Genomic DNA, 115343 nt, shown 5'->3' on the forward strand with positions numbered 1-115343 from the left:
CGATGGCGACGTACTGCGCGGCGGAGCGGATCGACGTCGTCAACGTGACGCCCTCGGTGTGCTCGGCGCTCCTCGCGGAGGGCCTGCTCGACGAGGGCCGGTACCGCCCGGGCCTCGTGCTGCTGGGCGGCGAGGCCGTGGGTGCGGAGGTGTGGGACGCGATCGTCGCCACCCCGGGGACGCGCGGCTACAACCTGTACGGCCCGACCGAGTACACGATCAACACGCTCGGCGGCGGCACGGACGAGAGCCGGCGCCCGACCGTCGGGCGTCCCATCGCCAACACGTCGGTGTACGTCCTGGACTCCGGGCTCGCGCCCGTGCCCGACGGCACGCCGGGCGAGCTGTACGTGAGCGGGATCGGGCTCGCACGCGGGTACCACGGGGCGCCCGGGCTGAGCGCCGAGCGGTTCGTCGCCGACCCGTTCGGGGTGCCGGGTGCGCGCATGTACCGCACGGGTGACGTCGTGCGCCGCAGGCCCGACGGGCAGCTCGACTTCCTGGGGCGCAGCGACGGTCAGGTCAAGATCCGGGGCTACCGGGTCGAGCCGGGGGAGTCGCAGGCGGTGCTGGCGCGCGACCCGCGGGTCGCGCAGTGCGCCGTGGTCGCGCGCCGGGGCGCCGGGGGCGGTCACGTCCTCGTGGGCTACGTGGTGCTCGCCGAGGGCGCCGAGACCTCCGACGGCGACCCGGCCCTGCTGGCCGACGTCCTGCGGACCATGCGCCGAACGGTTCCCGACCACCTGGTCCCGTCGGCCCTCGTCCCGCTCGACGAGCTGCCGCTGACGCCGCACGCCAAGCTCGACGTCCGGCGCCTGCCCGCTCCCGACCTCACGCGCGAGGGCGGGCGCGAGCCCCGGACCGACCTCGAGCGCGAGCTCTGTGCGATCTTCGCCGAGGTCCTGGGCGTGACGACCTTCGGCGCCGACGACGACTTCTACGCCGCGGGGGGCCACTCGCTCCTGGCGATGCGTGCGGTCTCGATGGTCCGCACGCGGCTGGGGCGCCCGCTCAGCGTCGGCGTCCTCGTGACCGCTCCGACGGTCGAGGCGATCGTCGCGCACTGGGACGCCCCGGAGACCGACCCGTTCGCGGGCACGCTCACCCTGCGCGCTCCGGCGCCCGGGACCGTAGCAGGGACCGGGACCGCGCCGCTCTTCTGCTTCGCCCCGGCGGGCGGCCTCGGGTGGTCCTTCGCGTCGCTCGTCCCGCACGTCCCGGCCGGGACGGCGGTGCACGCGCTCCAGTCGCCGCGTCTCGCGGGGCCCGACGGCGCCCCCTCCTCGCTCGTCGACCTCGCCGAGCAGTCGGTCCGGGCGGTGCGCGAGGTGCAGCCGCGGGGGCCGTACCACCTGCTCGGCTACTCGTTCGGGGCCCACCTGGCCCACCTGGTGGCGACCCGCCTGCAGGAGGCGGGGGACGTCGTCGCGAGCCTGACGATGCTCGACGCCGAGGCCGTCGTGCCCGGGGTGGGCGGCGCCGTCGGGCAGGACGGTCACCCTCGGCAGGGGAACGCGTCACCGTCGGCGGGGGGCGGCGAGGTCGACGCCGACGATCTCGCCAGCGTCGAGGTCGACGCCCTGCGGTCGCTGCTCGCCGCCGGCGGCGCCGACCCCGACCTGGTCGCCGCGCCCACGCGCGACGACGTCCTCGACGTCCTGGCCGACGCGCCCGGTGCCTGGGGCGACCTCGACGAGGACGGGCTCGCCGCGGTCGTCGACACCTACCTGTACTCGTGCGACCTCATGGGACAGGCCCGCTACACCCCGTTCCGGGGCGACCTGCTGCTGTTCACGGCGAACGAGGGCGCCGACCGCCCTGACCTCACGGCCCAGCGCGACGCCTGGGCCCCGCACGTGACCGGGACCGTGACCCAGCACACGGTCCTCGCAGGCCACCACGACATGGTGTCGCCCGCGGCGATCGGCCAGCTCGGCCCGGTCCTCGCGCGACACCTGTCCCAGGCTCCTGCGGCCACCCGACCCAGCACCGACGAGAGGCACTGACCCATGAACCCCTTCGACGACTCCGATGGCACCTTCCTGGTGCTCGTCAACGACGAGCAGCAGCACTCCCTGTGGCCCGAGTTCGCGGCAGTCCCGCCCGGGTGGGACGTCGTGCTGGGCGCCTCGACGCGCGCGGTCGCGCTCGCGTACGTCGACGCGCACTGGACCGACCTGCGCCCCGCGAGCCTGCGCCGCGAGCTCGACGGCGCCGCTCCCTCGGGGCCCCGGACCACGACGACGGCGACGTGAGCGCCTCGGGCATCTTCTCCGCGCTCGCCCTGGACCTGTCGCCGCTGCGCGCGAGCCGAAGCTTCCGCCTGCTGTTCGCCGGGCGCGTCGTGTCCCTGCTGGGGCTCGGCATGCTGGTGGTGGCGCTGCCCGTGCAGGTCTACGCGCTCACGGGCACGTCGCTGCACGTCGCGGGCGTCAACACGACCCTGGGGGTCGCGGCGTTCGCGGGGACGCTCGTCGCGGGCGTCGTCGCCGACCGGACGGACCGGCGCCGCGTCATCCTGTGGTCGCGCTCGGCCGCGATCATGGGCTTCGCCGCGCTGCTCGTGAACTCGCTCGCCGAGTCGCCCTCGGTCGCCGCGATCTACGCCGTCGCGGCGTGGGACGGACTGGCGGGCGGGTTCAGCGTGGTCGCGCTCGCGGCCGCGGTGCCGTCGCTCGTACCGCGCGGCCAGCTTCCCGCGGTCGCGGCGCTCCAGGCGATCTCGCTCGACCTGGGCGCGGTCGTGTCCCCGCTCGTCGCGGGGATCGCGATCGCGCACGGCGGGTCGAGCCTCGCGTTCGGGGTCGTGGTCGTCGCCAGCGTCGTGAGCCTGGGCTTCCTGGTACGCCTCCCGGCCCTGCCCCCGGGCGGCGGGGAGGGGGAGCCCGTCGTGCCCGACGGCGCCGGCTCGCCCGAGCGTGACGGCGCACCGCCAGCCGGGGCCGGGACGGCCACGACCACCCGACCCCCGCGTCCGTGGGACGACCTGGCCGAGGGGCTGCGCTTCGTCGCGACCGACCGCGTGATCGGCGGCATCATCCTGCTGGGCTTCGTCCAGATCCTGTTCGCGTCCCCGCACGTGCTCGTCCCCGAGCTGGTCGACAAGCAGCTCGGCGCGGGACCCGAGGTCGTGGGGCTGCTCTTCAGCGCCCCCGCCGTCGGCGCGCTCGTCGCGACGCTCACGAGCGGGTGGACCGGGCGCGTCCGGCGCACGGGCCGCGTCCTGCTGATCGTGTTCGCGGCCTCGGGCGCCGGGGTCGCGATGCTCGGCCTGTCGCAGTCGGTCGTGCTCGCGGTCGTCGCGATGACCCTGGTCGGCGCGGGCGACGTCCTGGGCGAGATCCTGCGGTTCACGCTGCTCTACGAGCGCACGCCCGACCACCTGCGAGGCCGGGTGAGCGCGCTGTGGACCGCGCAGGGCACCGCGGGCGACGCGCTCGGCGGCCCGCTGCTGACCCTGATCGCCCGGGCCCTCGGCGCGGGTGGCGCGATCGCCGTGGGCGGGGCGCTCGCGGCCGTCGCCACGGGCCTCGTCGCGCTCGCGGTCCCCGGGCTGCGTCGCGCGGTCACCGAGCCGGACCCGGTCCTCGACGACCCCCACGAACCTTCCCCCCAGCCCGTCGACGCGACCGTCGGCACCACCCGAGGAGAGAACACATGACCAGCACCACGAGCAGGCTCGACACGACCGAGCAGGACACGGCGCCGCAGGCCCCGGCGGGCCCCGTCGAGCAGGTGACCCTCCTGACGCACCCGCTGCGCCCGCGGCTGCTGACGGTCTCGGCCGTCGAGCAGATCGCGGCGCGCATGGTCCGGGTCCGCCTCACCGGCGAGGACCTGGACGACTTCGTGACCGTGGCCCCCGAGGACCACGTCAAGCTCTTCCTGCCGACCGAGCCGGGCGGGACGCCGGAGATGCCGCAGGTGGTCGACGACCGCTGGGTCGGCGGACGCCACCTCACGAGCCGCGACTACACGGTGCGGCACTTCGACCGGGAGGCACGCACGCTCGACATCGACCTCGTGGTGCACGAGCACGGGATCGCGGGGCGGTGGGCGGGGCGGGCCCAGGTCGGCGACCTGGTCGGGGTCCTGGGCCCGCGCGGCTCGTTCCTGGTGAACGACGTGTTCGACTGGTACGTCTTCGCGATCGACGAGACGGCCCTGCCGGCGGCGGCGCGCTGGCTCTCGACGCTGCGCCCCGGGGTCCCCGTCACGGTCTTCGTCGAGGTCCAGGACGCGGGCGACGTGCTGCCGCTCGCGTCGGCCGCGGACGTCGACGTCACGTGGCTCTTCCGCGAGGACCGCGCGCCGGGCACGACGTCGTTGCTCGCCGACGCGGTGCGCGGCACCGAGCTGCCTCCTGGCAGCGGGTTCGTGTGGGTCGCGGGGGAGTCGCTCTCGATCAAGCCGCTGCGCCGCTACCTCAAGAACGAGGTGGGGCTGGGCCGCGACAACTTCGACGTCGACGGGTACTGGCGCAAGGGCGTCGCGGACCACGACCACCACGGCGACGACACCGACGAGGCCGTGCCCGACGCCTCGTCCGAGGCCGATGGCACCCCTCGTGACTGACGGGCGGGCCGACGCGCCCCGCGGCGACCACCTGCGCGTCCTGGCCTCCCCCCCGGGGGCGACGTGGCGGGTCGTGGTGTGCCCGCACGCGGGTGGCGCCGCGAGCTACTACCGGCGGCTCGTCCTCGCCCGCGACCGAGCGATCGACGGGACCCCGGGGAGCCCCAGGGGGTCGTCGGCGCCGTTCGCGTCGGCCCCCGAGGTCGTGGCCGTGCAGTACCCGGGCCGCGAGACGCGCTTCGGCGAGCCGCCCGTGCAGACCATGACCGACCTCCTCGCGGACGTCGCGGGCCCCGTGCGTGCGCTCCTTGCCGACGACGTCCCCACGGTCCTGCTCGGGCACAGCCTCGGAGCGTCGGTCGCGGTCCGCGTCGCGGCCGGCCTCGGGCCGGGGGAGGCCCCGGACCTGCTCGTGGTCTCGGGTCGCGCGGCGCGTGCCGACCGGCCGCGGTCCGGCGGCCGGGACGGGGACGGGAGCGACGTCGTCGGGCCGGGGAGGCTCACCGCGCGCGACGACTCCGCGCTGCGGGCGTGGATCACCGCGCTGGGCGGCACGCCGTCCGAGCTGCTCGCCGACGCCGAGTTCTTCGCGCTGCACGCGCGCGTCCTGCGCGCGGACCTCGCGGTCCACGACTCGCTCGGGACCGCCGCGGCGGGGGAGGCCACGGAGATCACGGTGCCCCTCCTGCTGCTCGCCGGGTCCGACGACGTCGCGTCCCCGCCCGAGGCCGTCGCGACCTGGGCGGAACGCGCCCGGGCGGGAGTCCGACGGCGGATCGTCGAGGGCGGGCACTTCTTCGTGGGCGACCGTGCACCGGAGGTGGTCGAGGCGTTGCGGGTCGCGCTGACGGCCGTCGCGGCGGGCACCTACGCGGACCACGTCGCCCGCCCGGCTGCCGAGGACCGGTGGGTGTGGTCGCGTGAGATCGTCGCCGCGGACCTGCGGCGGCTCGCGGGCGCGGGGGCGGCGTCGTGAGCGGCACGCTCGCCCAGGTCGCCGCGCCGCGCACGGGACGCCGCCCGGGCGGCAGGCTGCCCCTCGTGGGTGGAGCGCTCGTGCTCGCGCTCCTGGGCGCGGTCGCTGCGAGCGTCGCGTTCGGGTCGCAGCCCGTGCCGTTGCCCGACGTGCTCGCGGTCCTGCGTGCGCCGGGCACGAGCGAGGCCTCCGCGATCGTGTGGGACATGCGTGTGCCGCGCACGATCCTGGGGCTGCTCGTCGGGATCGCGCTCGGGGTGGCCGGTGCGCTCACCCAGGCGCACACCCGCAACCCGCTCGCCGACCCCGGCCTGCTGGGCGTGACGTCGGGGGCCGCGTGCGCCGTGGTGCTCGCGATCCACGTCCTCGGGATCACGAGCCCGTCAGGGGCCGTGGGCTTCGCGCTCGTCGGCGCGCTGTGCGCCGGGGGGGTCGTCGTGGTCCTCTCCCAGCGCATCCGCGTCCTCGCGCCGGGCGTCACGCTGGTCCTCACGGGGTCGATCGTCACGGCGCTCCTCGCGTCGATCACGTCGGGGGTGCTGCTGCTCGACCGCACGACCATGGACGTGTTCCGGTTCTGGAGCATCGGGTCGCTCGTGGGGCGCGGCCCCGAGGTCATCTGGACCGTCGCGCCGTTCCTCCTGCTCGGGCTGGTGCTCGCGGTCGTCAACGCGCCGACCCTCGGGGCCCTCGAGATGGGCGACCAGCTCGGTGTCACGCTCGGACGGCACGTCGTGCGCGACCGGGCCGTGGGCCTGCTGGCCGTGACCCTGCTCGCGGGCGCCGCGACGGCCGCGTGCGGGTCGATCGCCTTCGTCGGCCTCGCGGCGACGCACGCCGCGACACGGCTCGGGCTCGGGGGACCCGCCTGGCGCGTCCCGGTCGCCGGACTGTGCGGCGCCGTCCTGGTCCTGGGGGCCGACGTCGTCGGGCGCGTGGCCCCTGCGACCTCCGAGATCCAGGTCGGCATCGTCATCGCGCTCGTCGGTGCGCCGTTGTTCGTCGTTCTCGCCCGTGGCTACCTGGGAGACCGATCGTGACCACCACCCTGCCGGGGAACACCCCGGGGAGCAGGCCGACCGACGAGCTGTCACGGCCGGACCGGGGTGTCCGCGGGCCTGGCTCCGACGACCCGTCGGGCCCCACGGGATGGCGCCCCCTGCTCCGGCGTGCCCTCCGGCCGCTGCACCGCCACCCGGGCAGCCGCAGGCAGGCGCTGGTCGGGGTCGGCCTCGTGGTCCTGCTCCTGGTCCTGCTCGTCGCGTCGATCATGGTGGGCGAGTACGTGCTGCCCGCGGGGGACGTGGTCCGGACCCTGCTCGGCGCCGGGGACCCGGCCGACCGGTTCGTGGTGCTGGGCCTGCGCGCGCCGCGGGCCGCGACCGCGATCGTCGTGGGCTTCGCGCTGGGCGCGGCCGGGGCGATCACGCAGTCGGTGGCCCGCAACCCGCTCGCGAGCCCCGACATCCTGGGCGTCACGGCCGGTGCGACGGCCGCCGCCGTCGCGGCGATCGTGCTCGCGGGCACCGGCGCCATGAGCGGCTTCCTGGTCACCGCCGGCCTGCCGGTCGTCGCCGTCCTGGGCGGGCTCGTCGCGACCGCCCTCGTGTGCCTGCTCGCATGGCGCGGTGGGATCGAGGGGTACCGGCTGGTGCTCGTGGGGCTCGGGGTCAACGCCGGGGCGTCGGCGATCACGTCGTGGATGCTGGTGCGCGCCGAGCTGCCCGACCTCAACGCGGCCCTCATCTGGATGACCGGGAGCCTCAACCGGGCGAGCTTCGAGATCGCGGGGCCCGTCGCGGTGGTGGTCGTGGTCACGGTCGTGGTCAGCGCGCTCTCGACCCGGTGGCTCGCGATCCTGCGCTTCGACTCGCGCGTGATCGTGGGGCTGGGCGTGCGACGGTCGGCGGCCCAGCTGCTGCAGATCGCCCTGGCCGTGGTCCTGGCGGCCGCCGCGACCGCGGCGGCCGGGCCCGTCCCGTTCGTCGCGTTCGTCGCACCGCAGATCGCGTGGCGGGCGCTCGCAGCGCAGGGGCCGCCGCCGCTCGGCGCGGGACTCGTGGGGGCGTGCGTGGTGCTCGCCGCGGACCTCGGGGCGCGCTCGCTGCCCGTGGACCTGCCGGTGGGAGTGGTGACCTCGGCGGTCGGGGCGCCGTTCCTGCTGTGGCTGCTGCTGCGCGAGAGCAGGGAGGTCCGCTGAGCGCCCTGCTCAGGCCTGGTCGAGCGTGGTCCGCGCGGTGATGCCGTGCCGGGCGAGGAGCGCGGTCCCGTCGGTCACCCGGACGCTCCCGAGCGCGACGGGGCCGCGGGCCGAGCGGAGCGCGACGGCCGCGAGGTAGGTCGCGCCCTCGCCCCCGCCCGCCGACGGTGACGTCCCGGACCGCCGAGGGTGACCCTCCCGACCGCCGAGGGTGACGGCCTTGCCTGTCGAGGGTGACGGCCACGCCGCCGGGAGCTCGAGGTCCCGGACGGCGAGCCGGTCGGGAGCCGGGAGGAGCCCTCCGCTGTGCACGACGCCGGCCGGCCGGTCCGCACGGGACAGGAGGAGGTCGTCGCGCGGGGCGAGGAGCCCCGTGCCGACCGCCTTGAGCACGGCCTCGCGGCGGACCCACGACCGGGTGAACGACTCGGCGTCCCACCCGTCGGCCGGCCGCTCGCCTGCGGGCACGGCGTCGAGCAGGTCGGCGAGGTGGGCGCGCGCAGGGGCCGTGGACTCGACGTCCACGCCGACGTCCACCCCCGCCCCGGGAACCGCCGCGGAAGCGGCACCGGGCAGCGGCGGACCCGCCGGATCGACGACGGCGACGAGCACCCAGGATCCGGCGTGCGCGATCGAGAACGACGGCCCCGGGTCGACGTACGGTCGGCCGGGGGCCGCGCCCTCCCGCGCCCCGAGCCGGATGTCGACGTCCTCGGGAGCCTGGTGCAGCCGCTCCCCGAGGACGGCCCGGGTCAGGAGCCGTCCAGTGACGAACCGGTCGTGATCGACAGGCCGACGGAATCTCGAGGCCTTGACCGCCTCGTCGGCCGACAGCCAGGCCACCTGGCCCGGCAGGCAGGGGGTCGGCGGCGTGCACCAGATCGTGACGCTCGCGGTCAGGAGGGACGTCGGCACACCTGTCACCCTAGGTCGTCGGGGCGGGGTCACCCCACCCTGCTCACCGAGTCCTGGGTGAGCCGGAGCAGCGCACCGTGGTAGCCGATCAGTCCCTCGTTCGTGGTGCTCTCGCCGGTCCACAGCACGTCACCCGTCGCCAGGTCGTGTCCCGTGCTCCGGGGCGCCCCGTCGGAGCCGTAGGCGAGGACGACCACCTGGGAGCCGTCGGTCACCGCACCGGACGGGTAGACCGAGTCCACTCCGGGCACGGTCCACAGCCTGCGGCCCGTGCTCGGGTCGAGCGCGGTCACGCCGTTCGCACCGTCGTCGACGACCATGGCGGCGCCCGTGTGCACGAACAACGTGCTCGCGTACGTCGAGACCTCCCAGAGCTCCTCGCCCTCGGGCGTGAACGCGGCCAGGCCGCTCAGGGTGTCGACGAAGACCGTGCTCTCGCCCGTCCCGTCGGTGGCGGACGGGCGGAGGATCTGCCCGGTGACCTCCCACGACGGTGAGCCCGTGCGGTCGAGCACGGTCGTGTGCGTGGTCGTCTGGTCGAACCTGGCCGCGGTCGTCGCCGTCAAGGGCTCGACCTGGTCGTCCGGGGAGGCCGGGTCGTCCAGGCGGTCACCGCCCGCGTCGAACGACGCGCTGACGCCGCAACCGTCGACCTGGACGACGTGGCCCGTCGTCCAGGCGGTCACCTGGTCGAGCATCAGCACGGGCTCGGTCCCGTCGCCGCGCCCTTGACACTCCCAGGCCTCGTCCGGCGCGACGAACGGCACCTGGTTCTCCCAGAGCACGTCTCCCGAGAGCGCGTCGTGCAGGGCCACGACGACGCCGCGTCCGCCGGGCACGTCGACGAAGGTCGGGGACCCGTTCTCGCTCCAGACCTCGCGCCGGCCGACCGGCGGACCGACGGGTCCGTCGCGGCGGACGGTCACGACCGTGCTGCCGGGCCCGACGGCGTAGCCCGACGCCTCGTCGACCGCGCCGAGGTCCCTGCGCCCCGTGGTCCGCCCGTCCGGGTCCAGGGCCGTGACCGTCATGGCCTCCGGGGTGCCTGACAGGCACAGCAGGGGGCCGTCGTCCACGGCGAACGGCTGCCAGAAGGTGCTCCGACCGCAGATCGCCTGGGGGCCGACCGTCGCCTCCCACACGTCCTGCCCGGTCAGGACGTCGACGGCGGTCACGGTCTCGTCCGTACCGTCGGCGTCTCGGTGGAGGAGCATCCCGCCCCAGGGCGTCCAGACCTGATCGACCAGGTCCCTCGACCAGATCTCCTGCGGCGGTCCCGTGAAGGGCAGCACTCCGCCCTCGTTCGCGACGAGGCGCTCCTGGGTGCGCCGCTCCTCGATCTGGCCGCCGACCGCGAGCCCGCCGGGCACGAGGGCCAGGACACCGGCAGCAGCGGCCCACGGCCACCAGCGCTTCCTGCCCGACGGCGCGTCCCCGACCCCGGGGGCTGCGGCGCCCGGGGTGTCACGGGAGCGGCCGGCACCGGACGCACCGCCCGCGGTGACGACCGACTCGTCGGACCCGGCAGCCTCCGCGCCCTCGGTCCGGCCTGCGGGCACCGAGAGATCGTCGTCCAGGTCCTCGACGACCTCGAAGGACACCGTGCGAGAGGCGGCGGACTGTCGACGGCGCGGCATGGAGCGGATCCTAGCGGCCCCGGCGGCGCGCCACGAGCGCCGCCGGGAGCCCGTCAGCGGAGCAACAGCCCGTCAGCGCAGGAACAACCTCGAGGCCTGCGCCTCGGCGTCCGCGTACGTCTGGGCGGCGGAGCCCAGCGCGGTCGTGATCGAGTCGAGCGCGGTCTCGACGTGCACCTGCGCGCCCTGCCACTCGGCCATGACGCCCGCGAACGCCGTGGCAGCGCCGCCCTGCCAGCTCGCCTGGAGGTCCTGGAGGTTGCGCATCATGGCCCCGACCTCGGCACGGATGGCCGTGACCGACCCTCCGACCGCGGCGCTCGCCTGCGCGACCCGTGCACTGTCGACCTCGTACCTGCTCATGCCGTCCTGCCTCTCACCGAGCCTGCGGGGCACCGGCCGGCGCCCTGCCCCGGGGCGCGGTGCGCGACCGGGTGAGCAGGACGCTAGGGCGGAGCGGCGCCGTCGGGCAGGGGCAACCCCCGCGCTGTGGGCGCGGCGTCAGGACGCGTGCCTGTGCACGGCTCGTCGCCGTGAGGCAGCACGGCCGACGACTCAGTGCGACTCAGAACGACTCAGGACGGCGAGGGTGCGACGAGCGCCGGCGGGGCCGACGCGTCGAGCTTCTTCTGCTCCTTGCGCAGACGCTGCAGCTCGGCGTCCAGGTTCTGCCGTGCGGGCTCCTCCCACGCGGCACCCAGCGGGCTCGAGAACAGGCTGCGCCGGTCGAGCAGCTTGGTGATGATCGCGGTGCGCGCCCGCAGGTAGTCGGCGAGCGGGATGTGCGCGTACTCGTCGCGCACGTCCTTGAGGTACTCCTTGTACCGCTGCGGCTCGGCCGCGAGCATCGCGAGGTCCGCGTCGCACAGCACGGCGCAGTCGAAGTCCGCAGGGTCCGGCGCGTGGCGCACGAGGGCGTTGACGAGGAACGCGACGCGGCGGCACGCCTTCTCCGGGACGCCCAGCCCGGACAGCTGCTCGAACGCGAGCGCGGCGCTCGCGCTCTCGTCCTCGCCGCCCTTGTTGGCGTACGCGGCCTTGCGGGCCGCGTCGAAGATCGCGCCGTGGTACCAGGCCGCGAGGCGGACCACGTCGGCGTCGTGCGTCTCCTCCGCGAGCTCGTCGACCCGTCCCAGGACGTCGGCGAGGTGGCGCAGGTTGTGGAAGTGGCGGTCCGGCTGGTTCCAGCGCTCGAGGAGTCCTTCGCCGACGGCGAGGATCTCCTCGGTGGGGGCTGTGGCCCCGGCGCCCTTGCAGCTACGGGTCCAGGAGGTGAGCAACCACTGCGGTGCGTCAGAGGTGGTGACGCCCATGAGATCAGCCTTCTTCGATGCGGGAACAGGATGCGTCGTCGAGCGCAGATGCTTCTCCGAGCCTACGTCCGATCCGTCGACGACCCGCCATCGTAGCCCTGTGTCGGGAGTTCCACACGAACCGTGAGGCCACCGCCCTGCGTGGGGGCCACGGAGATGTGCCCGTGGTGCGCCCCGACGATGGCCGCGACGATCGCCATGCCCAGCCCGGAGCCCCCCGAGGCGCGGTTGCGGGAGGAGTCCGCGCGGTAGAACCGCTCGAACACGTGGGCCGCCTGCTCGGGCGTGATGCCCGGTCCGTGGTCGCGGACCTCGAGGACCCCGACGGGCGCGCCCCCGCCGTCCTGGACCTGCGTCCCGAGCGCGATCTCCACGGGGGTCCCGGCCGGGGTGTGCTGCGACACGTTGCCGATGAGGTTGGCGAGCACCTGCCGCAGACGGTCCTCGTCGCCGATCACGGTGAGGTCCCGGGGCGCGTCCCCGGAGGCGTCCCTCAGGTCCACGAGGCGCACCTCGCGCGTCGGGTCCAGGGCGTGCAGGTCGCCCGCGGAGTCGCGGGCCAGGGCCGCGAGGTTCACGGGCTCGTGACGGATGGGACGGCCCTCGTCGAGACGGGCGAGCGCGAGGAGGTCGTTGACGAGCGTGCCCATGCGGGACGCGGAGTCCTCGATGCGGCGCATCGTGTCGTCCATCTGCTCGGGCGTCGTCAGGGCGCCCATGCGGTAGAGCTCGCCGTAGCCGCGCACGGTCGCGAGCGGGGTCCGCAGCTCGTGGCTCGCGTCCGAGACGAAGCGCCGCATCCGGGCCTCCGAGGCCTCCGAGGCCGCGAACGCCCGCTCGATGTGGTTGAGCATGATGTTGAGCGACGCGGCGAGCGAACCGACCTCGGTCGTGGGTGGGGCCGGCCGGATACGCCGCGTCAGGTCGCCACCGGCGATGTCGGCGGCGGCCTCCTCGATCTCGCGCAGCGGCTTCAGGGCGCGCTGGACGGCGACGAGCGCGATCGCACCGCCGACGAGCGAGATCGCGAGGGCACTGATCGCGAGGGTCCACCCGAGGAACCTCACGGTGTCGTGGATCCCGGCCAGCGGCAGGGCGACGAACGCGGTCGAGCCGTCGGCGTCGACGAGCGGCATGACGCGCCACTGCGTGGGGTCGGTCGGGACGAGGAGCCCGCTCCGCTGGGGCGGCACCGTGAACGGGCCGTCGATGCGTTTCACCTCGTCGAGCGACAGCGCGGGGATGTCGGGCAGCCCGTACTTCAGCGCTGTCCTCGCGAAGTAGCGCGGCCAGGTCACCCCGTTCGAGAACCTGTAGAGGATGTAGTAGTCGCTGGGAAGCCCGGTCGGGTTCTGGCTGAACTGGCTGTCCGGGTCGGCCGCGACGTCCACGGAGGTCGCCTTGAGCTGGTCGTCGACCTGCCGGACGAGGTAGTTCGACACGAACACGCTGGTCGCGACCGCCGCGACCCCGAGCCCGGCCGCGAGCAGCAGCATGATGATCGCGACGAGCCGCGTGCGCAGCGGGATGCGAGCGAACCAGCCCCAGTCCTTCGTGGCCACGGGTCTGCCGTACGGGCGGGGCTCGTCGGGCGGCGGCACGGGCGGCAGGTGCTGCTCGGTCGCTGCGCCGTCGGCCTCGGTGCCCGACGACGCAGCCTGCGCCCCAGGACGCACCGCACCCGGGGCGGGGCGCGCCGAGGAGGCGCGCGGGGTCGTCGGGCCGGGCGGTGGCGGGACGGGAGGCAGCGCGCCCGGGGCGCCCGGCGCTCCGCCCGGACCGCCGGGCGACGAGGACGAGGGCGTGCTCATGACCGGCGGGTGCTCCCGGACTCCGGGGGAGTGCGCAGCAGGTACCCGACGCCGCGCTTGGTGTGGATGAGCGGCTGGACGGGCTCCTCGGTACCGTCCGGCCCGGTCACCGTGAGGTTGTCGATCTTGCGACGCAGGTACGAGATGTAGGACTCGACGATGTTGGCGTCCCCGCCCCAGTCGTACTGCCAGACGTGGTCGAGGATCTGTGCCTTCGACAGCACGCGGCCCGCGTTGAGCATGAGGTAGCGCAGCAGCTTGAACTCGGTGGGGGACAGGTCCACGACCTGCCCCGCGCGGCGGACCTCGTGCGAGTCCTCGTCGAGCTCGAGGTCCGCGAAGCGCAGCACCGCGGTGTCCTCGGGCTCGGCGTGCGTGCGACGCAGCACCGCACGGATGCGGGCCACGACCTCCTCGAGGCTGAACGGCTTGGTCACGTAGTCGTCCCCGCCGACGGTGAGGCCCGTGACCTTGTCCTGCGTGTCGTCGCGCGCCGTGAGGAACAGGACGGGCGTGTGCTGGCCCGTGGCGCGCATGCGACGCGTCACGGTGAACCCGTCCATGTCCGGGAGCATGACGTCGAGCACCACGAGGTCCGGCTCGACCTCACGCACGAGCTTGAGCGCGCTCGTGCCGTCCGCGGCCGCGTAGACCTCGAATCCGGCGAAACGCAGGGACGTGGACAGCAGCTCGCGGATGTTGGGCTCGTCGTCGACCACGACCAGCCGTGCCTCGGGTTCGCTCATGGTTCCAGTGTGCGACCGAACCCTGGGAGTCGCCTGGGCGGCAGCGGTGCGGTGCACGGCGGGCCGCGCCGAGACGCGTGGTGCCAGCCCGTGTCGGCGGACGATGGTTGCATGGGCCTGCACGCACCGGGCCCGGGCCGTGCGCGGACGACCAGGACGAGGACCAGGATGCGCATCACCGACCACGACCGCAGGGCGCGACTCGTCGCGCACCAGCTCGACCTCGGGGCGACCGGGCCACGCCCCGTGACCACGGTCGAGGGCGTCGTCGACCGGCTCGTCGCCCTCCATGCGACCGACGCCCCCAGCGTCTACCTCTCGGTCCTCGCGCGCGTCCCCGGCCTGCGCGTCGAGGACGTGCAGGCCGCCCTGTACGAGCGGCGCTCCCTCGTGCGCGTCCTCGCGATGCGCCGCACCCTGTTCGTCGTGGCGCGCGACCTGGTGCCCGTCGTCCACGCGGGGGCGAGCGCCGGCGTCGGGCGGCGGCTGCGTGCCAGGCTCCTCAAGGAGCTCGCGACGATCCCCACCGACCCGCCCGTCGAGGACGCCGGACGCTTCCTCGCAGGGGCCGAGGAGCAGGTCCACGACGCCCTCGCGGAGCACGGGCCCCTCACGGGAGCACAGCTCTCGGCCCGGGCCCCCGTGCTGCGGACCGCGTTCCTGCCGACCACGACCAGGTCGTGGGACGTGCGGCGCTCGCTGACGTCCCCGCTGCTGTCGCTGCTGTCCGCGGAGGGGCGGATCGTCCGGGGCGAACCGACCGGCGGGTGGTCCTCCAACCGCTTCCTGTGGCGCCCCGTCGAGGACTGGCTGCCGGGCGGTATCCCCGAGCTCGACGAGGCCGAGGCCCGGGTGCGGCTCGCGTCCGCATGGCTCGAGTCCTTCGGCCCCGCGACCGTCGCGGACCTCCAGTGGTGGACCGGCTGGAACCTGGGGCAGGCCCGGGCCGCGCTCGCCGCGCTCGACGTGCGCGAGGTCGAGCTCGACGGCGTCGGGGCCGGCGTCGCGCTGCGGTCGAGCGACCTGGCACCCGCCCCGGGCGCCGCCGCCGGTCACGTGGCGCTGCTGCCCTCGCTCGACCCGACGGCCATGGGCTGGAAGCACCGCGACTGGTACCTCGGCCCGCACCGCGAGCAGCTCTTCGACACCGCGGGGAACATCGGTGCGACCGTCTGGTGGGAGGGCCGCATCGTCGGAGCCTGGGCGGTGCGGACCGACGGCTCGCCCGCGGTGCGCCTGCTCGAGGACGTCGGGACGGACGCCGCCGCGGCCGTCGACGCCGAGGCCGAGCGGATCACCGGGCTGCTCGACGGCGGCGGCGTGACGGCGTCGTTCCCCACGCCGCTGTACCGCGAGCTGCGGGGCTGAGCGCTCCCCGCCGCCCGGGGACACGACGAGGGCGGGACCGCGCGCCGTGCGCAGCCCCGCCCTCCTCGGGTCTCCGAGGAGGCTCAGAGGTAGCGCAGCGGGTCGAACTCGTCGAGCGGGATGATCCGGACGCGCGGCAGGACCGTGGTGAACGCGCCCACGTTGTCCTCGAGGTCGTGGAAGCTCAGGCCGCGCGACGCGAGCTCCGAGAAGCGCGAGTTCACGAACTCGCGGAAGCACAGCAGCCCCACGCGGCGGTCGCCGTCCTCGAGGAGGTCCTCGACCTGCGGGATGAAGTCGCCGTCGTGGCTCGCGAGGAGCACGTCACCGGGGCGGTCCTGGAGCGCCTCGAGGGTGCGCTGGATACCGATGTCGACGACCTTCTCGGAGCTCGACCCGGCCAGCGGGATGGGGCGGTAGCCCATCGCGAGCAGCGCCTGGACGAACGCCATGGGCATCTGGCCGGACGACGCGTTGAGGAAGAACAGGGGCGTGACGTCCTGGCCCCACAGGTTCGCCGCGAAGTCGACGATGCGGTCCCAGCGGGGGCGCTCCTCGGGGTTGGGTCGGTGGCCCAGGACGCTCATCCCGAGCGTCGCGTCGATGTTCTCCCCGTCGACGATCAGGTAGGTGCGGCGCCTGGCCTCACCCTGCGTGCTGACGAGGCCGTTCGACGTGCTGGAGTCCGACATGGGGTCCAGCCTATCCGTCGCGGTGGCCCGGGCAGGCCGTCCGGGCGGGGGCCGCGGCCGCCGGTCGGCGCGCCCCTGACACGGATCTTGCCGAGGCGTGGGCGCGGTTTGCATGTGAACCCCAGGTTGCGAGTACCTTTCAGCGGTGAACCTCCAGCTTCTCGACCCGGTCCGGATCACGGTCGTCCAGAACTCCCCGGACGTCACCCTGGACATCTTCGCGGACCGGCTCGGCCCCGACGTCCGCCTCGTGCGGCCCTTCGTGGGCGACGCTCTGCCGGACCTCGCGGACCTGGGTGACGGCCTCGTGGTCCTGGGCGGGCAGATGTCCGCCTACGACGACGAGGTGGCCCCCTGGCTTCCCGCGCTGCGCGACCTCCTGAGCGCCGCGGTGCTCGCCGCGGTGCCGACGCTCGGCGTGTGCCTCGGTGCCCAGCTCCTCGCGGTCGCGGGCGGCGGTCACGTGCAGGTCGCGGCCCCTCCCGGGCGCGAGGTCGGTCTGACGCGGGTGTTCTGGAGGACGGGGGCGGAGGTGGACCCGGTCCTCGGTCCGTTGGCCCGCGCCGCGGCGGGGACGGGCAAGCGGGCCCGCTCGCTCACGCTCAGCATGCACGCCGACGCGATCATCGACCTGCCCGAGGGCGCCACCTGGCTCGGCATGTCCGACATGTACCCGTACCAGGCCTTCCGGCTCGGCTCGGCGCTGGGCGTGCAGTTCCACCCCGAGGCGACGCTCGACACGATCCGCCGGTGGGCCGCGGACCACGGCGACGTGGACACCGAGAACGTCCTCGCCGAGGCGGCACCGTTCGAAGGCGAGGTCCTGGAGACTGGCCGCGTCCTCGCGGAGTCGTTCCTCGCCGTCGTGCACGACGACGTCGCTCGGCGGGGCGTGCGGGCGTAGGTCCTGCGTCGGGCTGCGTGTCCGCCGATCGCTACCGGGCGGTCGGTGGGAGGGTGTCGGCATGATCCGACACACCGTCGCCTTCCGCCTGCGCCACCCCGAGGGGTCCGCCGCCGAGGCCGCCTTCCTGACCGACGCCCGCGTCCTGGCGCAGATCCCCGGCGTCGAGAGGTTCGAGCAGCTGCGCCAGACGAGCGCGAAGAACGCGTTCACGTTCGGCTTCTCGATGGAGTTCGCCGACGCCGACGCCTACGCGGCCTACGACGCGCACCCGGACCACCGGGCGTTCGTCGCCGGCCGCTGGGTGCCCGAGGTCGAGGACTTCCTGGAGATCGACTACGAGCCGCTGCCGGCGGGCTGAGCGGCGCGCTCGACACGGTCTGCTGACACGGCGGCGGCCGGCGACCACCGGGTCGCCGGCCGCCGCCGTCGGTCGGGGCCGGGGCCTACCAGCCCCCGGACGGGGCGTCCTGCGTGCCGGCCTCGATCGACGTCACGGTCGTGGGCGTGATCTGCGGGGCCGGGGAGGCGCCGCCGCTCTTGAGCGCCGCGAGCCGCGCCTCGACCTCGATGTTCGCCCCTGACGCCTCGAGCTCCTCGAACTGGGCGTCGAGCGAGGACGCGGCGACCTCGGCCTGGCCGAGCGCCTTGGCCTCCTCGCGACGCACCTTCTCCTCGAAGCGCGACACCTCGCTCGTGGGGTCGAGGACGTTGATCGAGCTGATCGCGCCCTGGACGGTCTGCTGCGCCTCGGCGGACTTCTGGCGGGCGACGAGGGAGTCACGCTTGGACTTGAGCTCGCCCAGCTTGCCCTTCATCTGCGCGAGGCCGGTCTTGAGCTTCTCGACGGTCTCGCGCTGCGACGCGATGAGCGGCTCGGCCTGGCGGACCTCGCCCTCGGCGGAGATCTGCCGCTGGAGCGCGACCTTGGCGAGGTTGTCGAACTTGTCGGCGCCCGCGGTGTCGCCCGACGAGCGGAAACGGTCGGCCTGCGCGGACGCGGCGGCGGCCTTGTCGCCCCACTCGCGCACTGCCGCGACGTCCTCGTTGTAGTCCTGCTCGGCGAGCCGGAGGTTGCCGATGGTCTGCGCGACGGCCTGCTCGGCGTCGGCGATGCTGTTGGTGTAGTCGCGGACGAGCTGGTCCAGCATCTTCTGCGGGTCCTCGGCGCCGTCGAGGAGCGAGTTGATGTTCGCCTTGGCCAGCTGGGTGATGCGTCCGAAGATGCTCTGCTTCTCTGCCATCGGTCGTGCCTTCCTGCTCGTGGATGGGGTGCGCGATGCTCGTGCCTGCCGTGCCGTCCGACCTAGAACCGTCCTCCTCTGCTCGAGCGGCCGCCCGAGGACCTCCCGCCCGACGAGCCCCGCGACGAGCGGCCCGACGACCCGCCGAAGCCACCGCCCCCGAACCCGCCTCCGCCGTAGCCGCCGCCGAACCCGCCTCCCGACCGGCGTCCGCCGCCCCCGCCGCGCAGGATCTGGTCGAGGAGGATGCCGCCCAGGACCATGCCGCCGACGTTGTTGCCGCCGCCTCCAGAGCCGCCGCCGAACATCCCCGCGTCGTTCTGCTGCGACTCCCACGCGGACGCGTCGCGCTGCGCGAGCTGTGCCGCGGCCTGGGCCAGCGCGTCGGCCTGCTGGGCCGTGGCGAGCGCGCGCACGGGGTCGGAGGGCTGGAGGGCACGGGCCTCGCCGAGGTGGCGGATCGCCTCGGAGAGCCGCGTGCGGGCTTCGGGCCCGACGGCGCCGCGCCGGGTCTCGATGAAGTCGTTCGTCGCGCGGATCTGGGAGTCGACGCGCCCGATGGTGTCGCGCAGGAGCGCCGCGGCGCGTGCGGCCTGCTCGGCGCTCGCGCGGAACGGAGCCAGTGCGGCGTCGATCGCGGCCTCGGCGTCGGTGAGCCGGCGCAGGGCCGCGATGGGGTCGCCACCGCTGCGTGCGGTCTGTGCCTCGGCCACTGCGGACTGCGCCTCGGTGGCGCGCGCCGACACGGTCGGGTCGGCCGGTGCGAGGCGGGCGGCGTCGGCGATGTCCGCGGTGATCGACGCGACCGCGACGTCGAGGCGCTGGCCCGCCTGCGCGAGGACCTCGCCCGCGGAGTCGATCGCGTCGAGGAGGGTCACGGCCTGCCCGACGGCGTTCTCGGCGGCGCGGGCGTGCGCGACGGCGGACGCCCGGTCCTTGCCCTCGAGTGCCGACCGCCCGGCGGCGATCGCCTCGCGGGCGCCTGCGACGAGCTGGAGGGCCTGCTGGGGGTTCGCCGAGACGGAGGCGAGCGCTGCCTCGGGGTAGGTCGCGGAGAGCGCGGCGAGCGTGCTGCGGGCCGGAGCGACGCGGGCCTCGACCTCGCCCGCGCGACGTTCGACCGTGTCGAGGACCTCGGGGGCTCGGGACTGCAGGTCGCGCAGCTCGTCGAACTGGGCGGACTCGGTGTCGAGCGAACGGCTCACCTCGGTGCACAGCGCGATGATCTGCACCATCATCGTGCGGGCCTGGGGCTCGGCCTCCGGTGTGTCGTCGTCGAGCTGCTGGCGCAGCGCGAAGGCCTGGGACACCTTCTGCTTGCCCTTCTCGAGCGCGACCTGGAACTCCTGCGTCGCCTCGAGGCCGAACTGGGCCTGCGCGAAGCCGAGCTCCTGCTCGGACGTCTTGACGGCGTCGTCGATCGCGACGAGGGCCGAGCTGGCCCGCCGGTCCAGCTCGTCGGTCGGGAGCTGGGCGAGCTCGTCGGCCTCGTCCGGTCCGCCGGGCCTCGCGGCCGTCCCGCGGCGCTTGCTCAGGATCGCGCGGACCACGAAGAAGCCTGCGATCGCGAGCAGGCCGACCACGAGGGCCACGAGCCAGCCCGAGACGCCCGAGGACGACGAGCCCGTCGCCTCGGCGTGCAGGGAGTCCGCTGCGGCGACCGCGGCCCCCGCCCAGTCGTCCTGCCTGAGCTGGTCCTCGATCGCCTCCTGGACCGTGTCGAGCGAGGCTTCGGACAGTCCGATGTTGTGGTCGGCCGACAGGTCGTACCGGCGGTCCGTGGTCGCGACGGCCAGCAGGACGTCGTCCCGGCCCAGGCCGGACAGGTTGGCCGTCGAGGTGGCCCAGGTCTGCGCATCCTGCCCGTCGAACGTGTCGACGTACACGACGAAGAGCTGGTACGGGGTGTCGTCCTCCAGCCGGTCCATCGCCTTCTCGATCTCGTCGGTCCGGTCCCCGAGCACCCCGGCGGGGTCGGTGATCCTGCCCGGGAGGTTGAGCGGCTGCTCGGCGGTCGCGGTGGAGCCGAGGCCGGTCAGGGTGAGCGCGCCGGCGATCCCGAGCGACAGGGCGCCGCGGAGGACGGACAGACGCGCACGGTGCGCCGGGCGGGGGAGTGCGGGGGGAACGGACGACGAGGCCACCTCGTGATCCTTTCCCACGGGTGCGGGTGTCGCAATCGTGAAACGGGACAGCAGGGGCATTTCACCCGACGTGATGGTTCGAGGCGCGGGGGTGGCGCCACGGACCGTCCGCTGGGAATGTTCGTACGGCGTACCATGTTAGAGGGACGACGTCGACGAGAGGAACCCATGACGACCACGACGACCACGACGCCCGCACGAGCTGCGGCCCCGCTGGCAGCGCCGGCGACGGCACCGCGCCCGGGGGCTGCCCTACCGCCGCTCGTCGACCAGGCCGAGCGGCTGATCGCGCTCGGCGTCCATGCTCTCGCCGGGCTGTCGGCGGACGAGGTGCGCGACGCCGTCGGGCACCTTGCGCACGATGCGCCCGACGGCGGGCTGCTCGCCGTGCATCCCCGCCTCGCCCCGCCGTCCGTCCTCGCGCCGCTCACGAGGCTCGGGGACAAGGAGGGCTTCGTCGTCGTCGACATGGAGGACGTCGACCGCTTCGAGCCGATCGAGGGGCTCGTGCTCCCGGAGGGCCCGCTGTACGTCGTGACCGACGTCGACCGCGGCGACGACCTGGCGAACTGGTCCCCCGACGAGGCGCTGCCCGAGTTCGAGCGACGCGACCGCACGCCGCTCGTTCTCGGCGAAGGGATCCACTGGGCGCTCCAGGCACCCGACGTCGTCGAGCGCAACCACTGCTACATGACGATCGGCTCGCGGCTGCGCAAGGACAAGGGACGTCTCGACGCGCGGACGCCCGCAGTGTGGATCTCGAACGGCACCGGTCGCGACGGCAAGGAGCGACGCGGCGCACCCAAGGTCGGTTGGTGCTGGGCGGGCAACCGGCACACGTGGCTCGGCTTCGCGTCGGGAGCGCGTCGCGTCGGAACCCCGACGGGGTAGGGGGGGGGACGAACGGAGGGGGTGTGTTCTCTGCGGAGCGACGACACCTGGTGCCGCTCCGCAGAGAACACACCCACCTCCCTCTACTGCACGACGCCCAGGTCCTCGGCGTCGACGATGCGGTACGCGTAGCCCTGCTCCGCCAGGAAGCGCTGGCGGTGCGCCGCGAAGTCCTGGTCGACGGTGTCGCGCGAGACCACGGCGTAGAAGTGCGCGGTGCGACCGTCCTGCTTGGGCCGCATGATGCGACCCAGGCGCTGCGCCTCCTCCTGGCGGGACCCGAACGACCCCGACACCTGGATCGCGACCGACGCCTCGGGCAGGTCGATCGAGAAGTTCGCGACCTTGCTCACGACGAGCCGCGAGATCTCCCCGGAACGGAACGCCTCGAACAGCCGCTGGCGCTCGCGCACCGTCGTGGCCCCCGTGATGACCGGCGCGTCGAGGTGGTCGCCGAGCTCCTCGAGCTGGTCGAGGTACTGGCCGATCACGAGGACCTGGTCGTCGGGGTGCGCGGCCGCGATCTGCTCGACGACGCGGTTCTTGCCCGCCGCGGTGGCAGCGAGCCGGTACTTGTCCTCGGGCTCGGCGGTCGCGTACGCCATGCGGTCACGGTCGGACAGCGTGAGGCGCACCTCGACGCAGTCCGCGGGCGCGATGTACCCCTGGGCCTCGATGTCCTTCCAGGGCGCGTCGTACCGCTTGGGCCCGATGAGGCTGAAGACCTCGTCCTCGCGCCCGTCCTCGCGCACGAGCGTCGCGGTCAGTCCGAGGCGGCGGCGCGCCTGGAGGTCCGCGGTCATGCGGAAGATCGGTGCGGGCAGCAGGTGGACCTCGTCGTAGACCACGAGGCCCCAGTCGCGCGCGTCGAGCAGCTCGAGGTGCGTGTAGACACCCTTCCGCTTGGTCGTGAGCACCTGATAGGTCGCGATGGTGACGGGCTTGATCTCCTTGCGGGCGCCCGAGTACTCGCCGATCTCGTCCTCGGTGAGCGTCGTGCGCCGCACGAGCTCGTCGCGCCACTGGCGCGCGCTCACCGTGTTCGTCACGAGGATCAGGGTCGTCGTCCCGGACTTCGCCATGGCCCCGGCGCCGACGATCGTCTTGCCCGCGCCACAAGGGAGCACGACGACGCCGCTGCCCCCGTGCCAGAACCCCTCGACGGCCTGCTGCTGGTAGGGCCGCATGGCCCAGGGCTTGTCCTCGTGCGCCGGGTCGGTCGGCGACAGGTCGATCGGGTGCTTCTCGCCGTCGACGTACCCCGCGAGGTCCTCGGCGGGCCAGCCGAGCTTGAGCAGCACCTGCTTGAGGTGCCCGCGCTCGGACGGGTGCACGACCACCGAGTCGTCCCCGAGCCGGTCGCCCACCAGACCCGCGGTCCGCTTGGACTTGAGGACCTCTGCTAGCACGGCCTTGTCCGTCGCCTGGAGCACGAGCCCGTGCGTCGGGTGCGCGACCAGCTGGAGCCGCCCATAGCGCGCCATGGTCTCCGCGACGTCGACGAGCAGCGCGTGCGGCACGGGGTAGCGGCTGTACTCGAGCAGCACGTTGACGACCTGCTCGGCGTCGTGCCCCGCGGCGCGCGCGTTCCACAGCCCGAGCGGCGTGAGCCGGTAGGTGTGGACGTGCTCGGGGGCGCGCTCGAGCTCGGCGAAGGGGGCGATCGCCCGTCGGGCGTCGCCCGAGCGGGGGTGGTCGACCTCGAGCAGCAAGGTCTTGTCGCTCTGCACGATCAGGGGGCCGTCGGCCATGGGCGTCCTTCCGGGTGGTGCGCCGTGTCGTGACGCGGGTGGTGCGGGCTAGTCGTTCGGCGCCCCCGCCGACGCGTTCGTGGTCGCGTCGGTCGACGCGTCCTGGGTGGGGGCGGGGGCGTCGGTGAAGACGCCCGCGATGCGATGGACGGCGACGGTCAGCTCGGCGTCGCGCGCGGGGTCGAGGGCGCGCAGGCGGCCGCCCTCCAGGACGAGGGGCTTGACGCGGCGCCGGGTCGGCTGACCGGTGGGGTCGATCGTCTCGAGGACCACGTGGTCGCCCGCGTCGATCGCGTCGCGCAGGAGTCCCAACGCCGCGGGGGGTTCGGTTGTTCCGCGAGGTTCGGGCGCGACGTCCTCACGGGTCGTCGTCGTGGGAGGAGCGGCGAGCGCCGCGTCGTCGGCCGCGCGCAGACGGGGGACGAGCTCGGCGTACCGCTCGCGCCGGGCCGCGGCGTCCTCCTGGTGCACCGCCGGCCCGACGGCGGAGCGCCCCCGGGTGGCCGTGTCCAGCGGGCGGCGCCCGCCCACGCGGGAACGGACCGTGGTGCGGAGCCGCTCGGTGCGCACGACCCGCCCGTCGGGTCCCTCGACGGTCGAGGCGAGGCCGCGGTCGCGCAGCGCGGCCTGGAGCGTCGCCGCGGGGACGAGCGAGACCAGCACGGTGGGTGCGATGCGGAACAACGACAGGTGACGCAGCGACGGGTCCTCCACGAGGCCCGTCAGGAGCGCGGCGTCCTCCGCGCGCACGTAGCTCGACGCGCTCCCGACCCGCAGCCGCCCGTGCCGGCGAGCGGTGTCGCGGACCAGGTAGTCGAGGGGTTGGGGGAGCGACGCCCGCGAGTGGCCCGCGAGGTCGGCCAGCAGGTCGTCCGCGGTGCGGCCAGCGTCGAACGCACGGGTCAGTGACTCGGGGGTGAAGCGGACCGTGATCGCAGCCCCGCGCGACTCGACCTCGGCGGCGTCCTCCAGGAGCCGTTCGAGCGCGGTGCTCGGTCGGCCCGGGACGATGCCCGTGAGGTCGCCCTGGAGCAGGAGCTCGTCGACCTCGGGCGGCAGGACCGACTCGAGTGCGGCCGCGAGCGCCGCCTCCGAGGACGTGAGCGCGGGCGCGCCCGACCTGCTCGACTCCGCGGGGGCGTTCGTGCGCGCGACGGGTGCGGCGCCGTCGGGCCGCAGGAGCGCGCGGCCCGTGGGGGCGAGCGCCCCGACCCCCGTGACCCCCAGGAGGTGGGCCTCGTGGAGCAGGCCCTCGATCGCCTGGAGCGGAGGGACCGACCGGGGCGACCCCCAGCGCAGGACCTCCAGGAGGTCGCCCGAGGTCAGGGCCGTCCCGGGGCGGTCGGCGAGCGCGGACAGCAGGTCGGAGCGCAGGCGCGGCACCCACGGCCTGGTGAGGTCGGGTTCGAGCGCGGCGCGCAGCGTGCCCCGCTCGTCGCGGCTGCCGACGGTCCACGGCGTCCGGCCCGAGCCCGCCCAGGCCGCGGCGAGCAGCGCCCAGCGGGCTGCCAGGGGAAGGTCGAGCCAGTCCTCGCCCGCGACCGTGACGGTGAACGAGGGAGGGTCTTCGCCGTCGTCGACCACGAGACCTGCGGCGAGCGCGAGCTCGGCGACGAACGCGGCCGACGGCTCCTCGACCTCGAGGGTCGTCGCGAGGCGCCGGAGGTCCCGCACGCCCAGGCCGCCCGCGCGCAGGACGCTCGGCGGAGAGGCCTGCCACAGCGCGAGGAGGTGGGCGACGAGCCGGACCGCGTCCTGCGCCGCGCGAGCGGCCTCTGCGGCGATGGTGTCCTCGGCGAAGTGCGGGGCGTCGGGCTCGGGCGGGTGGGCGAGCGGCCGGGCGTGCGTGCGGCCCTCGCGCAGGGCGAGGGCGACCTCGCGGGGCAGGACGACGTGCCGCTCGTCGGACGCGAGCAGGAGACGCTGTCGCAGGAGCCACGTCGTCGCCTCGCGACCCACGGGGTCGGCGCGCGGCGCGACGCCCACGGGCGGCCCCCAGGTGAGGGCGTCGAGGATGCTGCGTGCACCGGGTGGCGCGTCCGCGAGGAGGTCGTCGAGGGCGGTCGTCCCGATGCCGGCCGGGCTACCGGTCGGGGTGAGGGAGTCGGCCGGACGAGCAGCGAGCGGTGACGACGGGTCGGTGGGGCCGAGCCCCGCCGGGTAGGGGCCGAGGACCTCGGACAGGCCCGGCGCGACCGCGAGGTCGGTGCGCGGCGACGGGTCGCGGTCCCACAGCAGCGCAGCCTCTTCGAGGTGCGCGAGCGCGGCCCGGACGACCGGGGCGTCCGCGTCGCTCGCGCCGAGCGCGTCGAGGACGCGGTCGACCGTCACGGCCCCGTCGTCGCCAGGGGCGCCGCGCGTGGGTCGGGTGGGTGCTGGGCGGGACGTCGGCGTCCGCGGAGGGGGCTGGTCCCCGAGGACGAGGACGGACTCGAGGACCTGGAGCTCGAGGGCGTCGAGCCGGGCGGTCGCCCGGTCCAGGCTGGTACGGCTGGTGGCGCGTGCTGCGAGCGAGCGCAGCGTCGACGGCGAAGGAGTGGCCAGGTCAGGGCGCTGCAGCAGCAGCGCGACGAGGTGCTCGTCGCTGCGGGAGCGAAGAGCCTCGGGGAAGGTCCGGCGCTGAGCCGGAGGCGTTGAGGCCATCCGTCCGATGTTACGCGGGTCGGGAGTTCTCCCGCCCCGCGCGACCTCCGCACGGACGAGATGCTCAGTCGAAGCTGACGCGCAGGCTCGTGAGGCTGTGGCCGTCCACGACCCGGCTGGAGACGCCGACGGCTCGCAGCGGCTCGACGTACGCGATCCACGAGTCGTCGCCGCCCGTCGCGTCGATGTTCGCGCGGGCGACCGACTCGAGCGCGTCGACGTCGAGGTAGGCCGCGTTGGCTGCGCCCTTCGCGTCGGGCACGACGGTCCGGAAGGCGCCCACGGTGCCGAGCGTCCCGTCCTGGGCGAGCCGTGCGGCGTACGCCTCGTTCGAGGCGACGACGAGCCCGTCCTTCGTGGTCGCGCTCGTGAGCTTCTCCGCGCCGGCGTCCACGAGGATCGCGTCGATGCGGCCGAGGAGGTCCTCGAGCGCGGCCTTGTCGCCGATCGTGCGCGCGCCGAGGTCGACGTCGGCCAGACCGGTCACGGACGAGACGTCGTCGAGCCCGGCGGAGTCGAGCGCGATCACGACCTGCTCGCCGAGCAGGGTCTTGAGGTCCTCGGGCAGCCGCAGGTCGTAGGTCTTCTCGAGCTCGTCGACCGTCTCCTGGAAGCCGAGGCCGCTCGGCAGGAGGTCGTCGGTCGCGCCGCCGGTCGACGGGTCGTCACCGAAGAGGTCGGCCTCCTCGGTGCCCTGGTAGGCGTCGAGGCCCTCGTCGAGCGCCGAGTAGTCCCCGGTGCAGCCCGCCATGAACGACTCGTCGTAGCTCCGGGTGACCTCGGCCAGCTCCTCGGGCGTGAGGCCCCAGTCCGACGCGTCCAACGCGTTCTCGGGCAGCGCGAGCAGTGCCGCGCACTCGGCCTCGGTGGCGGTGGCGAGCGTGCCTGCCGTGCGGACCTCGTGCGAGGACAGGGTCCAGTCGTCGCCGAGCAGGTCGTCCCCGGAGCCCAGGCTCCCCAGTCCGCTCGACCCGTACGCGTCGGCGAGCGTGCTCAGCTGCTCCCAGAGCTGGTCGACCGAGGCGGGGTCGATCGTCGCGGACGAGGCGAACAGGGTGCTGTCCGGCAGCCCCGTGAGGAGCGAGGTCCCCGCCCCCTCCATCGGCGCGAGGACCTTGTCGTCGGCGCCGACGGCGATCGCGATCTCCAGGTGGTCGGCGCCCGCCCGCGCCGCACCGGCGACCGAGCGGAGGCCCTGGGTGACGGCCGCGTCGAGCTCGTCGGCGCCCTCCTGCCCCTCGAGCGCGGCGATCGCGCCCTCGACGTCCGCCCAGTAGGAGATCAGCCCGGGGTCGCCGAGCGCCTTCATGTCGGCGGCGAAGAGCGGGGCGTCGGCCAACGACGCCTTCTTCGCGGCTGCCGCCACGTCGGCGGCCACGACCTTCTCGGAGGTGATCAGGGCGTACCCGTCGGCGAACGCGACCTGTGCGGGCTTCGCGCCGTCGCCGCAGCCCAGGCCGGACTCGATGGCCGCCCGTGCGGCGCCCTCGTCGTTCACCTGGAGGGCGACCACGGGCTCGGGTTCGGGCGCGGATCCTGCGTCCCCGGTCGCGCCCTCGACGGGCGGCAGCACGGCGATCGCGGCACGCTGGCCGATCCACGGTTCGACGTCGGTCGCGTAGTCGATCTCGCACGTCCCGCTCTTCGCGATCGTGTCGACGACGAGCTTGCGGAGGTCGGCGTCGTCGCCCAGGTCGACGTCGAGGTCCGCCGCGAGGTCCGGGAACCTGTTCGCGAGGCGCAGCAGGTTGACCTTCTGCGTGGCCGACGGGTCGAGGTCGACGCGGACGTAGGCGAACGCGGTGTCCGGGAGGGCCGCCTCGGGCTGGGCCCCACCGCCGTCGAGCGCGTTGTAGGCGAACACGCCTCCGCCGACCAGGACGAGAGCCGCGGTCGCCGCACCGCCGAGCACGAGGCCGGTGCGCAGGCGGGAGGGCCCGACGGTCGCGACCGGGGCCTGCCCGGGGGCCGCGCCACCGGCATGCTGCTGCCACGCCCCCGAGGGGTCGGCAGGGGGGAAGGTGGGCGGCGTGGTCATGGGGAACCCTCTGGGTCGGCGGCGGCTCGACCGGCGCGGTGCGTCGGCAGTCGCCCGAAGGCTAGTGGAGGCCGCAGGCAGGCCGCAGCCCCCTTCCATGGGGAGAACTCCCCGCCGCCGGAACTCACCCGGGCGCGCTCGTCGGGGCGCGGCCCGGTGGATGCGACTGTGAGGGCTCTGTCCCGGTAACCTGGGAGTTCTGATTCCCACGAGCACAAACGAGGTTCACGTGCCCACCGGCAAGGTCAAGTGGTTCGACACCGAACGAGGGTTCGGCTTCATCGCGAGCGATGAGGGCGACGAGGTCTTCCTGCACGCTTCCGCCCTGCCCGACGGCGCGGCCCCCAAGCCCGGTGCCCGGGTCGAGTTCGGCGTGGCCGACGGGCGGCGCGGCCCGCAGGCGCTCGCGATCAAGCTGCTCGACCCTGCGCCGTCCGTGGCGAAGGCCCAGCGCCGCCCGGCCGAGGACCTGGGGGTCGTGATCGAGGACCTCATCAAGGTCATGGACAAGGTCGGCGGCTCGCTGCGCCGTGGCCGGTACCCGGATGCCGCGCAGGGAGCCCAGCTCGCCAAGGTGCTGCGCGCCGTCGCCGACGACCTGGAGGCATGACATGGCTGCCGTAGCCGCCGCTGAAGGTTCGACCCGTCGTGTGAGCGCGCGCGCCGCCAAGGACGCCGTGCTCACGGGCGCGGTGGATCTCGCGCGTGCTGCGGCGGAGCAGGTCGCCGAGCACGTCGGGGACGTGGGCGAGCACCTGGGGACGGTCGTCGAGGAGGACCGTCTCATCTCCCACCAGTTCGCGTGCACCATGCTCGGGTACCGGGGGTGGCGCTGGACGGTGACGCTGGCCCGGGTCCCGCGCGGTCGCACCGCGACGGTGTGCGAGGTCGAGCTCCTGCCGGGCGACGGGTCCATCCTGGCTCCCGAGTGGTTGCCGTGGTCGGAGCGTCTGCGGCCGGGGGACATCGGCGTCGGCGACGTGCTGCCGTTCCAGGCGGACGACCCGCGCCTCGAGCCCGGCTACGTGCCGACGGGCGACGAGGAGCAGGACGCCGTCGCGATCGAGGAGCTCGCGCTCGCCCGGGCGCGGGTCCTGTCCCCCGAGGGGCGCGACGAGGCGGCTGAGCGCTGGTACCGCGGCACCCGTGGCCCCACGGCGCCGGGGGCCGTCTCCTCGGCGGCCGAGTGCGGGTCGTGCGGGTTCCTGGTCCCGCTGCAGGGCGCCCTGGGTCAGGTCTTCGGCGTGTGCGCGAACGCGTGGTCGCCCGACGACGGCAAGGTCGTGAGCCTCGACCACGGGTGCGGGGCGCACTCGGAGACGGATGTCGAGCCGCACCCGACCGACTGGCCGGCCGCGGACCCGCTGATCGACGAGATGGACGTCGAGATCGTCCAGCTCCTGGACGCGGCCCGTGACGCGGCGAGCGCCGTACCCGGATCGGGAGAGACTCTCGCAGGCCCGACGACCGAGCGTTCCGCGGAGGCTGCGGCGAGCATCGAGCTCGCCCTGTCGCGGATCACGCTTCCTGAGCCGGGGTCGTCGTCGGGGGCAGAGAGCACACCGGAGACCGCGCCGGAGCAGGACGCGGACCCGGACGAGCCGGCCCGGTGACGACGGACGCCTTCGGGACGTCGGCTCTTCGCCGAGCCGTCACGGAGGCGTGGCTCGCGTCCCCGACGCGCTTCCGGGAGGACGCGAACACCGAGGAGGACCATGCCCGCGGCTACTACCGCGACCGGGTGGTCGTCGAGCTCGCGCAGAACGCGGCCGACGCCGCGGCGCACGCGGGCTCTCCGGGCCGCCTCGTGCTGCGTCTCACGCAGGACACCGACGGTGCGTGGTGGCTGACGGCCGAGAACTCGGGCGCACCGCTGGACGCGGAGGGTGTCGAGTCGTTGTCGTCGATGCGCGCGTCGGCCAAGCGTCCTGCCGGCCCGACGACGGAGCCCCCGTCCGCGGACGGCGCCCCCGGGCGGGTGGGCCGTTTCGGGGTGGGCTTCGCGGCCGTGCGCTCGGTCGCGGACGAGGTCTCGGTGCGCTCGACGCTCGGGGGAGTGACCTTCTCGCTGGGGCGGACGCGAGCGGCACTGTCGGACCTGGTCGCGGGGGCGCAGGCGGAAGCGGGCACCGGGGCCGCAGCGGCTGACCGGCTCGATGCCGCTGTCCGCGAGCGGGGCGACGCCCTGCCCGTGCTGCGGCTCCCGTTCGCGGCGGACGCCCTGCCCGTCGGTCCGGGCGGCCCCGACGGGGCGACCGCTCCTGCCCCGCCGGACACGGTCGTCGCCCTCCGCCTGCGGGACCGGGGCGCGCTCGACGCGGTCCGTGCCCAGCTCGACGAGGTGGACGACGCGCTGCTCCTGGCGCTGCCCGCGCTGGACGAGGTCCTGGTCGAGGTCGAGGACGACGACGGGACCCTGCGGGCGCGCCGTCTGCACGACGTCGCCGCGCGCTGGACGGTCGTGCGCGAGCGCGGGGCCTTCGACGCGGGCCTCCTGGGCACGCTCCCGGTCGAGCAGCGGCACGCCGGATGGAGCCTGCTGTGGGCGCTGCCCCGGTCGGCTCCCGCGCCGAGCGAGGTGGTCGCGGGGGTGCTGCACGCTCCGACGCCGACCGACGAGCCGTTGACCTTCGCGGCGCTCCTCGTCGCCTCGTTCCCCCTGGACCCGAGCCGCCGGCACGTCCTGCCCGGTCCGGTCGCCTCCGCGCTCGCCGGGCTCGCGGGCGGTGCGTACGCGCGGCTGCTCGGGCTCGTCGCCGCCGAGCGCGGCGCGTCGGTCCTGGGCCTCGTACCGACGGGGTTGCCTGCCGGGGCGCTCGACGCCCAGGTCCGGGACGCGGTGCTCGGCGCGCTGCTCGCCACGCCCCTGCTGTCGCCGCCGCTTCCGGGGGCCGACGTCGACGGGCCGCCCGTGCTGCGCGCCGTCGGCCGGATGGTCGCGCCGCGCGATGCCCAGGTCCTCGCGGGCGAGGTCGGACGCGACGCGGCGGTGGTGGCAGTCCTCGGTCGGGCGGTGCCGGACCTCGTCGACGTGCCGCCGTCGCTGCACGCGGTCGCGCGGTCGCTCGGTGTGCGGTCCCGTGAGCTCGCGGACCTGCTCGACGAGCTGCCCGCGGGCATGGACCCGACCGCGTGGCGCGAGGTCTACGCGGCCCTCGCCCCGCACGTGGGTCAGCCGGGGGTGCTCGACGCGCTCGGTGCGGTCACGGTCCCGCTCGCCGACGGCCGGACCGCGCGGGGAGCCCGCGGGGTCCTGCTCCTGGGGGCCGCCGCCTCGGGCAGGGACGATGCGGCGGGGTCGGCCGGTGTCCCCGACCTCGCACGCTCGCTCGGCCTGCGGCTCGTCCATCCCGACGCCGCTCACCCGCTCCTGGAGCGGCTGGGGGCGACGCCGTCGTCGGCTCGTGGGCTGCTGACCGAGCCTGCGGTCAGGGATCATGTGCTGCACCTCGCGGACCAGGTCGCCGACGGCGACCTGCTCGACGACCTCGACGCGGGCGGCGAGGTCCAGGACCCGGTGCCCGCCGCCGTCGGGCAGGTGCTGGCCCTCGTGCGTGCTGCGCTCGCCGAGGGAGCGCTGCCCGAGGACGTGCCCTTCTGGTGGGGCGAGCTCCCGCTGCCGACGGCCGACGGCGAGCTGTCCGCGGCGCGGGAGTGCGTCGTGCCCGGGTCGTGGTCCGCCGAGCACCTGGACGGCCTGGTCCCGCTCGCGGAGGGCGTCCTGGCGCGCTGGGGCGAGGACGTCCTGCGTGCGGTCGGGGTCCCGGCGGACGTGACGGTCCACCGGGTGCGCGACGTCCTGACGCCGTGGGACGTGGACCCGGACCTGCCCGACGACCCCGACGACCCGCAGTCGTGGCTCGACGGCTGGGCCGACTACCTCGCCTTCCTCGGCGGGCTCGTCGGGGGAGGGGCGTACGTGGGGGACCTCGACGCCGTCGCGGACCTGGACGCCGTCGCCGACGACGCGTGGCCCGCGTTCCTCGCGCGCGTGGCCCGCGAGCCCGAGGCCCGCGCCGCCCTCCTCGCCCCCGTCCGGGCGCAGGGCGGAGCGCGGGTCGGGGACGCGCCGTCGTACACCGCGTGGTGGTTGCGCCGGCACCTGGGCGCGCCCTTCGCGGCCGAGCGAGGCGGGGTACCGTTCCTTCCCGACCCGCCCGCCGAGGCCAGCGGCCTGGACGCCGAGGTCGTGCGCGCCCTGGGCGGGGTCGCGGACCTGGGAGATCTGGCACCGGCGGACTGGCCGGACTACCTGGCCGCGCTGCCCGACGTCGGCACGCGCCTCGACCTGCCCGCCGCGCTCGCGGTGTGGCAGGGGTTGGGCGCGCTCGCCCGCTCGGCGCACGGCGGGGAGCTCGACGAGCTGCCCGACCGCCTGCCCGGTCTGCGCGGGTCCGTCGCGACCTGCGCCCGGGCCGAGGACCTGGCCGTGGCGCCGAGCGCGATGTGGGCGCAGGTGCGGACCGTGCTGCCGGTCGCCCTTGCGGGGCGGACCTCGCCGGCCGCGGACACGGGAGCGGTCCTGGCGGACCTCCTGGACCTGCCGCTGCTCCCGGCCCCGGGCGCGCCGGACGTCCCCCTGCCCGACGGCGCCGGCTCACCGCAGGCGCTCGACCCTCGGGTCGCGGCGCTCGTCCCGGGAGTGCCCGGCGACTGGTTCGAGCACGACGCCCTGGCGGTGGACGGCGTCGAGGTCGACTGGTGGGTGTGCGCGGGCAGCGCGGGACCCGAGGTCCACGCCTCCACGACCGCGGGCCTGGCGCGCGGCCTGGCCGCGGTCGCCGGGCGGCCCGGGGCGCGGCACCTCCTGGAGTCCGCGCTTCTCGACCCCGCCGCGGCCGAGGACCTGCGGGCCGAGACCGCGTGGGACGGGGAGTGAGCGGTCCGACGGCGGGAACCGCCACCGGACCGTCCGGCATCTTCGACCGCCGCCTCGTGGGCGGTGTGTACGTCCCGACCTTCGTGTTCGAGGCGGGGGTGAGCGCGATCGTCCCCGTCGTGGCGCTGAGCGCCATCTCGATGGGGGCCGGGATCGCGCTGGCCGGGTTCGTCGTCGCGCTGCTGGGGCTCGGGCAGATCGCCGGTGACGTGCCGGCCGGTGCGTTCGCGGCCCGGTTCGGCGACCGGCGGGCCATGATGACGGCCGCGGCCGCCTCGATCGTCGGCCTCGTGGCGTGCGCGCTCGCCCCCAACCTGTGGGTCCTGGGCGCGGGGGTCTTCTGCGTCGGCATGACCAACGCGGTCTTCATGCTCGCCCGGCAGGCGTACCTGACCGAGGTCACGCCCGTGCTCAAGCGGGCCAGGGCGCTGTCGACACTCGCGGGCACGCACCGGATCGGCGCGTTCGTGGGGCCGTTCGCGGCGGCCGCGGTCCTGTGGGTCTGGGACCTGCCCGCGGTGTACTGGCTGGCGGTCGGCACGAGCGTCGTCGCCGGGCTGGTGACGGCCCTCGTGCCCGACGTCGCGGCCGGCTCGACGGCTCACCGGCGGTCCATGGCCCCCGTCAGCTTCCGCACGGTGCTGGCCGCGAACTGGCGGGTGTTCGCGACGCTCGGGATCGCGGTCGTCATGGTCGGGGCCACGCGGGCGGCCCGGCAGGTCGTGCTGCCCCTGTGGTCCGAGCACCTGGGCTTCAGCCCCGCCACCACGAGCGTGATCTTCGGGCTCTCGGGAGCCGTCGACATGCTGCTGTTCTACCCCGCGGGGAAGGTCATGGACCGCTGGGGGAGGCTGTGGGTGGCGATCCCCTGCATGGTCGTCCTCGGCGGGGCGATCGTCGTGCTGCCGCTCACGAGCACCGTCGCGGGGGTGGCCGTCGTCGCGATGGTCATGGGCTTCGGCAACGGGATCGGCTCGGGCATCCTCATGACGCTCGGGGCCGACGTCGCACCACCGGACGTCCGTGCGCAGTTCCTCGGGATCTGGCGGCTCTTCCAGGACTCCGGCTCCGCGCTCGGCCCGCTCGTGGTCTCGGCCGGTGCCGCGCTGGGGAGCCTCGCGGGCGGGATCGTCGCCTCGGGGACGGTCGGCCTGCTCGGGGCCGTCGCGCTCGCGCGGTGGGTCCCGCGGTGGTCGGTGCACGCGAACCGGACCACGCGCCGTCGGGCGGGGATAGAGAGCTAGCCGCGTCCCTCGTGGCTGAGGGCGGGTGCGGTGCGCGTGCTGCGGCGAGAGGGCGGTGTCGCGCGCCCCTAGCCCTGCGAGCGGTACTCGCTCCGGTTGCGGCGTTCCCAACCGAGACCGATCATGCCGAGCACGATCCCGGCCGCGCAGGTCGCGGGGAGCTCGAACGTCGCCCGGTCGAGGACCAGGAGGACGACCGAGACCACGAGGGCGACGGCCCACAGGCTCATTCCCACCAGGATCACGGGCTTGAGATCGACGCGCAGCGCCGGCGGGTTGGGGCGGCGCCGCTCCGGGTGGACCAGCAAGGAGATCATCGAGGGCACGCTCGCAGTCTACGTCTCGCGAACGTCCCGTCGGGTGAAAAAGAAGTCGGTGTCGCTCGGCGCGTCGTTCCGCCCGGTGTGAAGGAGGTCGTGCTAAAAGGCGCTCCTCCGGTCTGGGGTGCCGTGGCGCGAACCGGGCAAAACCCCCTGAACCGGGCGCTGGACCAGCGGCAGCGACCGACGGTGTGTGCGACCCGCAAGGAAGACGTGCCCGTTTTCACCCGTGAGCGGCGTCACAAGACCGTCGAGGAGAGGTCTCTCCCGGGTGAGACGGGACGCGGACGGGGTTCCAGTGCGGCAACCCCAGCCGCTACGATCCCCACTTCGCCGCTCCTACTTCGTTGGACGGCTGTACAGGAAATTACGGGCTCGCTCGTAGCGCTGAACCGAGGGGATTCCGGTCCTCCTCGACTTGGACATCTGTCCATCACCATTCTCCGACCTGCCGAGTCTCCCGGACCGGCGCCAGGATCGGCGGGATCCCAGGCTTGGGACTCGCCGGGCGGGCGTTCTTCTCACCCGGGTGAAAAGGCTGGTGGGTCATTCATTTCTTTGTGCGCCGACTCTTACGATGAGGCGTTCCGGCGGTCCAGAAGCGGCCGTCGGATTGATCGAGAGGTAGCCGGGCCATGGCCGGAAGCGTCATTCACGATTCGCGTCGTGGACTCCGCCACATCCTGACGACGGCGCAACCCGGGCCCCTTCGGGCGGTGCGCGCCGCGTTCGAGTCGGTCACGTGGGAGCGGTCGTACCGGATCCGCCTCGTCGTCACCGACTTCCTCGCGATCACGATCGGGGTCACCGCGGCGTACTTCCTGCGGTGGGACCAGTTCATCAGCCAGCCCGTCCGCGAGAACCTGTTCCTGCCCTACCTCGTGCTGAGCGTCCTGATCGGCGTCGCCTGGGCCGGCTCGCTCGCGTTCGCCAAGACGCGCGACGTGCGGGTCGTCGGCAGCGGGCCGACCGAGTACCAGCGGGTCTTCGACGCGTCCTGGCGACTCTTCGGCATCCTCGCGATCCTCGCCTTCCTGCTGCGCTTCCAGGAGGCCCGCGGCTACCTGATCTTCGCGTTCCCGCTCGGCCTCGCCGGGCTGCTCCTGGGCCGCTACTTCTGGCGGCAGTGGCTGCACCGCAAGCGGGCCGTGGGTTCTCACCGGACCGCGGTCCTCGCGATCGGGCACCGGGACCAGGCCGAGCGCCTGATCCGCGACCTGAACGAGCGGGACAGCTCCGGGTACCGGGTGGTCGCCGTGTGCACACCCAGCGGTCGCGCCGTTGAGGGTGACGCCATCCTGGGCGTGCCCGTCCTCGGAGACCTCCGCTCGGCAGGCGAGATCGCGGCGCGGGTCGGCGCCGGGTGCGTCGCGGTGAGCGGCTCGGACGCCGTGACCGCGGACGTCGTGCGCCACCTCAGTTGGGAGCTCGAGCCCTTCGGTGTCGACCTCATGCTGACGACCGAGCTGGTCGACGTCGCCGGACCCCGCATCACCATCACCCCGGCCGAGTCCGTGTCCCTCCTGCACGTCGACGCTCCTCGGTTCAGCGGCCCCAAGTTCGTGGTCAAGTCGATCTCGGACTGGTTCGGTGCGGCGATCCTGACGTTCCTCCTGTTGCCTGTCCTGATCGCGGTCGGGCTCGCGGTGCGGCTCACGAGCCGTGGACCGGTCTTCTACTCCCAGCAGCGCGTCGGGCGCAACGGCGAGACGTTCTCGATGCTCAAGTTCCGTTCCATGCGCGTCGGGTCCGACCTGGACCTCACCGCGCTCGCCGCGAACAACGAGGGGTCCGGGCCGCTCTTCAAGATCCGCAACGACCCTCGCGTCACGACCGTCGGCCGCTTCATCCGTCGCTACTCGCTCGACGAGCTGCCGCAGATCTTCAACGTCCTGCGGGGCGACATGAGCCTCGTGGGGCCCCGCCCGCCGCTGCCGCGCGAGGTCAGCACCTACGAGAAGAAGGTGCGCAGGCGCCTGCTCGTCAAGCCCGGCCTGACGGGACTGTGGCAGGTCGGTGGACGCTCGGACCTGTCCTGGGAGGAGAGCGTGCGCCTCGACGTCTACTACGTCGAGAACTGGACGTTGTTCGGCGACATCCTCATCCTGGCGCGCACGGCGAGAGCCGTCGTCTCCGGGCACGGGGCGTACTGAGCACTGCCGTCGCCGGGCTGCGCGCTCGGCGACGGGCGCTCGGCGACCGCCGACCCGTGGGTGTCTGTCGGCGTGAGCCTGCCGCGTGTCGCGAGGCGGGACGTGACCGCGGACACGTCACTAGCACGTCACGTGGACGATTCGGAAGCGCAACACGGGATCTGGCACCATTCTCCCCATGACCACCACGACTGACGAGCGCGAAGCCCCCCCGCGTTCCAGCGGCATCGACCGCTTCTTCAAGATCACCGAGCGCGGCTCGACCATCGGCGCCGAGATCCGTGGCGGTCTCGTCACGTTCTTCGCGATGTCCTACATCATCATCCTCAACCCGATCATCCTCGGGACGGCCCCCGACGGTACGGGCCAGTTCCTGGGTGGCGGCGCGGACGGCGCGAACTTCCCGATGATCGCCGCGACCACGGCACTCGTCGCGGGCATCATGACGATCGCGATGGGCGTGTTCGCGAACTACCCCATGGCTCTCGCGGCCGGCCTCGGGCTGAACGCGGTCGTGGCCTTCACGATCGCGTCGATCCCCGAGGTCACGTGGGCCGACGCGATGGGCATCGTCGTCATCGAGGGCCTCATCATCCTGGTGCTCGTCCTCACGGGCTTCCGCGAGGCCGTCTTCCGTGCGGTCCCGGTCGAGCTGAAGACCGCGATCAGCGTGGGCATCGGCCTGTTCATCGCGCTCGTCGGCCTGGTCAACGCCGGGTTCGTCGCCGCGGGCGGCGGCACGCCGCTCCAGCTCGGCGCGACCGGTTCGCTCGCGGGCTGGCCGATCCTGGTCTTCGTCGTCGGCCTGGTCCTCATGATCGTCCTGTGGGTCCGCAAGGTCCGGGGCGCGATCCTCATCTCGATCCTCGCCGCGACGGTCCTCGCAGTGGTCATCCAGGCGGTCGCGGGCGTCGGCACCAAGGGTGCGGGCGCGTCGAACGGGTGGAGCCTCAACGCTCCCGAGCTCGACGGCAGCCCGGTCGCGGTCCCCGACTTCGGTCTGCTGGGTCAGTTCTCGCTGCTCGGGTCGATCGAGAAGGTCGGCATCGTCACGGTCGTCCTGCTCGTCTTCTCGCTGCTGCTCGCCGACTTCTTCGACACCATGGGCACCATGGTCGCGGTCGGTGCGGAGGGCAAGCTGCTCGACGAGACGGGCAACCCGCCGAAGTCGCGTGCGATCCTCATCGTCGACTCGGTCGCCGCGGCGGCCGGTGGTGCCGCGAGCGTCTCGTCCAACACGAGCTACGTCGAGTCCACGACCGGTGTCGGCGAGGGTGCGCGCACGGGCCTCGCGGCCGTCGTGACGGGTATCGCCTTCCTGCTGGCGACGTTCCTGTCGCCGCTCGTCGCCCTCGTCCCGAGCGAGGCCGCCGCGCCTGCGCTGGTCCTCGTCGGCTTCCTCATGATGACGCAGATCACGGGCATCAAGTGGACGAACGTCGAGGTCGCGATCCCCGCGTTCCTCACGATCGCCCTCATGCCCTTCACCTACTCGATCACCGCGGGCATCGGCGCGGGCTTCCTGGCCTTCGTGGTCATCAAGCTGGCGCTCGGCAAGGTCAAGGCGATCCACCCGCTCATGTGGGTCTCCGCCGTCGCGTTCATCATCTACTTCACCCTCGACCCGATCAGCGACGCCCTGGGCGTCTGACGTACGCTCTCAGGCGATGAGCCTCCCGATCCTGCGCCTGACGCCCACCCTCCAGTCCTACGACTGGGGTTCGAGGAGCGCGCTGCACGCGCTCCTGGGGTTGGAGCAGGACGGTGAACCTCTCGCCGAGCTGTGGATGGGGGCGCATCCGAAGGGCCCGTCGTCGGCTTCGGCCGACGGCGGGCCTTCGGTGTCCCTCGCGGACCTGATCCGCAACGACCCGGTCCAGATGCTCGGGCAGCGCGTTCTCGACGACTACGGTCCGCGACTGCCGTACCTGCTGAAGGTGCTCGCCGCCGACCGCGCGCTGTCGCTGCAGGTGCACCCGCAGCCGCACCGAGCACGTGCCGGTTTCAACCGGGAGAACCGCGAGGGCGTCCCGCGCGACTCGCCGGAGCGCAGCTTCCACGACGACCAGCACAAGCCGGAGATGGTCGTGGCGGTCTCCCGGTTCGAAGGGCTCTCGGGGTTTCGTCGTCCGGTGCGGATCCTGGAGCTGCTGGACGGGCTGCGCGGCGACCTGGTCGCCGGGATGAGGGCTGCGCTCGAGGCGCAGCGTTCGGCAGCGGGCCTGCGGGAGGCCTTCACGCTCGCCCTGCACGCCAGGACGGCGCCCGACGTCGCAGGCGACCTGGCGTCGACCGTCGCCGACGTCCGGGCCCGCCTGGCAGCAGGTACGACGTCGCCGCGCGCCGACGCGACCGTGGTCGCCCTCGCGGAACAGCACCCGGGGGACCCGGGTGCCGTGGTGTCGCTGATGCTGAACCGGGTCACGCTCGAGCCGGGGGAGTCGATGTTCGTCCCCGCCGGGCACGTGCACGCCTACCTGTCGGGATGCGCGGTAGAGATCATGGCGAGCTCGGACAACGTGCTGCGTGCGGGGCTGACCAGCAAGCGCGTGGACGTCGAGTCGCTCCTGGCCTGCGTGACGTACGCCCCCGGGCCTGCGGCACGGCCCCGGATCCGGCCGCTGGGGGCGGCCGCTGCGCCGGGGCGACGGGGCGCGCCCGCGGTGGACAGAGGACTGCAGGAGTACCGGGCCTCGATCGCGGAGTTTGCGCTGGTCATGGGCGAGGTGGGAAGCGAGGTCGCCCCCCTCCCGGCCGAGGGACCGAGGATCGTGCTCGCGCTGGACGGAGGTCTCGAGGTGGGGTGCTCCGGCGATGCAGGAGGGGTACCGGGTGAATCCCTCCGTACCCGCCTACGGGTGGGGGAGTCGGTCTTCGTCCCGCATGCAGCGGGACGGTTGTCGCTGCACGGATCCGGCCGCGCGGTGGTCGCCTACGTGCCCTGAGGGCGGTGGGCTGGGCGGGGCCTGAGAGCGGTACTATAGTCCCGCACTCCGTGGCTCGCTCGTTCAAGCCGGCCCCGCGCAGGCGCTGGGTCAGGGTGTTCCACAGCAACGAGCCAGGATGGCAGATGTGACGACTCGCAGGGGCGGGGGACTGGGCGCGGCGCGCCGGGCCCTCTGGCATCTTCGGCACGGTGGCGTGCCGCAGATGCGATCCTTCTTGCGTCGACAGCGCGTGCCCTCCCCGGGGAGCGGACGCGGGGGGTACTTCACCAAGGACGGACTGACGTTCGACCCCTGGGACTTCTCGGACCGTCGGCCGTCGCGGCCAGACCTGCGCGTCGGGGTGATCCTCGACGACTTCTCCCGGCTCGCGTTCGCTCTCGAGTGGGAGCAGGTCCTCCTCGAGCCCACGACGTGGCGTCAGGCCCTCGCCGACGAGCCCATCGACCTCCTCTTCGTCGAGTCGGCGTGGAACGGAAACGGCGGAGCCTGGCAGTACCACCTGACCGGGACCTCCGCTCCCAGAACGGCGTTCGTCGAGCTGGTCGCGCACTGCCGCGACCTGGGCATCCCGACGGTCTTCTGGAACAAGGAGGACCCCGTCCACTTCGAGGACTTCCTCGATGCCGCAGCACTCTTCGACCATGTCAGCACGACCGACGTCGACCGCGTGCCGGACTACGTCGAGCGTCTCGGTCACGACCGCGTGAGCGTTCTCCCCTTCGCTGCCCAGCCCGCGATCCACAACCCCGTGCGGCCGCACGGCCGTGGCCCGGAGCGGGACGTCGCGTTCGGCGGCATGTACTTCGCCCACAAGTACCCCGAGCGACGCGAGCAGATGGATCTGCTTCTCGGCGGGGCGTTCGACGTCTCGTCGCGGATGGAGCACGGCCTCGAGATCTTCTCCCGCTTCCAGGGCGGGGACCCGAACTACCAGTTCCCGGAGCCGCTGGCGGGCCGTGTCGTCGGGTCCTTGGACTACGAGCGGATGCTGACCGCGTACCGCGAGTACAAGGTGTTCCTCAACGTGAACTCGATCGTGGGCTCCCCGAGCATGTGCGCTCGCCGGGTCTTCGAGATCACGGCCTGCGGCACGCCGGTGGTGACGACGTCGAGTCGAGCGATCGGCGAGCTCTTCCCGGCGGACGAGGTCTTCGTGGTCGCGGACCGGGCGGAGGCAGCGGACACGGTCCGTGCCCTCGTGCGATCGGCGGAGCTGCGTGATCGCGCAACACACCTGGGCCAGCGCAGGATCTGGCGAGAGCACACCTATGGCGCGCGCGTGCAGAGCGTCCTGCACAGCGTCGGCCTGGCCGAATCCCCGGTGGTGCCGCGTGCGACGGTCACGGCCCTGGTCTCGACCAACCGGCCCCACCAGCTCGACCACGTCCTGCGGACGGTCGGCAGCCAGGAGGACGTGGGGCTCCAGCTGGCCCTGCTGACCCACGGGTTCGAGGTCGACGAGACAGACCTGCGGGTGCGCGCCGAGGAAGCCGGTGTCGAGGAGCTGGTCCTCCTGACGGCAGGCTCCGAGGTCCCGCTCGGCGGTTGCCTCAACCGGCTCGTCGCGGCCGCCGACGGCGACGTCGTCGCCAAGATGGACGACGACGACCTGTACGGGGCGCAGTACCTCTCCGACCAGCTGTACGCCATGGCGTACAGCGATGCCGAGGTCGTGGGCAAGCAGGCGCACTACATGTACGTCGAGGGCATGGACGCTACGCTGCTGCGGTTCGCGGATCGTGAGCGCCGGTTCACCGACCGGGTGATGGGGCCGACGATCGTCGCCCGGCGAGACCTCGTGGCGACGACTCCGTTCCAGGACGTGAGCCGCGGCGAGGACTCTGCCTTCCTTCGGGACGCCGTCGACGCGGGAGCCCGCGTCTACTCGGCGGACCGCTTCAACTTCGTCCAGGTGCGCTCCGGGTCCGGTGCGCACACCTGGACGGTGTCCGACGCCGAGCTGCTTGCGAGCGGCGAGGTGCAGTTCTACGGGCGTGCGGACTCGCACGTCCTTTTCTGAGCAGGGAGAACGGGAACACCATGGGCATCAGCTCTGTCGCGGTGATCGGTCTGGGATACATCGGCCTCCCCACGGCCGCGATCCTGGCTTCACAGGACGTCACGGTCCTGGGTGTGGACATCAGCCAGCGGACCGTCGACGCGGTCAACCGTGGTGACGTCCCCTTCGTCGAGCCCGATCTGGCGACCTACGTCGCGGGGGCCGTGACGCAGGGCAAGCTCAGCGCGGCGCTCACGCCGGCGCCGGCGGATGCGTTCATCGTGGCGGTGCCCACGCCCTTCACGGACGGCATGAAGCCGGACCTGTCGTACATCCAGGCCGCGGCTCGAGCGATCGCGCCCCAGTTGCAGGGCGGCGAGCTGCTGATCCTCGAGTCGACGTCCCCTCCTGGCGCGACGCAGCGGATGGCGGACTGGATCCTCGAGGTTCGACCCGACCTGAGCCTGGACGGCTCCGGAGATCGCCCCGTCATCCACGTCGCGCACTGTCCGGAGCGCGTCCTGCCCGGTCGCGTGATGATCGAGCTCGTGACCAACGACCGGATCGTCGGCGGGCTGACGGTCGAGGCCGCCGAGCGCGCTCGCGACCTCTACCAGGTGTTCTGCCAGGGGGAGATCCTCCTGACGGACGCGGTGACGGCCGAGATGGCCAAGCTCGTCGAGAACTCGTTCCGCGACGTGAACATCGCCTTCGCCAACGAGCTCTCGGTGATCAGCGACAACCTGGGCATCGACGTCTGGGAGCTCATCCGCCTCGCGAACCACCACCCGCGCGTGAACATCCTGCAGCCGGGCCCCGGCGTCGGCGGACACTGCATCGCGGTGGACCCCTGGTTCATCGTCGACGCGGCTCCCGAGGAGGCGCGTCTCATCCGCACCGCCCGCGAGGTCAACGACGCGAAGCCGCAGTGGGTCATCGAGAAGGTCCGTGCCGCCGCGGGGACGATCGCGAACCCCACCATCTCGACCCTCGGCCTGGCCTTCAAGGCGAACATCGACGACCTCCGCGAGTCACCGGCACGCAAGATCGTCGCTCAGCTCGCCGACGAGATGGCAGGCGCGACGATCCTCGTCGTGGAGCCGCACATCGAGGACCTTCCCCAGGAGCTGGCGAACCGACGCAACGTCGAGCTCGTCTCGATCGAGGAAGCGACGAAGCGCGCCGACGTCTCGGTGCTGCTGGTGGACCACGACCAGTTCGTCGACAACGAGTTCATCGCCGAGGCGAGCGCGGTCCTGATCGACACGCGCGGCACCTCCGTCTAGGAGTTAACCGCTCGACCCCTGCTTGACCACGATAGATCTCGGAGATTCTACGAAGATGAGCACGAAGCGGTACCCGGACGAGGTCCGAAATCCGAATGAAATGCGCGAAGCCATGCTGTCGGAGTTCGTTGGGGATCCCGAAAGTCTCCGTAGAAAATTCGATGACCTTGTGGCCAAGAGCGACGGAGGGCGAGCGCGGATCGCAGAACTGGAAGAGCAGCTCGCGCGAGCCAAGAAGAGGACCGAGAGGCAGAAGCGTGAGATCGCAAATCTGGAATCAAAACTGGGTAGATCGCTGAGTTCGCTTGAAGCGTATCGGGTCGAATCGGCACGGCTGAAGCGAGAGATCCAACGGGTCCGAGCCTCGACGAGCATGCGGGTGGGCCGCACGGTTCTCAAGCCTCTCCAAGAGATAGTTAAACTCAGAAGTGCTGTCCGACATGCGCCCGAAAAGGGGACCATGCTGGGAAAGCCGGACAATGGACCATCTCCTGTCGCGGGGGCTCCGAGAGGCACGGAAAACCCTCCGAGGCGGCTAAAGGGCGACGAGGAAGCCTCGCCTACCAGCGTTCCTGGTACGCGACGGTCGCTCGAAGAGTTGCTCAAGGATCTCGAAGAAGACCCGAATGCCAGCCGACTGTACGCTGCGCTAGCGCGTTTGTGGTTTACTGCGGGCGAGATCGCACGTCCGGCAGAAATGGTGGAGGCGCACCAGGATATAATCGCGGGCGGTGAACCGCGACTCAAAGCACTAGCAGCGACCATCCAGTCGGCGGCACATGTCGCGAGACACGGGATCGTTGTCCCCGGGCGTGGAACAGGGACTGCCTATCGGGCTGAACGAGGGCGTCTCATGTACTGCGTGCACTCTACACCGATCTACAGTTCCAACGGCTACTCAATTCGCACCAAAGGCGTGGCCGACGGGTTATCTCGAAACGGTGTCGATATCACGGTCGTAGCCCGTACGGGGTACCCGTGGGACTCGAAATACACCGGTGTGAGCGAGAGAACCCAATCCACCCTGGACGGCGTGGACTATGTACACAACCCTGGCCTCAGCCTCAATGACGCGACGCTCCTCCAAGCAATCGACGAGGCCGCCGACGCGTTTGTGCGGGAAGCGCGCAGGTTGCGAGTCTCGACGATCCATGCCGCGTCCAATTACTATACGGGCCTTGCTGCGCTCATCGCTGCGCGGCGGGTCGGCGTTCCATTCGTCTACGAAGTGAGGGGGCTCTGGGAGGTAACTCAGGCGTCGACCTCCACAGGATGGGACATGAGCGAGCGCTACGCTCTCCAAGTTTCGCTGGAGAGTTTGGTCGCTGCGGAGTCGGACGCAATCCTCGCTATTACTCCTCAGGTTGCAGAGGAACTTGTCCGTCGCGGTGCTGACCGAGACAAGATCACTGTCATGCCGAACGCGGTCGACTCCGATGCAATAGTGCCCTTGCCGAAGGACACGAGCTTTGCGAAGAAGCTCAAGATTTCAGCGGATGAACCTTGGATCGGGTTCGCCGGAAGCATGGTTCCCTATGAGGGCCTCTTGGACCTCATTGAAGCGGCAAAGGTCCTTCGCGAACGCGGCCTGGCATTCCAGGTGGTATTAGCCGGCTCGGGAAGTCAGGAAAAGGAGCTCAAAGAACGGGTACTCGACCTGGGCCTGGACGACACAGTCCACTTTCTGGGTCGAGTTGCCTACAAAGAAATGCCCCGACTTCTTTCACTCTTCGACATTATGCCGTGCCCACGAGTCTCCCTTCCCGTCACGGAAATGGTGTCCCCTCTGAAGCCACTGGAGGCATTCGCCGCCGGGAAGGCGGTATTGCTCTCGGACGTCGCACCGCATCGCGACCTCGCAGGCCACGACCAAGAACGCGCCGCAGTATTCAAGGCGGGCGACGTCCAGGACCTTGCCGACAAGCTTGCGATTTTGATTGCCGACGCAGAGAAGCGGCGGCAACTCGGCCGAACTGCTCGGCTGTGGACGATAAAAGAGCGTCAATGGACGGCAACTTGCACAGGCGCGATCTCTGCCTATCGACAGGCCAGGGAAGGCTATGCAAAGAACTCGAGGTCAGAGAACCTCCACGTAAGGGATCTTGAGATTGGCCTCATCGCTGACGAATTCACGACGAAGAGTCTGCAGGGATCGATCGGCGTGCGTCTCCTGTCTCGCGCAAACTGGGCACACGAACTCGAGGGACTGAGTTTCGTTCTCATCGAGTCTGCGTGGAAGGGAAACGACGCTCAGTGGTATCGGGGTGTCGGCCGCTATTCAGACGACGAGCACCGCGACATCCAAGGCCTGATCGAGACGTGTAGAAGACTGGCCATCCCGACCGTCTTTTGGAACAAGGAGGACCCGGTTCATACCAGCCGTTTCCTTGAAACGGCCCGGCTGTGCGACCATATCTTTACTGTTGATGCGAATCTGATTCCGCTATACAGGAGTGCTGCGGGAGAATCCACCAAGACCGTATCGAGCATGCCGTTCTTCGCCCAGCCCAGGATCCACAGCCCGCTCGATCGAGGAGAGTCGTCGGAGCCCACAGTCGCGTATGCCGGCACATACTACGGGGACCGTTATGCTGAGCGAACGAGCGACCTTCACCGGCTCCTTTCAGCGAGCAAGCAGACGGGGCTGGCGATCTACGACCGGCAGTCGATTGATCCGGACTCGCCCTATAAGTTTCCAGCCGAATTCCGGGAAGCGGTACGTGGCGGGCTCTCATATGACAGCGTCCTTGAGAAGTACAGGACCCACGTCGCCCACCTAAACGTCAACAGTGTCCGCGATTCGCCGACAATGTACTCAAGAAGAGTCGTCGAAATCGCGGCAAGCGGTGGTGTAGTGTTGTCCGGTCCGGGACGCGGGGTCCAAGAGACCCTGGGAGGGGCAATCGCTTGCAGCGGCTCGCTCGAAGACTCCCAAGCTTTACTGAGCTATTGGTCCACGGACCTGAATGTCCGTCGGCGTGAGGCGTGGCACCAAATGAGGTCCATCCTGCGTGTACATGTTGCCGACTTTGCCTTGGCAATCATTGCGAGAACCGCAGGTTTTCCAGTCCATGTTGAGAAATTCGATTCTTACGCACTTGTGGCAGACGAACTGACTGATGAGCTTGTGGCGACATTGATTGATCAGTCTGTTCCTCCCGCAGCGATCGTGGTACGTGGACGCCAGCAGGTTTCTCAACTAAAGAGGGACAAGCTGACTAGTGCTGGAATCGGGATCGAAACTGAGATCGACGAGTCGGTCCTTGCCGGTGTGAAGTGGCTTGGACTGGCAGAAGAGGCCTTGCCTCGAACCTGGTACGAAGATATGCTCATAGTCGCCCAGTCAGGCAACTGGGAACGGCTGCTGCCAGTGCATGTGATTGGACGCGATCAGTCGTTCGCGCTCGCAAGAAAAGGACCGAACGATGTTGTGACGGCGTCCGGGCTTGTTCTTAGCGAGAGAACGGGTCATTTCGAGAATCTGGAGTCCGCCTTGCGCGGCACTTTCGCGAAGACCTTGTCACTTCTGCTCCCTCACGTAGCCGAGGTTGATTCTCAAATGCGAGAGGATGGGGAAGCACTAGAGGTCTCAATTCCGGGATCCTGCCCTGAGACGGTCTTGGTTGCAGGACATGACTTGAAATTCCTGCGTTCGGCGATCGATGGTTTCCGGAGCCACGGGTTCGAGGTACTCGTTGATGAGTGGACTAACCACACAGATCATGACGAGGCACGATCGCGAACACTGCTAGAGTCGGCGGATATCGTGTTCTGCGAGTGGGGACTTGGCAATGCTGTCTGGTATTCGCATCAGGTTACCAGCCACCAACGTCTGGTGGTTCGGGTACACCTTCAGGAGATCTACGGTCCGCACCTGCGCAATATCCACTGCGACAACGTTGATCAGTTTATATTTGTCAATGAAGTTGTTCGCCTTGCGGCTGTGGCGTCGCACGGCATTCCGGCCGAGAAGACGACGGTCGTCCCGAACTACGTCCTGACCGAGTCCCTTTCACGCGCAAAGACGCCAGAGGCAGCTAAGCGTATTGGCCTCGTCGGCATAATTCCTCAGCGCAAGCGCCTCGATCTGGCACTTGACTTGCTTGAGGAACTTCACCGTGTGGATCCCAGCTACACCCTGTCGATCAAGGGAAGCCTGCCGAAGGACTATTCTTGGATGGCAGCTCGCAAGGACGAGATGGACTACTTCGACCAGCAGTTCGAACGCATCGAGGCTTTGAACGAAGCGTGCCCGGGCGCGGTTGAGCTTGCCGGATATGGTGAGGATATGGGCGAGTGGTACAGCACCATTGGTACGGTGATCTCGGTCAGTGACTTCGAATCGTTCCACCTGACCATTGCTGATGGTGCTGCATCCGGTGCATTGCCGGTCATACTCTACTGGCCGGGAGCAGAAGCGGTGTACCCGCTCACCTGGAGCCACGCAACAGTGGCTTCAATGGCGGTGCGGATTCTTGAGGGCGGGGCAGGTGACGAAGTGCCGGAGTACATTGGTAGTCATTATTCCTTGGAGAAGGTCCTTCCTCAGCTTGTAGGCACCCTCGTTTCTTCAGGACGGCAACTTTCGTGACCATTGATGAGGAGGCCCGACGCCTCGCCACGCTAATGCTCCCGATTGGTGCCCCAAGTCATGGCGCACTCGCAAGGACGCGCGCATTTCTTGCGAGGCAGGAGATCGTTTCACCGGGGCTTCCGATCGCATATGCCGGCTCAATGGGAGATCTTTGGACCTGCACAGAGGATCGACGACACCTACGAAGGCTCCATGGGTTCTTGTTTGTATCGGACTGGCTCGCTGTCTACGACGACCTTGAGTATGACGAGCAAGCCCTAGTACGCGGTTCTATCAAAGAACTGACGACAGAATGGCGAGCCCAATTCGCGGGGCCGACCCGGATTGCCCCAATGGCGTACCACGACGAAACAACCGCTCAGAGACTGTTGGTCTTCCTTGCGGTTCAAAGCAGGCTCCCCGAGTTGAGAGGCGAAGACGCCATTGTGCAGCAGGTTGCCGCGGACTCGGCTCTGCTCAAGGCTCCGGACTTCTACGCTGGCCTCAACAATCACGGGATGTTCCAGGATCGCGCCGTCTTGTGCCATGCGGTGCTTTGCCCTGATCTTTCCGCCTCGGCTCGTAAACTCGCAATTGAACTTGCTGTGTCTAGACTGAGCACCTACTTTGATATGTGTTTCACGCGCGAGGGTGTACACATCGAGCACACACCAACCTACCATCTGATGGTCGCTCGGAACTTTGTTGAGGTGGCGAACCTGCTCGAGGCGCTCGGCAATGAGCTGGCGCACGCTTTCCAGGCAGGGCTCTTGTTGGCTGAGTCATACGCGACTCACATGGTCACCCCGCGCGGCGTCTATCCGCCCATTAGTGACACGTCGGTACGTGCGCTAGATGTTTCGTCGAACTATGATGTGTTCGGCTCCTCGAACTTTCGCTATGCAGCTACGAGTGGCCGCGAGGGCGACGTCCCTGAGGATAGAGTCAGGGTCTTCGCCGAGAGCGGATATGGGATCTTCCGATCATCGTGGAGCGATCCGGGAGCAACCTACGTTCTGATGACTGCTGCGTACAATGGTGGATATCACAAGCACTCGGACGAGTTGAGCATCTACGTTGAGTCACAGGGCGTCCAGATAATTTGCGAAGCAGGCCCGAATGGATACAACTACTCGGACCCGTTCACCAAGTACGCATTTTCTTCCTTCGCCCATAACACTCTAGTCGTGGACGGTATGGGAATGCCGCGGCACGATGGGAAGATGGCTGAGACATCGCTGGCAGATGTCGGATCATCGGCCGAGAGGCTCTCCGTTGTTGGACGGACTTTACGCTACTCGGGCGTGGAATTCGAGAGGCATCTGGAGGTGGCCGGGGAGTCCGCCGAAGGTTCAGTGATCCGTGTGAGCGATCGTGTGCGGTCGGAGCAGTCGCACAGATATTCATTCTACTGGCATCTCGGCGTCGGTGTGGTGCCCACCCTGCGTGGATCGTTTGTCGAACTTGTGCACGATGGCGTCAAGATTGCAGAGATCGAGTTTCGTTCGGATAGCCGCTTCTCGTTGAGACATGTCGCTGGCCGCACGGCGCCAACGCCGCTAGGCTGGTCCTTCCCAGAGATGGGGCGACACGAGCCTTCCTCGACTCTCGTTGTGGAACTCAGCGGGGCGAACATCGACGTTTCGTGCACAGTCCGTCTGGATCGCTTCGTGCTGCGCGATCGTGGCGTTCTGACACCAGACTCCAAGTGGCAGGTCTTCGACGGGGATGTGCCGCTTCGATACCTTCTTGATCTTCCCGAGGAGAGGCCGACTGGCCTAGCAGTGATATTTTCGGCGATTGGTGAAGTTGGTGATTTCACCTATAACTATCGCAGACCGCTGGAGGGTAGTTCAATTGCACGACTCCACGTCCTCGATGATTTTGGCGAACAGGGCGCTTACTATTATAGCCAGAATCGGGATACCTCGATCTACAATTCTGTCCAGGCTCTCATTGCGAGAAGTGGTGATTTGTATTCGATTGGGCGGGAGAGAGTCCTCACTGCTGGCTCTTCGAAGGGCGGCACCGCGGCCCTGATCCACGGCCTCGGGTATTCGGCAGGGAGGATTATCGTGGGAGCTCCCCAGACCAGGATCGGCACCTTCACGGAAAATGTGCATCCGAACATTCTTCAGTACATCTCGGGTGGTACCGGTCCGGGTGATCGGCTCTGGGCAGATGAGGTCCTCGTCAAGCAACTGCGTAATGGATTGCGTTCTACCGCGATTAGTATTGTCGTGGGGACCGCCGATCATCATCTTGCAAATCACGTCGCGCCGTTCATTGCCGATGCGAGCGGGCTTGGATATCGTGTGAACTCCCTGGAGATCGATGGAGCGAAGCATGAGGATGTCGGCCATCCTTTTGGCCAGTTCTTGCGGTCGTCAGTAGACGCGCACTATGATGGCAATGGCCTTCCAAACTTCTTGTACGTCGACAGGGCTTCCAGCTCGTTGATCTTGTCCATCGAACGGAACGTCGACCTTGTCTTCTCGGTGAAGCTGTATCGCGGGTCCGAGCTCGTTGCGAACCTTCCTTATTCAAACAGGTCGGACTATCGCTGGCCCAGGTTGCCCGGGGGGAGGTACCGTGCTCGAATCTATTGGCGAAGGCGCTCAGACGGTGTCAGGGGTGTACCATTCACAACTGCGTCAGTAATGGTTGGTTCGAACATTTAGCGAACACCGGTGTGCGACGGGGGAAAGCTCAGGAATGAACTTGATCGGCTCAGCTGTGGTTTCCAAAAGACCTCGCGTCGCAATTCTTGGAAGTTGCGTCACGCGGGATGCTTTTGCTGTGCGCCAAGATTTGCTCGACCCGCCTGTCGCGTACTTCGCCCGCACTTCGCTTATAAGTGCCGTTAGTACCCGGCCAGTGCCCGGAATTGACACGTCGACAATTGCGTCGAGTTTCCAGCGTCGGATGGTGGAACAGGACGTTCGGGGTGGGCTTATCAGGTTCGCGGCTTCGGGCGCCTTCGACCTGCTGGTCTGCGATCTGATTGATGAGCGTTTTCAGGTGCTCTTCGACTCTTCCGGGCGTTGTGTGACTCGATCCCGTGAGTTCACGTTGGCGAAGTCAGAGATGAGGATTGCTCGCCGCGTCGAACCCCATTCCGAGGACCACTTTCGGTCGTGGGAGATCGCGTGGCGAGAACTTGTGGGTGTCTTGAACGGCGCCGGCCGCCTGAATGCTCTACGAATCAACCGTGCCTTCTGGGCTGAGTCAGATTCGGAGGGAAATCCTCTTGGAGGCACTGAAGAGGTGGAGCGGACTGCGAGAGCAAATGCTCATCTATTGAGAATGTACGCGCGCATTGAAAATGATCTTGACTCCAGCCAGATTTATCGGTTCGACCCGTCGGTGTTTGTATCCGATGTCCAACATAGATGGGGCGTGGCCCCCTATCACTACGCACGTTCGTACTATTCGGAGCTGGCTGAGCGGATTGTCCGCTAGCACGTTAAGGACGACTAGGATCCTTCGAGCGACCTCAGGCGCACGGGACTCTTTTCTTCGATGTTTGGGAATCCGGGCGCCGAAGGCGTTCGTTCTCGGTAGGGGTTCGATGATGGCTGCTGGGCGGGCATGGAGCCGTGGCGTATAGCATCGGATCACCCCGGACTGCGACCGACTTGGGTCTCGCCGCTGATCGCGGTGGTTCTTTCTCCCGGGCGTGTGCGGAAACTACTGCCCTAGCGTATCGGCAGCCGGACGGGGGCACCTATCGAAGACCGCGCGTGTTCCCCTGAGCGATGATACAGCTTGAATCGGTACGTTCCCGGCCCCAGGCCTTCTATGCTGAATGTAGCGGACGGTCGGTAGCCGAGATGCTCGATCTTCTCGCCATTCTTCATGACGGTGAGAGCGAAGCTGTTTGCCCAGGTTGAGTCGCAACTAATTTGGACTGCACCTGGGCCGGCTGGGTGCACCTTCGGCCGAGGAACCGGGAACTCGAGTACAGGGTGCCACAGGAGATCTATGAGTTGCTGGGCAAACTGCGAGTTGGTTCGATTGTCGAAGTGAAAAGAAGCGGCGCCCCACTTGTGATTGGCCGCGGCGACGCATTGCACCGTGCTTCCGATTGATCGAGTCTTGAACTCTTCCTGGCGTGCGAATTGGTAGTATCGGCGCGACATCGCGTTGTGCTCATCGCTCGATACACCAAAGCTTGCGGGTGTCGGTCTGCCGTCGTCGAAAAAGTCCGACCAGCGGGGCTCGAGCAGGATGAGTCGGTCCGCGATTCCCTTGGACGCGAGATGCTGGATCCAGACTTTGTATCCGTTCCGCCAGAGTTGGAAGTGCTCGTCGGTTCCGAATGGAATAAAACGTGACGTTCGCTGCAATTCCTGATCCGCGCCACATTGAATGAGTTCGAGCGTGCGGGTGATATATCCGCCACCTGGGAGTTCGTAGACGCCTAGGCGTTCGTCTGTGATGTCCCATAGTATGAGGTCGACGTCCGCATGAAATCGGTCGATTTGCTCAAGGAGGTCGGCCCGCAATGATCCGAGTGCGACGCGCCGCTGAAAGCGTGATGCTAGATTTTCTAGTTTACTAGATTGGATGGGGCTTGCTGGCCGCGAAGCCGCCGCGATGAGTGACTGGCGAGGTATGTAGTGAACGAGTTCTAGATGTGCGGGCGTTGCAAGTTCAAACATGTCCCGTGATACACAACTGCCGTAGATGAGGGTTCTCATTGCTATCTGCTCCCGCTATGGAGCTGTGTGCCTTTCGTTGCAGAGTGCGCGTCGTCTTTCAGTTGACCGGGTCGGGAGATTTGTCACTGAGTAGCCTTGCCTTGAGTGCCGCTTCGGTTCTACCTGCTGCGCGACCGTCACCGTAGGGGTTCGTGGAACGGGCCATCGTGTCGTAGACCTCGCTGACCGAGAGGAGCTCGGTGACGCTCGAGACGATGAGGTCTTCATCGGTTCCGATGAGTCGGACGGTCCCCGCGTCGACCGCTTCCGGTCGTTCAGTGTTGTCGCGCATGACGAGGACCGGCTTGCCGAGGCTCGGCGCCTCTTCCTGCACGCCGCCCGAGTCGGTGAGGATGACGGTGCTGAGGGACATCATCCGTGCGAACTCACCGTAGGCCAGCGGTTCGGTGACCGTCACGTTCTCGACGCCCTCGAGCTGTGGCAGCACGGCGTCACGCACGATGGGGTTCCTGTGCGCAGGGAGGACGATCTCGAGGTCGGGGAACGCCCGCGAGATGCGTGCGAGCGCACGCCCGACCCCTTCCATCGCACCGCCCCAGTTCTCGCGGCGGTGCGTCGTCACCAGCAGGATCCGTCGGCCGGACGCCGCGAGCACCTCGAGGCGGGGGTCACTGAAGGCGATCTCCTTGCCGACGGTCGTGAGGAGGGCGTCGATGACCGTGTTGCCGGTGACCACGATCGTCGAGTCGTCCACGCCTTCGGCGAGCAGGTTCGCCCGGCTGGTCTGCGTCGGCGCGAGGTGCAGCGCGGCGATCTGGGTGGTGATCTTGCGGTTCGCCTCCTCGGGGAAGGGGGAGTGGATGTTGCCCGAGCGCAGGCCGGCCTCGACGTGGACGACGGGGATCCTGCGGTAGAAGGCTGCGAGGGCAGCGGCCGTCGACGTCGACGTGTCGCCCTGCACGATCACCGCGGCGGGCTCCTCCTTCTCGAGGATCGGGTCGAGCCCGTCCATGATGCGCGCGAAGATCTGCGCGAGCGTCTGACCGTGGCTCATGATGTCGAGGTCGTGGTCCGGGACGATGCCGAACAGCTCGTTCACCTGGTCGAGCATCTCGCGGTGCTGCCCGGTGACCACGGTCACCGACTCGAAGTCCGGGCTCTCCTCGAGCGCCTTGATCACGGGTGCCACCTTGATGGCCTCGGGACGGGTTCCGTACACCGTCATGATGCGGGGGCGCATCGCTACCTGCTCTCTGTCTTGTGCTGGTCGGCCGGACGCCGAGCTCCACGTACGTGCCGGGGGGTGTAGTGCCTTCCCGGTGGCTCTTCGATACGGATGTGCGTGTCGGCGCGCTCGCTCAGTGCGTCTTCGATGATGGTCTTCGCTTCGTCGGGCTTGTCCTTCGCGAGCGCCCACGCCCACTTGCGGTAACGAAGAGCGACGTCCTCGGCCGGCCCGTCGAGGATGAGCCGACCATGATTGAGCCAGATCGCCCGTGTGCACGTCTCTTCGATGGTCTGCGCGGCGTGGCTCACCAGGAACACCGTGCCTGCCCCGTCTCTCAGGCGTCTCATCCGCGCATCGCTTCTCTCACGGAACGCGGCGTCGCCCGTGGCGAGCGCCTCGTCGATGAGGAGGATGTCGGGGTTCGCCGCAGTGGCGATGGCGAAGCGAAGGCGCGAGCCCATGCCGGACGAGTACGTCTTCATCGGGAGGTAGATGGACTTGCCGAGGCCCGCGAGCTGGATGACGTCGGGGATGGCGCGAGCCGTCTCCTCCGGCGTGAGTCCCATGGCCAGGCAGCCGAGCCTGACGTTCTGCTCACCGGACAGGTCGGGGACCAGGGCAGCGTTGACGCCGATCAGGACGGGGGTGCTCTCCGCAAGAACCTGACCGCGAGCCGGCTTCTCGAGTCCGGCGATGATGCGGAGCAGCGTGCTCTTGCCCGATCCGTTCTGGCCGACGATGCCGATCTGCTCGCCCGAGCGGGCGACGAAGGAGATGCCGGCAAGTGCTCGGACAGTGACCATGGGCTGCTGTCCCAGGATCGACTTCGCCGCCCGGGCGATCGGATTGGCACGTCGACGTTCGGCCGAGTCCGTCGAGGGGACGCGGTATCGCACGTGGATGTCCTGCACCGCCACGGTCGCGGACGCGAACGGGTCAGAGGCGACCATACGACTCTTCCCCTTGCCAGAAGACGAGGAATCCGACAAGCAGGGAGCCGAAGGCCCATGCGCTCAGGGCGAGCCACATCGAGCCGGCGGGGGTCTCGCCGTAGAGGAGACAGTCGCGCACCATGCTCAGCACCATGAACATGGGATTGGCTTCCATGAGGGAGAGGACCCTGGGGTGGTCGATGAACTTCTCGTAGGAGAAGAAGACGGCAGAGCCGTAGAGCCACAACCGCATCCCGAACGAGATGAGCTGGTTGAGGTCGGGGACCTTCGCGGCCGCGCGTGCCAAGAGCATCGCCAGACCGGTGCAGAAGACCACCTGCAACGCCAGGACACCCGGTACCAGGAGCACTCGCCAGGTGATCACCTCGGCAGGTGGCAGGACGACAAGGATCGCCACCATCGCTGCAAGGACAGGGATCATGTTGAGCATCTCGCGCAGGACGACCGAGATGGGGAGCGCGGCGCGGGGGAAGGCGAACGCCTTGATGAGGTTCCGTCCCGCGGTGATCGACTTGGCGCCGCCCGTGACGCATCGCGTGGTGAACGAGAAGAGGAAGACCCCGATGATCAGGTATCCCAGGAAGTTCTCGATGCCCCGCGAGGACTTGAGCAGCAGCCCGAAGATCAGGAAGTAGGTCAGTCCGTCCAGGACCGGCTTGAGGACGAGCCACGCGGTCCCCAGCAGGGTCTCCCGCGTGCCGCTCGTGACCTTCGCCCGGGCGTCGGCCCACAGGAAGTAGCGACGTTCCCACAGCTGAGAGAGGTAGTCCCCGAGCGGCGGTCGCGCTCCGACGCGCGTCAGGCGCCCTGCCGAGATGACCTCGACCTTGGTCTCGGGCCCCTGGAAGAGCATCGAGTAGAGGTCGGCCGGGACGGCGCTCTCCTCCGTCTGCCCGGTCGTCCGGGCCTTCGATGCTGCGGTCATGAGACGAATCCTAGGCAACGTCGGTAGATGCGCTGGTATGCGTCCGCGTTCCTCGTCCAGGTGCGCTCGCTCGCGAGTGCTCGACCTCGGGTGACGAGCTCCTCCGAGAGCGCCGCGTCGTGGTGCAGCGACTCGATCGTGTCGGCCCACGCCTCGACGTCGTCCGGGGCGACGAGGCGGCCGCCCCGGGGAGCGTCGAGCACCTCGGCGAGAGCGGGCAGGTCGCTCGCGACCACGGGCCTGCCGATCGCCATCGCCTCGACCGGCTTGAGGGGCGTGACCAGGCGCGTCACGCGGTCGTCGCGGCGCGGCACGAGGAAGACGTCGAGGGCCGCCATGTAGAGGGGCGCCTCCTCGTGCGGCACCCGTCCCGGGAGGATCGCGTGGGCGCCCAGCCCCAGCTCGTCGGCGAGGCGGACCAAGGAGGGCCGGGAGACGCCGTCGCCCACGACGAGCGCGGTCGCGTCGACGCCTCGCCGCCGGAGCGCTGCGACGGCGCGCAGGATCGTGTCGTGCCCCTCGTACCCGACGAGGCTGCTCACGGTGCCGACGACGAACGCGGCCTCGGGCAGCCCGATCGCGGCCCGGGCGGCGGCGGGGGCACGATGCTCGTCCAGGAGCGAGGTCCGCACGGCGTTCGGCACGACCGAGATCCGCTCGGCCGGCACGCCGCGGGAGACCAGCTCGTCGCGCATGGTCGCGCTCAGCGTCACGACGGCGTCCGCGTCCGTCGCGAGCTCGGTCTCCTTGGCACGGAGCAACGCCCGGCGCTCGGAGCGCTCCGCGGCCTCGCGAGCCGCGGGTGTCCCGTGCGAGGCGACCCAGGTCTCCTCGGGCAGACCGCGCACCTCGTAGACCCACGGGATACCCAGACGTCGAGCCGCCGCGCGGGTGACGTCCCCGTTGGTCCCGGGGGTCGTCGTGTGCAGGAGGTCGGGGGCGAAGTCCTCCGCAGACCGGACGAGCAGGTCGGTCGCGTCCGCGAACCGCCGGGCGGGATCGTTCGGCAGCCCTGACGGGATCAGTCGTCGATACGGGATCCCGTCGACGACGTCGACCTCCCGGGCGGCCAGCGACCCGATGGTCACCGGGTAGCCGGCTCTCGTGGTGGCCGCGACCCGCATCCCCGCGTCCCGCTGGGCCGTCAGGACCGCGTGGCTGCGCAGGGTGTAGCCGCTCTGGGTGTGCGGCAACGAGTTGGTGAGGTGGTGGAGGACGGCGAGCGGCGTCGTCGGGCCGGGAGCGGCGGCGTGCCGCTCGCGAGGTGCGACCTCCGCGCGTGGCGCGAGGGCGTCGACCTGACCCAGCAGGCTCGCGAGGACGCGGCGCTCGGCGCGGCCCGACGCCCGGGCCGCGCGCAGGGCAGCGACGTCGCCCCGCTGCCACAGGGCGCGCAGGCGCGCCGGGCCACGTGAGGGGACGGCGTCCAGGAGGTCGGGGCGCCCGACGGCGACGGCCACCTCGGCGCCGATCCGCGACCGTCCGCCGGACGACTCGAGCAGTCGGGTCGACTCGTCGGCAGCACCGGCGGAGTCGCCCGCGAGGTAGCGCGAGAGAGCGCGCGGCGCCGACGGGGACGGTGCCAGGCCCAGGGCGCGCACGGCGCCGGACCGGACCCGGGCGGGGGAGCGCCGCACGGCCTGGACCAGGAGCCAGACCGGGTCGTCGACGAGCGCGCGCGTCCCGAACGACAGGGCGAACCGGACGTTGCGGGTGAGGCCCCGCACGGCGGACAGGCGGCTCATCGGGCCAGGTCGTCGAGCAGGGAGAGGTACGTCGCGGCGAGGACGTCGTCGTTCGCATGGATCGCGACCCACGCGCTGGCGGCACGGCTCGCGACGGGGGCGACCCCGGACTCCGCATAGCCGGCCCAGAGGTTCGCCAGCGCCTCGACGTCCCCGGGTGGCACGACGTCCCCCGCCTCGAGCGCGAGGACGAGCTCGGCCGACTCTCCCGCGACGCACGCGGTGACGTGGTGCCCCGAGGCCATGACCTCGTACAGCTTCGAGGGCACGGTCCACTGGAAGGGCTCCCAGTCACGGAGCGAGACCACGAGGGTGTCCGCCCACTCGTACAGGGCCTCGATCTCGGTGTGGGGGATCGGCGGCCCGACCGTCACCGGCGCTCCCAACGAACGAGCGAGTGCTGCGAGCTGTGCCGCGTCGTTGCCTGCTCCGACGATCCGGACCTCGATCGGCAGCCCGCGCGACTCGACCACCGCAGCGGCACGCACCGCGACCTCGAGACCCTGTGACCTGCCGAGCGTGCCTGCGTAGACGACGCGGAACGGCCGCGGCTCGAGGTCGGTCCCCGGCACCACGACGGGACGGCTGACCACGGGGAAGGCCGTGCCGTTGCGCACGACCGCGACGTTGCGGGCACCACGGGAACGGAGGACGTCGGCGAACGTCTCCGTCGTGGTCACCACCAGGTCCGCGCGCGACTGCAACCGCGTGATGACCCGGTGGGCGAGCGTCGTCGCGAAGGCGCGACCGGGACGGCGCTGGGCGAGCGAACCGGTCATGATCCCGCTCGGCCGGATGAGGTCGGGCCAGGCGTCGCGCATCTCGACCACCAGGGCCGCGCGGAAGATCCGCGCGAGCGCCCAGGCCGCGAACATGCTCGGGATCCCGGGCACGGTCCCGATCACGACGGTCGGGCGGTGGGTGCGCCGGCGCAGGCGCCGCAGACCCAGCCCGATCGAGCTGATGGCGGCCACCAGGTGGTCCGCGGTGCGTGAGACCAGGCCGGTCGTGTGCTCCCGGTAGTGCACCCGGATGATGCGCTCACCGTGCGCGCCGCGGGAGACGGTCCCCGGGCGCAGCTCGGCGGAGCCCGGAGCGAGGGTGCCCGACGGGTAGTGCGGAGGGGGAGTCAGCACGCTCACGTCGACACCCGCACTGACGAACCGGGCGACGAGAGCCCCCCAACGGCGCTGCGGCGCACCGGTCTCGGGGGCGTAGTGATGGGTCACCAGGAGGACGTGATGCCCCGACGACGGCTTCCGTCGCGCGCGGAGCGCTCCCCTCGTGCGGCGGCGGTCCATGTCCCCCTGATTTCCCTCGGCAGTGTGGGAGGACATCGGTCGGCACAGCCCGCTCGCCTTCACGTATCGGGCGAAATGGCGTACGGAAGTCCCACGTTCTCTCGCTAAACCTCCACATTCTATCGCTGTGGTGGGTGTCCGAACGAAACACCCGTGCTGCTCAGGGGGTGAAGAGGTGCGCGAAGGGCGGGATTCCGGGCCCGAGCGATCGCCGGGTACCTTAGGATGCAACCGTGTCTGGCAACGAGCAGCTCCCGGTCGGGACCGAGTCCACCCCTGATCCGCGCGACGTGAGCCCTGGCCGTCGTCACGTGCGCAAGCGCAAGAACAGGACGAGGACCACCCTCATCGTCCTGGGTGCCCTGGTCGCCGTGATCTGCCTCGGGGGCTTCGCCGCGGTCGTCGCGTTCCGGCAGAGCCTCGACCAGAACATCGAGAAGCTCGCCGACCCCTTCGCGGACATCAAGGACCGTCCGGCGCCGGCGCCGACGAACCCCGATGCCTCCAACGAAGCGGTCAACATCCTCGTCCTCGGCTCGGACAGCCGGATCTCGGCGGGCGATCCCTCGCAGTGGCAGGCCGGTGCCCAGCGCACCGACGCGATCATGCTCGTCCACCTGCCGGCGGACAGGAAGTCGGCACAGGTCGTCTCGTTCCCGCGCGACAGCTGGGTGCCGATCCCCGGGCACGGCGAGGCCAAGATCAACGCGGCCTTCTCCTACGGCGGGCCGGCCCTCATGATCGAGACCGTCGAGCAGCTCACGGGTGTGCGGATCGACCACTTCGCACTGACCGACTTCACGTCCTTCACGACGCTCACCGATGCTCTGGGCGGCGTGCTGATCCGCATCCCCGAGGACATCGGTGACGGGAAGAAGGTCCAGTTCACGGCGGGTGTGCACAACATGTCCGGCGAGGAGGCCCTCGCCTACACGCGCCAGCGCCACGGTCTGGCCAACGGCGACTTCGGCCGCGCGCAGCGCCAGCAGAACTGGATGCGATCGATCCTCGCGAAGGTCAACAACAACCGTAACGACGTGCCGATGATGACGTCCTTCTTCAAGGCGTTCAGCGAGTCCGTGGCGGTCGACGAGGGGCTGACCATGGATCGGATCCAGGCCCTCTACATGAGCGCGCGCGGCCTGTCGACCAACGACGTCGTCTTCCTCACCGCGCCGCACAACGGCACGGGGCGCTCTGCCGACGGGCAGTCGATCGTCGTGCTCAACCGAGAGCTGCTCGACCCGCTCATGGCGTCGTTCGCGACCGACACGGCAGGACAGTTCGTCGAGGAGAACAAGGCATCGCTCGCGGTGCTCCCGCCCACGGTGAAGTGAGATCCCTCCCGGCGCCGGTGCGCGTTCCGTCCTGATCCACGGGGGTTGCGGCCGCGACCGTCCTGGCGCCGGGCAGCCCGACGTCCTGGCGGCGCAGGGGCGCGAGGGGCCAGGGATCGACGTTCCGGGCGCGATGTCCGCGGTGCAGACTGGCGCGGCGCCGCACCAGTTCGTCCGTGTGCCGGCGCACCTCGTGGTCGGTGACCCCGACCACCGGTGGGGTCGTTCGCCGGTGCACCACGTCGAGGAGTACTACCGGACCTTCCTCGACCTGCTCGACCGAGCGACGGCGGCGCCCCGCCGCTGGGCGACGGGGCGACGCTGGGCGACGGGGCGACGCCCCGGGGGCGGGTCGGTGCAGGGCGGGCGCCGTGGGGCGGTCTGTCAGGCTGCGGCGCCGTCGAGCACGACGAGCCCGTCCCTGAACGTCATGCCGGCGACGCGGGTGCCGGGGTGCCGGGCCTGGAGGAGGGTCTGGACGTCGAGTGCGATCCTCGCGTCGGGCAGGACGCGCACCGAGCCCGCCGGCAGGCCCTTGGAGGCGACGACGGCCTCGATCCGGCTCGCGGCGAGCCCGAGGAGCTTGTGCGCAGGCAGGCCGCCCGCGTTCGCGTCCACGGAGAAGGTCGCGACGCCGTCGGTCACGTCGACGACGCGGAGCGTCGCGCGGACGGTGGGAGCGAGGCGTGTCGCGAGCTTGAGGGGCGCGGGCAGGCGCTTGACCTGGCGCGGCTCCGCGACGAGGTCGAGCGCGTCGTCGCGCCCCGAGACGGAGGTGATGAAGGACGGCAGATTGCGGCCCATGAGCCCGAGGAGGTGGAGGGTCTCGGCGAGGGTGAGTTCCTGATGCACGGCGCACACCATAGCGGACGTTCGGGACGTCTCGGATCTCCGCCCGGGAGCGTTCTCACCCCACCTGGACCCTTTCCTTACCTAAGGTAATGAGTTAAGGTAACGATGTGCCTCCTGCGGAACCGACCACGCCCTCGTCCCCCACGAAGGCGCAGTGTCGACCCGCGACCCTCGGTGGCGACCTGCGCATCGCCCTCACTCGCGTCTCGCGTGCCCTGCGCTCGCAGCGCGGCGGCGCCGACCTGCCCGAGGGCCAGTTCGGCGTCCTGACCGTGCTCCACAAGCACGGCGAGATGACCCCCGGCGCGCTCGCGACCCACGAGCGCATCCGGCCGCCGTCCATGACGCGCACCGTGAACGCGCTCGTCGAGCTCGGACTCGTCCACAAGCTCGAGCACCCGACGGACAAGCGCCAGGTCGTCGTGGCCCTCACGGAGGCCGGCGTGCTCGAGGTCAAGGAGACCCGACGGCGCCGCGACGCGTGGCTCACCCAGCAGCTGATCAGCCTGACCCCCGACGAAAGAGAGACCTTGGCCCGCGCCAGTGACCTGTTGACCCGGATCGCCGCCCGATGAGCGCGACGTTCTCCTCCCTCAAGTACTTCAACTACCGCCTCTGGTTCGGGTCCGCGCTCGTCGCGAACATCGGGACCTGGATGCAGCGCATCGCGCAGGACTGGCTCGTCCTGACCGTCCTGACGGCGAACTCCGGCGTCGCCGTCGGCGTCATCACGGCTCTCCAGTTCGCGCCCGTCCTCGCGCTGTCCGCCTGGGCGGGAGTCCTCGCGGACCGCCTGCCGCGCCGCAAGATGCTCATGGCCACGCAGGGCGCCTCGGGCGTGCTCGCGCTCGGGCTCGGCGCCCTCGTGCTGTCGGGGCACGTCGAGCTGTGGCACGTCTACGGCTTCGCGCTCGCGCTCGGGTGCGTCTCCGCGCTCGACGGACCGGTGCGCCAGACGTTCGTCGCCGAGATGGTGCCCAGCGACAAGCTGTCCAACGCGGTGGGCCTCAACAGCGCCTCGTTCAACGCCGCCCGCCTCATCGGCCCCGGTGTCGCAGGCCTGCTGATCGCCGCGGTGGGCACGGGCTGGGTCTTCATCATCAACGGCATCAGCTTCGGCGCGACCATCCTCGCGCTCTCGCGCATGCGCACCCGGGAGATGCACAAGCTGCCGAGCGCCTCGCGAGAGAAGGGGCAGATCCGCGAGGGCATCCGGTACGTGCGCGGCCGCTCGGACATCATCGTCATCATGGTCGTGCTGAGCGTCGTGTCGACGTTCGGGCTCAACTTCCAGCTGACGTCCGCGATGATGGCGCGCGTCGAGTTCGGGATGGGCGCGGGGGAGTACGGCATGCTCGGGTCGATCCTCGCGATCGGGTCGCTCACCGGTGCGCTCATGGCGGCCCGGCGGGAGCGGCCGCGCGTGCGGCTCGTGATCGGGTCGGCCTTCGGCTTCGCGATCGCGACCGGGGTCATGGCGCTCATGCCGAGCTACACGACCTTCGCGATCGCCTGCATCCCTGTGGGCTTCATGTCGCTGACGATGATGACCGCGGCCAACACGACCATCCAGATGACCACCGACCCCGTCATGCGCGGGCGCGTCATGTCCCTGTACATGATCGTGTTCCTGGGCGCGACGCCCGTCGGCGCGCCGATCGTCGGCTGGATCGCCGAGGCCTACGGCCCGCGCTGGGCGATCGGGATCGGATCCATCACGGCGCTCCTGGTCTCCGTGGGGGCCGCGATCTGGGCCATGCGGAACTGGAAGTTCACGGTCAGCTACCGCGTGACCCGACGTCCCCACCTCGTGGTCACCTACCCCGAGGGCGGGACGCCCAAGGAACGCAACGCGCGCAGCGAGACGCGGCGTCGGCTCGGCGTGGACGACGCCGAGGACGCCGCGTCGGCCGCCTGACCTGTGGGTCGCCCGCGGCGCTCCCGGGTCCTCCGGGGCCCGCGCACGCCGTACACCGGCCCGGCACGACGATGCCCGCCCCGCCACAGCTGGCGGAGCGGGCATCTTTCGTCGGGGGGTCAGGCCAGTGCGTCGACCACGAAGTCGATGCTGCGCGTGAGCAGCTCGACGTCCGTGGGCTCGATCGCGGGGAACATCCCGATGCGGAGCTGGTTGCGCCCGAGCTTGCGGTAGGGGAACACGTCGAGGATCCCGTTGGCGCGCAGCGCGGCGATGACCTGTGCCGCGTCGATCGACTCGTCGAGGTCGATCGTCCCGACGACGGTGGACCGGTCCTCGGGGCGCGTCACGAACGGGGTGGCCCAGTCGCGGGAGTCTGCCCACGAGTACAGGGTCCGGGCCGACGTCGCGGACCGGGCGCTCGCCCACGCGAGGCCGCCCTGCTCGTTGAGCCAGTCCACCTGCTCGGCGAACGTCACGAGCGTCGCGACCGCCGGGGTGTTGAGGGTCTGGTCCTGGCGCGAGTTCGTGATCGCCGCGCCGAGCGAGAGGAACTCGGGGACCCAGCGGTCGCCGGACTCGATCTCCTGGGCCCGCGCGACGGCGTCGGGCGACATGATCGCGACCCACAGCCCGCCGTCGGACCCGAAGACCTTCTGCGGCGCGAAGTAGTAGACGTCCGTCTCCGCGAGGTCGACCGGGAGGGCGCCCGCGCCCGACGTCGCGTCGACCAGGGTGAGCGCCCCCTGCTCGCGCGCACCGGGGACGCGGCGCACGGGGGCCATGGCCCCCGTCGAGGTCTCGTTGTGGGGCCAGGCGTAGACGTCGATCCCGTCCGCGGCCTCGGGGAGGGCGACCGAGCCCGGCGGAGCGGTGATCACCTGCGAGGGGGCCAGGAACGGCGCACGCGTCGTCGCGGTCGCGAACTTGGCGCCGAACTCGCCGAACGCCGCGTGCTGGGCGCGCTCGCGCACCAGGCACAGCGTCGCGACGTCCCAGAACGCCGACGACCCGCCGTTGCCCAGGACGACCTCGTAGCCCTCCGGGGCGTCGAAGAGCTCGGCCAGGCCGGACCGGATCCGACCGACCAGAGACTTGACCGGCGCCTGGCGGTGAGAGGTCCCCAGCAGGGACGTGCCCGCCTCCGTGAGCGCGCGGACCTGCGCCTCGCGGACCTTGGAGGGGCCGCAGCCGAAGCGGCCGTCGCTGGGCAGCAGGTGCGGGGGGACGGTGATCTGGGTGGGCTCGGGCACGGGGCAACGATAGTCCGGCCTGGCGCGAACACCGCTCGCCGTCCACAATGTCGGTGGCTCGGACCTAAACTAGTGGTCAGCGGCCCGCCGGTGCGGCAGGTGCCCCCAAGCCCCCAAGCGACAGGAGCGCGACGTGACCGACCTGATCGACACCACCGAGATGTATCTGAAGACCATCTACGAGCTCGACGAGGAGGGGATCGTCCCTCTGCGCGCGCGCATCGCGGAGCGTCTCGGCCACTCGGGGCCCACCGTCTCCCAGACGGTGGCGCGCATGGAGCGTGACGGTCTGGTCGTGGTGACGGGCGACCGTCACCTCGAGCTCACCCCCGACGGCCACGCGAAGGCGCAGCGCGTCATGCGCAAGCACCGTCTCGCGGAGCGCCTCCTGACGGACGTCATCAAGCTCGACTGGGAGTTCGTGCACGTCGAGGCCTGCCGGTGGGAGCACGTGATGAGCGAGCTCGTCGAGAAGCGACTGATCGGCCTGCTCGACCACCCGCACTACGACCCGTACGGCAACCCCATCCCGGGCCTGTCGGAGCTGGGCGAGCAGATCCAGGAGATCGAGTACCTCGACGGCGTCGTGTCGTTGCCGTCCTACGTGGCCGCTGCGGACCGTGCGGGGCGCGCCCCCGGCGAGCTGCGCGTCGTCGTCCAGCGCATCGCGGAGCCCCTCCAGACGGACACGGACCTGCTCGCGCGCCTCGCGGCTGCCGGCATCCTGCCCCGCCAGGAGGTCGCGGTCACGCCGGAGGCGGGGTCGTTCACGGTCTCCGCAGAGGGCGCGGAGACGGTTCTCGACCTGCCCGACGACGTCGCGCGCCACATCTTCGTCACGGCACCCTGACAGGGCGCACCACGGCCGTCGCCGCCCCCGCGCCGCCGCTCCGGCAGGCACGGGGGCGGTGCTGTGCCCGGGGTGGTTCGTCCCGGTCCGGCAGGGTCTGCGAGCTCGTCGTGATGGGAACGTGACATTCTCCGAGCGGTCCTGTACGGTCGGTTCTGCTTCACGGAAGACTCATTCGTCGAAGCCCTCGCGCGGAACGCCTAACCCTGTCACCGCGAGAGGAACACCACGACCCGCTGACAGGGACGGGGGACCCAAATTCGGGTACCGGCAACGGTGCCCTTGGGGTGAAGCCAGAAGGACCTCGGTCCGGACGGCCGGGTGATTCTCCCACCCGAACCCGACAGCTGACCTCGCAGGCGTCCAGGAGAGGTAACTAGTGAACGCAGTGACGAACGGCGCACGCCATCGTGCAGCACGACGCCCGCTTTCCACCCTTGCTTCGGCGGCGACGGCTTCCTCCGTCGGCCGCCGCACCGCTGTCGTCGCTGCCTCGTCGGGACTCATCGTCTCGATGCTGGGCGGTACGGCTGCCAACGCAGCACCGGTCGAGCAGGACTCGACCAAGCTCAACACCGTCGACCTGAACGCGCTCACGGCTCAGGCCCGCGCCGCGCTCGAGTCGGCACCGGCCGTCACGGTCGCCGCTGAGGCCGGTTTCGCGATCGAGAGCGCGGCCGTCGCCGTGACCCCCGCACCGGAGCCCGTCGTCGAGCGAGTCGTCGAGACGCGCGCCACGCAGACCCCGTCGCGCTCCAACCAGCGCACCTCGACCGCGGCGACCACCGCGACCACCGAGAAGGCCGCGCCCGTCCAGGTCCCGGCCTCGGCCGCCGGCTCCGCGATCGTCTCGATCGCCACCCGCTACGTGGGCGTTCCCTACGTCTACGGCGGCACCTCGCCCGACGGCTTCGACTGCTCGGGCTTCACCCAGTACGTCTTCGCCCAGGCCGGCATCAGCCTGCCGCGCACCTCGAGCGCTCAGGGCGGCGTCGGCACCAAGGTGTCGGCCGCCGACGCTCAGCCGGGCGACCTCATCTGGACCCCCGGTCACATCTCGATCTACGCCGGCGACGGCATGCAGATCGACGCACCGCGCCCCGGCAAGACCATCCAGGTCCGCCAGATCTGGCAGTCGAACCCAACGTTCATCCGCGTCGCCTGAGACCACCCGGAACAGCGGAAGACCTTCCGCGAACCGGCCGAGAACCCCGTCCTTCTGCTTCGTGCGGAGGGGCGGGGTTCTCTGCGTCGGACCCGTCCCCGGTGTGTGCGCGCCGGTGTGACTTTGCCAGTTCTTTCGATAGGTTTGTCTCAGGATGGACGTTTGCCCTCGGAAGGAGACGGAACCATGACCCGTGCGGAGATCGTGCTCGTCGGCGTCGACGGATCGACCCCCAGCCTGCACGCGCTGGACTGGGCGGCCGCGTACGCCCGCCAGGTCGGTTGGCCCCTGCACATCGTGTGCTCGTACTCCCTCCCTTCCTTCACCGCGGCCTCGCTCGACGGCGGCTACGCGGCCCTGGACGACACCGCGATCCAGGAAGGGGCCAGGGCGGTCCTCGCCGAGGCCACCCAGCGCGCCGAGGCGGCAGGTGTCAGGACCACCGCAGCGATCGCCACCGGGGACGCCGCGGGAGTGCTCGTCGAGCTCTCGAAGGACTACGGCCTGGTCGTGGTCGGCACGCGAGGGCGTGGCGGTTTCACCGAGCGTCTCCTGGGCACCGTGTCGTCGGCGCTGCCCGCCCACTCGAGGTGCCCCACGGTCGTCGTGCCGCTCAAGAGCGGACCGGACGACGAGGCCGAGCTCCCTGCGGTGAACCCGCTCAAGCGGATCGTGGTCGGTGTCGACGGGTCGCCGTCGGCCGACATCGCGCTGCGCCACGCGATCAAGCAGGCCCGGGCGTGGGGGGCCGAGCTCGTCGCCGTGGCGGGGGTCCCCGTGGGCGCAGGTGCGGGCCTGCTCGCGTGGCTGCCCGCCTCCATCGACCACCAGCAGGTGCTCGACGACATCACCGAGGGGCTCAACGTCATCGTGGACCGCCACGAGGCCGAGAACCCCGACGTGACGATCAAGCGCATCGTCCTGGACGGCACCGGTGCCGAGCTGCTCACGGAGTTCTCCACCGCGTCGGACCTCATCGTCGTCGGGTCGCGGGGACGCGGCGGCTTCACGGGCCTGCTCCTCGGGTCGACGAGCCAGGCCGTGCTGCACCACTCGGCGTGCCCCGTGATGGTCGTGACCAAGCGCTGCGAGGACGACAAGGCACCCGCGGCGGACGACCAGGCCGGCTGACGGCCGTTTCGCCACCCCTCAGAGCGGGCGTGACCTGGGGGTCACGCCCGCTCTGACGGACCGGCGCGGACACGCCGGAGCCGCAGGCTCAGTTGCGTGTCCGGTACAGGTGCATCGTGATCGGCGCGAAGATCGCCGTGAGCACGACCGAGGCCAGCAGGACCCACCCGATCTGGTCGAACGTCGCCGTGCCAGCCATGAGGGCGCGCACCGCGGTGGCCAGGTGGCTCACCGGGTTGATCTCGGCCCAGGCCTTGAGCCCCGAGGGCATCGTGTCGGGGTTCACGAAGATGTTCGACGCGAAGGTCAACGGCATGAGGACCAGCATCGAGACGCCCATCACGGCGTTGGGCGTGCGCATGACGAGCCCGAGGATCGTGAAGATCCAGCTGATCGCGAAGGCGAAGACCAGCAGCAGCGCCACGGCCAGCAGGACGCCGACCACTCCGCCGTCGGGCCGGAAGCCGATCGCCAACCCCAGACCGACCGTGATCGCCGACGCGATCGTGTAGCGGACCGTGTCACCCAGGAGCGCCCCCACGATCGGGGCCGGGCGCCAGATGGGCAGCGAGCGGAACCGGTCGAACACGCCCTTGGTGATGTCGGTGTTGAGCGTGAAGCCCGTGTACACCGTGATGATCAGGACCGTCTGCACCAGGATGCCGGGCAGCAGGTACTGCAGGTACGTCTCCGGGTCCCCGGCGATCGCGCCGCCGAACAGGTACGTGAACATGAGCGTGAAGATGATCGGCGTCAGGGTGACGTCGAAGAGCTGCTCGGGTACGTGCTTGATCTTGAGCAGCGCGCGCCACGCGAACGTGAAGGTGTTCGCGAGCGGCGAGGGCCGCGTCGGGTGCTGGTCGATCGCGATCGCCGCGCGCAGGACCTGCGCCTCCGGGGTCGTGATCACCTCGGTCTGGGTCGCGGCCATCAGGCCACCTCCTCGTGGTCGGTCTGCTCGTCCTCGTCGACCGGCTGGCCCGTGAGCGCCAGGAACACCTCGTCGAGGCTCGGCTGCCCCAGCGTGAACTCGGGTACCGCGATCCCGGCCTCGGCGAGGGCGGGCAGGAGCCGTGCTGCGAGGTCCGCGCCGTCGTCGGGCACGCGTGCAGAGAACGCGTACGGGTCCTGCGCGAGCACGACCTCCGCACCGAGCACCCGCTCGACGATCTCCGCGGCCCGGCCGCGGTCGCCCGACGAGGCGAGCCGCAGGGACACCGAGCCCTCGCCGACCGAGCGCTTGAGCTCGGTCGCGGTGCCCTCGGCGATGACCTTGCCGTGGTCGATCACCGCGATGCGGTCCGCGAGCTGGTCGGCCTCCTCGAGGTACTGGGTCGTGAGCAGGACGGTCGCGCCGTCGGCCACGAGGACGCGGACGATGTCCCACACCTGGTTGCGGCTGCGGGGGTCGAGGCCGGTCGTGGGCTCGTCGAGGAACAGCACGCGCGGGCTCATGACGAGGCTCGCCGCGAGGTCGATGCGGCGGCGCATGCCGCCCGAGTACGTCTTGACGGGCCGGTTCGCGGCCTCCGCGATCCCGAAGGCCTCCATGAGGTCCAGGGCGCGGCGCTTCGCCGCGAGCGTCGAGAAGCCGTACAGGCGCGCGATGACGATGAGGTTCTCGGCGCCGGTGAGGTCCTCGTCGACCGACGCGTACTGGCCCGTGAGGCCCACGAGCGAGCGGACGGCGTCGGGCTGGGTGAGGACGTCGTGGCCCAGGACGTGGGCGGTCCCGGCGTCGGGGCGCAGGAGCGTCGTGAGCATGCGGACGGCGGTGGTCTTGCCGGCGCCGTTGGGGCCCAGGACGCCGTAGACGGTGCCTGTCGGGACGGCGAGGTCGATGCCGTCGACGGCCCGGGTCTCCTTGAAGTGCTTGACGAGGCCGCGGGCCTCGATCGCCAGGTCTGGTGCGCTGGTCATGCGTGCTCCCTGTGTCGTGGGTGGTGCACGGGTCTGTCCAGTGTTCGACCGTCCGGGGCGTGGGAACTCATCGGTGCGACGGTCGGCCGGGACGCCGAGCGGGCCAGGTGTGCCCGGGACCCGACGGCGAGCGATCCCTCCATCATGCGACGACGGGCGGCCGCGGACCAGGGGTCCGTGGCCGCCCGTCGGGAGCAGCGCTCGTCAGGACGAGCATGGACCAGAGGTCACGCTGGTCCTGACAGCTCCGGGAGGAGGAGGTCAGGCGTCCGCAGCCGCCTTCTCGGCCGCCGCGAGCAGGACGCACGTCGCGACGCCGTCGATCGCGACCCGGACCTCGTCGAGCGGGGGCAGGGTCGGTGCCAGGCGGATGTTGGCGTCGTGGGGGTCCTTGCCGTACGGGAACGTCGCGCCCGCGGGAGTCAGGGCGATCCCCGCCTCCTTGGCGAGCTGGACGACGCGCGCCGCGGTCCCGGGGACGACGTCGAGCGACACGAAGTATCCGCCGAGCGGCGCGGTCCACGAGGCGCCGGAGTCGGTTCCCAGGCGCTCGCGCAGGATGGTGTCGACGGCCTCGAACTTGGGGGCGATCACGTCGCGGTGCTTGCGCATGTGCGCGCGCACGCCGTCGGCGTCCCCGAAGAACTGGGCGTGGCGGAGCTGGTTGATCTTGTCCGGGCCGATCGACTGGGCCGCGAGGTGCTTCTTGTACCAGGCGACGTTGGCGGGGGACGCACCCAGGAAGGCGACGCCCGCGCCGGGGAACGTGATCTTGGAGGTCGACGCGTAGAGCAGCACGCGGTCCGGGTTCCCGGCCTCGGCCGCCAGGGCCAGGGCGGGTGCGGACTCGGTCTCGACGTCGGTGAGGTGGTGCACCGCGTACGCGTTGTCCCACATGATGCGGAAGTCCGGGGCCGCAGCGGGCATCGAGACGAGGCGCTGGGCGACCTCGCGCGAGACCACGGAGCCGTCCGGGTTGGCGTAGGTCGGCACGACCCACATGCCCTTGATGGTGGGGTCGTCCGCGACGAGCGCGGCCACGGCCTCGGCGTCGGGGCCGTCGGCCGTCATGGGGACAGTGACCATCTCGATGCCGAAGGCCTCGCACAGCGCGAAGTGGCGGTCGTAGCCCGGGACCGGGCACACGAAACGCACCTTCTCCTCGCGCGACCACGGCCGCTCGGAACCAGGCAGACCGAACAGCATGGCGAACGCGAGCGTGTCGTGCATGAGCGTGAGGCTCGCGTTGCCGCCCGCGAGGAGCTGGGCGACGGGGACGTCGAGGAGCTCGGCGAAGATGCGGCGGACCTGCGGCAGGCCGTCGAGCCCGCCGTAGTTGCGCACGTCGGTGCCGTCGGCGTCGGTGACCGTTCCTGCGCCCGGAAGTGCCAGGAGGGCGTCGGAGAGGTCGAGCTGCTCGGCGGAGGGCTTGCCGCGGGTCAGGTCGAGCTTCAGGCCGAGGGACTGCAGGTCGGTGTAGGCCTGCTGCCACTCGGCGAGGCGGGTGGAGGTGTCAGAGGCAGGAGTGGTCACCCTCCGGACTCTACCGATCCGCGGCGAGCTGCGTCAGTGCGTCACGCAGAGCGGCCATCCCGAGGTCGAGGTCTGGACGGTCGACGACGAGCGGGGGGGCCAGACGGATGGTCGAGCCGTGCGTGTCCTTGGCCAGGACGCCCCGCGCGAGCAGTGCCTCGCACAGGTCGCGGCCCGTCCCGCGGGCCGGGTCGAGGTCGATCCCGGCCCACAGCCCGACACCTCGGACACCTGTCAGCAGACCGTCGTCGACCAGGCTCGCGAGCCGAGCGTGCAGGTGCGTCCCCAGGTCACGTGCCCGGGCCTGGTGCTCGCCCGTCTCGAGGAGGGCGACGACCGCGAGCCCCACGGCGCACGCGAGCGGGTTGCCGCCGAACGTCGACCCGTGCGTGCCGGGCGTCAGGACGCCCAGGACGTCGCTGCGCCCGACGACCGCCGACACGGGGACGACGCCGCCGCCCAGCGCCTTGCCGAGCGTCACGAGGTCCGGCCTCACGTCCCACAGCTCGCACGCGAGCGTGGTCCCCGTCCGGCCCAGTCCTGACTGGATCTCGTCCGCGATCAGCAGGACGCCGCGCTCGTCGCACACGCGGCGCAGCGTCGGCCAGTAGTCGTCGGGCGGCACGACGACGCCCGACTCTCCCTGGATCGGCTCCATGAGGACGGCCACGGTGGTCTCGTCGATCGCGTCCGCGACGGCGCGGGCGTCGCCGTAGGGCACGAGCCGGAAGCCGGGCGTGAACGGGTCGTAGCCGTCCCGCGCGTCGGGGTCGTCGGAGAACGACACGATGGTCGTGGTGCGCCCGTGGAAGTTCCCGTGCCCGACGACGATGCTCGCCTGCCCGGCCGGCACGCCCTTGACCTCGTAGCCCCACTTGCGGGCGATCTTGATCGCGGTCTCGACGGCTTCGGCGCCGGTGTTCATGGGGACCATCATCGGGGTCGCGCCGGGGCCGCCGTCCCTGACCAGCGGACCGATCAGCTGCGTCAGGCGGTCCGCGAACGGGTGCAGCAGGTCGTGGTCGAACGCGCGCGAGGTCAGGGTCACGCGCCCGAGCTGCTCGGTCGCGGCCTCGACGAGCGCCGGGTGGCGGTGCCCGAAGTTCAGCGCCGAGTACCCGGCGAGCAGGTCGAGGTAGCGCCGACCGTCGACGTCGGTGACCCAGGCGCCCTCGCCCGTGGCGATGGTCACGGGCAGCGGGTGGTAGTTGTGCGCGAGGTGGTCGGGTGCTGCACCGGCAGTGGTCGCGGAGGCGGGGGCCGTCTGGCTCTGGGCGCTCACGAGCGGATCTCCAGCGTGCAGCACTTGGCGCCGCCGCCGCCGCGCAGGAGCTCGGACGTGTCGACCGCGAGCGTCTCGTAGCCGCGCTCGGCGAGGGCGCCCGCGAAGTGGGTCGCTGCCGGGGCGTGGACGACGTGCCGCCCGTCGCTCACCGCGTTGAGGCCGAGCACCAGGGCGTCGGCCTCGGTCGCGTGGTGCGCGTCGGGGAAGCGCTCGGCCAGGAGCTCCTGGGACGCGGGCGAGAAGGCCGGCGGGTAGTACGCGAGGTCCACGGGCACCTCGACCGCAGCACGAGCCGCGCCGGGGTGCGGCGGGTCGAGGGGGTGCGCGGCGCCGTCGGGCAGGGGAGTGAGGAACGGCGGCGGCGTGCCGCCCGGCGCGACACGCGGCGCGCCCTCGCTGCCGCGCAGGACGACGAGCGCGGTGTCGAGGTGGTAGAAGCGCGGGTCGACGAGCTCGAGCGTGACGACCTCGCGGCCCCACAGGTCGGCTGCCTCCTGGTGCGCGCTGCGCTCGGTGCGGAACCCGGTCCCGGCCAGGACGACGTCGCCTGCGACGAGGAGGTCGCCCTCGCCCTCGTTGACGTGGTCGGCCGTGTGGGTCACGTACCCGCGGTCGGCGAACCACTTGAGGTAGGCCGGGCCCTCGGGCGCCCGCTCGGGGTGGCGGAACAGGGCCGAGTAGACCAGGCCGTCGACGACGGTAGCGCCGTTGGCCGCGTAGACCATGTCGGGCAGGCCGGGCTCGGGGTCGATCTGCTCGACGCGGTGCCCGAGGTCGAGGTAGACGTCACGCAGGCGCTCCCACTGCGAGACGGCGAGCGCGGTGTCGACCGGGCGGGCGCGGTCCATCCACGGGTTGATCTCGTAGCTGACCGTGAAGTACGTGGGGCGGCACATCAGGTAGTGCCGGGGGACCTGCGTGGGTCCGGGCGTGCTGGTCGTCATCTGCGCCTCTGTCTGGTCCGGAGCGGGCGTGGGACGTGCGACGGTGCGGGGTGTGCGTCGTTGCACGGTGACTGCTGAGCGACTGCCGGTCCCGTGGCGCGAGTGCCCGGGGCCTTCCCGTCACTGTACGACCTGGACGGTTCCCGCGCGGGCTCCGCAACCCGATCGAGATCCGGGGTTGACTATCGATACGTCAACGATATATCTTTAACTCATCGACGCGGAGAGTGCGGCACAGGCCGCGCAGCGTCGACGACCCGGATGCCAGGCCGAGGACCCGTCGGAGGACCGACGAGAACCCGCCGGCACCCGTCCCCCGAGCCCATCGCTCGGCATGCCCCTGCGGAGGGCCCCCCCCACAGACACACGGACTCGTCAGGAGACACCCCATGCGTACCCCCCATCAGCACCCAGACTCTTCCCGCCCGCCCCGCGACCGCTCCGGCCGCGCCGGCGCCTTCGACCCCTTCGGGGGCCGACCCCGTCGCCGACGCGACGACTTCCCCCAGCCCGAGGGCTTCGGACCCGACGCTGACTTCCCCGGTGGCCCGCGCGGCGGCCGCGGCGGACGACCCGACGGGGCCGGTCCTGACCGTGCCGGTCGTCCTGACGGGTCCGCCCGTCCTGACGGGCACGACCATCACGACCACCCGGGCCACCCGGGCCACCACGGCCACGACGAGCGCTTCGACGACCGCTTCGAGGGCCGCGGCCCCCGCGGGCACCGCGGCGGGCCGGGCGCCGGCCCTGGTGGCCCGGGCGCCGGCCCTGGTGGCCCGGGCGGCGGCCCGCGCGGTCGCGGACACCGCGGCCCCGGTGGCCGCGGACCGGGCGGTCGTGCCGGGCGCGGCGACATCCGCGCCGCGATCCTGCTCCTCCTCGCCGAGGAGCCCATGCACGGCTACCAGGTCATCCAGGAGATCGGCGAGCGCACCTCGGGCACGTGGCGGCCGAGCCCCGGCGCCATCTACCCCGCGCTGAGCCTGCTCGAGGACGAGGGCCTCGTGACCATCACGGCCGAGGGCGGGCGCAAGCTCGCGAGCCTCACCGACGACGGTCGCACCTACGTCACCGAGCACGCCGACGAGCTCGGCACGCCGTGGCAGGACGCCGCCGACGGCGGGGTCCGCCCGGCCCGCCAGCTCCGCGGGGCGCTCCAGCAGGTCGCCGAGGCCCTCAGGCAGGTCGCCCGGTCCGGCTCGGACGCCCAGGTGGCCCAGGCCGCCGCGCTCCTCGAGCGCGCGCGGCGCGAGCTCTACCTGATCCTCGCGGGTCCGGCGGAGACGCCGGACGCCGAGACGCCGCCGAGCCCGGAGTCCCCGGCCTCGGAGGCCTGACCCCACGGTGCCGAACATGCGGTGGGCGTCGGAATCCAGTCGGATCCCGACGCCCACCGCGTGTTCGGCGAACGCCACCCGCATGTTCGGCACCGGGGGCCGGGGGGCAGGGCCGTGCGGAGGGGGGGCTCAGCCCCGGGCCACCATCGTGTCCAGACGGTGCAGCGACAGCCGGATCATGAGGTCCAGCACGCGTGCCGCGAACGGCGCAGTCACGGCCCGGGGCAGCGGACCGGCGAGGTACACGTCCTCCCACCAGGTCACGGCGCACCGCGCGACGGGCTCGTGCGGCGTCGTGGCGGGCAGGTGGTGGCCGGCGAGGGGCACGACGACGATCCCCGCCTCCCCGAGCAGCGCCGGCCCGAGCTTCAGGTACGTCGCGCGACCCGCCTGCCCCTCGTCGCCGGGCGGCTCCCAGCGGGTGATCCGCATCCGGTCGGGGAAGCCCGGCGCTCCCTGGGGTGCGAACGGTCCCGAGACCATCGTGAACTCGGCGCCGACGCCCGGACGCCAGGCGGTCGCGGGCACCGGCGAACCCTCGGGACCGTGGAACACCCCGCGGCTGAGCGGCACCCACCGCGGGTGTGTCCGCACGTCGGCGACGAGCGCGAACGCACGCTCGGCGCTGAGCGGGAGCACGTGCGTGAGCTCGACGCGGCCGGGCGTCGACGCGCGACCCCCCTGGTCCTCAGGCGTCACGAAGTCTTCCTGGGTCGGCGCCAGCGCACCGACCGGATGCCGCGCGGCGTGCCGTCCGTCCCGGCCGAGCCTCCGGCCCGGCGAGCGGCGTCCCGTTCGGCGGCCTCGTCGACCACTCCGGGTCCCGCACCGCGCACCGGGGCGTCGACGATGCCGAGCCGGTCGGCTGGTGCGGGGACGAGCAGCGGGGGAGCGGCGCCGTCGGGCACCTCGACGACCTCCAGCACGGGCCGGAACGCCTGCGGCGGTGGACCGAAGGCCCGCCGCGACTGGCTGATCACGGTCTTGCCGAGCGCGCGGGACCCCGCGACCCCCACGACCGCGCCCACGCCGAACGGCACGAGCCGCCCGATCGCGAGGCCCCCGTGCTTGACCATCTGGGTCCGCAGGAACTTGTTCGTCAGGGCCTTGTTGACCTGCTTGAGCGTGCTCGCCGGCATGCTCGTCATGAGGACCTTGCCCCACGCCATCGCGGACCCGCCCACGGCCTTCTCGACCTGCTGCGAGCCCTTGTCCCCGAGGACCGACGCGAGGAGGAGGGCGCGGCGGCGCGCGGCGTCGTCGACCTCGAAGCCGTACACGTCCGCGACCGCGAGCGAGAACGCGGCCGATGACCCGAAGTACGTCGCGACGTCGCTCGCGGTCAGCGCGATGCCCACGCCCGTGCCGACCGCCGGGAAGGCCGCGGCCGCCCCGACCGCGCCCCCGGCCGTGCCGATGACCATGAGGTACTCGCGCTCGAGGATGCCGATGATCTGTGCGGGCGACGCGTGCGGGTTGCGGCGGCGCAGCCCGTCGACGTGCGCGTGGATGACGGACGACGGGATGGTGACGGCCTTGTCGAGCGCGGCGTCGAGCAGGGGCGTGCTGCGCAGGTCGCCCCAGTCGTCGGCCGGCGCCCCCTCGGGGGCGTCCTGGACCGCCGTCAGGTGCGAGTGCGGCTGCGGCACCGGTCGTACGCTGTCCGACGTTCCCCAGACGGCCATCTGGGTGTCGGTGTCCTTCTTCTTGCGACCCATCGGACGACTCCCTCCTGTGGCTCCTGGTGACCCCGCGACCGAGACCGCGGGATCAGGCGGCGATCACTCGCCGACCGCACCCACGACCGGGCCGAAGGTGTGCTCCACTGTCGCACCGTTCTTGACCGTTCGCCCTACGGTGCACGTGGTCTCGATCGCGCGGTCCGCGACCTTCAGGAGACGCTCGCGCGCGTCGTCCTCGAGGCCCGTCAGATCGATCTCGAAGTGCTCGGTGATGGCCGTGTAGCGGTCCTCGGCCATGTCCTTGGCGCCGTCGACGCGGATCGTCACCTCGTAGTCGTCGCCCAGGCGGCGCGCGAACGGCGCGTCGCTGCTCATGCCCGCGCACGCGGCCAGCGCGATCTTGAGGAGCTCGCCCGGGGTGAAGACGGCACCCGCGCTCGCCGGGCCGATCGACACGCTCGCGCCACGCGCGGAGAAGCCGGTGTACGTGCGGGTGCCGGTGCGCTCGACCCACAGGGCGTCCGCCGGGGACGGGGACGACGCGGGGATCTCTTCGGCTGCGGCTGTGGGGTTCGTCATGCTGTTGATCTTCCCATCCTCGGGGTGGTGCCGATCCGGGTGTTCGGACCGCAGGACACCTCGTGGTCCGGAGCGCGCTGCGGTGATCGGTTTGCCTACACTCGCAACATGCCCGCGCAGCAGCCGATTCCCACGCCCTACGAGGACCTTCTCCGGCTCGTCCTGGAGACCGGGACGCACAAGTCGGACCGCACGGGGACGGGGACGCGCAGCGTGTTCGGCCACCAGATGCGCTTCGACCTGTCGCAGGGCTTCCCGCTCGTCACGACCAAGCGCGTGCACCTGAAGTCGATCGTCTACGAGCTGCTGTGGTTCCTGCGCGGCGACTCGAACGTGCGCTGGCTCCAGGAGCACGGCGTGAAGATCTGGGACGAGTGGGCCGACGAGGACGGCGAGCTCGGCCCCGTGTACGGCGTCCAGTGGCGCTCGTGGCCCACGCCCGACGGCCAGCACGTCGACCAGGTCAGCCAGGTCCTCGAGACGCTGCGCACCAACCCGGACTCGCGCCGGATGATCGTCTCGGCGTGGAACGTGGGCGAGCTCGGGGGCATGGCGCTGCCACCCTGTCACATGATGTTCCAGTTCTACGTGGCCGACGGCAGGCTCTCGTGCCAGCTCTACCAGCGCAGCGCGGACCTGTTCCTCGGCGTCCCGTTCAACATCGCGTCGTACGCGCTGCTCACGCACATGGTCGCGGCGCAGTCCGGCCTCGAGGTCGGCGACTTCGTGTGGACGGGCGGCGACTGCCACATCTACGACAACCACGTCGAGCAGGTGCGCGAGCAGCTCAGCCGTGAGGCCTACCCGGCCCCGACGCTGCGCCTGGCCCCGCGCGACTCGCTGTTCGACTACACGTACGAGGACGTCGAGGTCGTGGGTTACCAGCACCACCCGACGATCAAGGCCCCGGTGGCCGTGTGAGCCGTCCGGTGCTCGGACTGGTCTGGGCCCAGGCGCGCGACGCCGCGGGCCGTCCCGTCATCGGGGCCCGCGGTAGGATGCCGTGGCACCTGCCCGAGGACCTCGCGCACTTCCGCCGCGTCACCACGGGCCACCCGGTCCTCATGGGCCGCGTCACGTGGGACTCGCTCCCGCCGCGCTTCCGCCCCCTGCCGGGTCGGCTCAACGTGGTCGTCACGCGCCAGGAGGACTGGCTGCCCGACGGCGCCGCCCGCCCGGGCGGGACCGGCACCGGCGTCGTGGTCGCCCCGTCCGTCGAGGAAGGGCTGGCGCGCGCGTCGGCAGCCGCCGAGGAGTCGGGCTCGGGACAGGTCTGGGTCATGGGCGGCGCGCAGGTGTACGCCGCGACCCTGCCCCTCGCGCACCGCTGCATCGTCACGGAGATCGACCTCGAGGTGGACGGCGACGCGTTCGCGCCCGCGCTCGCAGCCGGTCCGGACGGCGACTGGGCGCTCGCGGGCTCACCGGGTGGCCCCGGCGGTGCGGGGGAGGTCCTCGAGGACTGGCAGACCTCGGCCGACGGCGTCCGGTTCCGGTTCCTCACGTACGAGCGGCGGCCCTAGCCCGGTCCGACCGGCCCGCGTCCTCGCCTGCGGGTGCGCTTCCGGGCGTGCGGGTCGATCCTTGTCGTGCACCGCGACCTGCGACCCCGGAGGCCCCGCATGACGACCGAGACCACGCTCGCCGAGTCCTTCGACGGACGCCGGTTCACGTACCGCCTGCCGAGGGAGTCGAGCATCGGGCCGGGGGACTTCGTGACGATCGGCGTCACGTTCCCGGAGGCGGCCGAGCACCCCGGCGACGCCCTGGTGATGGGGCAGGTCCTGACGCGCGCGACCAAGGCGGGCGACGCCGTCGGGCACGGGCGGGTCCTCGGGGAGCTGCGCCCCGACGGCACGGTGGTCGGGTCCGGGGGCGACCCGTTCACGTCGCACGACCTCACGCCCGCCGGTGCCGGGGTGCTCGAAGCCCTCCAGGCGCGCGAGCGCGCGACCCTGCGCATCGGCGAGCTGCACCACAGCCGCGGGAACGTCGACGCCCTGCTCCAGCCGCACCGCTTCAACCGGCACACGTTCCTGTGCGGGCAGTCGGGCTCGGGCAAGACGTACGCGCTCGGGGTGCTCCTCGAACAGCTCCTCATCGACACCGACCTGCCCATGGTCATCCTCGACCCGAACTCCGACTTCGTGCGGATCGGCGAGCTGCTCGAGACCGCGTCGCCCGACGACGCCGCACGCCTGCGCGAGCTCGACGTGCGCGTCCTGCGCAACGACGGCGACCACCACCCGGTGACGGCCCGGCTCACCGCGATGGAGGCCGCGAGCCAGGCTGCGGTCCTGCAGCTCGACCCGCTGACCGACCGCGGCGAGTACAACACGTTCCTGCGGATGCTCGAGAACGCCGCAGGGCCGGGGGACCTCGCGGGCGCGGTCGGCGCGGCCGCGGCAGGTCACCGGAGCATCGCGGCCGAGGGCATGCTCAACCCGCACTCGATCCCGTCGGCGCTGCGCGCGACGGGTGAGCCCGACGCGCTGCGCCTCGCCCAGCGGGTCGAGAACCTGGGGATCCTGGACTGGGACGTGTGGGCGGGTGTCGGGCAGTCGGTCAGCGAGGTGCTCGACGAGGGGCCGCGCGCGGTCGTGGTCGACCTCGGCAGCCTGCACACGCACGAGGAGCAGCTCGCGGTCTCGCTCGCGCTGCTCGACGACCTGTGGGCGGGCCGGGCCGAGCGCAAGCCTCGCCTCGTCGTGATCGACGAGGCGCACAACGTGGTCTCGGCCGAGCCCGCGACCCAGCTCCAGCGCCTCACGACCGAGCGGGTGATCCAGATCGCCGCCGAGGGGCGGAAGTTCGGGCTGTGGCTGCTGCTCTCGACGCAGCGGCCCTCCAAGATCCACCCCAACGTGCTCTCGCAGTGCGACAACGTGATCGTCATGCGCATGAGCTCGCCTGCCGACCTGGCCGAGCTCGAGAGCGTCTACGGCTTCGCGCCGCCCGAGCTGCTCGCGGCCACGCCGTTCTTCCGTCAGGGCGAGGCGCTCGTCGCGGGAGGGTTCGTGCCAGCCCCGGCGATCATCCAGATGGGAGCGCGGCGAACGGTCGAGGGCGGCTCGGACGTGCCGGTGCCGATGCCGGGCTGACGGGTCCCCGCGTGCCCGGCAGCCGCGCGACGACCGTGAGCCCACCGCCCTCGCGCGGCTCGGCCGAGACCTGGCCGCCGTGCGCGGTCGTGACCGAGCGGACGATCGACAGTCCCAGCCCCACGCCGCCCCGCACGTAGCCGCCGCGGCGGTCGGCCACGGCGCCGTCGCGTCCGAGCCGCCGGAACGGCTCGAACAGCGCCTCGACCTCGTAGGACGGCACGACGGGGCCCGTGTTGGAGACTGCGACCTCGACCGACCCGTCCGGGCCGGGGCGCGTCGCGACGGCCACGCGGCCGCCCGCCTCGTTGTAGCGCACGGCGTTGTCGACGAGGTTCTGGACGAGGCGTTCGAGCAGGACCGCGTCGCCCTGCGTCGGGGTCGGCTCGGCGTCGAGGTGCAGGTCGACGTCGGCGTCGCGGGCCGCGCGCCCCGCGGTCGCGACGGCCTGTGCGGCGACCTCGGCGAGGTCGACGGGCTCGGGGACGAGCGGCGCCTGGTCCACGGCGGCGAGCGTCAGGAGGCCCTCGATGAGGCGCTCCTGGCGTGCGTTCACGGCGAGCAGCGTCGCGCCCAGGTGGCGCGCGTCGTCGTGCGTGCCGGGGTCGTCGAGCGCGACCTCGAGGACGGTACGGGTGATCGTCAGCGGGGTGCGCAGCTCGTGCGAGGCGTTGGACACGAAGCGTCGTTGGCCGTCGAACGCCCGGTCGAGGCGTTCGAGCATCTGGTCGAACGTGTCCGCCAGGTCCTTGAGCTCGTCGTCGGGGCCGGTGTGCGCGATGCGCTCGTGAAGGTTGTCGTCCGCGACGCGGCGGGCGGTGGCCGTGATCCGGTGCAGCGGGGCGAGGACACGCGACGACATGACCCACCCGAAGCCGACCGCGAGGACGCCGATCCCGAGCAGCGCGAGGATCGACCAGGTGAGCACGTTGCGCAGGGTCGCGTCGCGGGCCTCCTGGTTGTTGATCTCGACGACCTTGCGCAGGTCGGCGAACGTGTCGGCCCCGCTCGAGAGGGTCATCGCGGGGTCCACGGTCTCCGCGGCGTGCAGCGGGAAGGTCTGCCCCGCGACGAGCTCGGCCGTCAGCGACGGGTCGAGGGTCGAGTACGTACCGAGGTCGGCCGCCTCGACCGCGCCCACCGCGAGGCCGACCGAGTCGACCGGCTGCCGGTCGATCGCCGCCGCGAGCAGGACGTACAGGACCGCGATGAGCACCGCTCCTGCGACGACGAACGCGGCGGCGTAGACGGCCGTGAGGCGGGCCCGCAGGGTCGGGCGCAGCGCGGGGCGGGGGAGCCTCACGGGACCCGGTACCCGACGCCCGTGACGGTCTCGACGAGCGACGCGTCCTCGAGCTTGCGGCGGAGCTGCTTGATGGTGAAGCGCACGACGCCCGTGAACGGGTCGATGTTCTCGTCCCACACCTTCTCGAGCAGGTGCTCGGCCGAGACGGGCCGGCCGTCGGCTCGCAGCAGCTCCTCCAGGACGCCGAACTCCTTGCGCGACAGGTGCACGAAGCGCCCCTCCCGGTAGACCTCGTGCCGGCTCGTGTCGAGGCGCAGGCCAGAGCGTTCGAGCACGGGCGGCGCCGCAGGGCGGGCCCGGCGTCCCAGGGCCCGGACGCGGGCGCTCAGCTCGGCGAACGCGAACGGTTTGACGAGGTAGTCGTCGGCGCCGAGGTCGAGCCCGGTCACCCGGTCCAGCACGCCGCCCGACGCCGTGAGCATGAGGACGCGCGAGTCCCCGTCCGAGGCCACGATCGCCCGGCACACGTCGTCGCCGTGGACGCCGGGCAGGTCCCGGTCGAGCACGACGACGTCGTACGCGTTCACGTCGATCCGCGCCAACGCCTCGTGCCCGTCGAGCGCGACGTCGACCGCCATCGCGAGGCGACGCAGGCCCGTCGCGACGGCCTGCGCGATGAGCTCCTCGTCCTCCACCACCAGTACTCGCACACCAGGAGCATGCCGGTGGGCGCTGTGAGATCTCTGTGAGGTCGCGGCTCACGAGGGCCTCACAGGGGGTCGGGTGGACTGCTCCTGAACCCGTTCCCGACGTGAGGATCATCATGAACATCTCCCAGACCCGCCCCGGTGGCGCGGCCCGCCCCGTGGTGCGCCGGCGCTCGGCCGCCGCGGCCTTCGTCGTCGCCCTGCTCACGGTCACGCTCTCGGCCTGCGCGCCCGACGACGCCCCGGACGTCGCGAGCGCCGGCGGCGGGAAGGGCGAGACCGGCCAGACGGAGGACGAGAAGTCGTTCGACGACATGACCGACGCCGAGCGCGACGACATGGCGCGGCAGTTCGCGAGCTGCATGCGCGACAACGGCGTCGACATGCCCGACCCGGACTCCGACGGGGGGCTGTCGGTCACGTCGGGCACCGTCGAGGCGGGCAGCATGGACGAGATGGACGCGGCCTTCGACGCCTGCCGGGAGTTCATGCCGAACGGCGGGGAGCCCGTGAAGATGACCCCCGAGGACCTCGAGGCCCAGCGCGCTTTCGCCAAGTGCATGCGTGACCACGGCATGGACATGCCCGACCCCGACCCGAACGGCGGGATGACCGCGGCCGGGTCGGTGGGGGACGACATGGAGGCCTTCGAGGCCGCGCTCGAGGCCTGCAACGAGTCCGGGTCCGGCGCCGGGCTCAGCGTGCACGAGAGCGTGCCCGGAGGCGACGAGTGAGCCGCCGGAGCGCGGTGCCCGGGGCGCCGAGCCCGAAGCGCCGTCGCCGCGGGCTCGTGGTCGGCGGGGTCGTGGGCACCGTCGTGATCGGCGCGGGCGTCGTGCTGGCGCTGACGGGGTTCGGCCGCGGGAACGACCCTGCACCCGCCGCGACAGGTCCCGAGGAGACCGCGACCGTGACCCGGCAGACCCTCGTGCAGCGCTCGACCGTCAAGGGCACGCTCGGCTACGGCGAGGCCGTCGCGCGTGGGCAGCAAGGGGCCGGCGGAGCCGAGGGCGGGGGCGGGGGGACGGTGACGTGGCTGCCGGGCGTGGGCGACGTCGTCGACCGTGGGGGAGTGCTCTTCAAGGTCGACGAACGCCCGACCGTGCTCCTGCTCGGCACGCTTCCCGTGTACCGCGAGCTGGGCACGGGCACCGAGGGCGAGGACGTGCGCCAGCTCGAGGAGAACCTCAAGGCCCTGGGCTACACGGGCTTCACCGTGGACACGAAGTTCACGGAATCGACCGCCCAGGCCGTCAAGAAGTGGCAGAAGGACCGCGGGGTCGAGAAGACGGGCGCGGTCGGCCCGTCCGACGTCCTCGTGGCCGAGGGGCCGGTGCGGGTCGACGCGCTCAAGGTGCGCGTCGGCGAGGCCGCAGCCGCGGAGGTCCTCACGACGACGGGGGTCGACCGGGCGATCTCGGTCGACCTCGACGTCGCCGACCGCGACCGGGCCGTCGAGGGCGGCACCGTGACGGTCGAGCTGCCGGGAGGCGCGACGACGGAAGCGGTGGTCTCCGCCGTCGGGAGCCCTGAGGTGGTCGAGGACGAGAGCGGCATGCCCGGCGCCTCCGACAAGACCACGGTCCCCGTGACCGTGACGCTCCCCGACGGGACCGACGCCGATGCGGGCTCGGTCAAGGTCACGTTCGTCGCGGCCGAGCGCCCCGACGTCCTGACCGTGCCCGTCGCGGCCCTCCTCGCGCTCGCCGAGGGCGGGTACGGGGTCGAGGTCGTCGAGGACGGCACGACCCGGATCGTGGCCGTGGACACCGGGATGTTCGCCGACGGGAGCGTCGAGATCACGGGCGACGTGGCCGAGGGCGACGTCGTCGGGATGCCGTCGTGAGCGCGGTCTCCGTCGCGCGCGACGCCGTGGCCCACCCGGAGACCTGGGACACCGCGACGGGTGCCCGCTCGCCGGGCACCGACGGCGGTGCGGGCGGCGGGCCCGTCGTGACCCTGCACGAGGTGTCCCGCGTCTTCCCGGGCGGCGTCGCCGCGCTGCGCGACGTCCACCTGGACGTCCACCGCGGTGAGCTGCTCGCGATCGTCGGGCCGTCGGGCTCGGGGAAGTCGACCATGCTCAACGTCATCGGGACGCTCGACCGGCCCACCTCGGGCCGGGTCCTGATCGACGACTTCCTCGTCGAGGACCTCGACGACCGCGAGGTGTCCGCGCTGCGCGCGAGCCGCATCGGGTTCGTCTTCCAGCAGTTCCACCTGGCCGTCGGGGTCTCCGCCCTCGACAACGTGGCCGACGGGCTCCTGTACCGGGGGGTCGGACGGCGCGAGCGACGCCGCCGGGCCGCCGAGGCCCTCGAGCGCGTGGGCCTGGGACACCGGCTCACGCACCGTCCGCACGAGCTGTCGGGCGGTGAGAAGCAGCGCGTCGCGATCGCGCGCGCCGTCGTCGGTGACCCGCCCCTGCTGCTCGCCGACGAACCCACGGGCGCGCTCGACACGGCCGCCGGGGCCGGTGTCATGGACGTGCTGCGGGGGCTCAACGCGGCCGGGACGACCGTCGTCATCATCACGCACGACCGCGAGCTCGCAGCCTCCCTGCCCCGGCAGGTCGCGATGCGCGACGGCGAGATCGTCGCGGACGGGACCCTGCCCCCGGGCGGGGCGGGCACGGTCCTCGCGGGTGCTGCGGGTGCCGCCGCCCCCTACGCCCCGTACGCCCGGGTGGCCACGACCGACGAGGAGGCACCGTGCTGACCACGCTGCGCCCCGCGCGCCTCGGGCCGCCCGACGTCCTGCGCGTCGGCGCGACCGGGCTGCGCACCCGCCCGCTGCGGGCCGTGCTCTCGGCGCTGGGCATCGCGATCGGCATCGCGGCGATGGTCGCGGTCGTCGGGATCTCCAGCTCGTCTCGGGCCGAGCTCGACCGGACGCTCACGGCCCTCGGGACGAACCTGCTGCGTGTCGCGCCCGGGACCGACCTGTTCGGCGAGGCCGCGACCCTGCCGTCCGAGGCGGTCGACATGGTGCGCCGGATCGCGCCCGTCGAGAACGCGACGTCGGTCGCTCAGCTCGACGCCAAGGCGTACCGCTCGGACCTGGTCCCGACGGGGGAGTCGGGCGGGATCGGCGTGTACGCGGCCGACCTCGACCTGCTCGAGTCCATCGGGGGCACCGTGGCGGACGGGGCCTGGCTCTCGGAGGCGACGGCGCGGTACCCGGCCGTCGTCCTGGGGCACACCACCGCGAAGCGCCTGGGGATCACGACCCCGGACCCGGCGGTCAAGGTGTGGATCGGCGGTGAGTGGTTCACGGTCGTGGGCATCCTCGACCCCGTGCCGCTCGCCCCCGAGATGGACCTCGGGGCGCTCGTGGGCCGCGAGGCCGCGGTGACCTACCTGGACTGGGACGAGCTGCCGACCATGATCTACACGCGCACCCGCGAGGACGCCGTCGAGCAGGTCCGTGGCGTCCTCGGCGCCACGGCCAACCCGCAGGCGCCCAACGAGGTCGACGTCTCACGTCCCTCCGACGCGCTCGCGGCCCAGCAGGCCACCGACGAGGCGTTCACAGGGCTGCTCGTCGGGCTCGGGGCGGTCGCGCTGCTCGTGGGCGGGATCGGGGTCGCCAACACCATGGTCATCTCGGTCCTCGAACGACGCGCCGAGATCGGCCTGCGCCGCTCGCTGGGCGCGACCAGGGGGCAGATCCGGGGCCAGTTCCTCGTGGAGTCGTTGGTGCTCTCGCTCATGGGCGGGGCCGCCGGGGTCCTCATCGGGATCGGCATCACGGCCGGGTACGCCACGTCCCAGGAGTGGCCGGTCTCCGTCCCGCCCGTGGTCGTGGTGGGCGGGCTCGTCGCGACGCTCGGGATCGGGGCCGTCGCCGGGCTGTACCCCGCGGTGCGGGCCGCGCGGATGTCCCCCACGGAGGCGCTCACGGCGGTGTGACCAGCGGGTCGTCAGAACGAGCGTGAGCCAGAGTCCACGCTCGTTCTGACGCCCGGGGCGTCCTCCACCGTGGGACGACGGCGCGGAGCCACCCCCGACGGCGTAGCGTGCGAGCCGCCGACGCCGCACCACCGGGCGCCGTCGGCCCGAGGCGGCCCGCCCCACCCGGCCCGGCCGCCCGCACCACGACAGGGGAGACATGCGCGCGCGAGCCGACCGACACCTGACCGCGACCACGGCGGGAGCGGTGATCCTCGCCGTCGGGCTGGGGGCGTGCACTCCCGGGGTGCCCGAGGCCGCCGAGCCGCCGCGCGAGACCGCCACGGCCGAGGCGCCCCCGGCGGCCCCCGTCGAGCCCGCAGGGGCCGACGCGAACCCCTTCCTCGCGGGCGCGCCCTACGCCCACCCGGACATGCAGTCCGTGCACGCCGCCGAGGCGCTCCGGGCGAACGACCCCGACGCCGCCGCGGCGCTCGGCGTCATCAGCGAGGCGGGCGCGTCCTTGTGGGTCGGGGACTGGTTCGAGCCCGCGGAGGCCGAGGCCCTCGTGCGCGACTACGCGACCGCCGCCAACGAGGCCGGACGCACCGGCATCGTCACGGTCTACGCGATCCCGGCCCGCGACTGCGGGTCGTTCTCCGCGGGCGGCCTCACCCCCGAGGAGTACCCGGCCTTCGCCCAGGCCGTCGCCGACGGTCTGCGCGGCACACGCACCGCCGTCGTGCTCGAACCCGACGCCCTGCCCGACCTCGGCGCGTGCCCCGAGCAGGGCGACCGAGCCGGGCTCCTGCGGCAGGCGACCACGGCGCTCGCGGACGCGGGCGCGAGCGTCTATCTCGATGCGGGGAACTCGGCGTGGCTCGACGCCCCGACCATGGCCGACCGGCTGCGGCAGGCCGGGATCGACGACGCGCGCGGCTTCGCGACCAACGTCTCGAACTTCCGCAGCACGGCCGACGAGCGCGCCTACGCCGACCGGCTCGCCGCGCTCCTCGGCACGCGCTACGTCATCGACACGTCGCGCAACGGGCTCGGGCCCCTCGGCGACGGGCCGCTCGACTGGTGCAACCCCGCCGGGCGGGCGCTCGGCGAGAAGCCCGGCGCGGTCGACGACGGCAGCGCCCTCGACGCGTTCCTCTGGGTCAAGGTCCCCGGGGAGTCCGACGGCGAGTGCGACCGCGGCGACCCGGCCGCCGGTCAGTTCTGGCCCGAGTACGCGATCGGGCTCGTGGAGCGCGCGGGTTGGGACACTGCCGGGCCGGGACGCTAGGCTGTCGGGCGTCCCACCGGGCCCGGTCCGCCGTGATCGCGCCCACGCGCCTGTAGCTCAGGGGATAGAGCACCGCTCTCCTAAAGCGGGTGTCGCCAGTTCGAATCTGGCCAGGCGCACCACCCCGTCCCGCAGCTTCAGGTCGGGGCCATCCCGCCTCACCTCTCCTCGCGCCGCTCGACCGGCACCTCCGGCGCCCGGCCCCGCGCCGCCAGCACCCGGTCCGCGAACTCCTCGACCGCCGTGACGACGGCGTCGAACCGCACCGAGTGGAACAGGTCGAACCCGTGCTGCGCCCCGGGCAGCTCGGCGTACACGACCGGGCTCGTCGAGACCTCGCGCAGGTCCGCCACGAACTGTCGTGCCCCCTCGACCGGGACCAGGGTGTCCTGATCCCCGTGCACCACGAGGAACGGGGGAGCGGCGGGGTGCAGGTAGGCATCCGGCGCCGACTCCACCTCGCGGTCGCGGCCGCTCCCGTAGTACTCGCCGAAGTAGCCGTAGAGGCACACGGCCCCGGCCACGGAGGTGTCGGCGTCCTCGAAGCCGGGCTGGAACCGCGGGTTGCGGGGAGTGAGGGCCGCGAGCGACGCCAGGTGCGCGCCCGCTGAGCTGCCCGCGACGAGCACGCGGCTCGAGTCGGCGCCGTACGCTGCGCCGTGCTCCCGGACCCAGGCCAGCACCCGCTTGGCGTCGACCAGATGGCCGGGGAAGTTCGTCGTCGGGCGCAGGCCGTAGTTCGCGCTCACGCACACCCACCCGCGGCTCGCGAGCCGCGAGAGCATCGCGCGGGCCTCGAGCTCCTTGCGCCCGCTCACGTAGCCGCCGCCGTGGAAGTAGACGAGGGTCGGCCCGTCGGCCGGGCGCACCCGGGGGCGGTACACGTCGAGCCGGTGCTCGCGGCCCCGTGAGTCATGGCTGGCGGCGCCGCCCCCGTCGCCCCCGACCCCGTTGTCGCCGACACCGCCGTAGGGCAGGTCGGCCAGGCGCTCGACGTCGCGTCGCCGCACCGCGAACGGGGCCAGGAGGATCCGTGCCCAGGGCAGTCCCTGGTTCGTGACGGTGCCCGGTCCTGCGCGCAGACCGTCGACCAGGGCGTGGTCGAGCGCGGGCGCTGCCCGTAGGCCGCGTCGGGCGACCAGGACAAGACCGAGGGAGGTCAGCACGGCCAGGACGAGTGCCACGCGCCCTCCGGTCGTCTCGACGTCTCCGTCGGCGAGCGCGAGCGCCGTGATCGCGCCCAGGACGAGCAGCAGGGCGAACGGCTGCTCGTTGACGAGGACGCTCATCCGGAAGGAGAGACGGCCCAGCCGCGGGGGTCGGCGGGCCGGGCTGAGCGAGGCAGACGTGCAGCACGCGACGAGCAGCACGGGGACCAGATACCCGATCGGCATGGCGGCTCCTTCGCGGCCGGTGGGCGCGTCGCGCCCCTGGTCCCGGTCTACACCGGGGCGCGCGGAGGTGCGCGTCGGGCAGGCCGGTCTGGCCGGGGGTGCGGTGGGTTCCGCACGGCGGTCGAAAGGCGTGCGAGGCAGGAGTGAAAGTCCCGTCGCGGGCTCGGGGGAGGCCTGAGAATGCCGAGTTCACGACGAGCGCCGCACCCGGCGTGCAAGTAGTTGAAAACCGTACTGAATTCTCGGAGGGGTGGCCCTGAGCTCGGGCGGCCGACAGGGGATCGGGCGTCGGACGGTTTCGTCGACCGTGATTTCCTGTCGGCGATTGCCTGAACGGCATCACCCCGGGGAGTGGACGGAGGTCGCCGTGCCTCCGGCACCCGCCGCGAGGCGAGAGGCCTGGCGAGGCGACCGGCCAGCCCGGGCGACGGACCGGCACGACGTGAGAAGGGTGAGGGCCCGGACGGGCGTCGAAATACCTGTGACGTCGATTCACGATCGCTCCCCGGAGTGCGGGCGACATGACCCCATGAACGATCGGGACGTCTTTGAGAAGAAGAGGCGCCACGCATTTCGCGCACGTCGCCAGGAGGCCTTTCCGGTATCCCGCCGCAATAGCCCGTACGTGCGCACCGCCCATCTGTTCCCGGCATTCGCCAACCCTTCGTCCATCTGCTGATCGCGACCCGTCCGCGAGACGCCCCACCGGCGGGTCCAGCCTCGTCGCCACCTCTAGGCTGGAAGGGCTTCCGGGGATGGCCGGGGGCCACCGCCGGAAGGGCATCACGCATGAGCGACGTTCTGCACGACGACCACAGGACCGACCCGTCGAGCGTCAAGGGGTTCCGGCACAGCAGGCAGTGGGTGTTCGGCACCATGCTGTTCTCCGCGCTGGTCAGCCTCACGGCCTCGTTCGTCCTGTCCTACGACGCGGTCCTGCTCGCGGCGAACCCTGCGGCCGAGCTCTCGTGCAACGTCAACGAGGTCCTGTCCTGCGGCGCCGTCGGGGTCGCGTGGCAGTCGTCGCTCTTCGGCTTCCCCAACGCCTTCCTGGGGCTGATCGCGGAACCGGTGGTCATCACGATCGCGGTCGCGAGCCTCGGCGGGGTGCGGTTCCCGCGCTGGTTCATGTTCTCCGCACAGGTCGTCTACACGCTGGGCCTGATCTTCGCCTACTGGCTCTTCTACCAGTCGATGTTCGTGATCGGCGCACTGTGCCCCTGGTGCCTGCTCGTCACGCTCTCGACGACGCTCGTCTTCATGACGCTGCTGCACTGGAACATCATCGAGGACAACCTGTACCTGCCGGCCCGGGCGCAGGAGCGGGCGCTGTCGTTCGTCCGCTCGGACGCGGACGTGTTCCTGACGGCGACGTGGGTCGTCCTGATGATCGCGGGCGTCCTGCTCAAGCACGGGTCCAAGCTCTTCGGCTGACCACGGCGCCCGGCCGGGCGCGGGGTGTCCTCCCTGCCCGACGGCGCCGCTCACCTCATGGCCACGCCTCGCCCGAGGCGTGGCCGTGCTGCGTCGGGGCGACGGAGCGGGAGCGGGGGCACACAACGCCGAGCGGACGTCCACGAACAATCCGACACATCGAACTGGACGCTCGTCCATCTCCGTGCCGACGAACTCGTGGACACATTTGACGAACGCGCGAAGACCTTGCACAATCATCTCTGACGGTGCGTATCGCCTGCCCCCTGCGCGGTGCGCACCGTCCTCACTCTTCTCGGCCTTCCCCGCAGCGCGACGGTGCGCTCCGGACGTCCAGGTGCCGAACCCCTCCCTCAGTAGTCGCCGGCGTGCAGACGTCGCCCTCCGTGACCCACCCGAAGTCGCCGCCCCCGGCGTGCCGGTGCCGGTTCCGGTCGACCGGGCGGTTAGCGTGCGAGAGTGAACGCAGCCGCCCGCAACCCATCAGCCCGCGAGACCGTGGCCGATCCCGCCCGGCCGCTCACCGACCAGGACGCGCACGACAGCGCCGTCCGAGGTGCGGCCTCGGCCACCGAGGGATCCACGACGCTCGCAAGGCCGACCCTCGTCGAGCCGCCGACCACGGCCGACCTCGTCGAGGACGCCGTCCGGTCCTGGCGTGCCTCGCTCGTCGAGCTCGCGGGCGGGTCGTCGCTCGCCGACATCGGTCTGCTGGGCGACGCGGTCGTCGACCTCACCGCAGCCCACCCCTCGGGCGTGGCGCAGCTCTTCGCCGGGCGCCCGACGCGACTGTCCAACCTGTTCCGCGAGGGGGCCTCCCTGCCCGCCGCGCGGCGCCGGGCACGCGCCGTGGTCGTCCGCTCGCAGGAGCACGCCCAGCGCTACGGGGTCGCGCCGACCTACCTCGCGATCGGCGTCACCACCTGGACCGAGGGCGAGCCCTCCCGCCTCCCGACCGACGACGTCGCCGCCCTCGCGCACGTCGCCGGGACCACGTACAGCCGGACCATCGACGGTGCCACGGGCCTGCCCGCGGGCCCCGCCGCGGGGGACCCCGGCGACCCGCCGCAGACCGCGACGACCCCGCCCACGGCGGGTGGCGCCGTCGGGCAGGGAGAAGGGCCCGCGCGCGACGGCGCCGAAGGCACGGACGCCGAGCCCGCCCTGCCGCGAACCGTGCGTGCCCCCGTCCTGCTGCGGCCCCTCACGCTCACCCCGCGCGGTGACAGCGAGACCGACTACGACCTCACGCTCGAGCCGACCGTGGAGATCAACCCCGTCCTTGCGCGCACGCTGCGCGCCCACGGCGGGTTGATCGACCCCGTGACGCTCGCGCGCAGCGCCTTCACCCCCGCGGGATTCGACCCCTCGGACGCCCTGGCCCGCATCACGGCCGTGGGCAAGGCGGTGCTGGGCGACTTCGAGCTCGCGCAGCGGGTCCTCGTCGGGACGTTCGTCCACCCCGGCCAGGTCCTCGTCGACGACCTCGACGAGCTCGCCTCGGGCCTCGAACGGCACGAGGTCGTCGCAGCCCTCGCCGGCTCCGAGGAGGCTGCGACCGCGCTCGCGCGCGACCTCCCGGCCCCGCGCGTCGGCGACGCCGACCCGACCCAGGAACGGGGCGTGGGCGACCTCGACCCCGCGCAGCGCCACGTCATCGACGCGCTCGCGACCGGCAGCCACCTGTTCGTCGACGCGCCCCCGGGCGCCGACACCGCAGGGACCATCGCCGCCGTCGTCGCCGAGGCCGCGGCGAGCGGCCGCAGCATCCTCTACGTCCCGGGCCACCGGCGCTCCGCGGAGACGCTCTCGACCCGCCTCACCGCGCTCGGGCTCGACGGGCTGCTGCTCGACATCGCCCCCGAACCCACGTGGCGGACCACGGCCTCCCACCGTCTGCTCGGGGCCATGGCCGCCGAGGCGGAGACCGCCGACACCGACTCCGTCGCGCGGGTCCGCGACGGACTCCTGGGTGCGCGCGCACAGCTCTCGGGCTACATCGAGTCCCTGCACCTGGTCCGCGAGCCCTGGGGCGTGTCCGCCTACGCGGCCCTGCAGGCCCTCGCCCGGCTCACCGCGCAGCGCCCGGCCCCCGGCACGACCGTCCGCCTGGGACCCGACGTCACGATCCGCATCGGCGCCGAGCGCCGGGCCGAGCTCTCGGCCCGCCTCGTGCGCGCTGCCGAGGTCGGGGCCTTCACGCTCCGCTCGACGTCGACGCCCTGGTTCGGCGCGGACATCACGAGCGCCGAGAACGCGCAGGACGCCCTGGTCCGGGTCGAACGGCTCTCCGGGCACACGCTGCCGCAGCTCCGTGACCAGGTCGCCTCCGTCGCGACGACCACGGGCCTCACCCCCGCCACGACCGTCCGGCAGTGGGGCGACCAGCTCCGCATGCTCGGCGGCATGCGCGGCACCCTCGACGCGTTCCAGCCCATGATCTTCGAGCGCACCGCGACCGACCTCGTCGAGGCGACCGGCACGCGCGAGTGGCGGGCCGCGAACGGCATCGACATGGGCTGGGCCCACCGCCGACGCCTGCGCCGACAGGCCAAGGACATGCTCCGGCCCGGCGTCCGGGTTCCCGACCTGCACGCAGCCCTCATCGAGGTCCAGGCGCAGCGCGCCGTCTGGCAGGCGCAGTGCCCGCGCGGCGGGTGGCCCACCCTCCCCGAGGGGCTCGCCGCGATCGAGGACACCTACGAGGCCGTCAGGATCGACCTCGAGTACCTCGACCCGGTCCTCGCCACGACCCCCGTCGGGTCGGACCTCCTCGACCTGCCGATCAGCGAGCTGGCGGCGCGTCTCGCAGCCCTCGGCGAGGACCAGGAGGCGCTCGAGAACCTGCCTGCGCGGACGTCCGCGCTGCGGACGCTGCGCGACGACGGCCTCGGCGACCTGCTCGACGACCTCTCGGCTCGCCGTGTCGAGCCCGAGCTCGTGGGCCCCGAGCTCGACCTCGCCTGGTGGAGCTCGGTCTTCGAGCAGATCCTCGCGCAGGACCCGGCGCTCGCCGGGCAGGACGGGGCCGGTCTCGAAGCACTGGCCGGTCGGTTCCGCGACCTCGACCGCACGCACGTCGCAGCGCTGTCCGCGCCCGTGCGGCTCGCCGTGCGCGAGCACCTCGGCGCGGCGATGCGCGACCACCGCACCGAGGCCGAGGCGCTGTTCACCGAGCTCCTCGAGGGGCGGATGACGAGCCTGCGCGACGCCCACGAGCGCTACCCCGAGGTGCTGCGCCGCCTGCGGCCGTGCGTCGTCGCGTCCCCGACCCTCGTGCCGCACCTGTTCACCCCGACCCGCACCGTCGACCTCGTGATCCTCGACGCCGCGCAGCACATCCCGGTCGAGCTGGTCCTGTCCTCGATCGCGCGCGGTCGTCAGGTCGTCGTGTTCGGCGACCCGCGGGCCGCCTCGGGCTCGACCGTGGGCGAGCTCGCCGCGATCCTGCCGACGGTCGCCCTGTCCGCAGGCGGCACGCGTCGTGACCCGTACCTCACGGCCTTCCTCGCCGCGCACGGCTACGAGGGCGTCCTACGGCCCAGCCCGCTGCCCCGCGCGGAGCCGCTCGTCCACCTCGACCTGGTCGACGGCGCGGGCATGCCGGACCCGGCGTCGGGCGCGGTCGAGAGCACGCAGGCCGAGGTCGACCGCGTCGTGGAGATCGCGATCGAGCACGCCATGACACGACCCGAGGAGTCGCTCGCGATCGTCACCGTGAGCTCCGTGCACGCCGACCGGATCCGGGACGCGCTCCTCGGCGAGGTCCGGCAGAACCCGGCCCTGGCCGTCTTCTTCTCGGGCGCCCGGGCAGAGCCCGTGGTGGTCGCCGAGGTCTCGGGCGTCGCCGGACTCAGCCGGGACACGATCGTCCTGTCGATCGGCTACGGCCGGACCCCGCACGGGCGGGTGCTCCACCGCTTCGGCGTGCTCAACGCGCCGGGCGGCGACGCGATGCTCCTCGACACCCTGGGCTCGACGCGCCGCCGTCTGCACGTCGTCACGTGCTTCACGGCGTCCGACCTCGACCCCGAGCGTCTGCGCGGGCACGGGGCCAAGCTCCTCGCGGAGGTGCTCGACCTCGCGGAGCAGCGCAACGGTCGTGCCGACCAGGTCACCCTGGGCAACGGCGTGGACGTGGGCGGGAACCCCGACCGGCTCGTGATCGACCTCGCCGAGCGCCTGTGGCGCGCGGGGCTCGTGGTCGAGACCGACTACGGCGTGGTCGGCGGAGACCGGATCCCGCTGGTCGTCGGGCACCCCGACATCCCGGGCGAGCTCCTGGTCGCGGTCCTGACCGACGACGACGCCTACGTCGCCGAACGCAGCGTGCGCGTGCGTGACCGCCAGCTCGCCGAGCGGCTCGAGCGCACGGGCTGGGTCGTCGCGCAGGTGTGGTCCGCCGCGGCGTTCCTCGACCCCGCGAAGGAGGCCGAGCGCATCCGTCGGGTGGTCCAGGCCGTGCGCGACGCGCGGCTGCCCGAGCTCGGGGGGATCGCGCAGACGGGTGGCAGCGACCGCATCGTCGTCGTGCCCGTGGTCGCGGACGACGAGTTCGGTACGGACTGACGGGTCAGCCGCGGAGCCGGGAGCTCGTCGGGGACGCTGAGACAATGGGATCGTGACCCCCGTCGACAGCGCCCCCTCCGACGACCCTGCTCAGGTCGACCCGACACCGCGACCCGCGACCGCCGGGCCGGCGCGTCGCCGGTCTCGTCGCGTCGTGCGACCTGGGACCGAGCAGGCGGGGGTCGCGGGCCTGGGGTCCGACGACGACGCCGCAACCTGGGGCGACGTCCGTCCGGGGGCGTCGACCGACAGCCACGACGCCGAGCTGTTGCGCGACGTGCCGCCGCACTGGTCCTGAGGGACCGGCGGGGCGGGGCGTCCACGCAACCGTCGACGATCGTCGGCGATCACCGGAACGACGCCCCGCCCCTGGGGCCGGACGGCGCTACCCGGGCGCTGTGACCAGGGTGGCCGGGGCAGCGTCTCGCGCCGTCGCGGACCCGTCGTCGGTGAGCAGGACGGAGACCCCGCCCCGCTCCCGGGAAGCGAAGGGGTCAGCGTTCGCCCGGACCGCCGAAGTCCGCGGACCGAGCGTTCTGCGCTGCGAGCAGGTCGCGGATCTCCTGGAGGACCAGGACGTCCTCGGCCGGGGCCGCGGGGGCGGCCTCCTCGCCCTTCTTGCGCCGGGCCGCGAGGTGGTTCATCGGCATGACGATGACGAAGTAGAGCGCGGCGGCCACGCACAGGAACTTGAAGAGCGCGTCGAGGATGAGGCCGAAGCTGAACACCGCCCCGTTGATGGTGAAGTTCCCGACGCCGGTGAGGTCGGGCTCGCTGAAGATCGCCGCGACGAGAGGGCTGATCAGGCCGTTGACGATCGAGGTCACGACGAGCGTGAACGCACCACCGATCACGACACCGACCGCCAGGTCGATCGCGTTGCCGCGGAGCACGAAGTTCTTGAAGCCGTCGAACACGTTCTTCATACGAGGTTCCTTTCGAGAGGGTGCGGACGGGGCGCGCGCGGCGTTCGGCGGTGCCCGTCGCACGAGCGAGGTCCGGACGCGATCCTTCCATGCTCAGGGCACCAGGACCACGGACAGGCCACCCCACTCGCCGACGCCGGCGAGCGCCGCGGCCTCCTCCGGGAGCACGGCGACGAGCGTGACGCCGCCCTCCTGGGTGCCGTCACCGAGCAGTCCACCGGACGAGGCCGACGCCGGGGTCCCTGCCACCACGAGGGCCCGCCGCGCGAGATGGCTGCCCGTGACGGCGTCGTCCGCGCTGCCCGTGGCCGCGAGCAGGTCGACGCGGTCGCCGGGGTGCAGGAGCGCGGCGACGTCGGGGTCGGAGAGGCGCACGGGCGCCACGACCGTCCCGCCGGGAGCCATGGCCGCGAGGTCGCCCGCGGCGACGAGCGAGGGTGAGAGGACCTGCCCCGCCGGCAGGGCGACCGCCGTGGTCCGCCCGACGGCGTCGCTCACCGTGGTCAGTGAGCTCTCCGGGGCGAGCCGGGCGGCGACGGGGACGACCGTGACGTCCCCCTCGGCCAGCACGATGCCGGCTCCGACCGCTCGGGCCGTCACGACCACGGGCCTCGTGTCCGGTGGTGGAGGGCTCAGGCGGTCCACCACGACGGCGGCGACCAGGCCGCAGCCCAGGGCGAGCAGCACGAGGCGCGAGCGCCAGACGAGGGCGCGCAGGCGCCGTCGGGCCGTGGACGCACGGCGACCCGGTGCGCGAGCAGCGGACGATGCAGGAGGAGCCATGCGCCGACGCTAGGCGGCACGCACGGGCAGCCCGCGGCACGGCCCACCGACCTGTGCACAGGGCGCCACGGGCGCTACCTGTGCACGGCTCGCTGCAGTGTCAGCTCGCCGAAGGCGTCGAGGAGCCCGAGGAGCCCGACGACCCGCTGCTCGACGACCCGGACGACGAGCTGCTCGACGAGCTGCTCGACGAGTCGGCGGACTTCGCGGGCGTCGCAGGCGTCGTCGAGCCCGTGCTCGACGACTTCGAGGAACGCGAGTCGGTGCGGTAGAAGCCCGAGCCCTTGAAGGTCACCCCGACCGACGAGAAGACCTTGCGCAGCCGGCCACCGCACTCGGGGCACACGGTGAGCGCGTCGTCGGTGAACGCCTGGTGGATGTCGAAGGCGTGGCCGCAGGCAGTGCACGTGTACGCGTAGGTGGGCACGGTCTCTCCTCAAGAGGTCGCGGGGGAGTGCGGTCTTCACGAGCCGGGCGCGAGCCTGGTCCGTGGCGTCCGGCGTGCGCGTCAGGTCGACGGAAGGACACAGCCGGACTGGCACTCGTGGCTTCTGAGTGCTAATCATACGCCCGGCCTGCCCGGGGTAGTCTCGCACCGTGTCTGCTGATGTCCCCGCCGGAGTCCACGGCGACCCCCCGCCGCCCGTCCCTGCTGCCCGACGGGGAGGTTCGCGCGTCCGCCGGGGCGTGATCGCGATCGCCGCGCTCGTGGTCGTGCTGTTGGTCGCCGTGTCGGTGTTCGCGGTCGTCACCGTCCGCCGCCCGCTCCCGCAGACCGACGGAACCCTCACCCTGACGGGCCTCGACGCCGAGGTCAGCGTGCTGCGCGACGCCCAGGGCGTACCGCAGATCTACGCCGACACGCCCGAGGACCTCTTCCGTGCCCAGGGGTACGTCCAGGCGCAGGACCGCTTCTTCGAGATGGACTACCGCCGGCACGTGACCGCGGGCCGTCTGGCCGAGCTCGTCGGCGACAGCCAGGTCGCGATCGACGCGGACAAGGTCACCCGCACCTTCGGCTGGCGCCTCGTCGCCGAGGAGGAGTGGAAGATCCTCGCCCCCGAGACGAAGGCCTACCTCCAGGCCTACGCGGACGGCGTCAACGCCTACATCGAGGACCGCGACCCGAGCGAGATCGCGCTCGAGTACACGGTGCTCGGCACGAGCGTCTCGGTGCCGGACCCCGAGCCCTGGGACCCGATCGACTCGCTCGCGTGGCTCAAGGCCATGGCCTGGGACCTGCGCGGCAACTACGACGACGAGCTCGAGCGCGCGATCGCGTACGGAGGCTTCGCGGGCGCCCCGAACGGAGCCCAGGATCCTGCCAAGGTCGCCCAGGACGTCGCCCGGGTGAGCACCCTCTTCCCCCCCTACGCGGCCCAGGCGAACCTCCCCGTCCTCGACCCCTCCGAGGTGCCGACCACGAGCGAGCCCGTCCAGGTCGAGGGCGCGGAGCAGACCGCGTACGCACCGACCCTTGCGGGCAGCGAGCTCCAGTCCGCCGTCGCGGCGGCGGACGCAGCGCTCGCGGCCGTGCCCGTGCTTGTCGGCCGCGGTGAGGGCACCGGCTCCAACTCGTGGGTCGTCTCGGGTGAGCACACGACGAGCGGCAAGCCCCTGCTGGCCAACGACCCGCACCTGTCCCTCCAGGCCCCCGGTGTGTGGGCCCAGGTCGGGCTCCACTGCAACGAGGTCAGCGCCGCCTGCGGGTTCGACGTCTCGGGGTTCTCGTTCGCGGGCTTCCCGGGTGTGATCATCGGTCACAACGCCGACGTGGCCTGGGGACTGACCAACATGGGTGCGGACGTCACCGACTTCTTCATCGAGCGCGTGCGTGACGACACGTACCTGCGGGGCGACGACTGGGAGTCGCTCGAGACGCGCACGGAGACCATCAAGGTCAACGGCGGCGAGGACGTCGAGCTGAAGATCACCTCGACGGTCCACGGTCCGATCGTCTCGACCGTCCTCCCGATGGACAGGGTCGCGGAGTCCCCGACCGAGGGCACCCCGCTCGGGGACTACGAGGTCTCGCTCCGCTGGACCGCGCTCGACCCCGGGCACACCGCGGACGCGGTCTTCGCGTTCAACCTCGCGTCGGACGCCGAGGACATGAAGGCGGCCGCGGCCCTGTTCGAGGTCCCCGCGCAGAACATCGTCTTCGCGACCACGGACGGGCACATCGGCTACCAGGCGCCGGGCCGGATCCCGGTACGGGCGAACGTCGAGGGCCCGGTTCCCTCCGACGGGACGTGGCCGCGGCCCGGCTGGGACGAGCGCTACGACTGGACCGGATACGTGCCCGCCGCGCAGATGCCCGGTGTGGTCGACCCCGAGGAGGGGTTCATCGTCGCCGCGAACCAGGCCGTCCTGCCGGCCGGCACCACCCCCTTCCTCACGACGGACTGGGACTACGGATACCGCTCGCAGCGCATCCGCACCCTCCTGCAGGAGGAGATCGACTCGGGTCGCAAGGTCGACGCCCAGACCATGAACGAGATCCAGAACGACGACTGGAGCCCGTACGCCGCGGCCCTCGTGCCGCTGCTCCTCGAGCAGGACGTCGAGAACAGCAAGGGCGTGCGCAACGACTTCGCGGCCGAGGGACAGGACCTCCTCGCCGACTGGGACCAGCACATGGACAAGGACTCGGCGGCCGCCGCGTACTTCGCCGCGGTGTGGCGCAACCTGCTCGAGATCACGTTCTGGGACGACCTGCCGGAGAGCATCCGTCCCGCGGGCGGCAGCCGGTGGCTGGCCGTCGTGCAGAACATGCTCGCCGACGAGACGAACGCGTTCTGGGACGACCGTCAGACCGTGAGCGTCGTCGAGACCCGTGACGAGGTCCTCAACCGGGCGATCACCTCGGCCCGTCTCGACCTGACGACCGAGCTGTCGAAGAAGACGACCGACTGGGAGTGGGGCAAGCTCCACACGCTCTCGCTCGGCCACCTGGTCCTGGACAACGAGGCCGTCCCGGGCTTCGTCCGGGCCTACATGAACCCCCGCAAGGTGGCCATGCCGGGCGGCTCGTCGATCGTCAACGCGACGTCATGGGACGCCGCCTCGGGCAGCTTCGAGGTCACGTCGGGCCCGTCGATGCGCATGGTCGTCGACCTCGACGACCTGGACGCCTCGACGTGGGTCACCGTCACGGGCGCCTCGGGGCACCCGGCCTCGAAGCACTACGAGGACCAGCTCGGCACCTGGGCCGCGGGCGAGACGTACGCGTGGCCGTTCACGGCCGACGCCGTGCGGTCCGGGACCAAGGACACGCTGACGCTCGTCCCCTGAGGCGAGCGGCGCCGTCGGGCATCTCCTGCCCGACGGCGCCACGCACCCCGCCCCACCGGCCCGCCCTCGCAGCTGGTCCGGGGAGAGCGACGAAGGGCCCGCCCGGGCGACTGCCCGGGCGGGCCCTTCGTGCGTGTCCGAGGGGTGGAGGAGCTGGTCAGTCCTGACCGATCCAGCGCCAGCCGAGCGGCGTCGCGACGGCGTCCACGGTCCGGTCGTGCTTCTCGAGGGGCAGCGGACGGTCCGTCGCGTCGTAGACCTCCTCGGGGAACACGACGGCGATCACCTTGGTGCCGGAGCGCACGTGCTCGAGCGCCCGGTCGTACCAGCCGCCGCCCTGCCCGAGGCGGACGCCGTTCGAGTCGACCGCGAGTGCGGGCGCGATCACGACGTCGGCGTCGGCGAGCGCGGCCGCCCCGAGCGTGGGACCGCTCGGCTCGGGAGGCCTGCCCGGGGCGCGGACCTGGAGGTCGTGCGCGCCGTCGAACTCGGCCCAGTCGCGCTGGAGCCCCGCGCCCAGGACGGGCAGGAGCACGCGGACGCCGCGGGCGGAGAGCCGCTCGAGCATCGCGGTGGTGCCCGGCTCGGTGGGGCGTGCGGCGTACGTCGCGACACAGCGCGCGGACAGGACCTCGGGGATGGTCTCGATCACGTCGGCGATCGCCAGTGCCGCTTCGTCGCGGCGGCGCTCGGTGCGGGCGGATCGAGCAGTGCGGATGGCTTTTCGGAGGATCTCCTTCGCGTCCTCGGGTTCGATGCTTCCATGCAGGGGATAGGGCTGAACCGGGCCACTCATGCGCCTATTGTCGCAAAGGTTCGGGCAAGAAGTGTCCGTGCTGTCGTCGTCGGACGGAAAGGGCCCGGATCGTGGAGCGTGGCGGGCGGCGGGTGGACCAGGGGGGTGCCGGCGACGTCCGTCAGCTTCCGGTACGGGCGTACCCGCTGCTGGTGTCGGCGTGTCAGGTCGTGATACACCCTGTCCACCAGGCGTCGCGTCGGTGATCCTGGTGCTCGAAGGCACGACGTCTCGGGCTCTGCTGCCGGGGACGGACGATCGATGGGCACGGGAACTATGACGAACAAGCTCGCACGGACGTGGAGCGTGTCGAAGCCGTGGCCGGTCACGCTCCGCGAGGACGCGACGGACGGCAGCGTGGTGCTGCGACCGTTGCGCCGCAAGGACGGGCACGCGTGGATGACGCTCCGTGCCCGCAACGCCTCGTGGCTCGAACGCTGGGAGGCGACGTCGCCCCGGCCCGGCACGGGCGGTGGCCCGCCGACCTTCGGCGAGTACGTGCGGATCCTGTCGGCCCAGGCGCGGGCGGGCACGACCCTGCCGTTCGCGGTCGAGCTGGACGGCGAGCTCGTCGGGCAGCTCACGGTGTCGGGCATCACGTACGGGTCGTTGTGCTCGGCAAGCATCGGGTACTGGGTCGGGGAGCACGTCGCCGGCCGGGGTGTGATCCCCACCGCGGTCGCCATGTCGGTCGACTACTGCTTCCAGGTCCTGGGGCTGCACCGCATCGAGGTCAACATCCGCCCGGAGAACGGTCCGAGCCTGCGCGTCGTCGAGAAGCTGGGCCTGCGGGACGAGGGCGTGCGCGAGCGCTACCTCCACATCCAGGGCCAGTGGTGCGACCACCGCACGTTCGCGATCACGACCGAGGAGGTCCCGGACGGGCTCCTGACCCGCTGGCAGGAGCGGCGCCGCGACGCCCCATAGTGCATGGTCCCGTCAGGGAAAAGGACCGACACGCCGTGCGGCGTCCGGGAGCCCACCTGGCGGCTCGCCTACGGTCGGCATGTGGAATCGACGACGGGCTCGGCAGGCGTGGCAGTCCTTGCCCTGTTCGTGATCTGGTTCGCCTACTACGTGCCGCACCGCGTCAAGCAGCGTCAGCAGTTCCTGGACTCGCGCGTCGAGGACCGGTTCTCCGGCTCGCTGCGGGTCCTGGGGGTCGCGTCAGGCAGGCGTGAGCGTCGTGCGCCCCGCGGGCACCTGGGCGGCGCCGAGGGGCGCTCGCTGCTGCTGGGGCCCGCCGTGGCCACGGAGCCCGACGTCGGGCTCCTGCTGCGGGTCTCCGACGTCGGCGACCCCGGCCCGGCCGCACCGAGAGAAGTCCAGCAGGTCACGGCCGGTGGCACCGGCCACCGGCCGTCGTCGAAGGAGGGGCCGCAGACCATGGAGAACGACGTCCGCACGGGAGACCCTCGCCCGTCCATCCCGCCCGGGCGCCGCGCCGAGGGCGGGTTCGACGACCCGTTCCCGGCACGCCGGGCGCCCTCGCCGTCACGCATCGCCCTGCTCGAGCGTCGCGCCAAGGCCGCGCGCCGGCGACTCGTGCTGACGATCCTGCTGCTGCTCGCGACCGCGGGTGCGTGGGTCGCGGTCGGCTTCGGGCTCGTGTCCTGGTACGCGGCCGCAGGCCCGACGGCGGCGCTCGTCCTGGTCCTCGTCCTGGGACGTCAGGCGGTGCTCGCCGCACGCCGCGCCGACACCGTGTGGCTCGCGGACCGTCGTGCGGCCGCGCGGGAGGCCGCACGCGCCTCGCGAGGGCCCGTGCAGGGCAGCCCGGTCGCGCCGCGCAACGTCCACCCTTCGCGCGTCACGGGGCACGCCGTGCGCCCCTCGCAGACGAGCACCCAGATGATCCCGCGCGTCACGCCCGCCGACCTCGAACGAGGCGCTGCGCGCAGCCGCGACCGGCGTCCCGCGACCGGATCGACCGCACGTGTCGAACCGGAGCCCGACCTAGTCCGACCCCGCACGGGTGCGAGCGGTGGCGAGCTGTTCGACGACCGGGACCGTGACGAGCCGGGCGTCGTCGTGATCGAGGCGGAGGTCGGCGAGGTCGCGACTGCCGAGGCGCGCGACGAGGCGCCTCGCCCCGAGCGGACGGCATTGTCGACCGAGGGCGAGGCCGGCGACGCCTGGGAGCCGGTCCCGGTGCCACGCCCGACGTACACCATGAAGCCCACGGCCTCCGAGACCGGCGTCGCGCCGGTCCAGGTGGCCGTCCCCGTCGCACCGGCCGCCGCGCCGCGGCCCGCCCCCGAGGCGACGGTCGTGGGGGTGAACGCGGCGCCGGTGGTGCCGGGTGTGCCGGCTGTGCCGGTGTCGAGCCGTCCTGCGGTCCCTGCGGCGGGCGACGACAAGAAGCCCAAGACCGAGACGCTGGGCCTGGACCTCAACGAGATCCTGGCCCGCAGGCGCGTCTCGGGCGGGTGACAGGCTCCGGCCTAGGCCAGGGTCCGCGCCGGTCGGCGCGCGGTCAGGGCCGACAGGGCGCGGATTTTCCGGGGCCGGGGGACGGGTGCTAATGTAGGCATCGCTCTGGGGCTATGGCGCAGTTGGTAGCGCGTCTCGTTCGCAATGAGAAGGTCGGGGGTTCGAATCCCCCTAGCTCCACCAGGCACAAGGCCCGGAACCGTCAGGTTCCGGGCCTTCGTCGTTCCGTCACCCTGTCCGGCAAGGGGCCACGTGGCGGGTGCGCTCCGGACCCAGAGGACGCGCCACCCCTCGGGCCGTCCGGCGGGGGCTTCGCGCGCCCGAGCACACCTGACGGTTCGCGTCCGGCAACCAGGCGCGGTGCAGGCGCACCCTCGACGGTGCGGACGCAGCGACCCAGCGTCCCGGTATGGCGATCGGTGAGGCTCGCGACGGGGCTAGCTGTTCCACGTGTCGATGACGACGAGCAGTGCGCCCCAGAAGACGAGGCCACCGCCCAGGGCCATGCCGGTTCCGTGGGCGCCGGTGCTCGGCTCGTTCCTGCGCCGGCGGACGCCGGTCGCGACCCGCGCGAGCAGCACGAGCCCGAGCAGAGCCAGGACGAGCCCGATGAACGTCACGACCACGGCGGCACCGGTCGCCTTCTTCTCGCGCGCCACGCAGATGCGAACATACCTCGCCCCCTGAGGTCCACCGCCATCCTGCACGTTCTCGATGTCTACCACGCCCGGGAGCCCTGTGCCGTGAGGAGCGCTCCCACGTTGACGGGCCCGCCGGCGCTGCCGCACCCCGCGGTAAGGAAACGTGGTCGGCCCACACCCGACGCACCGGTCGGGCCGGGGTCTCGGCACGGCTGAGGCCGGGGACCCTGGCGGCCCGCGTCGAAGCCGCTGGCATCACCCCGTGATGCTGAGAGTGGCCGCCGTCCAGGCGGAGGCGATCCCGGGCGACACGGTCGCCAACGTCGAGAAGGCCGCACGTCTCACGGCCGAGGCGGCCGCGGCGGGTGCGCGCCTCGTCGTCCTCCCCGAGGCGTTCGTGACGGGCTACGACGACGCCGTCTTCGCCCGACCGTTGCCGCGGGCCGACGACCTGTCCTGGACGTCGCCGCTGCAGCGCACGGTCGACGCGACGGGAGCCGTCGTCGTGCTGAACACGGCGCTCGACCACGGGGACCGTCGCGCACTGACGAACCTGGTGCTCGCCCCGGGGCGCGCTCCATGGGTCGCCTACGACAAGCAGCACCTGCACGCGAGCGAGCGTGGCACCTTCTCCGCGGGGCCTGGCGGCGCGAGCCTGGCCGTCGACGGCGTCGAGGTCGCCCTGTCCGTCTGCTACGACGCGAACTTTCCCGAGCACGCGGCCGCGGCCGCGGCCGACGGGGCGAGCGTCTACGTCAACAGCGGCGCGTACTTCCCCGGCGGCGCCCACCGGCGGGACCTGCACTACGCCGCCAGGGCCCTCGACAACGGGATGTACGTCGTCTTCGCCGGTCTCGTCGGGGCCCCGAGCGACTTCATCGGCGGGTCGGCGGTCTTCGACCCGGTCGGGCGCCGCGTCGCGCACGTCGAGTCCCGTGAAGGGCTGGCGATCGCCGACGTCGACCCTGCGGTGCTCGCGGCGGCCCGCGATGCACAGCGCATGTGGACGGACCGTCGTCCGGCGCTCGGCGACCGGGCCCGCGAGACGTTCTCGCCCGGCTGACCCGCGCCCCCGTGCCCGGGTAGCGTCGGCGTCCATGGACACCTCCGCGCCCGTCTTCGTCGCCGGTCCCGCCTCGTGGAACGAGCTCGTCTACCTCGACGCCCTGCCCGAGCCGCGTTCGCAGACGCTGTTCGCGGAGCGCCACCGAGCCACGGTCGGCGGGACGTCGGCGGGCAAGGCCCTCAACCTGCGCGCCCTGGGCCGCGGGGTCGTGCTGCGCACGGTCCTGGGGTCCGACGACGTCGCTCCCCGCGTCGAGGACGTCCTGCGGCAGGCGGGGGTCGCGCTCCTCGTGGAACCGTCGCCGGACGGTAGGACGGAGCGCCACCTCAACCTGATGGGCGGCACGGGGGAGCGGTTGTCGATCTATCTCCAGGCTCCCGGCGACGTGGCCCCTGGGCGGACGTGGGACGCTGCCGTCGCAGCGCTGACCGCTGCTCCGGCCGTCGTGATCGACCTCGCGCTGCCCGCCCTGCCGCTGCTGCGCGAGGCACGCCGTCTGGGCAAGGACGTGTGGTGCGACGTGCACGACTACGACGGCGCGGCCGAGTTCCACCGCGAGTTCGTCGAGTCGGCCTCGTTCCTGTTCCTCAGCTCTGACCGTCTTCCGGGGTACCGGGCCTTCATGGAGGCCCGCGTGGCGGCCGGCGCCCGGCTCGTGGTGTGCACGCACGGTGCGCGGGGGGCGAGCGCCCTCACCGCCGACGGCGGGTGGGTCGAGGTGCCTGCTGTCGCCGTCGAGCGGGTCGTGGACACCAACGGTGCGGGCGACGCGTTCTTCGCGGGCTACCTCGACGCCCACCTGCGAGGGGTGGGGGTCGCCGAGGCGCTGGGCGAGGGTGCCCGGCGCGGCGCGCTGTGCGTGCAGAGCCCGGACCTGGCGCCGCTCGGCTGAGCGACGCGGCCTGGCGTCGTTCGCCGGGTGCACGTGACGCGGCGGGCCGCTGCCCGCCAGTGGAAGGTCAGGATCCGGTGACGCACTCGATCGGGCGGCCGTTCACGTCGTGGATCCCCGGGCCGAGCTCTGCGCACTCGCCCATGAGCCAGACCAGGGTCGCGGCCCAGATCACGATCGCCACGATCACGAGGAACGAGACCACGATCGCGGCCACGGCCCACCAGTTGTTGAGCCGGGCCCGCCGTGACTTCACGAGCCCGACGATCCCGAGGACCAGACCGACGAGCGACAGGGGGATCGACAGCACGAGCCCGACGATGCCGAGGGTCTTGCCGGGGTTGTGGACGACGGGCTCGGGGTGGGTCACGGGGGTCCTCGGGGTCGGAGCGAACAGGGACGGCACGGTGGCCCGCTCCAGTATCCCGGACCGTCGGGTCACGATCGTCCGGGTCCGCCTGCCGAGCCCGCCCGACGAGTCGGGAGAACGCCCGTGGGCCCCGACCGGCGTACGGTCGGGGCCCACGGGTCGGTGCGCAGCCAAGGCGTCACGGGCAGGTGACGGTCTCGCCCTGCCACACGACGGTCTCGCCCGAGGGGACGTTCTGGCAGGTCTCGAGCAGGTCGTTGACGAGGGCCCCGCCTGCGGTGAGGAAGATGATCCCACCGATGATCGAGGCGACCAGCAGCACAGCGCCCACGATGATGCCGGCGAGCGCGATGCCGTTCTTGTAGCCGGCCTTCTTGGACTTGCTCAGCGCGACGATGCTGAGGATCAGACCGATGAGCGACGTGCAGCCGAGGATCGACAGGACGAGGCCCACGATGCCGAGCGTCTTGCCGGGGTCGGTCGCGGGGGCCGCGGCGCCGTACCCCTGGGGGGCGGGCGCCTGCGGTGCGCCGTACTGGGGCGCCTGGGGTGCGCCGGGGGCCGGGACGCCGTACTGCGGCGCCTGGGGTGCCTGGCCGGCAGCCGGGTCCTGGGGCGCGCCGTAGGGGTCGGGCGTGCTGGACGGGTTCTGGTCAGAGTTGGACATGTCGCTCCTTGTGGACGGGCTGGGATCGGGCCCAAGTATGGCGTGCCTGGTGACCCCGGACAACGCTCGCCCGTGACGTGTCGGGAGCGACGTCGTCGGTCTCGCACCGTGCGGGCCGGTTGTGAAGGTCTCGTGGCGTCGACGATCTCGTCGTGGACAAACCTACGCTTGCGTAGGTTGTGCGGGTACTGTCGGTCACGTTCGCGACGAAACCACCCGTCGGATGTGCTGCCCCCGGGCGTCGCGTCTGTGACCACGAGAGGCCATCCCTTGACGCTCGACGCCACCGCTCCTGGCCGCGCACAGTCTCCGCGTGAACGCCAGGTCAGCGAGTTCACCGCTCTCACCCGGACCGTCCAGGAGCTCGGCCTCATGCGCCGTCGCTACGGGTACTACTGGACCAAGTTCTCCGTCCTGCTCGCCCTGCTCGCGGCGACCGGGGTCGCGTTCGTCCTCATCGGCGAGTCCTGGTGGCAGATGGGCATCGCCGCGCTGCTCGCGGTGCTCCTGACGCAGACGGCGTTCCTGGGGCACGACGCCGCGCACCGCCAGATCTTCCGGTCGGGCGGTTGGAACGACTGGGCGAGCCTGGTCGTCGCCAACCTCCTGGGCGGGCTGTCCTACGGCTGGTGGCAGCACAAGCACTCGCGCCACCACGCCAAGCCCAACACCCGCGGCGGCGACCCGGACATGATCAACGGCGTGCTGGTCTGGGAGACCGAGACCCTCACCGAGACCAAGAGCGGGCTGCGTGCGTGGTTCGCCGCGCGACAGGGATACCTCTTCTTCCCCCTGCTGCTCCTCGAGGGCCTCAACCTGCACGTCTCGGGCATCAAGACCATCTTCGGCCGGGGGCCGGTCAAGCGCCGCACCGTGGAGATCGTGTTCGTCGTTCTCCGTCTCGGCGGCTACCTCGCAGCCGTCTTCCTGGTCCTGCCCGTGGGGATGGGCTTCGCCTTCCTCGGCGTCCAGCTCGGCCTGTTCGGGGTGCTCATGGGGGCGTCGTTCGCTCCGAACCACAAGGGCATGCCGACCGTCGCCCCGGACGTCAAGATCGACTTCCTGCGCCGTCAGGTGCTCATGTCCCGCAACATCACGGGTGGCCGCTGGGTGGACGTCGCGATGGGCGGCCTGAACTTCCAGATCGAGCACCACCTCTTCCCGAGCATGCCGCGTCCTTCGCTGCGCAAGGTCCGACCCATCGTCAAGGAGTTCTGCGCCGAGCGGGGCATCCTCTACACCGAGACGACCCTCGTGGACTCGTACCGGATCGTCGTCCGGTACCTGAACAGGGTCGGCCTCGCGGCGCGCGACCCGTTCCAGTGCCCCCTCACGGCGCAGTACCGTTCGGTACGCTGAGCCTGCGGGCGGTCGACTCCGACGGCAAGCGACGGCATCGGGCGACGGAGCCCCACGGCGACGCGCCGACGACTCGGCGCGACACACGCAGTAGGGGATGATAGAGACGTGAATTCACGGAAGGTCCGATTTGTCCTGGTCGCCACGTCGCTCGCGCTGACGACGTCCCTGCTGGCCGCGTGCGGCGGCGGCGACGTGTCGGGCGAGGGGTCCGAGAACCCGACCCAGGACCTGCGTGCCGCGGCGGTGGACAAGATCGCCCCCGTGCTCGTCCTGACCTCGACCGATCCCGCGGAGCTCGCGCTCACGGCGAGCCAGTCGTTCTTCGAGCGGGCTCCCGTGGTGGTCCTGGCCGACGCGGACGACGAGACCGCACAGGGTGCCGCCGCGGCGGCCGCGCTCGATCTCCACGCGCCGGTCCTGCTCACGGGCGGGGCGATCGCCGACAGCGGGCTCGCCAAGGAGGTCGAGCGTCTAGGAGCGGTCACCGCCGTGGTCGTGACGCCTGACCGGGCGCCGAACGTCGACGCGGCCGGGGTCGTCACCGCCGGGGCTGCTGCCGTGCCGGTGCTGTCGAGCGAGGACCTGGAGCAGGAGGCGAGGAAGTCCGTCGAGGCGATCGACCCCGCTCTCGACGCCGTCACGCTGGACGCGGGCGCACTCGTCGCGACCGCGGACGGCGGGTCCGAGATCGACGAGAACGACCTGGCCGAGGTGCGTGACCAGCTTCCCGAGACCGCGTCGCCCCGACTTCTCACGGAGGTCCTGGCGCTGGTCGACGAGGCGCCCGGTCAGACGGCCGCGCTCGCGACGGCGCAGGCCGCCGGAGTGGTCCCGCTCGCGGTGGCCGGGGGCGACCCGCGGGCGACCAGCGCATCGGTCCAGGCCATGGCCAAGGCCAAGGCGCTGGCCGTCGTCGGCATCGGCGAGTCCTTCGGCACGGTCGACGACCTCACGGCGCGTGTGCGGGCGGCGGAGACGGGGGTGGAGCTCGTCGGGGGCGGGCAGCTCGTGTCCGAGGGCAAGCGGTTCGTGGTGCTGCCTTCGACCACCGTCCCGTCGACCCCGGCCAAGGTCGCCGAGATGGTCGAGAAGGCCGCGTCTCGCGCCGAGCCGTACGTCGAGGTCGCGACAGTCGCGGGCGACGAGACGGTGACGGTCCCGACCGTGGAGCTCGTCGTGACCGAGGCCTCGGGAGCCGCGGGCAAGGACGGGAACTACTCGACCGAGCTCGCGGTGGAGGCCGTCAGGCCCGCCGTGCAGGCCGCGCTCGACGCGGGGCAGCAGGTGCTGCTCGAGATCCAGCCCGGCCGGGCGTCGTTCGTCGACCAGGTCGAGCGGTACGCGGACCTGCTCGCGCTGCCCGGGGTGGGTGTCTCGCTCGACCTCGATGCTCGCCGTGCGGGCGGCGCGGTGAAGAAGGACGGGGAGGTTCCCGCGGAGGAGATCAACGAGGTCGTCTCGTACCTGGCGGGCTTCGTGGAGGCGAAGACGCTCCCGCAGAAGTTGCTCGTCGTGCACGCCTCGACGCCGAGGTCGGTGACGAACCTCGGTGCTCTCGCCACGACCGACGACTCGGTCGTCGTCGTGGTGCACTCCGACGTCGCAGGCTCGTACTCCGCACGGAGCAAGGCCTGGGACGCGCTCACGGCGGGTGCGCCCGCGGCCCTGCGCTGGGGACGTACGGACCTCGCGGGCGAGGTGACGCCCGAGCGGGCCGCGACCACGGAGCCGGTCGCACCGGCGCCTCTCGTCGTCGTCGTCGAGTAGGTCGGGCGCGCAGTCCGGTCGCGTTCTTGTTCCCGTCGGCCGGGCCGGTTACGGTATGTCGGCCAGTACAGACGAATCGATTCGACAGGGTCGGGTCGAGACAACCACGACGACGAGGTCTCCGATGGTCGCCATCATTCCCCAGCCCCTGCAGGTCGACTCCCCGGCAGGAGGCGAAGCGCTCCCGCTCGAAGGGGCCGTCGTCGTCGCCGGTCCCTCCGCCGTCGAGCAGCACGTCGCCGCGTACGCCGCCGAGCTCCTGACGCGTGCGGCAGGCACGCGGGTCACGGTCGCGGGCTCCCGGCCCGACGGCGCCCCCACGGTCGAGCTGCGTCTCGCCGAGGACGCGGGCCCCGCGGGGTCGACGAGTCCCGAGCGCCACACACTCGAGGTGTCCGGGTCGGGGGCCGTGCTGACCGCCGTCCAGCCCGTCGGGCTGTTCGACGCCGTGCAGACCCTCCGCCAGCTCGTGACCGAGGGCGAGCAGGGCGCGGAGGTGAGCGCCGTCGTCGTGCGCGACGCCCCGCGCTACGCGTGGCGCGGCCTCTCGTTCGACGTCGCCCGCAACTTCTTCCCGCTCGAGCAGCTCGAGCTCGTGATCGACGTCCTCGCGTCGTACAAGCTCAACGTCCTGCACCTGCACCTCACGGACGACCAGGGCTGGCGCATCGAGACCCCGTCGCGACCTGAGCTCGCGAAGCTCTCGTCCGACACCTCGACGAGCGGCAAGGCCGGGGGACACCTGAGCCTCGCGGACTTCCGCCGCCTGCAGGACTACGCCGCAGACCGCTTCGTGACCGTCGTCCCCGAGATCGACCTGCCCGGGCACACCAACGCCGCGACCGCGGTCTACGGCGAGCTGCGCGCCGACGGGCAGCGCACCGCCAAGTACGAGGGCATCGAGGTCGGGTTCTCGCAGCTCACCTACGACCTGCCCGCGACCGAGCCCTTCCTGCGCGACGTCCTCGCCGACATCGCCGCGATCACGGACGGCGACTACCTCCACGTCGGCGGTGACGAGGCGCTGACGCTCGGGGCCGAGGAGTACGCGAAGTTCATCGCGCTGCTCGAGGAGATCGTGCTCGGCACGGGCAAGAAGGTCATCGCCTGGCAGGAGGCCGCGCAGGCCGACACCAGGCCCGAGACACTGGTCCAGTACTGGGACACGCGCACCGACGTCGCGCCCTTCCTGGCCGCGGCGGAGCGCGGTTCACGCTTCATCATGTCGCCCGGCAACCACGCGTACCTCGACATGAAGTACACCGCCGAGTACCCCCTGGGGCAGGACTGGGCCGGGCTCATCGAGCTGCGTACGGCGTACGACTGGGACCCGGCCGAGATCATCCCCGGGCTGCCCGCCGATCAGGTCGAGGGCGTCGAGGCCGCGATCTGGACCGAGACCCTGTCGACCCAGGAGGAGCTGTTCGGCATGCTGCTGCCGCGGCTGTCCGCCGCAGCGGAGGTCGCCTGGACCGCCCCCGAGCGCAAGGACTGGGAGGACTACCGTCGCCGCGTCGTGAGCGAGGCCGCGACGTGGCGCCGCGAGGGCCTGCCGTTCCACGAGACGCCGCAGGTCGACTGGTCGTAGCCGAGCGGTGCCGAGCATGCGGTCGGCGTCGGGACCGCGAGATCCCGGACGACGACCCTATGCTCGGCACCGCGTCGGGGCGGGCGGCTAGATCCAGCTCGGCAGCCACATGTGCAGGCGCCAGAACCACTCGGGGACGTTCATGGCCGTCCAGATCGGGTAGAAGAAGATGCTCATCACCACGATCACGGTCATGAGCGCCGTCACTCCCCAGATCACCCAGCCCCTGGCCGAGGGGAGCCGTTCGGTCCGCTCCAGCAGGACCGTCACGACGTAGACGAGCGCGAGGACCACCCACGGGGTGAACACGATCGCGTAGAACGTGAAGATCGTGCGGTCCGGGTACGCGAACCAGGGGAGCCAGCCGGCGACGAGACCGCTGAGGACGGCCGTGGCCCGCCAGTCCTTGCGCCACACCAGGAGCACCACGGTCGCGACGACCGCGAGGGCCGCCGACCACCACAGGACCGGGTTGCCGAGCGACGTGACGACGCGCGCGCACTCGTCGTAGCCGCAGCCCGTCACGCCGTCGGACCCGTCGCGGTAGTAGAACGACGTCGGGCGCCACTGGACGAGCCAGCCGACGGGCTTGGAGGCGTACGCGTGCTCGGCGCTGAGCCCGGTGTGGAAGTCCATCATCTTCTGGTGGTACGCCCACAGCGACCGCAACGACTCGGGGAGCCACTGCACGCCCTCGCCGGGGTGCTCCGCGGCCCAGTCCCGCATGTACGCGCTGGGCGAGCGGAACCAGGAGAACCACGTGGCCAGGTAGGTGAGCGCCGCGGTGGGCAGCATGATCAGCGCGGCGGGGACGGCGTCGAGCAGGAGCGCGTCCTCCCACCACCGCTTGATCCCGACGGCGCGGCGCGCGCTCGCGTCCCACAGCACCGACAGCAGCGCGAACACGGCGAGGAAGTACAGGCCGGACCACTTGACCCCGCACGCGAGGCCGAGCGAGACGGCCGCCGCGAAGCGCCACCACCGCCACCCGAGCCACGGCCCGTACCGGCCGATCTCCTGGCCCGCGTCGAGGATCGCCCCCACCTTGTCGGCGAGCCGCCGCCTCGCCTGCTCCCGGTCCAGCAGCAGGAAGCCGAACGCGACGAGCACCCAGAACATGAGGAAGTTGTCGAGCAGCCCCGTGCGCGAGTGCACGATCGCCATGCCGTCGATCGCCAGCAGCCCGCCCGCGAGGACGCCCATCGCGGTCGACGCGAACAGGCGGCGCGCGATCCGGGCCAGGAGGAACACGGCGAGCACGCCGACCACCGCGGTCGAGATGCGCCACGACCACGGGTTCTCGGCGCCCCCGAAGAGCTGCATGCCGCCCGCGATCATCCACTTTCCCAGGGGAGGGTGCACCACGTAGTCGGGCAGGTTCAGGAACGTGTCGACGTTTCCCGCCTCGAACGCGGGATTGGGCTCCTCGGGCCACTTCGCCTCGAACCCGACCCGCAGCAGCGTGTACGCCTGCTTGACGTAGTACGTCTCGTCGAAGACCAGGGTGCTGGGGCGGCCCAGGTCCCACAGCCGCAGCACGCCGGCGAGCAGCGCGACGAGCCCGGGGCCCAGCCAGCCCCACAGCCGGTCCTTCGACGTCGCCCCGAGCGCGAGGCGGCGCGCGCCGAGCAGCGTCAGCAGCAGGCGGTCCCGGGCCGGCAGCGCCGGGTCCGGCGCCTCGACCGCCTCGGCCCGGGGTGTCGGGAACGGGTCGTCGGTCGCGGGGGCAGGGACGGCCGGCGTCGGGTCCGAGGAAGGCTGGGGCACGTCGGCCATCGTAGGACGTGGAACGCTAGGGGGTATGAGCACCGCCCGCCCCGCGCCCGCGCCCACTCCTGAGTCGTCCGTCCCCCTGCCCGACGGCGCCGCACCGGTCCGGGCCGCAGGGCACCTCGCCGAGGCGGGCGAGCAGGTGGGAGGCGAGGCGCCTGAGGCGATCGACGTCGTCGGGCCGGAGGACGGGACCTCCACGGCGAGCGACCACGAGACCTCGGACGAGGGCCTGCCCGCCGGGCGCGGCGCCAAGGACGACGGGCACCTGGTCCTGGCCGCGACGCCCATCGGCAACGTCGAGGACGCGAGCCCGCGGTTGCGACGCCTCCTGACGGAGTCCGCGGTCGTCGCGGCCGAGGACACCCGCCGCCTGCACGCCCTCGCCGCGCGCATGGGCGTGTCGATCGGCGGACGCGTCGTGAGCTATCACGAGCACAACGAGGTCGAGCGCGCCGACGAGCTGCTCGACGTCGTCGAGGGCGGTGGCACCGTCGTGATCGTGACCGACGCCGGCATGCCGTCCGTCTCGGACCCCGGCTACCGGGTCGTGACACGGGCGGTCGAGCGTGACCTGCCCATCACCTCGGCCCCCGGCCCGAGCGCGGTCCTGACCGCGCTCGCGCTGTCCGGCCTGCCGACCGACCGCTTCTGCTTCGAGGGCTTCCCGCCCCGCAAGCCCGGCGAGCGCGCCCGCACGTTCGAGGCCCTCGCGCGCGAACCCCGGACCATGGTCTTCTTCGAGGCCCCGCACCGCATCGACGACACGCTCGCCGCGATGGCCGAGGGCTTCGGGGCCGACCGCCCCGCGGCCGTGTGCCGCGAGCTGACCAAGACGTACGAGGAGGTGCTGCGCGGCACGCTCGGCGAGCTCGCTGCCGAGGCCGCCGACCGTCAGCTCCGGGGAGAGATCTGCGTCGTCGTGGCCGGGGCGCCCGCGCGCGAGGCCGTGTCCGTCGAGGAGCTCGTCGCGGAGGTCCTGGCCAGGGTCGCCGCCGGGGAGCGCCTCAAGGAGGCCGTCGCCGAGGTCGCGACCGCCGCGGGAGTGCCCAAGCGCGACCTGTACGCGGCGGCGCTCGCGGCGCGCAAGGCCTGACGGGCTCACCGGCCGGCGGGCGGGGCTGCCCGTCAGGACGAGCGAGGACCCGAGGCCACGCTCGTCCTGACGAGCCTCACGCCTCGGTCGAGCGCACCAGCTCGACGCCCGCCGCCGCGAGCTCGATCCGGGCAGCCTCCCCGAGCTCGGCCGAGACCGGGACCGTGAGATCCGTCAGGACCCGGGTCGCGAGCCCCAGCGCCTGCGCGTCCAGCGCGGTCGCCCGGACGCAGTGAGACTCCGCGATCCCGACGACGTCGGCCGAGGAGACCCCCGCCTCCTGGAGGACCTGCGCGAGGGAGCGGCCCTCGCCGTCGACCCCCTCGAAGCCCGAGTACGCCGCCTGGTACTCGCCCTTCTTGACGCTCGCATCGGGAGCGAGGTCCGCGAGGGCCGGGTGCAGCTCGGCGTTCGGCGTGCCCGCGAGGCCGTGCGGCGGCCACGTGTCGACGAAGTCGGGAACCTCGGGGGCTGTCGCGAAGTGGTGGCCCGGGTCGACGTGCCAGTCCTGGGTCGTCACGACGAGGTCGTAGCCCGCGCGGCGCTCGGCGGCGAAGACCGCGATGGCCTCGGCGACCGCGTTGCCGCCCTCGACCGCGAGCTCACCGCCCTCGCAGAACGTGGGCTGGACGTCGACGACGATCAGGGCACGGCCCGTGGCCGGGGTGTCGGTGCTGGTCATGGCACCACTCTGCCACCGCCCGGCGGGGCGGGGAACGCGCGGGGTCGGTCCAGGTCCACGGGCGGGGTGCCGGGGTGCGGGCATCGGCGTCGGCGATGGTGGCGGGCGTTGGCGGCGCGCGCCGGGCCCGTCGTTCGTAGGCTGGGTCGAGATCCGCCGGCGGGCCTCGTCGGACGGTCCGAGCGAAGGAGCCCGAGGATGAGCACCACAGGCGCGACCGACCGCCCGAGCCCGACCGAGCACGAGACCGGGCCGGCGACCGCTCCCTCCGCCGGTCACGCGCCGGGGGAGCGGCCCATCGGGTACTGGCTCAAGCTCGTCGACCGGCTGATCGACCAGAGCTTCGACGACGTCTTCCTGCGCACCGGCCTCACCCGCCGCCACTGGCAGGTCCTCAACATGATCCGCGACGGCGTCTCGGACGCCACGACGGTCGACAGCGTCCTGTCGCCGTTCGCGCCCGCGGGCGGTGCCGGTGGTTCCCCAGGCCAGGCGGCCGGGGTGTCCGCCGAGATCTCCGACCTGCGGACCAGGGGCTGGATCGCGCAGGGAGGATCGGGCTGGGAGGTGACGGTCGCGGGCCAGCACGCCTACCACGACCTGCTCGACGCCGTCTCGATCACGCGTGAGCGGCTCGCCGAGGGCATCACGCGCGAGCAGTACGACCGGACGATCGCGACGCTCGAGCAGATGGCCCGCAACCTCGGATGGGCACCGGGGGCCTGAGAGCGGGGGACGGCGGGGACGACCCCGGCGCGATCTCCGGGCGGTCGAGCCCGCTCGGGCGGCCGCTGTGGGCAACGGCGCCCGGGGCAAGGGAACCGCGTACCCTGACGGCGCGAGCCGCGTCTGGAGACCAGCCCCGCCCGAAGCCGCCGGTCGCACCCGCCGCCCGCGCGCCCCTGCCGCCCACGAGACACCGAGGACCGACATGCTTCACGACGAGGCCCTTCGCGCCGCCCAGGACCCGGCAGCGCCACCGACCGTGCTCGCCCAGGTCGCGGCCGAGCACCCCGACCTGCGCCCCCACGTCGCCGTGCACCCCGGCGCCTACCCCGAGCTGCTCTCCTGGCTCGCTGCCTGGGGCGACCCGGCCGTCGACGCGGCGCTCGCGGCCCGTGCACGGGAGGAGGCCGACGCGCCCCGGTTCGCCTCGCCCTACGCACCACGCGCCGTCGCGGGTCCGTCGGAGGTCGGGCAGCCTTTTGCGTACCCCGCCTCGACGTACCCCGCTGCGCCGGCCCCGGGGACGACGTACCCGGCCGCACCATCTCGCGCCGCGACGTACCCGGGTGGGGCGGCCTACGCCGTCGGGCCGCAGGTCGCCGCGGTCCACGGGCTCCGGCCCTCCTCCCCACGGCGGGCGCGCGTGACCCTGCTCGCCGTGCTCGCCTGCCTGGTCCTGGTGCTCCTCGTGGCGCTCGTCGTGTTCCTGGCCACGACCGGCGGAACGCCCTCCGCCGCCCCCGCGACCGGGACCGAGCAGGGCCAGGGCGCCTCGCCCGGCACCTCGCCTGCACCCGAGCAGGGCTCCACGTCGGACGCGCCCGCGAACGCGACGCCCGACCACGGCCTCCTCGCCGGGGCGGGGGACCCGGCGGCCCCGGTGACCATCGAGGTCTACGTCGACTACATGTGCCCCGTCTGCGGGCAGTTCGAGGAGATCAACGGCGCGGGGCTCGCAGCCCTGCGGGACGACGGGAGCGCCCGCGTGGTCGTCCATCCC

At 71.9% G+C, this 115343-nt stretch carries 93 protein-coding genes, 2 tRNA genes, 1 pseudogene and 1 riboswitch (2 of these 97 cut by a window edge); of the genes and pseudogenes, 55 read left to right on the forward strand and 41 right to left on the reverse strand.

The genetic code is table 11. The features are described from left to right. The 7 genes in view from WFH32_RS12975 to WFH32_RS13005 are tightly spaced (at most 3 nt apart) and all read left to right on the forward strand, a layout consistent with a single transcriptional unit that may run on beyond the window. Positions 1-2006, forward strand: the final stretch of a protein-coding gene (locus WFH32_RS12975; protein WP_336707762.1) for a non-ribosomal peptide synthetase. 2227 nt of this gene lie to the left of the window's left edge; 2006 of the gene's 4233 nt are visible here — the last part of the coding sequence; its start codon lies beyond the left edge, outside the window; its stop codon occupies positions 2004-2006. Positions 2007-2009: 3 nt separating this feature from the next. Beyond that, positions 2010-2255 (forward strand): MbtH family protein, encoded by a 246-nt coding sequence (locus WFH32_RS12980; RefSeq protein WP_336707763.1) that lies wholly within the window; start codon positions 2010-2012, stop codon positions 2253-2255. Continuing rightward, on the forward strand, positions 2252-3661 hold the full coding sequence (locus tag WFH32_RS12985) for an MFS transporter (protein WP_336707764.1): 1410 nt from the start codon (positions 2252-2254) through the stop codon (positions 3659-3661). The genes WFH32_RS12980 and WFH32_RS12985 overlap by 4 nt, the downstream gene beginning before the upstream one ends. Next, complete coding sequence (locus WFH32_RS12990) at positions 3658-4575, forward strand: siderophore-interacting protein (protein ID WP_191796263.1); 918 nt, start codon at positions 3658-3660, stop codon at positions 4573-4575. Before WFH32_RS12985 ends, WFH32_RS12990 begins: the two co-directional genes overlap by 4 nt. After that, positions 4568-5551 (forward strand): thioesterase II family protein, encoded by a 984-nt coding sequence (locus WFH32_RS12995; protein WP_336707766.1) that lies wholly within the window; start codon positions 4568-4570, stop codon positions 5549-5551. The genes WFH32_RS12990 and WFH32_RS12995 overlap by 8 nt, the downstream gene beginning before the upstream one ends. After that, complete coding sequence (locus WFH32_RS13000; protein ID WP_336707768.1) at positions 5548-6591, forward strand: FecCD family ABC transporter permease; 1044 nt, start codon at positions 5548-5550, stop codon at positions 6589-6591. Before WFH32_RS12995 ends, WFH32_RS13000 begins: the two co-directional genes overlap by 4 nt. Then, a complete protein-coding gene (locus WFH32_RS13005; protein WP_191796266.1) occupies positions 6588-7751 on the forward strand; it encodes a FecCD family ABC transporter permease in 1164 nt (387 codons plus the stop codon). The genes WFH32_RS13000 and WFH32_RS13005 overlap by 4 nt, the downstream gene beginning before the upstream one ends. 9 nt (positions 7752-7760) lie before the next feature. Here the strand turns inward: WFH32_RS13005 and WFH32_RS13010 are convergent, their stop codons facing one another. The 6 genes from WFH32_RS13010 to WFH32_RS13035 all read right to left on the reverse strand — a co-directional run bounded on the left by WFH32_RS13010 (position 7761) and on the right by WFH32_RS13035 (position 14173). Beyond that, positions 7761-8666 (reverse strand): 4'-phosphopantetheinyl transferase family protein, encoded by a 906-nt coding sequence (locus WFH32_RS13010; RefSeq protein ID WP_336707771.1) that lies wholly within the window; start codon positions 8664-8666, stop codon positions 7761-7763. A gap of 29 nt (positions 8667-8695) precedes the next feature. Continuing rightward, positions 8696-10303 carry an outer membrane protein assembly factor BamB family protein gene (locus WFH32_RS13015; protein WP_336707773.1) on the reverse strand — a complete coding sequence of 536 codons (1608 nt, stop codon included), beginning with the start codon at positions 10301-10303 and terminating at the stop codon, positions 8696-8698. 72 nt (positions 10304-10375) lie between these two features. After that, positions 10376-10666: a WXG100 family type VII secretion target gene (locus tag WFH32_RS13020; RefSeq protein ID WP_030144127.1), complete on the reverse strand. Its 291-nt coding sequence runs from the start codon at positions 10664-10666 to the stop codon at positions 10376-10378. A 212-nt stretch (positions 10667-10878) separates the two neighbouring features. After that, a complete protein-coding gene (locus WFH32_RS13025) occupies positions 10879-11616 on the reverse strand; it encodes an HD domain-containing protein (RefSeq protein WP_336707774.1) in 738 nt (245 codons plus the stop codon). A 62-nt stretch (positions 11617-11678) separates the two neighbouring features. Continuing rightward, the gene (locus WFH32_RS13030) at positions 11679-13427 is read right to left on the reverse strand and encodes a sensor histidine kinase (RefSeq protein WP_225228081.1); all 1749 of its coding nucleotides are present in this window, start codon (positions 13425-13427) and stop codon (positions 11679-11681) included. Continuing rightward, the gene (locus tag WFH32_RS13035; protein WP_030144130.1) at positions 13424-14173 is read right to left on the reverse strand and encodes a response regulator transcription factor; all 750 of its coding nucleotides are present in this window, start codon (positions 14171-14173) and stop codon (positions 13424-13426) included. The genes WFH32_RS13030 and WFH32_RS13035 overlap by 4 nt, the downstream gene beginning before the upstream one ends. 168 nt (positions 14174-14341) lie before the next feature. On the opposite strand from WFH32_RS13035, the gene WFH32_RS13040 reads away from it, so the two are divergent. Continuing rightward, positions 14342-15541 (forward strand): winged helix DNA-binding domain-containing protein, encoded by a 1200-nt coding sequence (locus tag WFH32_RS13040; protein ID WP_191796271.1) that lies wholly within the window; start codon positions 14342-14344, stop codon positions 15539-15541. A gap of 83 nt (positions 15542-15624) precedes the next feature. On the opposite strand, the gene WFH32_RS13045 is transcribed toward WFH32_RS13040, so the two are convergent. Then, positions 15625-16233 (reverse strand): NYN domain-containing protein, encoded by a 609-nt coding sequence (locus WFH32_RS13045; RefSeq protein WP_138822938.1) that lies wholly within the window; start codon positions 16231-16233, stop codon positions 15625-15627. Between the two features lie 145 nt (positions 16234-16378). Here WFH32_RS13045 and WFH32_RS13050 point away from each other — a divergent pair, with 145 nt between their 5' ends. Further along, positions 16379-17137 (forward strand): type 1 glutamine amidotransferase, encoded by a 759-nt coding sequence (locus WFH32_RS13050; RefSeq protein WP_318244117.1) that lies wholly within the window; start codon positions 16379-16381, stop codon positions 17135-17137. 61 nt (positions 17138-17198) lie between these two features. Next, entirely contained in the window at positions 17199-17498 is a 300-nt protein-coding gene (locus WFH32_RS13055; protein ID WP_191796272.1) for a Dabb family protein, read from the forward strand. A gap of 85 nt (positions 17499-17583) precedes the next feature. Here WFH32_RS13055 and WFH32_RS13060 read toward each other — a convergent pair whose 3' ends face one another. Continuing rightward, complete coding sequence (locus tag WFH32_RS13060) at positions 17584-18381, reverse strand: PspA/IM30 family protein (protein ID WP_191796273.1); 798 nt, start codon at positions 18379-18381, stop codon at positions 17584-17586. A 62-nt stretch (positions 18382-18443) separates the two neighbouring features. Next, a complete protein-coding gene (locus tag WFH32_RS13065; RefSeq protein WP_336707777.1) occupies positions 18444-20525 on the reverse strand; it encodes a TPM domain-containing protein in 2082 nt (693 codons plus the stop codon). 168 nt (positions 20526-20693) lie between these two features. Between WFH32_RS13065 and WFH32_RS13070 the strand changes: the two genes are divergently transcribed. Further along, positions 20694-21416: a DUF5701 family protein gene (locus WFH32_RS13070; protein WP_336707778.1), complete on the forward strand. Its 723-nt coding sequence runs from the start codon at positions 20694-20696 to the stop codon at positions 21414-21416. Between the two features lie 83 nt (positions 21417-21499). Here the strand turns inward: WFH32_RS13070 and WFH32_RS13075 are convergent, their stop codons facing one another. From WFH32_RS13075 to WFH32_RS13085, 3 genes are all read right to left on the reverse strand, one after another. Beyond that, positions 21500-23167 (reverse strand): DNA repair helicase XPB, encoded by a 1668-nt coding sequence (locus tag WFH32_RS13075; RefSeq protein WP_138822945.1) that lies wholly within the window; start codon positions 23165-23167, stop codon positions 21500-21502. 48 nt (positions 23168-23215) lie between these two features. Next, complete coding sequence (locus WFH32_RS13080) at positions 23216-25810, reverse strand: helicase-associated domain-containing protein (protein ID WP_336707780.1); 2595 nt, start codon at positions 25808-25810, stop codon at positions 23216-23218. A 64-nt stretch (positions 25811-25874) separates the two neighbouring features. Continuing rightward, positions 25875-27848, reverse strand: a complete 1974-nt coding sequence (locus tag WFH32_RS13085) for a DUF3352 domain-containing protein (RefSeq protein WP_336707781.1) — start codon at positions 27846-27848, stop codon at positions 25875-25877. Positions 27849-28077: 229 nt separating this feature from the next. On the opposite strand from WFH32_RS13085, the gene WFH32_RS13090 reads away from it, so the two are divergent. The 4 genes from WFH32_RS13090 to WFH32_RS13105 are packed head-to-tail and all read left to right on the forward strand — an operon-like array spanning position 28078 to position 33971. After that, complete coding sequence (locus WFH32_RS13090; protein WP_030144143.1) at positions 28078-28458, forward strand: cold-shock protein; 381 nt, start codon at positions 28078-28080, stop codon at positions 28456-28458. A gap of 1 nt (position 28459) precedes the next feature. Continuing rightward, entirely contained in the window at positions 28460-29461 is a 1002-nt protein-coding gene (locus WFH32_RS13095; protein WP_191796277.1) for a DUF3027 domain-containing protein, read from the forward strand. Continuing rightward, on the forward strand, positions 29458-32727 hold the full coding sequence (locus WFH32_RS13100; protein ID WP_336707784.1) for a sacsin N-terminal ATP-binding-like domain-containing protein: 3270 nt from the start codon (positions 29458-29460) through the stop codon (positions 32725-32727). The genes WFH32_RS13095 and WFH32_RS13100 overlap by 4 nt, the downstream gene beginning before the upstream one ends. After that, positions 32724-33971, forward strand: a complete 1248-nt coding sequence (locus tag WFH32_RS13105; RefSeq protein WP_318244119.1) for an MFS transporter — start codon at positions 32724-32726, stop codon at positions 33969-33971. Before WFH32_RS13100 ends, WFH32_RS13105 begins: the two co-directional genes overlap by 4 nt. Before the next feature lie 68 nt (positions 33972-34039). Here WFH32_RS13105 and WFH32_RS13110 read toward each other — a convergent pair whose 3' ends face one another. After that, positions 34040-34288, reverse strand: a complete 249-nt coding sequence (locus WFH32_RS13110; protein WP_225228097.1) for a DUF2530 domain-containing protein — start codon at positions 34286-34288, stop codon at positions 34040-34042. 719 nt (positions 34289-35007) lie between these two features. Here WFH32_RS13110 and WFH32_RS13115 point away from each other — a divergent pair. The 8 genes from WFH32_RS13115 to WFH32_RS13150 all read left to right on the forward strand — a co-directional run bounded on the left by WFH32_RS13115 (position 35008) and on the right by WFH32_RS13150 (position 50712). Continuing rightward, entirely contained in the window at positions 35008-36444 is a 1437-nt protein-coding gene (locus WFH32_RS13115; protein WP_318244120.1) for a sugar transferase, read from the forward strand. 178 nt (positions 36445-36622) lie between these two features. Further along, complete coding sequence (locus tag WFH32_RS13120) at positions 36623-38095, forward strand: NCS2 family permease (RefSeq protein WP_336707786.1); 1473 nt, start codon at positions 36623-36625, stop codon at positions 38093-38095. Positions 38096-38111: 16 nt separating this feature from the next. Then, positions 38112-39389: a mannose-6-phosphate isomerase, class I gene (gene manA / locus WFH32_RS13125; protein WP_336707788.1), complete on the forward strand. Its 1278-nt coding sequence runs from the start codon at positions 38112-38114 to the stop codon at positions 39387-39389. Between the two features lie 205 nt (positions 39390-39594). After that, positions 39595-41412: a glycosyltransferase family protein gene (locus tag WFH32_RS13130; RefSeq protein WP_336707790.1), complete on the forward strand. Its 1818-nt coding sequence runs from the start codon at positions 39595-39597 to the stop codon at positions 41410-41412. Between the two features lie 20 nt (positions 41413-41432). Next, the gene (gene wecC / locus WFH32_RS13135) at positions 41433-42677 is read left to right on the forward strand and encodes a UDP-N-acetyl-D-mannosamine dehydrogenase (protein ID WP_336707791.1); all 1245 of its coding nucleotides are present in this window, start codon (positions 41433-41435) and stop codon (positions 42675-42677) included. 55 nt (positions 42678-42732) lie between these two features. After that, positions 42733-47268 (forward strand): glycosyltransferase, encoded by a 4536-nt coding sequence (locus tag WFH32_RS13140; protein WP_336707792.1) that lies wholly within the window; start codon positions 42733-42735, stop codon positions 47266-47268. After that, the gene (locus tag WFH32_RS13145; protein ID WP_336707793.1) at positions 47265-49931 is read left to right on the forward strand and encodes a heparinase II/III domain-containing protein; all 2667 of its coding nucleotides are present in this window, start codon (positions 47265-47267) and stop codon (positions 49929-49931) included. Before WFH32_RS13140 ends, WFH32_RS13145 begins: the two co-directional genes overlap by 4 nt. Positions 49932-49965: 34 nt before the next feature. After that, positions 49966-50712 carry a DUF6270 domain-containing protein gene (locus WFH32_RS13150; protein ID WP_336707794.1) on the forward strand — a complete coding sequence of 249 codons (747 nt, stop codon included), beginning with the start codon at positions 49966-49968 and terminating at the stop codon, positions 50710-50712. A gap of 236 nt (positions 50713-50948) precedes the next feature. Here the strand turns inward: WFH32_RS13150 and WFH32_RS13155 are convergent, their stop codons facing one another. Genes WFH32_RS13155 through WFH32_RS13180 form a run of 6 tightly spaced genes read right to left on the reverse strand, consistent with a single transcriptional unit; the run spans position 50949 to position 57994 of the window. Continuing rightward, positions 50949-51953, reverse strand: a complete 1005-nt coding sequence (locus tag WFH32_RS13155; RefSeq protein WP_336707795.1) for a DUF6270 domain-containing protein — start codon at positions 51951-51953, stop codon at positions 50949-50951. Between the two features lie 58 nt (positions 51954-52011). Then, the gene (wecB, locus tag WFH32_RS13160) at positions 52012-53154 is read right to left on the reverse strand and encodes a non-hydrolyzing UDP-N-acetylglucosamine 2-epimerase (RefSeq protein WP_336707796.1); all 1143 of its coding nucleotides are present in this window, start codon (positions 53152-53154) and stop codon (positions 52012-52014) included. 2 nt (positions 53155-53156) lie between these two features. Continuing rightward, a complete protein-coding gene (locus WFH32_RS13165) occupies positions 53157-54059 on the reverse strand; it encodes an ABC transporter ATP-binding protein (protein ID WP_336707797.1) in 903 nt (300 codons plus the stop codon). Between the two features lie 19 nt (positions 54060-54078). Beyond that, positions 54079-55020 carry an ABC transporter permease gene (locus WFH32_RS13170; RefSeq protein ID WP_336707798.1) on the reverse strand — a complete coding sequence of 314 codons (942 nt, stop codon included), beginning with the start codon at positions 55018-55020 and terminating at the stop codon, positions 54079-54081. Further along, on the reverse strand, positions 55017-56765 hold the full coding sequence (locus WFH32_RS13175) for a glycosyltransferase family 4 protein (RefSeq protein ID WP_336707799.1): 1749 nt from the start codon (positions 56763-56765) through the stop codon (positions 55017-55019). Before WFH32_RS13175 ends, WFH32_RS13170 begins: the two co-directional genes overlap by 4 nt. Continuing rightward, complete coding sequence (locus WFH32_RS13180) at positions 56762-57994, reverse strand: glycosyltransferase family 4 protein (RefSeq protein ID WP_336707801.1); 1233 nt, start codon at positions 57992-57994, stop codon at positions 56762-56764. Before WFH32_RS13180 ends, WFH32_RS13175 begins: the two co-directional genes overlap by 4 nt. A 305-nt stretch (positions 57995-58299) precedes the next feature. Between WFH32_RS13180 and WFH32_RS13185 the strand changes: the two genes are divergently transcribed. After that, positions 58300-59403 carry an LCP family protein gene (locus WFH32_RS13185; RefSeq protein ID WP_336707803.1) on the forward strand — a complete coding sequence of 368 codons (1104 nt, stop codon included), beginning with the start codon at positions 58300-58302 and terminating at the stop codon, positions 59401-59403. Positions 59404-59787: 384 nt separating this feature from the next. Here WFH32_RS13185 and WFH32_RS13190 read toward each other — a convergent pair whose 3' ends face one another. Next, complete coding sequence (locus WFH32_RS13190) at positions 59788-60255, reverse strand: hypothetical protein (RefSeq protein ID WP_336707804.1); 468 nt, start codon at positions 60253-60255, stop codon at positions 59788-59790. Between the two features lie 107 nt (positions 60256-60362). Between WFH32_RS13190 and WFH32_RS13195 the strand changes: the two genes are divergently transcribed. After that, positions 60363-60830 (forward strand): MarR family winged helix-turn-helix transcriptional regulator, encoded by a 468-nt coding sequence (locus tag WFH32_RS13195; protein WP_138822988.1) that lies wholly within the window; start codon positions 60363-60365, stop codon positions 60828-60830. Next, entirely contained in the window at positions 60827-62173 is a 1347-nt protein-coding gene (locus WFH32_RS13200; RefSeq protein ID WP_336707807.1) for an MFS transporter, read from the forward strand. Before WFH32_RS13195 ends, WFH32_RS13200 begins: the two co-directional genes overlap by 4 nt. A 119-nt stretch (positions 62174-62292) precedes the next feature. On the opposite strand, the gene serC is transcribed toward WFH32_RS13200, so the two are convergent. Then, positions 62293-63426 carry a phosphoserine transaminase gene (serC, locus tag WFH32_RS13205; RefSeq protein WP_336707808.1) on the reverse strand — a complete coding sequence of 378 codons (1134 nt, stop codon included), beginning with the start codon at positions 63424-63426 and terminating at the stop codon, positions 62293-62295. Between the two features lie 133 nt (positions 63427-63559). Between serC and WFH32_RS13210 the strand changes: the two genes are divergently transcribed. The 3 genes from WFH32_RS13210 (at position 63560) to WFH32_RS13220 (ending at position 66572) form a co-directional block, all read left to right on the forward strand. After that, positions 63560-64276: a metal-dependent transcriptional regulator gene (locus WFH32_RS13210; protein ID WP_336707809.1), complete on the forward strand. Its 717-nt coding sequence runs from the start codon at positions 63560-63562 to the stop codon at positions 64274-64276. Between the two features lie 214 nt (positions 64277-64490). Next, a riboswitch (cyclic di-AMP (ydaO/yuaA leader) is annotated at positions 64491-64653 on the forward strand. Between the two features lie 137 nt (positions 64654-64790). Further along, positions 64791-65441, forward strand: a complete 651-nt coding sequence (locus tag WFH32_RS13215; RefSeq protein ID WP_336707811.1) for a C40 family peptidase — start codon at positions 64791-64793, stop codon at positions 65439-65441. A gap of 186 nt (positions 65442-65627) precedes the next feature. Then, a complete protein-coding gene (locus WFH32_RS13220) occupies positions 65628-66572 on the forward strand; it encodes a universal stress protein (RefSeq protein WP_336707813.1) in 945 nt (314 codons plus the stop codon). 88 nt (positions 66573-66660) lie between these two features. Here WFH32_RS13220 and WFH32_RS13225 read toward each other — a convergent pair whose 3' ends face one another. The 5 genes from WFH32_RS13225 to WFH32_RS13245 all read right to left on the reverse strand — a co-directional run bounded on the left by WFH32_RS13225 (position 66661) and on the right by WFH32_RS13245 (position 72254). Then, complete coding sequence (locus WFH32_RS13225; protein ID WP_191796297.1) at positions 66661-67503, reverse strand: ABC transporter permease; 843 nt, start codon at positions 67501-67503, stop codon at positions 66661-66663. Then, a complete protein-coding gene (locus WFH32_RS13230) occupies positions 67503-68492 on the reverse strand; it encodes an ATP-binding cassette domain-containing protein (RefSeq protein ID WP_336707815.1) in 990 nt (329 codons plus the stop codon). Before WFH32_RS13230 ends, WFH32_RS13225 begins: the two co-directional genes overlap by 1 nt. Before the next feature lie 261 nt (positions 68493-68753). After that, positions 68754-70025: an aminotransferase class I/II-fold pyridoxal phosphate-dependent enzyme gene (locus WFH32_RS13235; RefSeq protein ID WP_318244125.1), complete on the reverse strand. Its 1272-nt coding sequence runs from the start codon at positions 70023-70025 to the stop codon at positions 68754-68756. A gap of 10 nt (positions 70026-70035) precedes the next feature. After that, the gene (gene rocD / locus WFH32_RS13240) at positions 70036-71307 is read right to left on the reverse strand and encodes an ornithine--oxo-acid transaminase (RefSeq protein WP_336707817.1); all 1272 of its coding nucleotides are present in this window, start codon (positions 71305-71307) and stop codon (positions 70036-70038) included. Further along, positions 71304-72254: a dimethylarginine dimethylaminohydrolase family protein gene (locus WFH32_RS13245; RefSeq protein WP_191796300.1), complete on the reverse strand. Its 951-nt coding sequence runs from the start codon at positions 72252-72254 to the stop codon at positions 71304-71306. Before WFH32_RS13245 ends, rocD begins: the two co-directional genes overlap by 4 nt. Positions 72255-72643: 389 nt before the next feature. On the opposite strand from WFH32_RS13245, the gene WFH32_RS13250 reads away from it, so the two are divergent. Then, complete coding sequence (locus WFH32_RS13250) at positions 72644-73591, forward strand: PadR family transcriptional regulator (RefSeq protein ID WP_336707819.1); 948 nt, start codon at positions 72644-72646, stop codon at positions 73589-73591. 129 nt (positions 73592-73720) lie between these two features. Here the strand turns inward: WFH32_RS13250 and WFH32_RS13255 are convergent, their stop codons facing one another. The 3 genes from WFH32_RS13255 to WFH32_RS13265 all read right to left on the reverse strand — a co-directional run bounded on the left by WFH32_RS13255 (position 73721) and on the right by WFH32_RS13265 (position 75852). Beyond that, positions 73721-74290, reverse strand: a complete 570-nt coding sequence (locus tag WFH32_RS13255) for an SRPBCC family protein (RefSeq protein WP_336707820.1) — start codon at positions 74288-74290, stop codon at positions 73721-73723. Then, positions 74287-75309, reverse strand: coding sequence for a hypothetical protein (locus WFH32_RS13260; RefSeq protein WP_336707821.1), 1023 nt, complete (start codon positions 75307-75309; stop codon positions 74287-74289). Before WFH32_RS13260 ends, WFH32_RS13255 begins: the two co-directional genes overlap by 4 nt. Before the next feature lie 63 nt (positions 75310-75372). Continuing rightward, positions 75373-75852 carry an OsmC family protein gene (locus tag WFH32_RS13265; protein WP_191794970.1) on the reverse strand — a complete coding sequence of 160 codons (480 nt, stop codon included), beginning with the start codon at positions 75850-75852 and terminating at the stop codon, positions 75373-75375. A 108-nt stretch (positions 75853-75960) separates the two neighbouring features. Here WFH32_RS13265 and WFH32_RS13270 point away from each other — a divergent pair, with 108 nt between their 5' ends. The 3 genes from WFH32_RS13270 (at position 75961) to WFH32_RS13280 (ending at position 78953) form a co-directional block, all read left to right on the forward strand. Next, a complete protein-coding gene (locus tag WFH32_RS13270) occupies positions 75961-76773 on the forward strand; it encodes a thymidylate synthase (protein ID WP_191794971.1) in 813 nt (270 codons plus the stop codon). After that, positions 76770-77375: a dihydrofolate reductase gene (locus WFH32_RS13275; RefSeq protein WP_336707822.1), complete on the forward strand. Its 606-nt coding sequence runs from the start codon at positions 76770-76772 to the stop codon at positions 77373-77375. The genes WFH32_RS13270 and WFH32_RS13275 overlap by 4 nt, the downstream gene beginning before the upstream one ends. Before the next feature lie 99 nt (positions 77376-77474). Then, positions 77475-78953 (forward strand): ATP-binding protein, encoded by a 1479-nt coding sequence (locus tag WFH32_RS13280; RefSeq protein ID WP_336707823.1) that lies wholly within the window; start codon positions 77475-77477, stop codon positions 78951-78953. Here WFH32_RS13280 and WFH32_RS13285 read toward each other — a convergent pair. Continuing rightward, positions 78886-80256 (reverse strand): sensor histidine kinase, encoded by a 1371-nt coding sequence (locus tag WFH32_RS13285; RefSeq protein WP_336707824.1) that lies wholly within the window; start codon positions 80254-80256, stop codon positions 78886-78888. The genes WFH32_RS13280 and WFH32_RS13285 overlap by 68 nt on opposite strands. Continuing rightward, on the reverse strand, positions 80253-80909 hold the full coding sequence (locus WFH32_RS13290) for a response regulator transcription factor (RefSeq protein ID WP_138823018.1): 657 nt from the start codon (positions 80907-80909) through the stop codon (positions 80253-80255). The genes WFH32_RS13285 and WFH32_RS13290 overlap by 4 nt, the downstream gene beginning before the upstream one ends. Before the next feature lie 113 nt (positions 80910-81022). On the opposite strand from WFH32_RS13290, the gene WFH32_RS13295 reads away from it, so the two are divergent. From WFH32_RS13295 to WFH32_RS13320, 6 genes are all read left to right on the forward strand, one after another. Further along, complete coding sequence (locus WFH32_RS13295) at positions 81023-81640, forward strand: hypothetical protein (RefSeq protein ID WP_336707825.1); 618 nt, start codon at positions 81023-81025, stop codon at positions 81638-81640. Next, positions 81637-82752, forward strand: coding sequence for a peptidoglycan-binding protein (locus tag WFH32_RS13300; protein WP_336707827.1), 1116 nt, complete (start codon positions 81637-81639; stop codon positions 82750-82752). The genes WFH32_RS13295 and WFH32_RS13300 overlap by 4 nt, the downstream gene beginning before the upstream one ends. Continuing rightward, positions 82749-83624 carry an ABC transporter ATP-binding protein gene (locus WFH32_RS13305; RefSeq protein WP_442946339.1) on the forward strand — a complete coding sequence of 292 codons (876 nt, stop codon included), beginning with the start codon at positions 82749-82751 and terminating at the stop codon, positions 83622-83624. The genes WFH32_RS13300 and WFH32_RS13305 overlap by 4 nt, the downstream gene beginning before the upstream one ends. Then, entirely contained in the window at positions 83618-84817 is a 1200-nt protein-coding gene (locus WFH32_RS13310; protein ID WP_318243969.1) for an ABC transporter permease, read from the forward strand. The genes WFH32_RS13305 and WFH32_RS13310 overlap by 7 nt, the downstream gene beginning before the upstream one ends. Positions 84818-85016: 199 nt before the next feature. Next, entirely contained in the window at positions 85017-86087 is a 1071-nt protein-coding gene (locus WFH32_RS13315) for a glycoside hydrolase family 6 protein (RefSeq protein ID WP_336707829.1), read from the forward strand. A gap of 46 nt (positions 86088-86133) precedes the next feature. Further along, positions 86134-86209 (forward strand) — tRNA-Arg (locus WFH32_RS13320). 36 nt (positions 86210-86245) lie between these two features. Here WFH32_RS13320 and WFH32_RS13325 read toward each other — a convergent pair. Further along, positions 86246-87481 (reverse strand): alpha/beta hydrolase, encoded by a 1236-nt coding sequence (locus WFH32_RS13325; RefSeq protein ID WP_336707831.1) that lies wholly within the window; start codon positions 87479-87481, stop codon positions 86246-86248. A 789-nt stretch (positions 87482-88270) separates the two neighbouring features. Between WFH32_RS13325 and WFH32_RS13330 the strand changes: the two genes are divergently transcribed. The 3 genes from WFH32_RS13330 to WFH32_RS13340 all read left to right on the forward strand — a co-directional run bounded on the left by WFH32_RS13330 (position 88271) and on the right by WFH32_RS13340 (position 93782). Next, positions 88271-88915, forward strand: coding sequence for a vitamin K epoxide reductase family protein (locus WFH32_RS13330; RefSeq protein WP_191794976.1), 645 nt, complete (start codon positions 88271-88273; stop codon positions 88913-88915). 459 nt (positions 88916-89374) lie between these two features. Then, positions 89375-93484, forward strand: a complete 4110-nt coding sequence (locus WFH32_RS13335) for a hypothetical protein (RefSeq protein ID WP_336707832.1) — start codon at positions 89375-89377, stop codon at positions 93482-93484. Positions 93485-93536: 52 nt separating this feature from the next. After that, entirely contained in the window at positions 93537-93782 is a 246-nt protein-coding gene (locus tag WFH32_RS13340) for a hypothetical protein (protein ID WP_191794977.1), read from the forward strand. 196 nt (positions 93783-93978) lie between these two features. Here the strand turns inward: WFH32_RS13340 and mscL are convergent, their stop codons facing one another. Together mscL and WFH32_RS13350 are read right to left on the reverse strand one after the other, a co-directional pair. Further along, positions 93979-94410 (reverse strand): large conductance mechanosensitive channel protein MscL, encoded by a 432-nt coding sequence (gene mscL, locus WFH32_RS13345; RefSeq protein ID WP_191794978.1) that lies wholly within the window; start codon positions 94408-94410, stop codon positions 93979-93981. A gap of 93 nt (positions 94411-94503) precedes the next feature. Continuing rightward, positions 94504-95193, reverse strand: a complete 690-nt coding sequence (locus tag WFH32_RS13350; RefSeq protein WP_336707833.1) for an SAF domain-containing protein — start codon at positions 95191-95193, stop codon at positions 94504-94506. Positions 95194-95273: 80 nt separating this feature from the next. Here WFH32_RS13350 and WFH32_RS13355 point away from each other — a divergent pair, with 80 nt between their 5' ends. Further along, complete coding sequence (locus tag WFH32_RS13355) at positions 95274-95465, forward strand: hypothetical protein (protein ID WP_336707893.1); 192 nt, start codon at positions 95274-95276, stop codon at positions 95463-95465. Positions 95466-95479: 14 nt separating this feature from the next. Here WFH32_RS13355 and WFH32_RS13360 read toward each other — a convergent pair. After that, positions 95480-95620: pseudogene (locus tag WFH32_RS13360) on the reverse strand (FmdB family zinc ribbon protein); the annotation flags it as partial. A gap of 170 nt (positions 95621-95790) precedes the next feature. On the opposite strand from WFH32_RS13360, the gene WFH32_RS13365 reads away from it, so the two are divergent. After that, entirely contained in the window at positions 95791-98487 is a 2697-nt protein-coding gene (locus WFH32_RS13365; RefSeq protein WP_442946340.1) for a penicillin acylase family protein, read from the forward strand. 157 nt (positions 98488-98644) lie between these two features. Here the strand turns inward: WFH32_RS13365 and WFH32_RS13370 are convergent, their stop codons facing one another. Further along, positions 98645-99283 carry a 5-formyltetrahydrofolate cyclo-ligase gene (locus WFH32_RS13370; protein ID WP_191794982.1) on the reverse strand — a complete coding sequence of 213 codons (639 nt, stop codon included), beginning with the start codon at positions 99281-99283 and terminating at the stop codon, positions 98645-98647. 261 nt (positions 99284-99544) lie between these two features. Here WFH32_RS13370 and WFH32_RS13375 point away from each other — a divergent pair, with 261 nt between their 5' ends. The 3 genes from WFH32_RS13375 (at position 99545) to WFH32_RS13385 (ending at position 101899) form a co-directional block, all read left to right on the forward strand. Next, positions 99545-100210 (forward strand): GNAT family N-acetyltransferase, encoded by a 666-nt coding sequence (locus WFH32_RS13375; RefSeq protein WP_225227705.1) that lies wholly within the window; start codon positions 99545-99547, stop codon positions 100208-100210. Positions 100211-100291: 81 nt separating this feature from the next. Next, a complete protein-coding gene (locus WFH32_RS13380) occupies positions 100292-101716 on the forward strand; it encodes a hypothetical protein (protein ID WP_336707835.1) in 1425 nt (474 codons plus the stop codon). A gap of 107 nt (positions 101717-101823) precedes the next feature. Continuing rightward, positions 101824-101899 (forward strand) — tRNA-Ala (locus WFH32_RS13385). Positions 101900-102153: 254 nt separating this feature from the next. Here the strand turns inward: WFH32_RS13385 and WFH32_RS13390 are convergent. Next, complete coding sequence (locus WFH32_RS13390; RefSeq protein ID WP_191795040.1) at positions 102154-102375, reverse strand: hypothetical protein; 222 nt, start codon at positions 102373-102375, stop codon at positions 102154-102156. A 247-nt stretch (positions 102376-102622) separates the two neighbouring features. On the opposite strand from WFH32_RS13390, the gene WFH32_RS13395 reads away from it, so the two are divergent. Together WFH32_RS13395 and WFH32_RS13400 are read left to right on the forward strand one after the other, a co-directional pair. Further along, complete coding sequence (locus WFH32_RS13395; RefSeq protein ID WP_336707890.1) at positions 102623-103420, forward strand: carbon-nitrogen hydrolase family protein; 798 nt, start codon at positions 102623-102625, stop codon at positions 103418-103420. A gap of 34 nt (positions 103421-103454) precedes the next feature. Then, on the forward strand, positions 103455-104315 hold the full coding sequence (locus tag WFH32_RS13400; RefSeq protein WP_191795041.1) for a carbohydrate kinase family protein: 861 nt from the start codon (positions 103455-103457) through the stop codon (positions 104313-104315). A 67-nt stretch (positions 104316-104382) separates the two neighbouring features. Here WFH32_RS13400 and WFH32_RS13405 read toward each other — a convergent pair whose 3' ends face one another. Together WFH32_RS13405 and WFH32_RS13410 are read right to left on the reverse strand one after the other, a co-directional pair. Further along, complete coding sequence (locus tag WFH32_RS13405) at positions 104383-104685, reverse strand: hypothetical protein (RefSeq protein WP_336707838.1); 303 nt, start codon at positions 104683-104685, stop codon at positions 104383-104385. Positions 104686-104863: 178 nt separating this feature from the next. Beyond that, complete coding sequence (locus WFH32_RS13410) at positions 104864-105352, reverse strand: DUF4190 domain-containing protein (protein ID WP_191795043.1); 489 nt, start codon at positions 105350-105352, stop codon at positions 104864-104866. 270 nt (positions 105353-105622) lie between these two features. Between WFH32_RS13410 and WFH32_RS13415 the strand changes: the two genes are divergently transcribed. From WFH32_RS13415 to WFH32_RS13425, 3 genes are all read left to right on the forward strand, one after another. Continuing rightward, on the forward strand, positions 105623-106711 hold the full coding sequence (locus WFH32_RS13415; RefSeq protein ID WP_225227709.1) for a fatty acid desaturase family protein: 1089 nt from the start codon (positions 105623-105625) through the stop codon (positions 106709-106711). A 108-nt stretch (positions 106712-106819) separates the two neighbouring features. Then, a complete protein-coding gene (locus tag WFH32_RS13420; RefSeq protein WP_191795044.1) occupies positions 106820-108481 on the forward strand; it encodes a hypothetical protein in 1662 nt (553 codons plus the stop codon). A gap of 124 nt (positions 108482-108605) precedes the next feature. Continuing rightward, positions 108606-110069 (forward strand): family 20 glycosylhydrolase, encoded by a 1464-nt coding sequence (locus tag WFH32_RS13425; RefSeq protein ID WP_225227710.1) that lies wholly within the window; start codon positions 108606-108608, stop codon positions 110067-110069. 87 nt (positions 110070-110156) lie between these two features. On the opposite strand, the gene WFH32_RS13430 is transcribed toward WFH32_RS13425, so the two are convergent. Next, positions 110157-111845 carry a dolichyl-phosphate-mannose--protein mannosyltransferase gene (locus WFH32_RS13430; protein ID WP_336707840.1) on the reverse strand — a complete coding sequence of 563 codons (1689 nt, stop codon included), beginning with the start codon at positions 111843-111845 and terminating at the stop codon, positions 110157-110159. Positions 111846-111870: 25 nt separating this feature from the next. On the opposite strand from WFH32_RS13430, the gene rsmI reads away from it, so the two are divergent. After that, a complete protein-coding gene (gene rsmI / locus WFH32_RS13435) occupies positions 111871-112935 on the forward strand; it encodes a 16S rRNA (cytidine(1402)-2'-O)-methyltransferase (protein WP_336707841.1) in 1065 nt (354 codons plus the stop codon). A 76-nt stretch (positions 112936-113011) separates the two neighbouring features. On the opposite strand, the gene WFH32_RS13440 is transcribed toward rsmI, so the two are convergent. Beyond that, positions 113012-113617, reverse strand: a complete 606-nt coding sequence (locus WFH32_RS13440; protein WP_336707842.1) for an isochorismatase family protein — start codon at positions 113615-113617, stop codon at positions 113012-113014. Positions 113618-113815: 198 nt separating this feature from the next. Here WFH32_RS13440 and WFH32_RS13445 point away from each other — a divergent pair, with 198 nt between their 5' ends. Both WFH32_RS13445 and WFH32_RS13450 read left to right on the forward strand, forming a co-directional pair. Next, on the forward strand, positions 113816-114343 hold the full coding sequence (locus WFH32_RS13445) for a hypothetical protein (RefSeq protein ID WP_191795048.1): 528 nt from the start codon (positions 113816-113818) through the stop codon (positions 114341-114343). 205 nt (positions 114344-114548) lie between these two features. Next, a protein-coding gene (locus WFH32_RS13450; protein WP_336707843.1) for a DsbA family protein crosses the window boundary here: on the forward strand, positions 114549-115343 show its 5' portion. It continues 408 nt past the right edge of the window; 795 of the gene's 1203 nt are visible here — the first part of the coding sequence; the start codon lies at positions 114549-114551; the stop codon falls past the right edge of the window.

The organism is Oerskovia sp. USHLN155, from assembly GCF_037145535.1.
Taxonomy (GTDB): domain Bacteria; phylum Actinomycetota; class Actinomycetes; order Actinomycetales; family Cellulomonadaceae; genus Oerskovia; species Oerskovia rustica.

Coding starts and splice junctions, on each gene's coding strand:
- WFH32_RS12980 (WP_336707763.1), top strand. CDS start 2,010: ATGAACCCCTTCGACGACTCCGATGGCACCTTCCTGGTGCTCGTCAAC.
- WFH32_RS12990 (WP_191796263.1), top strand. CDS start 3,658: ATGACCAGCACCACGAGCAGGCTCGACACGACCGAGCAGGACACGGCG.
- WFH32_RS13015 (WP_336707773.1), bottom strand. CDS start 10,303: ATGCCGCGCCGTCGACAGTCCGCCGCCTCTCGCACGGTGTCCTTCGAG.
- WFH32_RS13020 (WP_030144127.1), bottom strand. CDS start 10,666: ATGAGCAGGTACGAGGTCGACAGTGCACGGGTCGCGCAGGCGAGCGCC.
- WFH32_RS13025 (WP_336707774.1), bottom strand. CDS start 11,616: ATGGGCGTCACCACCTCTGACGCACCGCAGTGGTTGCTCACCTCCTGG.
- WFH32_RS13030 (WP_225228081.1), bottom strand. CDS start 13,427: ATGAGCACGCCCTCGTCCTCGTCGCCCGGCGGTCCGGGCGGAGCGCCG.
- WFH32_RS13035 (WP_030144130.1), bottom strand. CDS start 14,173: ATGAGCGAACCCGAGGCACGGCTGGTCGTGGTCGACGACGAGCCCAAC.
- WFH32_RS13040 (WP_191796271.1), top strand. CDS start 14,342: ATGCGCATCACCGACCACGACCGCAGGGCGCGACTCGTCGCGCACCAG.
- WFH32_RS13045 (WP_138822938.1), bottom strand. CDS start 16,233: ATGTCGGACTCCAGCACGTCGAACGGCCTCGTCAGCACGCAGGGTGAG.
- WFH32_RS13055 (WP_191796272.1), top strand. CDS start 17,199: ATGATCCGACACACCGTCGCCTTCCGCCTGCGCCACCCCGAGGGGTCC.
- WFH32_RS13060 (WP_191796273.1), bottom strand. CDS start 18,381: ATGGCAGAGAAGCAGAGCATCTTCGGACGCATCACCCAGCTGGCCAAG.
- WFH32_RS13070 (WP_336707778.1), top strand. CDS start 20,694: ATGACGACCACGACGACCACGACGCCCGCACGAGCTGCGGCCCCGCTG.
- WFH32_RS13075 (WP_138822945.1), bottom strand. CDS start 23,167: ATGGCCGACGGCCCCCTGATCGTGCAGAGCGACAAGACCTTGCTGCTC.
- WFH32_RS13080 (WP_336707780.1), bottom strand. CDS start 25,810: ATGGCCTCAACGCCTCCGGCTCAGCGCCGGACCTTCCCCGAGGCTCTT.
- WFH32_RS13085 (WP_336707781.1), bottom strand. CDS start 27,848: ATGACCACGCCGCCCACCTTCCCCCCTGCCGACCCCTCGGGGGCGTGG.
- WFH32_RS13095 (WP_191796277.1), top strand. CDS start 28,460: ATGGCTGCCGTAGCCGCCGCTGAAGGTTCGACCCGTCGTGTGAGCGCG.
- WFH32_RS13110 (WP_225228097.1), bottom strand. CDS start 34,288: ATGATCTCCTTGCTGGTCCACCCGGAGCGGCGCCGCCCCAACCCGCCG.
- WFH32_RS13120 (WP_336707786.1), top strand. CDS start 36,623: ATGACCACCACGACTGACGAGCGCGAAGCCCCCCCGCGTTCCAGCGGC.
- manA (WP_336707788.1), top strand. CDS start 38,112: ATGAGCCTCCCGATCCTGCGCCTGACGCCCACCCTCCAGTCCTACGAC.
- WFH32_RS13130 (WP_336707790.1), top strand. CDS start 39,595: ATGCGATCCTTCTTGCGTCGACAGCGCGTGCCCTCCCCGGGGAGCGGA.
- wecC (WP_336707791.1), top strand. CDS start 41,433: ATGGGCATCAGCTCTGTCGCGGTGATCGGTCTGGGATACATCGGCCTC.
- WFH32_RS13140 (WP_336707792.1), top strand. CDS start 42,733: ATGAGCACGAAGCGGTACCCGGACGAGGTCCGAAATCCGAATGAAATG.
- WFH32_RS13150 (WP_336707794.1), top strand. CDS start 49,966: ATGAACTTGATCGGCTCAGCTGTGGTTTCCAAAAGACCTCGCGTCGCA.
- WFH32_RS13155 (WP_336707795.1), bottom strand. CDS start 51,953: ATGAGAACCCTCATCTACGGCAGTTGTGTATCACGGGACATGTTTGAA.
- wecB (WP_336707796.1), bottom strand. CDS start 53,154: ATGCGCCCCCGCATCATGACGGTGTACGGAACCCGTCCCGAGGCCATC.
- WFH32_RS13170 (WP_336707798.1), bottom strand. CDS start 55,020: ATGACCGCAGCATCGAAGGCCCGGACGACCGGGCAGACGGAGGAGAGC.
- WFH32_RS13175 (WP_336707799.1), bottom strand. CDS start 56,765: ATGAGCCGCCTGTCCGCCGTGCGGGGCCTCACCCGCAACGTCCGGTTC.
- WFH32_RS13200 (WP_336707807.1), top strand. CDS start 60,827: ATGAGCGCGACGTTCTCCTCCCTCAAGTACTTCAACTACCGCCTCTGG.
- WFH32_RS13215 (WP_336707811.1), top strand. CDS start 64,791: ATGCTGGGCGGTACGGCTGCCAACGCAGCACCGGTCGAGCAGGACTCG.
- WFH32_RS13220 (WP_336707813.1), top strand. CDS start 65,628: ATGACCCGTGCGGAGATCGTGCTCGTCGGCGTCGACGGATCGACCCCC.
- WFH32_RS13225 (WP_191796297.1), bottom strand. CDS start 67,503: ATGGCCGCGACCCAGACCGAGGTGATCACGACCCCGGAGGCGCAGGTC.
- WFH32_RS13230 (WP_336707815.1), bottom strand. CDS start 68,492: ATGACCAGCGCACCAGACCTGGCGATCGAGGCCCGCGGCCTCGTCAAG.
- WFH32_RS13245 (WP_191796300.1), bottom strand. CDS start 72,254: ATGACGACCAGCACGCCCGGACCCACGCAGGTCCCCCGGCACTACCTG.
- WFH32_RS13250 (WP_336707819.1), top strand. CDS start 72,644: ATGCGTACCCCCCATCAGCACCCAGACTCTTCCCGCCCGCCCCGCGAC.
- WFH32_RS13260 (WP_336707821.1), bottom strand. CDS start 75,309: ATGGGTCGCAAGAAGAAGGACACCGACACCCAGATGGCCGTCTGGGGA.
- WFH32_RS13265 (WP_191794970.1), bottom strand. CDS start 75,852: ATGACGAACCCCACAGCCGCAGCCGAAGAGATCCCCGCGTCGTCCCCG.
- WFH32_RS13270 (WP_191794971.1), top strand. CDS start 75,961: ATGCCCGCGCAGCAGCCGATTCCCACGCCCTACGAGGACCTTCTCCGG.
- WFH32_RS13280 (WP_336707823.1), top strand. CDS start 77,475: ATGACGACCGAGACCACGCTCGCCGAGTCCTTCGACGGACGCCGGTTC.
- WFH32_RS13295 (WP_336707825.1), top strand. CDS start 81,023: ATGAACATCTCCCAGACCCGCCCCGGTGGCGCGGCCCGCCCCGTGGTG.
- WFH32_RS13315 (WP_336707829.1), top strand. CDS start 85,017: ATGCGCGCGCGAGCCGACCGACACCTGACCGCGACCACGGCGGGAGCG.
- WFH32_RS13325 (WP_336707831.1), bottom strand. CDS start 87,481: ATGCCGATCGGGTATCTGGTCCCCGTGCTGCTCGTCGCGTGCTGCACG.
- WFH32_RS13330 (WP_191794976.1), top strand. CDS start 88,271: ATGAGCGACGTTCTGCACGACGACCACAGGACCGACCCGTCGAGCGTC.
- mscL (WP_191794978.1), bottom strand. CDS start 94,410: ATGAAGAACGTGTTCGACGGCTTCAAGAACTTCGTGCTCCGCGGCAAC.
- WFH32_RS13350 (WP_336707833.1), bottom strand. CDS start 95,193: ATGGCTCCTCCTGCATCGTCCGCTGCTCGCGCACCGGGTCGCCGTGCG.
- WFH32_RS13370 (WP_191794982.1), bottom strand. CDS start 99,283: ATGAGTGGCCCGGTTCAGCCCTATCCCCTGCATGGAAGCATCGAACCC.
- WFH32_RS13375 (WP_225227705.1), top strand. CDS start 99,545: ATGGGCACGGGAACTATGACGAACAAGCTCGCACGGACGTGGAGCGTG.
- WFH32_RS13395 (WP_336707890.1), top strand. CDS start 102,623: ATGCTGAGAGTGGCCGCCGTCCAGGCGGAGGCGATCCCGGGCGACACG.
- WFH32_RS13400 (WP_191795041.1), top strand. CDS start 103,455: ATGGACACCTCCGCGCCCGTCTTCGTCGCCGGTCCCGCCTCGTGGAAC.
- WFH32_RS13410 (WP_191795043.1), bottom strand. CDS start 105,352: ATGTCCAACTCTGACCAGAACCCGTCCAGCACGCCCGACCCCTACGGC.
- WFH32_RS13425 (WP_225227710.1), top strand. CDS start 108,606: ATGGTCGCCATCATTCCCCAGCCCCTGCAGGTCGACTCCCCGGCAGGA.
- WFH32_RS13430 (WP_336707840.1), bottom strand. CDS start 111,845: ATGGCCGACGTGCCCCAGCCTTCCTCGGACCCGACGCCGGCCGTCCCT.
- rsmI (WP_336707841.1), top strand. CDS start 111,871: ATGAGCACCGCCCGCCCCGCGCCCGCGCCCACTCCTGAGTCGTCCGTC.
- WFH32_RS13440 (WP_336707842.1), bottom strand. CDS start 113,617: ATGACCAGCACCGACACCCCGGCCACGGGCCGTGCCCTGATCGTCGTC.
- WFH32_RS13445 (WP_191795048.1), top strand. CDS start 113,816: ATGAGCACCACAGGCGCGACCGACCGCCCGAGCCCGACCGAGCACGAG.